Below are 110,900 nucleotides of genomic sequence, written 5' to 3'. Positions count from 1 at the left end.
TTGGGAGGCAGCCATGAAACGAATCCTTGCAATGGCAGTAGCAGGTGGTGCATTGCTGGCGGCCAGCGCCGCAGCCCATGCCGGCGTCAGCGTCGGTATCAATATCGGCGCGCCCGCCGTCGTGGTGGCCGAGCCCGCGCCGGTCTACCGCCCGGCCCCGGTCTATGCGCCGGCGCCCGTTGCCTATGCCCCGGCCCCCGTCGCCTATGTCCCGGCGCGCCCGGTGGTGGTAGCCCCGGTGCCGGTGCGCTATCGCCCCGACTATCGGGGTGACTATCGGGGTGACTACCGAGGTGACTATCGCCCCGGCTATCACCGCGCCGAATACCGTGAAGCGCGCCGCGAATGGCGCGAGCGCGAATGGGCCCATCGCCACGGCGACGGCCACGGCGATCGCCGCGGCCCGGGACGTCACTGGGACTGACGCGCCGCTGGCGGCCGGGCCTGCGGGCCCGGCTCCGGCAAAGACCCTTCCTGCAAAGATCCGCAAGTCAGGCTACCCTGTCGGCCAACGTCCCACTTGAGCCGCCGGCTGCACCGCGGCCGGCCAGGAAACCGCCATGCCCCAACCCCTCAGAATCGACTTCGTCTCCGACATTGCCTGCCCGTGGTGCGCCATCGGCCTGTCTTCACTGCAACTGGCGCTGCAGCGGCTGGGCGACAGCGTCGACGCCGAGATCGTGCTGCACCCCTTCGAGCTGAACCCTGACATGGGCCCCGAAGGACAGGCAATCGTCGACTATCTCGGCAAGAAATACGGCCGCACGCCCGCGCAGATCGCCGAAACCCAGGCCATGATCCGCGAGCGCGGCGCCGGCGTGGGCTTCACCTTCGGCGAGCGCGCCTTCGTCTACAACACCTTCGACGCGCACCGGCTGCTGCACTGGGCCGGCCTGGAAGGCAAGCAGGTGCCGCTGAAGCTGGCGCTGCTGCGCGCCTACCATACCGAAGGCAACGATCCGAGCAACCATGCCGTGCTGCTTGCGGCAGCGGTGTCGGTCGGCCTCGATGCGGACGCAGCGCGCCGGGTGCTGGAAAGCGGCCAGTACGCCGACGAGGTGCGCGCCGAAGAGCGCCAGTATCAGCAGATGGGCATCCAGTCCGTCCCGTCGGTGGTTTTCAACAACCGCTACCTGGTGACGGGCGGCCAGCCGGTCGAGGCCTTCGAGCAGGCGATCCGCGAGATCGTGGCCGAAGCGCAGGCGCAGGCGGCTGCGCCGCGCTAACCGGCTGAAGGCATGGCCTGCGGGCCGGCTGCTTGCAGGCTAGGAATTGTGCCTGAGTCCGCGGCGTACATTGACCGCTTCGCTGAGCAGGTCCAGCATTGCCACCGAATCGTCCCAGCCAATGCAGGCATCGGTAATGCTTTGTCCGTATGTCAGTGCGGACGGACTGTGCTGCCCGGGGGTGAACTTCTGCGCCCCGGCAACCAGATTGCTTTCGACCATGACGCCGAAAATGGACCGGCTGCCGCTGCGGATCTGCTGCGCCACGTCTCGCGCCACATCAAGCTGCCGCTCATGCTGCTTGCTGCTGTTGGCGTGACTGAAATCCACCATCAGCGCGTCGCCGAGCCCTGCCGCCTGTAGCTCCCTGCAGGCCGAAGCCACGGCATCCGCATCGTAGTTGGGCACTTTGCCGCCGCGGAGAATGACGTGGCAATCCGGATTGCCCTTGGTGTGCACCGTTGCGACCTGGCCGTTCTTGTGCACGCCCAGGAAGTGGTGCGGCCGCGATGCGGCCTGGATCGCGTCAATCGCAATCTTGATGTTCCCGTCGGTGCCATTCTTGAAGCCGATCGGCGCCGAAATACCTGACGCCAGCTCGCGATGCACCTGGCTTTCCGTGGTGCGGGCGCCGATCGCGCCCCAGCAGATCAGATCGCCGATGTACTGTGGCGAGATCACGTCCAGCAGCTCGCCAGCCGCCGGCAGCCCCAGACGATTGATGTCGACCAGCAGGCTGCGCGCAATGCGCAGGCCCTCGTCGATACGATAGCTCTCGTCCAGATAAGGGTCGTTGATCAGTCCCTTCCAGCCGACCGTGGTACGGGGCTTCTCAAAGTACACCCGCATCACGATCTCAAGCGCCCCGGCATACCGCTCCCGCTGCGCCAGCAACAGCCGCGCGTACTCAAGTGCCGCCTGCGGGTCGTGGATCGAGCAAGGCCCCATGATCACCAGCAACCGGTCGTCCTGGCCATGCTGGATCCGCGCGATGCGCTGGCGCGTCTGGGAGATCAGAGACTCGACGGCCGTGTTCCGGATCGGGAAGAAGCGGATCAGGTGTTCCGGCGGCGGCAGCGGGATGATGTCTTCGACATGCGCGTCGTCGGTCACGCTGGTGCGGTCCGGCGGTGACTGCCACTCATCGGCGATGGTGGACGAAGATTTTTGGGGATCATTCATGGCGAGGTCGACCAGGTTTTGCTAGCAAACGATGGTGCTACACCAATGCCGGGCGCGTCAAGGCACGCGGAAGCCCGGCTGATTTTTGCTTTGTGTCGACGGGCACATACGCCCCCTTTTTGCTGGCCACGGACAGCGGTGACGCGCGCTAGGCCCGTTTGGAGCGCATCCCGGAATCCCGGTGCTCGCCTGGAACCGGATCGACCAACACCGCCAGGGCATCGATGAGCGCCCGCATTCGCTTCGGCGTAAATCGCCTGGGTTCGATGGGGTACATCATCATCCACCCATCCCCCATGGCGACAAGCTGATCGGTGAGTATATCGGCCGGAATATCGTTGCGGATCGCCCCGCTTTCCCGGGCGGACTCCAGCATCGTCCCGAAACGGTCGAATGCGCTTTCCATCAGGGCAACGACCAGTTCCTCCTTGTTCGCAAAGTAGTACGTCACCGCACCGGTGGTGTAGCCCGCGTGCCTGGCCACCTTCCGCAGCGATGCGTTGGCATATCCTTCGTCCGCAATCACCGATGATGCTGCCCTCAACAATGCCTTCCGTTTCGCTTCACTGTCGCCGATCGGACGACCCCGGGTCGAGACCTGCTCGATATTGACGGGCACAACAAACCATCACTTGATGATGCTTTGTTACCACGTACCCTCAAAAAGAGGGATATGCCAGGAATAACATAGGTGGGCAATATGTCTCTTGCCGAGTGTTTTGACGCATTCGGTCTTCGCGACGCCCTCTCTGCGCAGCGGGCATTTTCTTGGGAATTACTATGCAAACGCGAATTGTTCGCGTTATGCCTGCGGAAATTGGTTGGGCGCTCGAACTGGCCAGCCTCGACATGGCGCCCCAGAAATTCCCAACGATGGAGGCAGCGATCGCCGCGGGCTGGTCGCTGGCTACACGTGAGAAGGCAGAACTGCATATACATCGCCACGATGGTGGTGTCGTTCTGCGCAGTGCGTGGAGCGACATAGAGCCGGGGTGACTTCCGGGCCGGCCCGCCAGCATGTGGCGCCGCTTCCCTGCCTTTCAGAATTTGTATTTGACCCCCGCGTAGAACGCGCGCCCGACACCCGGATAGAACACCGAGGTATTGGCCGTACGCGCATCGGCGACGGTGCTGAAATCGCTGATATAGCGTTTGTCAGCCAGGTTGCGCGCATCCAGGAACAAGGTCACGCCGCGCTCGAATTCGTAGCTGGCTTCAATCCCGAACAGCACATAGGACGGCACCTTCAACGTGTTGGCGTAATCTCGCGCCGGTTGCGATAGGCCTTCACGCCAGCCATCAGGGCAACCGTCGGCGCTACGTACAGCCGGTCTTCCAGGTAGGCCTCATAGTTGTAGGCGTCTTGCCTGGCATTCAGCGTCTGCGCGCCGCGGGTACCATTGACGTTGATGTACTGGCGGGCGTCATTATTGCCGCCGAAGAAACGCAGCCCGGCGATCACCTCGTTGCGCATGCCGCCGAGCGTGAACCGGCCCGTGTAGCGCGGCGCGAACCCGTATGTCCAGCTGTCCTGGTCGATGACCTGGAAAATGGGGTGGTACAGGTCCTTGTGGATGCCCCATGTGGTGAAGTCGACTTGCCCGTTGTCCAGCTTGACGCTGGTGACATTGGCCAGGCGCACGGTCCGCGTGTTGCGGGCCTGGTCTCCGGCGAGTGCGCTCGCGGAGGCCATGCGCGGGTTGTTCAGCGCATCGTTCAGCGACAATGCGCCGGGCAGCCCTGCTGCGACGCCCCCAGCGTATCGCGCTTGATCTTCTTCGCCAGCGACCACTTGTGGACCTCGGTCGGGCCGTCGTAGATCCGGAACGCACGCAGCTCCCGGAACGCCTGCTCGACGATGGTGTCGCGCGACACGCCGTTGCCGCCCAGAATCTGCACGCAACGGTCCGCGACGCGGAACAATGCTTCGGAGACCGCAACCTTGGCCATCGAGCTTTCGGCGGTGCCCGCCGAACCTGTGTCGAGCACGCCGGCGCACCAGTCGATCATCAGCGCAGCCTGCTGCAGGTCGATCAGGTTTTCTGCCAGCATGAAGCCGACGCCTTCATGGTCGATCAGCAGCTTGCCGAACGCCTTGCGCGTCGTGGCGTAGGCCCGTGCGATCTCATCGGCGCGCGTGACCGTGCCGAACCAGCGCATGCAATGGGAAAGCCGCGCCGGCGACAGCCGTACCTGGGCATAGCGAAAGCCTTCGTTCACCTCGCCCAGTACCTGGTCGGCAGGCACGCGCAGGCCGTCAATGAGGACCAGCGCATGCCCGCCCGGCATGGAGCTGTCGATCGTGTCGAGCACGCGCTCGGTCCGGATGGCCGGGTGCGGCAGGTCGACGAGGAACATCGTGGCCTGCGCGCGCTCGCCCTCGCCGGTTCGTGCCATCACGATGCCCACGCTGGCACCTTCGGCGCCGGTGATGAACTTCTTGCGGCCGTTGAGCACCCAGTCATCGCCATCGCGAACCGCCGTGGTGCGCAGCATCGACGGGTCCGACCCTGCGCCGTCCTCTTCCGCGGGCTCGGTCATGAAGAACGCCGAGCGGGCGTCCCCACGGATCAGCGGATCAAGGAACCGCGCCTTCTGCGCCGCGGATGCCACCTTGCCCAGCAGGAACATGTTGCCTTCGTCGGGCGCCATGGTATTGACGGCGACCGGACCAAGCGGAGACAAGCCCGAGCGCTTGAGCACGGCGGCCGTTTCGCGCTGGTTCAGGTGGCTGCCATCGGCAAGGATATGCGGCGTCATGACGCCCGCCTCGCGCGCCCTGGCGCGAAGCTCCTCGACCAGCTCGGCCGAAGGGCCATGCGCAGTGCAGCGCGGATCCTGTTCGTACGGCGCCACGACATCGCGCACAAAGCGCTCGACGCGGTCCGCGATCTCCCGGCTTCTTTCGGTGGGACAGGGGGTGAACATGGGTCTCATTCCCTCAGAGTGTGTTGACCAGATGGCCGCCGTCAACGGCGAGCACGGTGCCCGTCATGTAGCGCGAAGCATCGGACGCCAGCAACAGCAGCGGCCCGTCCAGATCCTCGAGCTGCCCCAGGCGGCGCTGCGGAATGCGCTGAATGAGCGCCTTGCCGGCATCGGTCTGCCAGAAGTCGCGGTTCAGTTCGGTATCGATGTAGCCGGGCGCAAGGGCGTTCACGCGAATGCCATGGCGCGCCCATTCCAGGGCGAGCGTCTTGGTCAGCTGCACGACGCCCGCCTTGGAAACAGCATAGGACACCACGCCACCCGCCTGCCGCAGGCCCAGGATCGACGCCACGTTGATGATGCTGCCGCCACCGCGCTCGCGCATGCCGGGGGCCAGTGCCTGCGCCATGAAGAACAGGCCCTTGAGATTGGTGTCCAGCACCTGATCCCAGTCTTCCTCTGAATGCGCAAGCGCCGGCCCTTCGCGTACCAGCCCGGCGTTGTTGACCAGGATGTCGATGGGCCCGGCTTCTTCCACCAGCGCCGCGCGCGACGCGGCGCTGGTCACATCGAGCGCCACGCAGCGGGCACGCCCGAATTGCTCCACCTGTTTCGCCACCGACTGCAGCGCATCCAAGCGGCGTGCCGCCAGCACCACTTCAGCGCCGTGGGCCGCCAGCAGTCGCGAAAAGTGCGCGCCAAGCCCGCTCGATGCGCCCGTAACCAGCGCCCGCTTGCCGGCAAGGCCGAGCAACGTATCCCCCATGAGTGTCTCCGTTCGTTTGCATGATAGGATCGAATTGTAGGATGATTTCATCCCATGTCAATGACTCGGGAATTGATGTCCGGGCAATCCATTAGAATGGCGCCCGTGCCACGACCGACCTCTCCTTCCTCCGCCATGTCCATCGATACCCCCGTTGCGCCCCCCCGGGCGGACAGCAGCGCGTCTGACACGGTGTTCTTCGGGATCATGAATGGCCTGGAGCTGGGCAGCTTCGTGCCCGGCCAGCGGCTCGTGGAAACAGATCTCGTCGCCCAGTTTGGCGTGGGCCGCAATTCGGTGCGCGAGGCGCTGCAGCGGCTGGCCGCCGAGGGCATTGTCGACCTGCCGCGCCATCGCGGCGCGATCATCCGCCGGCTGACCTTGCAGGAAACCCTCGATGTCCTCGATGTCGCCGAGCGCATGACCGGCCTGCTTGCGCGCGCGGCCACGCGCGGCAGCGGTAACCGGGCACTGGCCCAGGCGCTGCGCGCTTCGGTACAGGCGTTCGTCGCCGCGGAGAAGGCGCATGACGACGAGGCCTTCTCCAGCGCCAGGCGGAATTTCTATCGCACGCTGCTGGAAATGGGCGACAACCGGGAACTGCGCCGGCTGTTCCCGACCATCCATATGCCGATCGTGCACGCGCAGCATCGACTGTCTTCATTGCGACAGATGCGGCTGGACGACTACCGGCACATCGCCATGGCCGTGCTGGCTGGCGACCCTCAGACGGCCGAGGCTGCCGGCACTGCGCACGTGCAGAACGTCCGCCGTGCGATCGTGGAGCGGCAGCCGGCCTGAGGTGACTGAGGGCCCGGCACTACACCGTTGCGATCGCTGGCAGCGGCTGAACCGTCGGTTCAGGCCTGCTTATCCGGTGACACGCCGCAGGCACGCAAGAAACCATTGCGCCAGCGCCGGCACCGGCCGCTGCGGATTCAACAGGATGTGGCTCTGGAACACGACCACCGGATCGAACGGCATCGCCTTGACGCCGGCGGGTTTCAGGCTGCGTACCACCAGCGGATTGACCACGCTCACGCCCAGTCCCATGCCGACCATCGTGCAGATGGTTGCGGCGTAGGGTGTTTCCAGCGTCAGCACGCGCCGGTCATCCGGCACGAACGCCGCGTCGACGGTCGTGCGCGTGCCATCGCCGTGGGTCAGCGAGATAAAGGGCTCGCCGACGAGGTCGCTGGCATGGATACGCCGCTTGCGCGCCAGCCGGTGCGTGGCCGGCACGATGCACACACCGTCCTCGCGCCGCAGCAGTTCACTGCGGATACCGGTGGTCTCCGCCATGTACGACACCAGGCCGATGTCGCAAAAGCGGGCAGCGGTCCATTTGGCCACCGTCGGCGAGTCGTTGGTGTGCACGGCGATCGGCACGTCCGGATAGCGCGCGCGGAACGCGAGGATTGCCTGGGGCATCACGCTCATCGCGATCGACGGCACCGTGCCGATGCGCAAGGTCCCCACGCCGGACTCACGGATGGAGCGCGCGGAGGCGCGCAGGCTGTCGAGCCCCACGAAGGAACGCTCGACGTCAAGGAACAGCGCATCGGCCTCGTCCGTGGGCACGAGCCGGTGGCCGACACGCTCGAACAGCCGGAAGCCTGCCTCCCGTTCCAGCAGGCTGATCAGGCGGCTGATATTCGGCTGCGAGGTATGCAGCTGCGCCGCCGCTTCCGTCATGGAGCGCGTCAGCATGACGGCGCGAAAAGCTTCGATCTGCTTGTAGTTCATGGCGGCAACATGCTGGCGAAGGCAGGTCGAGCATATCAAATCCTTATAGTCGCGTCCAAATTACTGATTTGACGTTATATGACGCGCATTTCCATACTGTCTCCAACCTTTCCGGAGATCGAACAGCATGGAATCCAAAGTCAGCCGCCGCCTGACGCAGCCCACTGCCGCCGAGGTTTGCGAGCATATCTACCTGCCCCGCCTGATGCGCGAGTTCGGCAGCGGTTTCCGTTATCTCACCGACATCAACCAGGCGCACCTGCTGATGCTGCACGGCAGCGCGCTGATCCCGGCCGACGTGGCCGCGGTGCTGGCACAGGCATTGCTGCGCATCGAGACCGAAGGCGCGCAGGCCGTGGCGCTGGATCCGGCCCGCGAGGACGCGTATTTCAACTACGAGGCCCACCTGATGCAGATTGCCGGCGCAGACGCCGGCGGACGCCTGCATGTCGCGCGCAGCCGCAACGACATCCTGGCCACGCATGACCGCCTGCGCGCGCGCGACCTTGCGCTCGACCTGCTGGAAGCGATGCTGGCCGTGCGCACGGTCGCGCTGGACAAGGCCGAGGCCTACGCCGATGTGGTAATGCCCGGCTATACCCACCTGCAGGCCGCGCAGCCGATCACGTATGGCTACTACCTGGCCGGCGTGGCCGAAGCGCTCGGCCGCGATATCACGCGCATGCAACACGCGCTGGCGGCGCTGGACGCATGCCCGCTGGGTGCCGGCGCGCTGGCGGGCACGGCGTTTGCCATCGACCGGGAAGCGACCGCGCGCTGGCTGGGATTCAGCACCTTTGCGCCCAATTCGCTCGACGCGGTGGCGTCGCGCGACTTTGCCTGGGAGATGCTGTCGGCGATCACGATCGGCGCGGTGAGCTGGGGCCGCGTCGCGCAGGACCTCTATATCTGGGCGACGCCGGAGTTTGGCCTGATCGACTTCCCGGACAGCGTGGCCGGCACCTCCAGCATCATGCCGCAGAAGAAGAACCCGGTCGTGCTCGAATACCTGAAAGGCAAGGGCGGCCATATGCTTGGCCTGCTGACGGGAGCGCTGGCCGCGCTCAAGGGCAGCCACTTTACCCATTCCGGCGACGGCAACCGCGAGAGCATGCGCGGCTTCTGGGAAGCCGGCGATGAATGCCTGCGCTGCCTGTCGCTGCTGCGCCTGGTGATCGACACCGCGACCCCGCAGCAGACTGGCATGCTGACGCGCGCCAGCCGCGACTTCTCCACGGCCACCGATCTCGCCGATGCGCTGGTGCGCGACGCCGCAATGTCGTTCCGGCAGGCGCACCACGTCGTCGGCGCCGTGGTGCGCGATGCGCTCGACCAGCATCTGCCCGCCAGCGAGATCAGCGCCGCCATGGTCGACGAGGCCGCCATGCGCGTGGCAGGCCGCCCCGCCGGCCTGGACGCCGCCGCGGTCGCCCGCTGCCTGGATCCCAGGCAAGGGGTCGCGGCGCGCATGGCCGCAGGTGGTCCTGCGCCGGCTCTGGTGCGCGCAAACGTCACCGCGCAACGCGCCGCGACTACGCAGGCACAGCAGGCCCGCGACGCCACTTGCGCGCGCCTGGATACGGCCCGCGACGCGCTCAAGCGCTCGCTCGGACACCTCGCCTCGTTGCACTGACGGACGCCGCGCACCGCAGCCGGCATTGCCTATATCCTTGCCCCACGGAGAACCTGCCCCCATGAAAACCCTCGCCAATGCCCTGGTTGCCACGTGCGTGACGCTCGCGACAAGTCTTGCCCTGGCCGGCCCCTACCCCGACAAGCCGATCCGCATGGTCGTGCCCTTTCCGCCCGGCGGCACCACCGACCTGCTCGGCCGCGTGCTCGCGACCCGGCTGTCCGAAACGCTGGGCCAGCAGGTCGTGGTCGACAACCGTCCGGGCGCAGGCGGCACCATCGGCTCCGACGTGGTGGCCAAGGCGCCGGCAGATGGCTACACGCTGCTGTTCGGCACGGTGGGCACGCAGTCCATCAACGCGTCGCTGTACAAGAAGCTGCCGTTCGATACGCAGAAGGACTTCACGCCAGTCGCGCTGTTCGCCGGCGTGCCCAACATCCTGGTGGTCAATCCCAATGTGCCGGCAAAGACCGTGCAGGAACTGATGAGCTACGCCAGGAGCCATCCCGGCGCGCTCAATATGGGTTCGGCCGGCAATGGCACCACCAACCACCTGTCCGGCGAGTTGTTCAAATCGATGGCAAAGGTGAAGATCGTCCACGTACCCTATAAGGGTAGCGGCCCGGCCATGGCCGACCTGCTCGCCAACCAGGTCCAGTTGATGTTCGACAACCTGCCCGGCTCGCTGCCGCACGTGAAGGCCGGGCGCCTGCGCGCGCTGGCCGTGACCAGCGCCACGCGCTCCCCCGCGCTGCCCGACGTTCCGACCATGGCCGAGGCCGGCGTGACCGGCTACGAAGCCGATGTATGGTTCGGCGTGGTGGGACCGCGCAACCTGCCGCCCGAGGTGGTCACCCGCCTGTCGCAGGAAATCACGCGCATCGCGCAGGACAAGTCCATGCGCGACAAGCTGGTGCAGGCGGGAGCGTCGCCGCTGACGTCGACGCAGGACCAGTTCTCGCTGCGGATCCGCAAGGATATGGAGAAGTGGGCCAGGCTGGTGAAGGAATCGGGCGCGAGTATCGACTGAGCTGGCCGAGGGACCGAGGCTGAGGGATCTGCCCGCACCATGCGCCTATGGCGCGCGCGTCGCAGGCCGCGTGTCGCGCACGGTGGTAGGAGCCGGGTACACATCGTCACCGCTCGCGATCGGCTCGCGCGGCGGAGGCGGTGTTGCCCTGGTATCCCTCGGCACGCCCTCGCATCCCGCCAGGCCAGCCGACAGCACGGCAATGACAGCGCCTCCGGCCAGCGCGCAGCGCATGGAGTCGCCTATGTGTGAGATAAAGGTGCGGAATGGCATTTGACGGCCCTTCGAGACAACATTTTGTCTCCTAGCTTAGTCCATTGGCGCACAAGCAGGCACAGGAACTCAACGCACCGCCCACGCTTGCGCGGTTGGGCCGCCTGATCCGGGAGGCATTCCATGCAAGGTGCGTACGCGCTAGTGCGCGTACACGGCCTCCCAGGTCTTGAACCCCTTCACTTCAATCGGGTTACCGAAGGGGTCGATGAAAAACATCGTCCACTGCTCGCCCGCCTCGCCTTCGAATCGCACTTGCGGCGCCAGTACGAATTCCGTACCGGCCGCCGTCAGGCGGTCGGCCAGTGCGCGCCATTCAGGCAGCAGCAAGATAATGCCGAAGTGCGGCATCGGTACGAGGGCATTGCCCACGCGCCCGGTGCGCGCGGTCTCGAACGGCTTGCCGAGGTGAAGCGAAATCTGGTGGCCAAAGAAATCGAAATCGACCCAGGTGTCGGTGCTGCGGCCTTCCTTGCAGCCAAGCACGCCGCCGTAGAAGCGGCGCGCCTCCCCGAGATCGGTGATATTGAACGCCAGGTGAAAAACGGACTGCGTCATGGTTCGTCAGGTGCCGGTTTAGGGGAAAGTGGGATTATGCGCGATCCCGCGCCGAAGTGACGCTACCCCGAATGACGCTACCGGCACGCGTGGGCACGCGTGCCGGTGGTCGCCCGGCCCGGAGAGAGACGGGACTCGCTGGCTGAAGGAAGTTGTCAAACAATGCGCCAGCGCAAAGACGCTCTGTTACCAGGCGTCTCGCGTTTGTCAGGATCAGGATGCCGCCGACTGCAAGAGATCGTCGACGCCTGGCTGCTCTTTCGTCCGGCTTTGACTGGTTTTGTTGACGTAGCCCTCCTGCGCGCAGGCGCTTGGCGTAACGCCCTGGTTGCGGAGATGGGCCGCGACCGTCTCGCACCATTCGAGCAACTGGTGCTTGTCAAGATCCGCAACCACGTCTTCGCCGAATATGTTCGAAAGCTCAAGCGCGACCCCTGAAAATGCGGCCCCGTCGTCTCGAATGGTCAATACTCCGTCACCATCGTGGTCGTACATCTCGATCCTTGTGGCAGACATACCGTTACCTCCTGAAGCTTCGTAACTGTCACTTGATTCGTCACCGTCATCTCAGGCGCTCCTGCCTTGCCGGTCGCTTGGCTAGCGTATCTATCCTAGAAGATCGGCTTCCCTGCCCCAAGGGGATACGGCGTGCGCATTGTGCTCAGAATCCGGCGAAATCACTCCGGCTGAATGCCAGCGTCCTTGATGACCTTCGTCCACCGGTTAGCTTCGTCGTCGAAGAACTTCTTGTGGCCTGCCGGTGAGAGACGGTCGTCCGCGACAACCGTAATGCCCAATGCCTCTTCACGTTTGATTAGCGCCGGATCCTTCAGCGCTGCGCGCAGGGCCTTGTTGATTTTCTCGAGTACGGCTGGCGGAGTACCGCGCGGCGCATACAACCCATGCCAGACGGTAAAGTTGAATCCCGGCAGGCCGGCTTCGCTGAGAGTCGGAATGCCGGCCAAGGCTGGCACCGTCGATCGTTGGGCGCTCGTCACCCCAAACGCCTTGACCTTCCTGGCTTCGATCTGCGGCGTACTGTTGGTGGCCTGCTCGCACATCAGATCGACTTGCCCACCCATGATGTCGGACATCGCGGGCGCCGTTCCCTTGTACGGTACGAAGGTCATGTTGCTCTTCAGCGTGCTTTGCAGCAGCAGGCTGCAGAGGTGCGACGCCGAGCCCACGCCTGCATTGGCCAGGTTCAACTTTCCGCCATTCGCGGCAATAAACTTCTGCAGTTCAGGCAGGTTGTCTGGCGGCAGGCCGGTCTTGCCGATCAGTGTCGACGGGGCCTCGTTAATCAAGCCCAGGAACTCCAGGTCCGAGGTCTTGTAACCGAGCTTCCTGTACAGTGCGGGCGCGGTCGCCAGGCCGATATGGTGTACCAGCAGCGTATAGCCATCCGGGGTCGCACGGGCGACACGTGCGGTGCCGATGGTACCGCCGGCGCCGGCGGTATTCTCCACCACGACCGTCGTGCCGAGTGTCTTGCGCAGCGATTCGGCGACGTCTCGCGCGATCTTGTCGCTCGGGCCACCAGCCACGAACGGGACAACCAGGGTGACAGGCTTCTCCGGGTATTCGGCACGGGCGTAGCCGGATGCGACGAAGAGGCCGCTAACAATGCACAGGGTTGCGGCGCGGGCAGCCGCTTGCTTGATCCACATGGTTGTCTCCGATTATGTTTTTGGGATGCTGCGGCTTAGGCCGACAGTTGCTGCATCACGCAATACAGGTCTGATTTGCCTTCGAAGCCAATACCGGGCAGGTCCGGCATCGTGAGGTAGCCCTTCTCGACCTTGATGCCATCGGGGAATCCACCGAATGGCTGGAACAAGTCGGGGTAGGTCTCATTGCCCCCCAGGCCCAGTCCCGCGGCAATGTTCAGCGACATCTGGTGACCGCCGTGCGGAATGCAGCGGCTGGCCGACCAGCCGTGCTCCCTGAGCATGTCGAGCGTTCGAAGGTATTCCACCAGGCCATAGCTGAGGGCGCAGTCAAATTGCAGGTAGTCGCGATCCGGGCGCATGCCGCCGTAGCGGATCAGGTTGCGGGCGTCCTGCATCGAGAAGAGGTCTTCGCCGGTGGCCATCGGCTTGTCGTAGTAGTTGCGCAGCGTGGCTTGCAGTTCGAAGTCCAGCGGATCGCCCGGCTCCTCGTACCAGAACAGATCGTATTGGGACAGCGCCTTGGCGTACTGGATGGCAGTGTCGAGATCGAAGCGCCCGTTGGCATCGACGGCAAGCTTCTGGCCATCCTGCAGCACGCTCAGGATCGAGTCGATGCGGCGCAGATCCTCGTCCAGCGACGCGCCGCCAATCTTCTTCTTGACCACGGTGTAGCCGCGGTCGATGTAGCTGCGCATCTCGTCCTTGAGCTTGCCGTGGTCCTGGCCGGGGTAGTAGTAGCCGCCGGCGGCATAGACGAACACCTTGCGGTCGGGCTTGCCATTGCCGTAGCGGTCGGCCAGCAACTGGAACAGCGGCTTGCCTTCGATCTTGGCGACAGCATCCCAGACCGCCATGTCGATGGTGCCGATGGCCACGGAACGCTCGCCATGGCCACCCGGCTTCTCGTTCTTGAACATCGTGTCCCAGATCTTGTGCGGATCGAGGTTGTCGCCGGTGGCGTCGACCAGCGACTCAGCATCGGCTTCCAGGATGCGCGGAATGAAGCGCTCGCGCATCAGGGTTCCCTGGCCATACCGGCCGTTGGAATTAAAGCCGTACCCGACTACGGGCTTGCCGTCGCGGATCACGTCGGTGATCACTGCGACCAGGCTCAGCGTCATCTTGCTGAAATCGATGTAGGCGTTGCGGATGGGCGAGCTGATCGGGAAGGTCTTTTCGCGGATTTCTACGATTTTCACTATGTATCTCCTGACTCACATGTGATGAACGCCGGAGCGTCGGAGTACGTAGCTTAGGTGCGGAAAGGCGTACTACAATTGAATCACTTTCATTTCATTATTTTCTTAAGGTGAAGACTGAGATCGCGTCCGAACTGGAGTTCTTCGTCCTGATCGCTCGGCACGGCACTCTGGCGGCCGCGGCGCGCGAAATGGATCTGACACCCCCGGCAGCGACCAAGAGGCTCGCCCTGATGGAAAGCCGGCTTGGCGTTCGCCTGGTGAATCGCACCACGCGGCGCATCAGCCTGACGAACGAAGGCGAAACCTACCTGGCATATGCCCAAAGGATCCTGGCCGACCTCCGCGAGATGGAAAGCGTCGTGGCGAGCAGCGGTGCCGAACCGCGCGGACTGCTCCGCGTCAATGCAACACTCGGCTTCGGACGGACCACCATTGCGCCTCTGGTTTCCGAGTTTGCAAAGCGCTTTACGCAGGTGGAGGTGCAGCTTGAGGTCACGGATCGCCCTGTAGACCTGGTGGACAGTGGAGTCGACCTGGCGATCCGCTTCGGGACGCTTCCGGATAATCGGTTGAGTGCAAGGCGGATCATGTCGAATCGCCGCTTTCTCTGCGCTTCCCCGGTCTACCTGGACAAGTTCGGCTCTCCTGAATCATTGTCCGAACTTCACCAGCATCGCTGCATCATTCACAGGCAGAACGACGAAGCCCACGCCATCTGGCGCTTCGAGCAGGAGGGTCATCACGAAAGCGTGAAGGTCGCCGGGGCGCTATCCAGCAACGATGGGGACATCGTTCTCGGCTGGGCCCTTGATGGGCACGGCATCCTGATCCGTTCCGAGTGGGACCTGGCAAAGTATCTGGAGAGCGGCCGGCTGCGAGTCGTCTTGCCGCAGTTCAGACTGCCGTCGGCCGATCTCTTTGTTTACTACTCGCAGCGCCGTAATCAGACAGCACGCGCGCGCGCCTTCATTGACTTCCTGGTAGCAAGATTTCAGAATTCCGCGACTGCCTGAGGGCAGCCTGTTCACACCGCCCGCTGCCCTGCCGCCATCGGTTCGCGCGATCTGATGAAGAAGCCGATGCCCGCCATCACCGCCACTGCATTGCCGGCGACATAACCATAGACAGCGCCACGTGCCCCGAACATCGGGATAACGATGAGGTCCACCACGATCATGGTGGTCAGCACCAGAAACCACTTTTCCACCAGCCAGCGTGGTTTGCCCAGGTAGACCACCAGCAGCGTCAGTGCGCCGTCCAGGAACACCAGCCCGGATGCCATCGCCGACAGCCTTAGCAGGTCGGCCGCCGCCTCATAGTGGTCACCGTAGATCAGCGAAATAATCCAGGGTGCGCAGAAAGCGAGCACTGCGCCCCCGACGATGCCAGCCGCCAGCATGCCGGCGGCGACGTACAGCACATTGCGGCGTACCCGCGCAAAAGTCGGCTGGGCATAGATCATCAGCGGTGCAACGGAGCTTGCCACGATCGAGCCGAGCAGCATGAAATTATCCAGCACCTGCATGGAAGCGGCATAGCCGCCAAGCTCGAACAGGCTGATATGCGGCTTGAGCAGCAGTTGATCGATACGCTTCGCCAGCAGCATCAACATCAGGCTTACCCAGAATACCGTCCCGTCACGCAGCAGCCTCTTGGCAAGACTGACATCGATGCTGACCGCCACGCGAGGGCTGCGCTTCCGGTAGTGGCGGGCAAGCAGGGACGCGCATATCAGGGCCTCGCCAGCGAACACCCATGCGAACGTCGGCGCCGCGTGGGATCCCGCCAGGTAGAGTCCCCCGATGGCCGCCACCCGGAAAGCCAGGCCGATCATGCCGAACACAACAGCGGGCCGGCTGTTGGTGCTCGCCTGTAGCCAGGCCCGGATGGTTCCGAAGGGCTCATAGAACAGGATGGGTATGCCTATGATGATGGCGGTCAGGACGATGACCTCGTCCTCCTCGGTCAGCGCCACCACCGCCATCACGATCAGGTAGCCCGCGATGGCGGCAGCTTCGCGCAGGGCAAACACATGGATAAGCAACCTGTGCTGGGCTGCGGGGACACGGTCGGCAACCAGTCGCGGGACGACCACTTCGGCCCCACAGATCAGTGCCACCGATGAAGCAATCAGTACCAGCGATTGTGCATACTGGAACTCGGCAAAGCCTTCTGGCCCGATGGCGCGCGCAATCATGCCGATACTGGCGATTCCGAACACTACCTGCAGGCCGCGCTCCAGCACCAGCCAGAGAACGTTCCGGGCAATCTGCATACGCATTGCTAAGCTCTCCTGGGCAACCTCCACAACAATAGGGTAATCGGCGTGACCACAGGGTGCAGGAGCCAGGGCGCTATCACTAGCCCGGCTCCGACATGCGAGCCTTTTCGCGCAGGTCTTGAACATCCAGTTGCGCCACCGCAGCCGGATGCCGTCCCGGGGTCATCGGACCCGACGCGGGGGCCGATGCGGGAGGTCCAGGAAGGGATCTGGTAGCGCGGACGCGAGGAACATCGGCTCCGTATGGCTATGCCCGGAAGCGGGCTGCTCCAGAACGGCTGGCAACGCCGCGCTCAGGCTGGTGCCGTAGTCAAACTCCAGTTGGTGCCCGAGCGAGTCGCCACCGCCGCCATGGTGGATGGTCCCGTCTTCGTCATGGTGATGCAGGACATGCTGTGCATGTTCCACCATGTGCTCGAGCATACGATCCGGAGCGTGCGTGAGATGCCGCCACGGTGCAGAAAGCACCTGCAGGGGCAAGAACAGCACGAGAAGAAAGACCACAATGCGGGACATAGGGGAGATTCTAGGCAAGCGCCGGCCGGTGCTGTGGCGTGTTTTGCGAGGTAGCGCACCAATTTGCCGGCGCTGGGTGAGTCCTCCCTCTTCTCTCGCCGGGTGCCTGCCCTCCAAATGCAAATGCTTCGCCGGGACGTGCGCCCCCCATTGTAAAAAGAACGCCAGGTTGGGCCGAGGCCTCATGTCGGGTGTCATCGAGGCGGCGAGTGAACCGCGGGCGACTTTCATGAAGACACCTCTCTGGCTCTTTGCCTTCGCGGGGTCCGGTTCATGCATTGCCAACTATGCGGACAGGCCGTTCTCCGCTGGGTACAGAATTTGCGGCAATACCGAAGTCCGTGTCGCCTTTCGTCGCAATCCGGCGAGGCCGCACCACAGTCCGTCCACGATTTGGAGATAGACATGAACCAGGGCATGAACCGACGCAACCAGCCAGACTACCGGGGCGGCTTCTCCGACGAAGAGGTCTATGCCGGCGGCTTCGGCGAAAGCAACTTCGGTGTCCTCGACGCCGACCGCAACCGTGGCGGCGGCACCTCCGGCGGCAAGCGTGCCGGGCCGAAGGGCTACCAGCGCTCAGACGAGCGCATCCGCGAGGATGTCTGCGAGCGCCTGATCGAATGCCGCTACCCGGTGCACGATGTGGAAGTCAACGTCGCAGCCGGCGTCGTGACCCTGACAGGTTCGGTGCGCGACCGCGGACTGAAATACCGCATAGAGGAAATCGTCGATGACACCTTCGGGGTGAAGGAAGTCGACAACCGCCTGCGCGCAGACGCGGAATCCGGCACGGCCTCTTCGCAGGGCTCCGCAAGGCCTGGCAGCACCGGAGGCGGGGGAATCAGCGGGCTGAGCACCTCCAGCGCGACGACCGAAGGGTCTTCCGGGGGCAGCGGCGCGGTGTCCCCGGACAAGGCCGGCACGCTCGCGAGCGGGACAGATACAGTAGGGGGATCGACAAAGGGCTAAGGAACAAAGGCCTAAGGAAAGAATCTGACGTCCCACCCTTCAAAGACCAGCTTTCTCGGCCGGTGGCTTGCTGAAGTGTTCTTGTACGAGCCTGGCGGCCGCCTCCCAGAGAGCCGGCGCGCCACGCTGTATGGGCGGCCCGTAACGCGCGAAGACCTGTTCTTCGTTGACCTGATGCGCGGCCCAGGTCCCACCGTCCGTGGCGACGTTATGGAGCAACGGCTGGAAGCGGTCCAACGCTTTGGCGAACTTTGCATCGTCGCTCTCCGCCGCTTCGAATTCGGACCAAAGACTGCGAAACTCCAAGGCCTGCGCATCCGGCAGCAAAGAAAAGATCCGCTCCGCCGCCAGCTGCTCCCGCTCCGCCTGGCCGACTTGCATCGAGGGATCATGGAACGGCGTATCGCCGGCATCGATCTCCACGATATCGTGGAGGAGCAGCATCTTCACGACGCGGACCACGTCGATGGGCGCTGCCGCATGCTCTGAAAGTACGAGCGCATACATGGCGAGATGCCAGGAATGTTCGGCACTATTTTCCCGACGCGACTGATCGATAAGCGGCGACATTCGTACGACGCTCTTCAGCCGATCAATCTCTCGGAGGAAGACGAGCTGGCGCTCCAGGTGGGAAAGGTTCACGGTGAAGACAAAAAGACCACGATCACTGGAAGAAGTCTGGCAGCCACCATGCGAGCCTTGGTCAGGCAGTCTCGTCGTCCTTCGGTTCGTCGAGCAAGTGCCCATAGGCATCGATTTCCGCTTTCGTCCTTGCCTCGCTCGCAGCGATTTTCTCGGGGGTGACTTCCCCATCAATGAACTCGACCGACACTCTTTTTACCCTCGGGTCTCTGTCGACAATGCCTTGCAGGACCTTGTCGAACAGCTTTTCCCCGGCTTTAAGGCCCAGCGCTTGCGGCACCAGGACCTTGACCAGCAAGATTTCATCGTCGCTACCTTCAGCCACACCAGCGATTGCCGCCCTCAGGTAGCTCTTCAGCTTGAGGACACTGAGGTCGCCAGGTACTCCCACATACGATACCCGAATCGATTTCTTGTCCATGCCGTCCTTACCTGGGTGTGATGTCAAGCGGCTGAATATACCGCACTGATGCGGCCAACTCACGCGGCCCGCCACCGCACGCTCTCCCCCCACGCCCGGATCAAGGATGAGCGCCTTGATCCGACACGACCAGCGCCTGCGCCGCTCTATCGATATGGTCGGCAAGCCGGCTCGCCACTGGCTGCCGGCTGTGCCTTGCGCGCTCGACCAGACCCACCTCGCGATAAAACGTGTCCTCACCAAGCGACAGTGCCGTCACACCGCCCGGCCGGGGGCCGCCTGCAAGCATGCGGGGCAGCAAGCCAACGCCGAGCCCGCGCGCCACCAGTTGCTCGATGCCTTCGAGTTCGTCGAGCTCGATGGCTTCCTGCGGCGCGATCCGCTGCTTGCGCAGGAACTGGTCGACCTGCCTGCCGCCAAACGAGGCCCGGTCATAGCGGATAAAGGGCGCCCTGGCGATTGCGTCGCGCCAGTCCGAGCCGGCCAGCGCGCTGGGCGCCAGCAGTTCGAAGGGCTCCTGCAGCAGCGGGCGCCATTCCAGTTCCGCGGGCAATGCATAGGGCGGCCGGATCATGACGGCGATGTCAATCTCGCCGGCGTCGACCTGGCCGAGCAGGTTGAGCGAGACGCCGGGCACCATGCGCACACGGCAGCCAGGCAGCTCCGCCCGGAACGCGGCAATGGCATCGGCCAGGAAGGTGGCTTGCGCGGAGGCGATGGCCCCGATGCGTACCATGCCCGAGCCCTGGATATCGAGGCCCTGGTGGCCGATCCGCTCGTACAGCACTACCAGTTCCTCGGCCAGCGCCAGCGTTTCGCGCCCGGCGGTGTTCAGGCGGGCTGAACGGCCGGTGCGGTCGAACAGTGCAAACCCTAGCTCCGACTCCAGCCGCTGGATCTGCGCACTGACCGCCGACTGCGTCAGGCCAATGTGTGCACCGGCGTTGGCGAACGTGCCGTGGCGGGCGACGGCGATAAAGGTGCGCAGTTCTCGCAACATGGCGATTCATCAAATTTCATGGAGCTAAGGTCAAAAATATATCGCTTTTATTAATTTTTGACCATGCATAGACTTTGGTTCCAGGGCGGCGCGTGATGCGCGCCGCACGACCTGACCACAAATCCATTGCCCAGAGTCCCCACACCATGAGCGAAACCACCGCAGTCCTGCCCCCGTTCCACCTGGCCTTCCCGGTCCACAGCATCGCCAGCGCGCGCGAATTCTACGGCGAGTTGCTGGGCTGCCCGGAAGGCCGCAGTTCGGAAGACTGGGTCGACTTCAACTTCTACGGCCACCAGATCGTGGCCCACCTGGCACCGGAAGAATGCGGCCACCGCAAGACCAGCGCGGTAGACGGCGACGCCGTGCCGGTGCGCCATTTCGGCGTGGTGCTGCCGATGAGCGACTGGCAAGCGGCTGCCGACAAGCTGAAGGCCGCGGGCCTTGAATTCATCATCGAGCCGCATATCCGCTTCAAGGGCGAAGTCGGCGAGCAGGCCACCATGTTCTTCCTGGATCCGTCGGGCAATGCGCTGGAGCTGAAGGCGTTTGCCAATATCGCCTCGCTGTTCGCCAGGTAAGTCTTAAAAGCGCGGCCACGCCGCGATCCGACCGGCCCGCAGGCCGGCATTGCACGCGGCGCCCAAGCCAGCGCCGCGTGTCCGCCCCCAAGCAGCAAGAGCCTGACATGCAAAGAATCCTGGTAGCCAACCGCGGCGAGATTGCCTGTCGCATCATCCGCGCCGCAAAGGCGCTTGGCATCGAGACCGTGGCCGTGCATTCCGAGGCCGACGCCGGTGCCATGCATTGCCAGATGGCCGACGTGGCCGTGCCCATCGGTGCCGCCCCCGCGGCACAAAGCTATCTGAATACCGAAGCCGTCCTGGCTGCCGGACTGGCGCATGGTGCCGACGGCGTGCATCCGGGTTATGGCTTCCTCTCCGAGAACACTGCCTTTGCCCAGGCCGCCGAGGCCGCCGGCATGCGCTGGATCGGGCCGTCGGTCGAATCGATCGAGAACATGGGCGACAAGAACCGCGCACGCGAGATTGCTGCCGCCTGTGGGGTGCCGGTGCTGCCGGGCAGCATCCGCTTCCTGCCTGGCGAGCTGTCCGGGCTGGAAAGCGCCGCCGCGCAAGTGGGCTATCCGCTGCTGGTCAAGGCCGCGGGCGGTGGCGGCGGCATCGGCATGAAATGCGTCGAGGGCCCCGACGCGCTGGCCGCGACCGTGGCCTCCACGCAGGCGCTTGCGCTCAAGGCCTTCGGCGACGGCAGCATCTACCTGGAGCGCTACGTCGCGCGCGCACGCCATATCGAAGTGCAGGTATTCGGCTATGGCGACGGCACGGCGGTGCATCTGTTCGAACGGGAATGCTCCGTGCAGCGCCGCTTCCAGAAGATCATCGAAGAAAGCCCGGCACCCGGCCTGCCGCCCGAAGTGCTGGCACGCATGACCGCCGCCGCCGTCGCGCTGGCCGAGTCGCAACGCTATCGCGGGGCCGGCACGGTCGAATTCATCGTCGATGCGGACAGCGGCGAGTTCTTCTTCCTCGAAATGAATACCCGCATCCAGGTCGAGCACGGTGTCACCGAAGCGGTCACCGGCTGGGACCTGGTGCAGGCGCAGATCCGGCTGGCCGCCGGCACCCTTGAGCGTGTCGCGCAAGCCGACATCCGCCGACAGGGCGCGGCGATCGAATGCCGCCTGTATGCCGAGAACCCGGCCCGCCACTTCATGCCCTCGCCGGGCAGGCTGTCGGCCTTCGCGCTGCCGGCGATGCCGGCGTTGCGCGTCGACACCGGCGTGCGCGCGGGCGACACCATCACGCCCTACTACGATCCGATGATCGCCAAGCTCATCACGCACGGCACGGGGCGCGAGGCGGCGCGGCAGGCGATGCTGGCCGCGCTGGCGGACACGCATATTGAAGGGATCCGCCATAACGTCGAGTTCCTGGGCAATGTACTGGCGCATCGCGATTTCCGCGCGGGGCAGGTCGATACCGGCTTCGTCACGCGCGAAATCGCGCAACTGACCGGTGCGAGCGAGGTGCAGGCATGAGCGCGCTGCCTGTCGACATGCCCGCTGCCGCGGCCAAATCGTGGCGCATCGAGCCATCAGGCGATCGCCTGCTCATCATTGAATTCGACGTGGGCAGTGATGCCAACGCCTTGAGCGCCGCCAACCGGCAAGCCTGCGCTGCGGCAGCGCGCATTGTTGCCGCCGCGCTGCCGGGGGTAACCGATGTCGTGCCTGCGCTGACCACGGTGGGCATTCACTACCGCCCGTCCGCAGTCGGCGCGGCGGCAGCTTCGGCACCGTTCCAGGCGCTGGCCACGGCGCTCTCCCGCTTGCTGGCCGAGCCACTCGACACCTCGGCCGCCACCTCCCGCGTGGTCGACATCCCGGTCTGCTACGGCGGCGACCACGGGCCGGATCTCGAGGAAGTGGCCGCAAGCTGCGGGGTCTCGCCCGCAGCGGTGATCGCGCTGCACAGTGCGGCGCCGGTCGATGTGCTGATGCTCGGATTCGCGCCCGGCCACCCATACGTGGGCAAGTTCGACGCACGGCTGGCGCCGCCACGGCGCAGCACGCCGCGCACGGCCGTGCCCGCTGGCTCGATCGGGCTGGCCAACTGCCAGTCCGTGATCTATCCGATGGTGCTGCCCGGCGGCTGGAACCTGATCGGGCGCACGCCGCTGGTTTTGTTCGATCCGCACCGCGATGCGCCCTGCCTGCTCAACGCGGGCGACCAGGTACGCTTCGTGCCGGTCTCGGCCGCACAGTTCGATGACATCGCCGCGTCGCAAGGCACCGCCTCACCGGCTCAGGGAGCGCTCTGATGACCACGACACCGACTACACCGGCGCAACCGATCGGGGCCGTCATCGAGGTGATCAAACCCGGCGCGCTGAGCACGTTCCAGGACCTCGGCCGCGTCGGCTACCAGCAGCTCGGCGTACCCGCCAACGGCGTGATGGACGAGCGCGCGCATCGCCTGGCCAATGCACTGGTCGGCAATCCGCAGGACACCGCGACGCTGGAGATCACGCTGATGGGGCCGACGCTGCGCTTCGGCACGACCACGGCCGTGGCAGTCTGCGGCGCGGATCTTGACGCCAGCATCGACGGCACGCCGTTGCCCACCGCGCAGGCGTGCGTCGTGCCAGCCGGCGCGACGCTGAGCTTCGGCAAACGCAAGAGCGGGCTGCGCGCCTACCTGGCCGTTGCAGGCGGCTTTGCGCTGGATCCGGTCATGGGGAGCGACAGTACCTTCGTGCGTGGCGGATATGGCGGCATGCAGGGCAAGCCGCTGCGCAAGGCCGATGTGATCGGCTTGCGCGCACCGCGTGCCGCGTTGCCCGGCGCGCCAATGCAGGCGCGCTTCGCCGCCGGCGTCATGGCGGCGCCCGAAGCCCCATTGCGCGTGGTACGCGGGCGCGAGTGGGATGCGTTCAGCACCGACGCGCACGCGGCATTCACCAGCGCCGGGTTCCGTATCGGTGCGCAGTCCGACCGCATGGGCTACCGGCTCGAGGGGCCCGCGCTGACGCTGTCTTCGCCGCGCGAGATGTGGTCCGAAGCGGTGGCCTTCGGCACGATCCAGGTGCCGCCCGACGGCCAGCCGATCGTGCTGATGGCAGACCGCCAGACCACCGGCGGCTATCCCAGGATCGCCCACGTCTGCACCGTGGACCTGCCGCGGCTGGCGCAGCGCATGCCCGGTGAGAGCGTGCGCTTTATCGAGGTCGGGCTGGAGGAAGCGCAACGGCTCGCGCAGTTGCAGGATGCGGCCTTCGCGGCGCTGGAGCGTGACCATGGCTGAGATCGATTTCAACAGCGACCTTGGGGAGAGCTTCGGCATCTACCGCCTTGGCGACGATGCCGCGGTGCTGCCGCATATCAGCTCCGCCAACATCGCCTGCGGCCTGCACGCCGGCGATCCGCAGACCATTGCCGCGACCGTGCGCGCCGCGGTGGCGCAAGGCGTGGCGGTTGGCGCGCATCCGGGCTTCGCTGACCTGCAAGGCTTCGGGCGCCGCGCCATGACGCTGTCGCATGGCGAGATCTACAACCTGACCGTCTACCAGGTCGGCGCGGTGCTGGCCTTTGCCCGCGCCGCCGGCTGCCGCCTGGCCCATGTCAAACCCCATGGCGCGCTGTACAACATGGCAGCGCGCGATGACAGCATGGCGCGAGCCCTGTGCGAGGCCGTGCGCGATGTGGATCCTTCCCTGGTGTTCTTTGGCCTGGCCGGCTCCGCGTTGGTGCGTGCCGCGCGAGAGACCGGCCTGGCAGTCGCCGAAGAGGTCTTCGCCGACCGCAGCTACCAGGCGGACGGATCGCTGACGCCCCGCGGACAGCCAGGCGCCATGATCACCGACGTCGGCACTGCGGTTGCCCAGGTGCTGCGCATGGTTCGTGACGGCGTCGTGCGCTCGCAGCAAGGCACCGACGTGCCGGTGCGCGCCGACACGCTGTGCATTCACGGCGACCAGCCGGGCGCCGCCGGCTTTGCGCGCGACATTCGCGCCGCGCTTGCGGCCGAAGGCATCACGATCCGCGCCCCGCGTACCGGGCCGGGTCGCTGACAGTCACCACCCCATCCAGATCAACAACACAAGACGCCCCCATGCCAGACCAACCGAATGCCTTGCCCATCGTCGCCGAGACCACCGGCACCTTGTGGAAGATCGTGGCCGCGCCCAATGTCGCGCAAGCGCGCGATGCCACGCTGGTGATTATCGAATCGATGAAGATGGAAATTCCCGTGGAAGCGCCCGCTGACGGTTATGTGGCCGAGTATCTGGTCGGTGAAGGCGAGCCGGTCGAAGAAGGCCAGGTATTGGGTGCTTTTATTCTGGCCGCCTGAATTTCCGGACCAGTCATCGCTTGCCATGGCTTGATTTTTTCAGGCCTCATCCTCGCCGGCCATCTACAGGTCGGATTATCAGAAGAAAATAATCGGCCGGCCCACGCTTCAAAAAAAGAACGGGCAGCAATACGACGACAATAGTGCATGCCATGCCCCGCAAGGGAACACGGCATGCACCCGGTCAGTTCATTGCCGGGCAGCCGAATAAACGGAGACAGAAAAATGCATGGTCATCACCGACCAGGACCCGTTGCGTTTATTTTCACGGATTTTCGCAGTTGATTTTTACTGGCACGCTTGTTGCTGAATAGAAAATCAGAGCTTCCAGGCGTGCATTAACGCTGTGAATGCGGTGAGGACTGACCTGATAAATCCGGCAGTCCATTAACAACAACAGGTACGCAGCCGCGAAGATGGCGGCGCAGCGTACCGGGTATTCATGCTCAGACCCCGGGACCCGCGGGCTGCCACCGGCAGCCCGCGCGGCTTCTTTTACCCTGCTTCTGGAAACGTGATCATGTCCAACGCCCCCACTTCCACGCTGCCGCTGGCGGATGCCCCCGCTTCCGCCCCGGCTTCGACCCCGGCTTCGACCCCAGCTTCGGCTCACACCTCTGCCCCGGCGAGCGGCGATGTCGCCGTGGCCCGCAAGGCCGCGGTGGCCGCCGCTGCCGGCACTGCCATCGAGTACTACGAGTTCGGCATCTATGGCTACCTGGCCGCCACCATCGGGCCGCTGTTCTTTCCGAGCAACAACGCCACCGCGTCGCTGCTGGCGATCCTCGCGGTATTCGGCAGTGCCTTCCTGATGCGCCCGATCGGCGGCATCGTGCTGGGCCGCCTCGGCGACCGCATCGGCCGTCGCGCCGTGCTGCTGGTCACCGTGATCGGCATGGGTGTGGCCACCGCCGCCATCGGCGTACTGCCCGTTGCCGCGACCGCGGGCCTCGTGGCTCCGCTGTTGCTCTTGCTGATCCGGCTGGTGCAAGGGTTCTTCGCCGGCGGCGAAGTCACCGGCGCGGCCGCGTACGTGGCCGAATCGGCGCCACACGGCAGGCGCGGCTTCTTTGGCGCGTTCACGCCGGTGGGCGTGGCCATCGGCGGCGCGCTGGCGGCAACCGTGTGCGGCCTGACCAGTTCCATCCTCGGCAGCGAAGCCATGACCGCATGGGGCTGGCGCATCCCGTTCCTGAGCGCGATCCCGATGGTGATGATCTCGTTCCTGGTGCGCAAGCGCGTGGAAGAATCGGTGGCGTTCCAGCAGTTCCAGCAGCACAGCGAACCGCCCAAGGCACCGCTGAAGGAAGTATTCAGCCTGCACACGCCTGCCGTGCTCAAGGTGCTGGTACTGTCCTTCGGGCAAAACGTGGGCTACTGGGTGGGCCTGGTGTTCATGAATATCTACATGACCACCTACCTCAAGTACGACAAGACCACCGTCTACTGGATCATGGCCTTCGTCAGCCTCACCATGGCGGTGCTGATGCCATTCTGGGGCGGCCTGTCCGACCGCCTGGGCCGGCGCAAGGTGCTCGCCATCGGCTTTGTGGGCTACACCGTGCTGGTGGTGCCGATGATGATGCTGATGGACCAGCAGAGCATCGGCCTGGCCTTCCTCGCCATGCTGATCGTGGCGCTGCCGATGCCGATCGTACAGTCCGTCGGCTACCCCACCTACGCCGAGCAGTTCCCGACCCGCGTGCGCTATTCCGGGATGGCCTTCAGCTTCAACCTGGGCGCGATCCTCGGCGGCGGCGTGACACCATACGTGGCCACCGCACTGATCGGCGCCACCGGCAACCTGCTCTCCCCCGCATACCTGCTGATGGGCGGATCGGTCATCGCATTGCTTGGGCTGCTGGGCGTCAGGGAAACCGCGCGCGAGGCCCTGCGGTAATGCGACACCAGCCTGGAGCGACCAATATGCATGACGCTACCGTTGCGCTGCCCGGCTGGGCAGCCAGCCCCGCCGGCGCGCGCGCCGCCATCCGCAGCGGCGCGTGGCGCGGGCACACCGCCGGCATGGCGCCCGGCCGCGTGCAGGGCAACCTGATGATCCTGCCACGCCAGTGGGCCGATGATTTCCTCGCCTACTGCCGTGCCAATCCCGTGCCCTGCCCGCTGATCGGCATGACCGGGCCGGGCTCGCCGCTGGTGCCGGGGCTGGGCGAGGATATCGACCTGCGCACCGACCTGCCGCGCTACCGCGTCTGGCGCGATGGCAAGCTGGCTGAAGAGTGCGACGACATCAGCGCCTTGTGGCGCGACGACTTTGTCGGCTTCGTGCTGGGATGCTCGCTGTCCTTCGAAGATGCGCTGCAGCGCGCCGGCCTGGCGGTGCGGCATGTCGATGAAGGCAAGGTCGTGCCGATGTACCGCACCAGCATCGAAACCACGCCGGCAGGGCCGTTCCGGGGGCCGATGGTGGTGTCGATGCGGCCCTATACGCCCGGGCAGGCCGCGCACGCCAGCGAAATCTGCGCCGCGTTGCCGGCGGCGCACGGCAAGCCAGTGCACGCCGGCGATCCGTCTGCCATTGGCATTGCGGACATCAACCGTCCCGACGAAGGCGAGCCCACCGCCATCCTGCCAGGCGAGATCCCGGTCTTCTGGGGTTGCGGCGTGACACCCCAGGCCGCGGCCGTGCAGGCGCGACTGCCGCTGTGTATCACGCATGCGCCGGGCTACATGCTGGTGGGTGACGTGGCGATCGAGGACGTCAGGCTTATTTGAGCCGCTATCGCTGCAGCAAGTCCCGCACCGCCAGCTCGAATCGCGGATCCAGCACGGCGCCCACGTTGAAGCGCGACCAGGGCGAGACCGCCTCGGAGTCGACGCGAAATACCCGCCCGGGCGCCATCATGACTTTTCTTGCGAGCAACGCCTGGGCGATCGGCAGGGAATCCGTCACGCCAGGCAGCGTGCCCCACAGGTACAGGCTTTGCCCGGTCCGTGCGAAGACGCTGGCATCAAGCCGGTCGAACAGCGCCAGCGCCTGCTCCGTGGCATGCGCCAGGCGCGCGCGCAACCTGGCGATGTAGCGCTGGTAGTGTCCCTCGCTCAGGATGACGTCGACGGTACGCTCGCAGTATTCCGAACTGCTGACATGGATCAGTGCCTTCAGGTCCGCGAGATCGCTGGCAAGATCGGCGCCGCAGGCGATGTACCCCACTCGCAGGGCGGCAGAGAACGACTTGGAAAAACTGCCGACATAGATCGTGCGCTCCAGCTGGTCCAGCGCAGCCAGCCTGGGCAAGGTGGCAGGCTTGAAATCCGTGAGGGCGTCGTTCTCGACAATCAGCAAGTTGAAGCGCTGGGCCAGTTGCAGCACGCGGTAGGCCTTGGCAGCCGACAAATCCGATCCGGTCGGGTTGTGCGCCAATGATTGCGTGAAGAACAGGCGCGGGCGCTCTGTCAGCAGCAGGCGTTCGAGCGCTTCCAGGTCCGGACCGTCGGCTAGCCTCGGCACGCCGATGATGCGCGCGTTCGCCAGCTTCAGTTTGCCGAACAAGGGATAGTAGCCGGGGTCGTCTACAAGGACAGGGGCGCCGGCCGGCACGAAGTAGCGGATCACGAGGTCCAACGCGTCGTTGGCGCCGTGCGTCAATACGATCTGACGGGGATCGGCGCCAACGCCGATGTCGGCGAGCTTGCGTACAAGGTGGGTGCGCAGCGGCTCATAGCCGAAGCGGTGGCCGTACCGGAATAGCGATCCCAGTCCGGTCCGCACCACCTTGTGGTGGTATTTGTCGAGCCGCGCTTCCGACAGCCATTCGACGGGAGGAAAACCGTCTCCCACCGCCAGCACATCCGGCCGGCTCTTCAGCTGTTCCCGCATGAGCCAGACGATATCCATCGCGCGCCCGAGCGAACCGGCCTCCTCGGCTTGCGTCGATTTCGGCGGTCCCGCCAGCACGAAGTATCCCGCGCCTCGGCGCGGCTCCACCAGGCCGCGCGCCACCAGCATCTCGAACGCCGCCACCACCGTGTTCTTGCTGTAGCCATGCATCTGTGCCACGTCGCGCAGCGACGGCAGCCGCTCTCCCGGGCGGTAGGCGCCTTCGGCGACTTGCCTGGCGAGCGAGTCGGCCAGCGTGGTGGCGATCGCGGGGCGTTTGCGGGGCATTGGGGACGGCGATGCGCAAAAGGACTCGCCGGGGGTGGGCGGCCACTGTCCCGAAAAATTGTACCTTTATTCACTGGTACAGTGTCCCTAAGCTGTGTCCCATTCCACATGCCCCGAAAGGATGGAGACACCGATGGCTACCAGTTCCGTATTGCCCAATTTCCGCGCGCTGACGCCGGCGCAGCGCCTCGATCACATCGTGGGTGCCGCGTCGCTCACGCCGGAGGAAGCCCGTCTCGTGGCGCAGCCCGGTGCGCTGGGGGCAGGCCTTGCTGACGGCATGATCGAGAACGTCGTCGGCACCTTCGAATTGCCGTTCGGCATCGCCGGCTACTTCCAGGTCAACCGCCGCGACGTGCTGGTGCCGATGGTCGTCGAGGAGCCCTCGGTGGTGGCCGCCGCCTCATACATGGCAAAACTCGCACGCGAGTGCGGCGGCTTCGAGGCATCGAGCACGGGGCCGCTGATGCGCGCCCAGGTCCAGGTGCTGGGCATCGGCGATCCCTATGGCGCACGGCTGGCGCTGCTGAAGCGCCGCGACGAGATCCTTGCCGTGGCGAACAGCCGCGACAAGGTGCTGATCGGCCTTGGCGGCGGTTGCCGCGACATCGAGGTCCATGTCTTTCCCGACACCCCCCGCGGCCCCATGATCGTGCTGCACCTGATCGTGGACGTGCGCGACGCGATGGGTGCGAACACCGTCAACACGATGGCCGAGGCCGTGTCGCCGCTGGTGGAGACACTGACAGGCGGCTCGGTGCGGCTGCGCATCCTGTCCAACCTTGCCGACCTGCGGCTGGCACGGGCGCGCGTGCGGCTGACCGAGGCGGCGCTTGCCACCCCCGAGCGCAGCGGCGCCGAGATCATCGACGGCGTGATCGACGCGTACACCTTTGCCGCCATCGACCCGTACCGGGCCGCCACGCACAACAAGGGCATCATGAACGGGATCGACCCGCTCATCGTCGCCACCGGCAACGACTGGCGCGCGGTCGAGGCTGGCGCGCATGCCTACGCATGCCGTGGCGGGAGGTACACCTCGCTCACCCATTGGGAGAAGGACGCCGCCGGTGCGCTGGTGGGCACGATCGAGATGCCGATGCCGGTCGGGCTTGTCGGCGGCGCCACCAAGACGCACCCGCTGGCACGCGTGGCACTGAAAATCCTCGATGTCAGGTCGGCCCAGGAGCTTGGCGAAGTCGCGGTGGCGGTCGGGCTGGCGCAGAATCTCGGCGCGCTGCGCGCGCTGGCCACCGAGGGCATCCAGCGCGGCCACATGGCCCTGCACGCCCGCAACATCGCGCTGGTCGCCGGCGCGGTGGGCGGCGAGATCGAAGCCATCGCGAAGCGGATGGCGACCGAAAAGGATGTGCGTACCGATCGCGCGGTGGCCCTGCTGGCAGAGCTGCGCACGCGCTGATTTCACCCCGCCGCACCGCCGCTTGACTACATACACACGACAGATGGAGCCGGGCCGCAGACGTCGACCCGGCGCAGACCATCGGGACAGGAGACAACCCATGCACACCAACGAAGCTTCGGCGCCACTGCGCCTGATCGAAGTCTGGGGCGACACCGCAGATACCCGACACCTCGCCTGGTCGATCGTGATCGGCGCGGTTGTCAGCCTTGGCGGATTCCTTGTCGCGGCGCGCCTGCTGGCTGGCCTGGCCAGTTCGCCCGAGTTGGCCAGGGCCTACGCAATGCTGGCGGGGCTGGGCGGTTGCCTGCTGGCCGGCGTAATCTGCGCGGTGCTGTTCCGTCCCAAGCGGCAAGTGATCGAGGGCGAGCCTGGCGATCCGCGCTGGCGCGACGACGTCCTCGCCACGCTCGCCGGCCAGCCCGGCGGGCTCGGATCGATCGCCGATCTGCCTGCCGCCGTCCGCCAGGAGATGAAGGAGCTGCAGCTCTACGATCTCTTCGCCTCCCATGAGCACAACCATACGGCGGGCAATGGTCCGCCGCGCCTGGCCACGCCACGGACCGCCGTGCTGGCGGATCCGAGCGCCTGACGCGGCCTGACACCGCCTGACGCCGCCTGACACCATTCCTTGCCGGAGACGCCATCATGATCGAATCCGTATTGCTGACCCATCTCCTCGTCGCGGCCGCCTGGGGGCTGGCCGGTGCCATCGCGTTCGCCGCCATCGGCCTGATTTCCGGGACGGACGAAACCACCACGCTGGCGCCGCTGACGCTGCTGGTGGTGCTTCTGGGCGCGCCGCCCGAAGGTGTGTTCACCTTCTTCCTCGCCGGCGCCGTGGCCAAGCACATGACCCACGCCATCCCTACCGCGCTGCTCGGCATCCCGGGCGACACGATGGCCACGCCGCTGCTGGAGGACGCCAATCACCTGCGCAACCTCGGGGTGCCGCATATTGCCCTGCGCAAGATGATTTCCGGTGCCATCATCGCGGCCTTCGTCTCGGTGCCGCTGGCAGTGCTGTTCGCCGTCATGCTCGCGCCGTTCGGTGCAACGATTACCAAGGCAGCGCCGTGGATCTTCGTCGCGGCAGCGGTGGCCATCGCCTACTGCTCGTCCGGAAAATGGGCCTCGGTGGCAACGCTGGTGCCGTTCGTGATCGTCATCGTGGCGCTGCAGGCCATGACTGCCAAGTTCGGCAGCAAGCTGAGCATCAGCTACTTCCTGGGTATTGCCATCGGACCGCTGATCGCGGACCTGTTCTCCATGCTCTCGCCCAAGGAGCGTGAACGTATGCGCCGGGATAAGGTCCGCGCGTTCGCATTGGCGCCCGACGTCAAGGGCTGGTCCGGCTATTTCCCCAATCCGGCGCGCGTGCTCGACAAAAGCCAGGTGAAATGGACGATCGGCGCCGCCGCCGTGTCCAGCGCGACGTTCGTCTTCAGTCCGGTCGCCATGACGGTGGTGCTGGGCGAAGTGGTCGGGACGCGCATCCGGCACGCGTATCACCGCCTGACCACCGTGCTGAGCGTGCGCAACGGCGTCACCGAGGCCACCTACATCGCTGAGGCGCTCATCCCGCTCATCGCGTTTGGCTTGCCGCTCAGCCCGGTCGCCGCCGGTCCCGCCGCACCGCTGTTCAACGCACCGCCGGTCTTCACCGTCGATGCCGGAACCGGCCAGACGCACAACCTGCACAACTTGCTGAGCCACTGGGAGTTCCTTGGCTATGGCCTGCTTGCGGTGGCGCTCGCCGCGCTGGTCGCCTACCCGTTCGCCATGAACTTCGCCCGCCGCTCGGCGCTGTTCGTCTCGCGCAGGATTTCGCACGAGGCCATCATCGGGACGTTCGTCGGACTGATCCTGGTAATCAGCGTCTGGGAGGGCGGCCTGGTCGGGCTGCTGGTCATCCTGACGATGGGCCTGCTGGGCGGCTTGCTCTCGCGGGTTATCGGCTTCAATACCGGCGTGCAGTTCATGGGGTATTACACGGCGGTGCTGACGGTGCCGGCATTGCTGAAGCTGATCGGCCTGTGACGGGTTCTGCCATCGCAATCCGCGATGGCGGATTCTCGATTCACTGATTTGCCGACGGCAAGCGCGGCGCGATCATCTGGCAACCTTTCCACACTTTGCAAGGATGTCAGATGCAGCACACCGAACCCAGGCGCTACCGCTTTACCGGGCATGAGCGCGTCTTCCACAACGTTTCGGCCATCGACGCCCTGCCGGACGTGCTGGCGTTATTCGGGTATCGCCGCGTCTTCGTCGTGTGCTCGCGCTCGATCCGGACGAAGACGACATGGATCGACCGCTTGCAGGCGCGGCTTGGCGAGCTGATCGTCGGCCTCACCGATGAAGTGGGGGAGCATTCGCCCCTGTCCAATGTGCTGAAGGCAGCCAGGCAGGTGCGCGAGGCCCGCGCGGACGTGATCGTGTCGGTTGGTGGCGGGTCGGTCATGGACATGTGCAAGGCGATGCAACTCTGCATCTCCGAAAACGCCTGCGACCGCGAGTCCCTGCTCAGGCTGCAGTTCGTCTTGTCCGCCGACGGCACCGAGATGCTGACCACCTCGCACGCCCCCGCGGCGATCCGGCAGATTGCGATTCCGACGACGCTGGCCACGTCGGAGTGGACCCCGGTCAGCACGCCGGTCGACGACGAAACCCGGCTGAAGGCCCGCTTCGTGGTTCCCGACGGCTCGCCGCAGGCAATCCTCTACGACCCAGCGCTGCTGCGGCAGACACCGGTTCGGCTGCTGTGGTCAACCGGCGTCCGTGGCCTGGACCATGCGATCAACACGGCCTGCTCGTCTTCGCCCCATCCTTTTGCCAGCCTGTTGGCCGAGCAAGCCATTGCGTTGTACCTCCGACACCTGCCGCAACTGGCGGACGCCAGCGCCCCGGAAGCGCTGGCTGCCTTCACGCAGTGCCCGCTGGCTACATCAATATGCAATTGCTGCGCCATGCCAGCGAGCATGGCGTGCCGGCTAAATTCCGCATGCAAGTCAACAGCTACGATGCCGTCTGCCTGATGGTGGAATCCGACATGGGCATCGGCATCCTGCCGGTCAGCCTGGCGCAGCGCTATGCCCGGACCATGGCTATCCGCGTGGTCAGGCTTGATGCGCCCTGGGCACACCGCAAGCTGAACCTTTGCATCCGATCCTACGAAGCCTTGCCCGTCGCTGCGCGCAAGCTGGTCGACCACCTGTGCCCATCGGCACAGGCGATCATCGCTGCCGCTTCCGATCTGGCGCCTAGTCCACGGTTGCGCCGGCGGTCCTGACGATGTCCGCCATCGCACCATCGCCGATGGAGATGGCAGGCCTGCGCGCTGCCATCGCCCTGCAAAGCTCGCCGTCGGCTACTCCCAACGCCGTCACTTTCGCATCGCACAGGACTCGCCGAGCACGAGATCCAACGGCAGATTTACCTGGCGTGCGGGGACATCGACCACGCCCTCCAGTCTGTCCAGCATCAACTGCGCCGCTGCTTGCGCCGCCGCTTCGATATTGAAGCGCAGCGTTGTCAGCGGGGGATACATCAGCTCCAGTGTTTCCGGGGTACCAATGCCTATCACGGAAAGGTCTCGCGGAATATCCAACCCGGCTTTCCGCGCCGCATAGATGGCACCCGAGAGCAAGCGGGTGCCAAGCCCGATCATTGCGGTGGGTGGCTCTTTAAGGGCAAGCATCGCGCTCATCTGCGCTCGCGAGGAATCCACCGCAGACCGTGACATGAATACCAGTGCCGGGTCATAAGGGATCCCCGCTGCCTGAAGGCCATCCTGGTACCCCAACAATTTCTCGCGCCCCGGCCGAATGTGCTCACCGGGGCCGAACAAGGCAATGCGGCGATGGCCAAGGGAAACCAGGTAGTCCACTGACTGCCGCACGCCGGCGCGATGGTCGAGCATGACCGCATCCATCGGCGTTGGTGTCTCCCTGTCAAGAATGACAACGGGCAGGCCACATGCACGGAACACAAAGTCCGCGGGCGACTCGCTCTCCACACTGGGCGCGGCAATGATGCCCTCAAGCCGCCGCGTCTCGAAGAGTGTGACCAGTTCACGATCGCGGTGAGGCTGGTCCAGCGTATTTCCCACAATGACCGAATAGCCGGCCGCCTGCAGGTGACGCTCCACCTCGCTGAAATGGGCAGCCAGCAGCGGATTGCGAATGTTCGAGACCAGGTATCCGACCGTGTGGCTGCGACCTGTGCGCAGGTGTTTCGCGGCAAAGCTTGGCGCATACCCCAGCTTGTCCACGGCAGCCAGGACCCGTGCGCGCAGTGCAGCGCTTGCGTAACCCGTTTCATTCAACACACGCGACACGCTGCCGATTGAAACGCCCGCAGCCTCAGCTACATCCCTCACCGATACGCGTTGCGTCATGGTCTTCCCTAATGAAAACGTTCCACAGTTGGACGCCATTTTTTCCGACTGCTAATTTACCACCACGCCGTTTTTCAGTGTTTTGCCGCTCTGAAAACGTTTTCCGAATTCTGTATAGAGGCGCCGCCGGTGCCCGCACCGGAGACCCACCGCTTTACCCATCAACCATGCGCCGCGCCAACGCGGCCAGAGGAGACCCTATGGCTCGCATGCCATATTTTGACGTCAACGAAGTGACCGGCCCGCTCGGCGAGCTGGTGCGCGGCCGTCCGCCGCTCAACCTGTACCGGATCCTTCCCAACGCGCCCGAGACCGCTATCGGCTTCCTGTCGCTGGGGCGCGCCATTCTCACCAGATCCGCGCTGCCCGCAACGCTGCGCGAACTGGCCATCCTCAGGGTGGGCGCACTGTGCAGGGCTACCTACGAGATCCACCAACATCGCCGGGTGGCGCGCGCCGCCGGCTTGCCCCAGGCAAAGATCGAAGCTGTCCTCAGGCCGGAGTCCACCGACGGCCTCGACCCGCGCGAGGCGCTGGTGGTCGCGTTCACCGATGCCGTGGTGCGGGACGTCAAGGCGCCCGAGGAACTCTATGCGCGCATAGCGAAGGAACTTGGAGACCAGCAGACCATGGAACTGCTGGTGACCATCGGCTACTACATGCTGGTGTCACGCCTGCTGGAAAACCTGGAAGTCGATATTGAGAACCCGCCGATTGAACATCTGGAGATGCCCCGTGACTGATACCCTGCAACCGCGTCCTGACCAACAACTTTTCGCGCCCGCGCTGGGCACTGTCCGGCGCGAGGGGCGCCTTGCCGGCCGTCGTATCCTGGTGGTCGGCGCTGGCCAGCGCCAGACCGTGGATCAGGTCCCTTCCGTCGGAAACGGCCGGGCCATGTCCGTGCTGTTTGCGCGCGAGGGTGCGGCAGTGACTTGCGCCGACATCGACCCCGGTGCCGCCCAAGGCACAGCTGACTGGATCGCTCGCGAAGGGGGCCGGGGCTTCGTCGTGCAAGCTGACGTTTCCGACCCTGCCCAGATTGCGCGGATGGTGCGCGAAGCCGTCTCGGCCATGGATGGCCTGGACGGGCTGGTCGTCAATGTCGGCATCGGCAACCAGAACCGCTTCGGCAGCGAGAATCCTGCCGACTGGGATCGTGTACAAGACCTGAACCTGCGGGCGCCAATGTTCTGCGCGCAAGAGGCGGCGGCGGTCATGCCACCGGGCAGCGCGGTCGTTTTCGTCGCCTCCACTGCGGCGATTTCGCCTCTGAGCGGCCTGCCGGCCTATGAATCGTCCAAGGCCGGGCTGATGGCGCTCGGTCGCGCCGTCGCCTTTGCCGGGCAAGGCACAGGCCTGCGCGCCAACGTGCTCGCGCCTGGCTTGATCGACACGCCAATGGGACGCGACGCCTCCCGCGCCCGACCGTCGCGCGCGGCGCGCCCGCTGCCGTTTGGCAGGCAGGGAACGGGCTGGGAAGTCGCCAACGCCGCGCTCTTCCTGATCAGCGCCGAGTCCTCCTACGTCAACGGGCAGATGCTGGTCGTGGATGGCGGACTGTCCATCGGTGCCGTGCGCGCCGCAGCCTGAGCCACCCGGCGCCGACCGGGCATACCAAGGAGGAGACACGAATGAAAATCTGGAATCCACACGCCGGCCTGGCTGCCGTGGCGTCACGATACTTAGCGTGGTGTGCATGGCTCGCCTTAGCCTGCACGACCAGCACAGCGCTCGCAGACACCTGGCCCGCGCGGCCAGTGCGGCTGATTCTTCCGAGCGCAGGTGGCAGCGGCCCTGACACGATCGCGCGAATTTTTGCGGAACGGCTGAGTCGGGCACTGAAGCAACCTGTGGTCGTGGACAACCGCCCCGGCGCCAACGGCGTCATTGGCGTCGACGCCGTGGCAAAGGCTGCTCCCGATGGCTACACGCTGCTGTTTGCCAGTTCGTCATCGACCGTCATCAGCCAGGCGTTGCTGAACAAACTTCCATTCGACGTGACGCGTGACCTGGTGCCGGTGGCACAGATCTTCTCCGGCGGCATCCACCTGGTGGTTTCCAACGACTTCCCGGCGCAGGATCTCAAGACCTTCGTGACGCTGGTGAAGGCAAACCCCGGCAAATACGACTACGCAACCTGGGGGCCAGGATCGACGGGGCAACTGGTCATGGAGTCCCTGAAGCGCCGGAACGGCCTCGATATCCGCCACGTTCCCTACAAGACAATCAGTCAGATTTACCAGGACATGCAGGGCGGGCGGATCCAGGTCGCCTTCGTCGATGCCACCAGTTCGGTGCCCCTGATCCAAAGCGGAAAGCTGCGCGGCATTGCCATCACCGGCTCTCACCGGGGACCGGCGCTGCCAGCGTTGCGAACCATGACGGAACAAGGCTACCCCTTCGATACCGATGCCTGGTATGGGGTCTTCGCTCCCAAAGGAACACCCCAATCCGTGGTGGCGGCGGTACACCGCGAGATTCTGGGTACGCTTTCAGCGCCTGAACTGCGCGAGCGGTTCCTGCAACTCAACCTTGTCGACCCACCGCTGAAGACGCCGGAGCAATTCGCGCAGACGGTGCGAGCCGACCTGCTGGTATGGCAGGACATCGCAAGAGCCAACCAGATCCACCTGGACTGAGGCCCGTTCCATAGGCCACCTCGGCTGTCTTCCGCCACCCGAGTGGGAAAGCCCGGAAAGCCGATTGTCTCTCCGGGCTTCTTGCCGCCCGGCGCCACCTAGCTCGCAAGGACGTTCACCGCGTCTTCCAGCGCCTGGGCCTGCTGCTTCAGCCCCAACGCCGCCGCGGCGGACTCCTCGACCAGTGACGCGTTCATCTGCGTGATCTGCGTCAGTTGCTCGACCGCCGCGCTGGTCTGCTCGATCTCGACGCTCTGGCCCCTGCTGGCATTGGCAATCGCCGAAATCGTCCCGATCAGCGCCGAGACGGATTGTTCGACACGGTCCATTTCGCTGCCGGCACTGGCCGCAGCCGCAGTGCTGGCCTCTACCACTTCGAGCGAGTTCTCGATCAGCGCCTTGATCTGCTTGGCGGCCGCCTCGGAGCGCTGGGCCAGCATGCGCACCTCACCCGCCACCACCGAGAAGCCGCGCCCGTGCTGTCCCGCGCGTGCCGCCTCCACCGCGGCGTTCAGGGCCAGCAGGTTGGTCTGCATGGCGATGTCGTCGATGACCGAGGTGATTTCGGCAATCTTGCGCGACTGTGTGCTGAGCTGTTCCATCATCGTGGCCGCGCGGCGCACCCCACCTGCGGCTGCGCAAGCTGCCTCGGCCGTACGGCGCCCTGCCTGGTGGGCCTGTTCGGCATCGCTCGCATTCTGCCAGGCGGTCTCCGTGATCTGCGCGAGCGTGGCGGTCGTTTCTTCAATGGCGCTGGCCTGTTGCTCGGTCCGCCCGGACAGGTCGGCATTGCCGCTTGCCAGTCCGACGGAAGGCTGCCATACGCCGGCGATCGACGTCCGCGTATCCAGCAGCACGCCGACCAGACGCGCATTCATCTGGTTCAGGAAGCGGCCAAGCCGATGCGTCTGCGCGTCGCCGCACTCGGGAAAGCGGTGCTGCAACTGCCCGGACAGCACGGCCAGCGCGCTGCGGTTCAAGCCCATCAACGGCCTGAGTATGTTCAGCACCAGATAGCAGGCGGCCGCGCCGCACAGCGCAGCGGCCGCCCCGGCCAGCGTCCAGGTGACGGCAGGCGCAGCCGACCAGAACGTCGCACCCGCCGCCGCCATCAGGATCAGCACGATCTGCGCGAACTGGACCGCGAGCAGGCGCGCCACCACAGGCAGCCGCAGCATGCGCTGGATGACACCTGCGGCGCCCCCGCGGAAAGCTTCGCCGCCCGACAAACGCCAGCGGGAATGCGCCCCGCGCTGCAGATCGGCGTAAAGGCGCGTTGCCGCGGCAATCTGGGCCCGCGCCGGCTTGGTCCGCACCGACAGGTAGCCCGCGGGCTTGCCGTCCTGGAAGACCGGCGTGACATTGGCCAGCTGTCAAGTCCTGACATAGGTTGACAGGTTCTGCTGGGTCATTTGAACCTAGCAACCCATAGCAACGGACGCCCGATGAACCTCATCGGGCGTTTTGTATTTCAGGGCTTGATGGGGGCGTTCACGGTTATAGATCTCAACTGACTCCCTTACCATGCGAGCCGCTTGCTGCAGATCAGCCGGTCGGTTCAGCAGGAATTCGCTCTTGAGGATGCCGTTGATGCGCTCTGCCATGGCGTTCTGGTAGCAGTCGTAGCCGTCGGTCATGGAACAGGTCAGGCCATGCCGCTGATGGATGGCCTGGTAGTAGGTGGCGCAGTATTGAATTCCTCGGTCCGAATGGTGCACCAGCGCCTGCCGGGACTGGCGCGAGCGTAGCGCCATCTTCAGCGCCTGGCTTACTTGCTCGGTCTGCAGGCCGTCATGGACGTGGTAGCCCACGATCTTTCGCGACCAGGCATCCGTGACGAGGCTCAGATAGACCGTCTGCCCGGCGGTGGGAAGATACGTAATGTCAGCCACCCAGACCTGTTCGGCGGCGGTAGGCACCACCTTCTGCGGCCCGTCCTTGAGTAGGTTGGGATGGCGTCGGAAGCGGTGATGGCTGTTGGTGGTCTTGTGATACGCCCGATGCGGCTTCACAAGCAGCCGCGCCGCGCGCAGGACATCGAACAGCCGATCACGGCCCACTCGGATATCCGCCTTCTCCAACGGCACCTGCAGCACCCGCTGCAGTTTGCGAGTGCCTATGCGCGGCTGGCGCAGTCGCACCTCGGTGACCAGCGCGCAAATCCTGGCATCCCGGGCGGCCTGCCTAAGCTCACTGTCGCGGCGCTTGTAGTATGCCTGGCGGCTGATGCCGAAGTAACGGCAAGCCCTGCTAACGCTTAGCCCTTGGATGAGCTCTTGCGCGAGGACTTGCCCGAAGGCTTTTTTACGATGCGAACCCCGTGCTCCTTCTGAATCACGTCGATCACCGTCTCGAACAGCCGCGCTTTCTCCTGCGCTTCGCGCAACTGAGCCTCCAGCTCCTTGATCCGCTGCTCAGGGGTACGGGGCTTGGCTTTGTCTTGTTTTCCCATCGTGGCGTACCGGGTGCCCTGTGGCAACGTGCCGCTCCAGTCCTGTAGTCCGTGCTTGCGTAACCATACCAGCACCGTGGACCGGCCCTGGATTCCATACTTGCTTTGCGCCTGCTTGTACGTCAACTCGCCTCTTTCTACTTCCTCCACAACCGCCAGCTTAAAAGCCAGCGTGTAATCACGCTGGGTTCGCTTTCGATCCGTCTCCAAGGCACTCTCCTCGTCACAGCCAGAAAAGTGTCAACCTTATTCAGGACGGGTCAAGCACCCAATAAAAGCCGCCATCCTTGCGGCGGTTCTTCACCACCCCGGTCCACGGTGTGCCTGCGCGGATGGTGTCCCACATATCGGCAAACGCGGCCGCTGGCATGTCGGGGTGGCGGATGATGTTCTGCGGCTGGCCGATGACCTCGGCACGCTCGTAGCCGCTGCTGCGGAAGAACGCCTGGTTGGCGTATTCGATATTGCCCCGCACATCGGTCCTGGTGATGATGACCTCGCCCGATGGCAATTCGTACTCTTTGTCTGTGACCGGCAGATTCACTCTCATATGGCTGGTTGTCTGTCTTGATGCAACCTCGCTCCGACTTTGCCTGAAAGTCGCCCCTTGTTTCCCGGCCCAGCTCCGGATCGCCGGGCCGCGCGGAAGTATTCCCGATGCGCTTCACCATGAGGAGGTCGTTCGCGGCGAACATCGCTGCCGCTTGACCTGGCGCAATTGCAATGCACCCTTACCCCTTCGGACGGATTGCATCAGGGCGCAAAGGGCACCGCTGCACCAAGAGCTCGACGGACCAGGCAAGCTGCGGCCTCGAGCAAGCCGACAGGCTCCGCTCAAGCTACTCTGCCAGCCTTGCTGTGACGTCGCCCAGCATGTTGCACGACGCCAGCCCCAGCTTTTTATGCAAGGCGCGGTGGGCGGGTTCCCACAGCGCCAGAGCCCGTTGCAAGCCAAAGGCACCCGCCTCCGTCAACCACACCGCGCGGCGACGGCGATCGGCCTCGGACATGACGACTTCCACCAGTCCCGCGCTGGCAAGCTGATCCACATTCCTTGACATGGTCGATTGATTCAGCCCGGCGCGTTGCGCCAATGCGCCAAGCGTGTCGTCTGTTGCTGACGCGATCAGGCACATCAATCCAAATTGCGTGCTGGACAGCCCCGATGGCGCCAATGCCTCATCCAGTTCCGCGGTGATCCTGCGCGCCAGCAGGCGTGACGACCAGCCGAGGTCGACATCGAGAACCCCGGCGGCGTCGGCGCGCAGCGTCCTGGCTTCTCCTTGCTTTCGCTTTTTCATGACGTTAGCATATGCAGATGCATTGTTTGTATCTGCATATATTATCAACGACGAGGAGATCTGACGAGATGGAATACCGATATGGCCTGGCCTCACCCGCCGACGTCGCAAACATGAACGGCAGGGCAATTCTTCAAGCCATTGTGGACGGACATCTTCCGCAGCCGCCCATCTCGCAGGTCCTCGACTTCTGGCTGGTCGAGGTCGGCGACGGCTTCGCCGCGTTCGAAGGCGAGCCGTCTTCCCGACTGCTCAATCCGATGGGCACCGTGCACGGCGGATGGCCGCTGACGCTGATTGACAGTGCGACCGGTTGCGCAGCCAGCTCCCTGCTTCCCGCTGGCGTCGGTTACACCACTGTCGAGACGAAAGGAAATTTCTCCCGACCGATCAAGCCTGACACAGGCAGGGTTCGCGTCGAAGGCCGCGTGATCACCCAGGGCCGCCAGATCATTACCGCGGAAGCCCGCGTGCTGGCGAAGGACGGGCGCGTCCTGGGCCATGGTACGTCGACCCTGCTGGTGCTATCGGCCGCGCGGGAATAACCGGCGAGCGAGGCGAACGCCAGGGGAAGTCGCCCGCCAGCCGCCGCCCTGCCATCAGTTGATCGGCCGCGCCGCCATCCACCCTTCCTCCTGGCTGGCGGCTGCCACCTGCTTGCCGATCGAATCGCCCAGGCGCGTGGCATCGGCGTAGATGGTGTCGTGCTTCACTTCGGACACGCCATGCACCCCCGTGCCGGCCGCGGCGGCGACAGCCACGTGACCGGCCACGGCGCCGACGCCTGCGGTCTCGGCAACGCCCGGGATATGACCGCTGTCGGCATCGGCGACAAAGCTCTGCAGCGGCACCGGCGCACCGTTGGCCGGCTGGTACGAGATGCGTACTTGCGCCCCGACCTCGCTCTTGCCGGCACCGAGGCCGACCAGCAGGCGGCGGCGGCTGGTGCCTTCGTCGATCTTGCGGAAGTCGCCCTCGACCACCAGGGCGTTGGCGTTTGCCGGCGCCGGCGCGTCCGAGCGGACCGCGTTCAGGCCCTGCGCCCGCAGGGTACGCACGATCTCGTTGGCCACCTGCTCGCGCGCCTCGGTGGCGGCCTGCGCTTGTGCGCCGGCAGTCGAGCCACCAGCAACCATCGTCTTCACCTTCTGCATCAGGCCCCCGTCAAGCTGCACCTGCCCGGCATCGGCGCTGAAGGCATGCACGTAGATGACGTCGGCCTGCACCGTCTGCATCAGGCCCGTCTGATCGATGCCGGTGACGCCGGCGCTGGCGCAGCCAGCCGTCAGCATCGCGCCGGCCGCGAGAGCGGCGATGGCCACGCGCCTGGTCTTGGTGGCAATGGCCTGGAAAGTGTTCTGCATCTTGAATCCTTCATTGGCACCCGCGTGCCGTCGGTGGTCTGAAGCGCTGTCACCGACAATCGCTGGATCCGGGACAGGATCACAAACCATCGGAGAGCATGTCATCGCGCCGGGGCTCAGTGTGGCTGTGCGTTGCGGCGCGGTGACCAGAGTATGGAAAACGCTGCCGCTGTATGCCAGGCGGGAATTATTTCGTCCGATGTCATGGCACTTGCAGAGAGGGAGCGATGTGGCGCAGACGGTACGCACCAGTGGCGCGCGCCGTCTGTCCGGCACCTTGAAGGCGGACTACTCAAGCGCCGGCATCGGCACCCCCGCCGAGCACCTTGAACAGGGCCACGCGGTTGCTGCGCTCGGTCAGCTGCAGCGTGATCAGGTTCTGCTGGGCGCTGTACAGCGAGCGCTGCGCGTCGAGAGCGTTCAGGTAGCTGTCGGCGCCACTGCGATAGCGGGCGTCGGCCAGCTTGTAGCTGCGCGAAGTGGCGTCGACCAGGGCCTGCTGCGCCGCCAGCCGCTGCTGAACCGTGGCGCGCACCGCCAGGGCATCAGCGACCTCACGGAACGCGGTCTGGATGGCCTTCTCGTACTGCGCCACGGTGATCTCGCGCTGGATCTTCGCAGCATCCAGCGAGGCGCGCAGGCTGCCGGCATTGAAGATCGGCACGCTGATGCTCGGCGCGAACGACCACGCGTAATTGACGCCCGAGAACAGCCCGGCGAGCTGGGTGCTGCTCTGCCCGGCCGCGGCGGTCAGCGTGACGGTGGGGAAGAACGCCGCGCGCGCCGCACCGATATCGGCGTTGGCGGCCTTGAGCGAATGCTCGGCCGACAGCACATCCGGGCGCTGCAGCAGCACGGTGGAATCCAGGCCGGCCGGGACCGGCGCCAGTGCCACCGGCGTGTCCAGCGTATCGCCCGGCAGCATCGCATCGGGCACCGCCGCGCCGACCACAAGCTCCAGTGCATTGCGATCCTGTGCGACCTGCGCCTGGTAGGTCGCCACGTCGACACGCGCGCTTTCCACGCTGGTCTGCACCTGCGCCAGATCCAGCCCTGACGCAATGCCCTGTGCGTGCTGGTATTCGGTCAGCTTCAGCGTTTCCTGCTGGCTCGCCAGCGTCTGCTGCGCGAGCGCCAGGCGCTGGCGGTCCGCCGCCAGTGTCAGCCAGTCGGTCGCGACCTCCGCCACCAGCGCCAGGCGCGTGCTGCGCTGGGTCTCGTCGATCGCCAGCCAGTTTTCCAGTGCCTCGTCCTTCAGGCTGCGGATGCGGCCGAACAGGTCGAGCTCCCAGCTGGTCATGCCGACGTCGGCCGACACCTGCCGGCTGACCGCTGCAGTGCCGGTACCGCTGACGGAAGCCGTCGCGCGCGATGCGCTGTAGCCGCCGCCGGCGCTGACCGCCGGGAACAACTCGGCGCGCTGGATCCGGTACTGCGCGCGTGCCTTGTCGATGTTGAGCATGGCTACGCGCAGGTCGCGGTTCTGCTGCAGCGACAGTGCGATCACCCGCTGCAGGCGTTCGTCCTGGAACACCTCGCGCCAGTCGATCTCCGCGACGGCCCGTGCATCGGCACCGGCCGGCGACGATGCGGCACCGGTGTCGCGCCAGCCGCTGGCCACCGGCGCGTCCGGCCGCTCGTACTGCGGCGCCATGCTGACGCAACCGGCCAGCATCAGTGCTGCCAGCAAGCCGGCAACCTTCGTCACCACGCCAGAGCGTCCCAGTCGCCGGCCTGCTTCCCGGCGATTCAATGTATTGCCCCACTTCACGACTTCACCTCCTCAATGCCACCCTGCGTCGGTTGCGCCGATTGCGCCGATTGCGCCGATTCGTCGGCATGGCGCTTGCCCGGGAACAGCGAGCGCACGATCACATAGAACAGCGGCACGAAGACAATGCCCAGCACCGTCGACAGCAGCGTGCCACCCAGCACCCCGGTGCCCAGCGAATGGCGTCCGCCCGAACCGGCACCGCGGCTGATGACCAGCGGCAGCACGCCCAGCATGAACGCCAGCGACGTCATCAGGATCGGCCGCAGCCGCATCCGGGCTGCGTGCAGCGTGGCGGCGACCAGCGAACGGCCCTGCGCTTCCAGCTCGCGCGCGAACTCGACGATCAGGATGCCGTTCTTGGCTGCCAGCCCGACCGTGGTCAGCAGCCCCACCTGGAAATAGACGTCATTCGACAGCCCGCGCAAGGTGGTCGCGACCAATGCCCCGGCAATCCCGACCGGCACCGCCAGCATCACCGAGAACGGGATCGACCAGCTTTCATACAGCGCCGCCAGGCACAGGAACACGAACAGCAGCGAGACCGCATACAGCAGTGGCGCCTGAGCGCCCGAGAGCTGCTCCTGGTATGACTGGCCGGCCCATGCGTAGCCAAAACCTCCCGGCAGTTGCGCCACCAGCCGCACCATCTCCTGCATGGCCGCGCCGGAACTGACGCCCGGCGCCGCCTCGCCGGTGATCTCCATCGACGCCGAGCCGTTGAAGCGCGACAGCGATTGCGGCGCATAGGTCCAGTCGCTGGTGGCGAAAGCCGAGAACGGCACCATCTCGCCCGCGCTGTTGCGCACGTACCAGCGGCCGATATCCTCCGGCGTCATCCGCGCGGAGGCGTCGCCCTGGACGTAGACCTTCTTGATGCGGCTGCGGTCGACAAAGTCATTGACGTAGTTGCCGCCCATCACGGCCGACAGCGTGCTGTTGATGTCCGTGGCCGACAGCGAGAGCGCACCGGCCTTGCGGTCGTCCACCTTGACTTCGAGCGTGGGCGCGTCTTCCAGGCCGTTGTAGCGCACGTTGCGCAGCAGCTTGCTTTCTGCGGCCAGTTTCAGCAGCCGGGTGCGCGCCGCCACCAGCCCTTCGTGGCCGGCGCCGCCAAGGTCCTGCAGGCGCATCTCGAAGCCAGCGGTCTGGCCCAGCCCCGGAATGCCGGCGGGCGCCAGCGCAAAGACGCGCGCGTCGCGCTCGGTGCCGGCCATCGCCGCGGTAATGCGGCCGGCAATCTCCTGCGCGCTCGCCTTGCGTTCGCTCCAGTCCTTGAGCCGGATAAAGCCCATCCCCGCGTTCTGGCCGCTGCCCGCGGTACTGAAGCCGGCCACGGTGAACACCGAGCTGATCTCGGCCTGCCCGCGCGCATAGCTGCCGAGACGGTCCATCACCTGCAGCGTGCGCTGCTGGGTGGCGCCGGGCGGCAGCGTCACCATGACCATCAGCGTGCCCTGGTCTTCCTCGGGCAGGAAGGAGGTCGGCAGGCGCCAGAACAGCAGCGCCATCGCCACCAGCAGCAGCGCGTAGATGGCCATGCCGAGCTTGCGCCGGCCCGTCACCAGACGCGCCACGCCATTGCGATACAGATCGGCCCCGCGGTCGAAGCGCTGGTTGAAGCGGTGGAAGAATCGTCCCAGCAAGCGCCCCGGCACGCCCCGCTCCGACACCGCGCCGCCGTGCGCCACCGGCTTGAGCAGGCTCGCGCACAGCGCCGGCGTGAGCGTCATCGCCACCAGCACCGACAGGATCATCGAGGCCGCGATGGTCACCGAGAACTGGCGGTAGATCATGCCGGTCGAGCCGCCGAAGAACGCCATCGGGATGAACACCGCGGTCAGCACCATGGCGATGCCGACCAGCGCGCCCTGGATCTGACCCATCGACTTGCGCGTGGCTTCGCGCGGCGACAGGCCCTCTTCGCTCATCACCCGCTCGACGTTCTCGACCACGACGATGGCATCGTCCACCAGCAACCCGATCGCCAGCACCATGGCAAACATGGTCAGCGTGTTGATCGAATAGCCGAACGCCGCCAGCACGCCGAACGTTCCCATCAACACCACCGGCACCGCGATCGCCGGGATCAGCGTGGCGCGCCAGTTCTGCAGGAACAGGAACATGATCAGCACCACCAGCACGATCGCCTCGGCCAGCGTCTCGACCACTTCCCTGATGGAGATCTTGACGAACGGCGTGGTGTCGTAGGCCACCTGGTACTTCATGCCCGCGGGGAAATATGGCTTGAGCTGCTCCAGCCGCGCATTGACCGCCCTGGAAACATCCAGCGCATTGGCGCCGCTGGCCAGTTCGATGCCCATGCCGGCGGACGGCTTGCCGTTGAAGCGGCCGGTGGCGTTGTAGCTCTCGCTACCCAGCTCCACGCGCGCCACGTCGCGCAGGTAGACCGCGGCGCCGGCACTGTCGGTCTTGAGCACGATCGCGCCGAACTGCTCCGGCGTCTTCAGCCGGCTGCGCGCCTTGACGGTGGCGGTGATCTGCTGGCCGTCGACGGCCGGCAGGCCGCCGATCGAACCGGAAGACACGTCGGCGTTCTGCGCCGAGATCGCGCTGGCGATGTCGGACGGCATCAGCGCATAGTGGCGCAGGCGCTCGGCATCGAGCCAGATCCGCATCGCGTACTTGGCGCCCATCACCTGCACATTGCCGACGCCGTTGACGCGACTGACCGGATCCTGCAGCGACGATGCCATGAAGTCGGCAATGTCGGTGCTGGTCATGCTGACGTCGTCCGAGGTGAACGACAGCACCATGAACATGCTGCCGCTCGACTTCGACACGGTCACGCCGGTATTGCGCACGGCGTCGGGCAGCATGGCCTCGGCCTGCTGCAGCTTGTTCTGGACCTGCACCTGCGCGGTATCCGGGTCGGTGCCCGACTCGAACGTCAGCGAGACCTGCGCGCTGCCCGACGAGGTGCTGCTCGACGACATATACATCAGGTGGTCGAGCCCGTTCATCTGCTGCTCGATGACCTGCGTGACCGAGTTCTCGACGGTCTCGGCCGAGGCGCCGGTATAGGTGGCGCGGATCGAGACCGAAGGCGGCGCGATGCTCGGGTATTGTTCCAGCGACAGCGTGGTGACGGACAGCAGGCCCGCCAGCGTGATCACGATGGCGATGACCCAGGCGAAGATGGGGCGGTCGATAAAGAAACGTGCCATGGCTGCGGTTTCCTCAGGCCTGCTTGCCGGCAGCAGCCGTTGCGCTGGCAGGTCCCGCCGTGGCAGATGCACGGGCGCCGGCCTCGACGGTCTTTACCGCCTGCCCGATCACCACGTTCTGCGTGCCTTCGACGATGACCTTGTCGCCCGCCTGCAAACCCGAGGTCACCACCCAGCGGTCGCCGTGGGTCTGGCTCACGCCCAGCACTTGCTGCGCGACCTTGCCGTCGGCGCCCACCACCAGTGCGGTAGCCTCGCCCTTCGTGTTGCGGCTGACCGCCTGTTGCGGCACCAGGATCGCCTGCTCGTCCACGGCCATCGGCAGCACCGCCTTGACATACATGCCGGGCAACAGCAGGTGGTCGGGGTTCGGCACCACCGCGCGCAGCGTCACGCTGCCGGTGGTCTCGTCGACCGAGGCGCCGACGAACTCCAGCGTGCCGGTGCGCGCGTAGGCGCTGCCGTCTTCCAGCTGGATGTGCACCTCGGCCTTGCCGTCGACGGCTTTGAGCTTGCCCGCGTCGAACTGGCGGCGCAGCCTGAGCATCTGCGCGCTCGACTGCGTGACATCGACGTAGATGGGGTCGAGCTGCTGGATCTTCGTCAGCGCGGTTTCCTGCTGCGCGGTCACCAGCGCGCCCGGCGTGGAGGCCGAGGTGCCGATGCGGCCCGAGATCGGCGCGGTGATACGCGTATAGCCCAGGTTGATGCGCGCGCTGCGCAGCGTCGCTTTTGCCGCGACCACGGCGGCCTCGGCCTTGCGCAGCGTCGCGACGGTGTCGTCGCCATCCTGCTTCGACACGGCGTCGAGCGCCACCAGGTTGCGGTAGCGCTCGGCCTTGGGGCGCGCGGCCAGCACATCGGCCTCGGCCTGCGCCAGTTCGCCCTTCGCGGTGTCGTAGGCGGCCTGGTAGGTGGCCGGGTCGATCTCATACAGCGCCTGGCCGGCCTTTACGTCAGCGCCTTCGGTGAACAGCCGCCGCAGCAGGATGCCGCCGACCTGCGGGCGCACGTCGGAGGCCTGGTAGGCGCGGGTTCGGCCCGGCAGCGCGTTGTCGAGCACCAGGCGTTCGGTCTTGACGGTCACCACGCCGACTTCGGACTGCGGCCGGGGCGGCGCGGCGGGCTTCGAGCAGGCCGACAGGGCGAACGCGGCGGCGCATGCAATCGCCAGGACCAGCGCAGCACGGCGTGGCAGGGCGCGCGGGCCGCGCGATGTGGCGCCGGCGCTGGCGGCGAGGGGGCGGGATTGCGGCATCTGGATCGTCTGGCTTTTTTGGGATGACGCCATCCTCGTCCAGCAATGTGCAGCAAATATGGAGATTGCGCAGGATCGGCGGAAAGGCCTTGATCTGGCCCCGCAGGCCGGGGTTAAGATGCTGCATCGTGCCCATTGCCGCATTGCCGCCATTGCTGCCATTGCCACAGCGCGGCCGCCCGCCCCCGCTCCATGAAGATCAGCATCACCGCCAAGCTCTTCGCCGCCATCCTGGCGGCGTGCATTACCGTGCTCGTCGTGCAGTCCACCGCCATGCGCGTGAGCTTCCAGCACGGCTTTGTCGACTACCTGGATGGCGAAGGCGTGGAGCGCATGGAGCAGGCCATGCCGCGCGTGGTGGCCGCCTATCGCGAGCACGGCAACTGGGACTTCCTGCGCACCGATTTCCGCGCATGGTTCCGCCTGCTGGTGCCGCACCCGGACGCCGGCCCGCCGCCGGCGCCCACCACCGCCGACGAAACCGGCGTGATCCCGCGCATCGGCCTGTTGGACGCCGCGCAGCGCCGCGTCGCCGGCAATCCCAATGTCGACACCGCCGCGATCCGGCGCCCGGTCATCGTCGATGGCCGGCTGGTGGGATGGATCGGCATGGTGTCGTTCGAGCAGGTCATGTCCTCGCGCGAGACCGCGTTCCTGGGCGAGCAGCGCAAGGCCCTGTGGCTGATCGGGCTGGCTTCGGTGCTGGTCGCGATCGCGCTTACGCTGGTGGCGACACGCGCGCTGCTGCGCCGGCTGCGCGCCGTGGCGCAGGGCACGCATGCGCTGGCCGCGGGCAACTACGCCTCGCGCATCGACCCGGGCGCGCCCGACGAACTCGGCACGCTGGCGCGCGACTTCAACCACATGGCGCAGGCGCTGGAGAACAACGAACGCACGCGCCGCGCCTTCATGGCCGACATTTCGCATGAGTTGCGCACGCCGCTTGCCGTGATCCGCGCCGAGGTCGAGGCCATCCAGGACGGCATCCGCCCGCCCACGCCGCAATCGCTGGATGCCATGCACCAGGAGGTCGGCCGGCTCGGCAAGCTGATCGACGACCTGCACGACCTGTCGCTGACCGATGTCGGCGCCTTTGCCTACCGCCGCGCGCCGATCGACCTCGGCACGGTGCTGCGCGCGGCGGCAGACGGCATGCGCGCGCGCTTTGCCGCCGCCAGCCTGCGCCTGGAAGAAGAACCCGCGGCGCAGGCGCTGATCGTGCTGGGCGACGAGCGCCGGCTGCACCAGTTGTTCGCCAACCTGCTGGAGAACGCGCTGCGCTACACCGATGCCGGCGGCGTGGTGCGCGTGCATTGGACGCGCCAGGCCGACAACGTAGTGGTGCGGGTCGAGGACAGCGCCCCCGGCGTGCCCGCCGACAAGCGCAAACAACTGTTCGAGCGCTTCTACCGCGTCGAAGCGTCGCGCAACCGCGCCAGCGGCGGCAGCGGCCTGGGCCTGGCCATCTGCCGCAACATCGCCGAGGCGCACCAGGGCGCCATCCGCGCTGACGCTTCGCCGCTGGGCGGGCTGCGCATCACCATCGAACTGCCGCTGGACGCAGCATGACCGAAGACAACCAGGCCAGACCACCTGGCCACATCCGGATCGTCGAAGACGAACCGCGGCTCGCCGCCGTGCTTGGCGACTACCTGCGCGCGGCCGGCTACACCCACCACTGGGTCGCCGACGGCGATGGGGCGCTGCCGGCCTGGCGCGCGCAGCGGCCCGACCTGGTGCTGCTCGACCTGATGCTGCCGGGCCGCGACGGCATCGACATCTGCCGGGCGTTGCGAGCGGAGAGCGCGGTGCCGGTGATCATGGTCACCGCGCGCGTCGAGGAGATCGACCGGCTGCTCGGGCTTGAAGTCGGCGCTGACGACTACATCTGCAAGCCGTTCAGTCCGCGCGAGGTCGTTGCACGCGTGGGCGCGGTGCTGCGCCGCCATCGCCTGGTGCCCGGCACACAAGCCGCCGGCCCGTTGCAGCTGGACGAGGCGGCAGGCCGCGCCAGCGTGAACGGCGGGGTGCTGGACCTGACGCCGGTGGAATTCCGGCTGCTGCGGATGCTGTACCGCGCGCAAGGACGCGTGTTTTCGCGCGACCAGCTGCTCGACGGGCTGTATGACGACCACCGCGTGGTGGCCGACCGTACCGTTGACAGCCACGTCAAGAACCTGCGCCGCAAGCTGGCCGACGCGGGCGGCGAGGACTGGATCAAGTCGATCTACGGGGTGGGATACCGCATGGAGTTGTAGTGGACCAGGCTGTGGCGGGCATGCCAATACCTCAGCACTGAAATGCCAATCCGCGACAGTCTTCTTCGGTTCACCTGCCGATAATCGTCTCCAGCACTGCCGTTCCAAACCGGCCTGGCAGCGCCTCACAAAAGCGCGACGGAGACTTCCATGACGACAACAACCCCTGGCGCAGCCCTGCGCATGCTTCGCGAACGCGTGGTTCGCGATCACTTTGCCGACGAGATCCGGAGGATCTACTACGACAGCCTGACCATGATGCAGCAGCTGCTGGCCGGCTTGCCAGCCGGGCAGAAGGCGCAGGCCATTGCCGGCCTGCTGCAGGACAAGGCGGCGGACGTAGCCGCCGCGGCGTAATTCCGCGGTGGTCGACGATGGCGTGGAACGCCTGCGCGGGGACCATCAGCACCTCGCAATCGACCACCGCACGCGCGTCATAGACACGGGGCGCATCCATGACCAGCCAGACCTCGCCGAACCATTGCCCGGGCTCCAGCACACTGAGCACGGCCTCGCGGCCGTTGGCCGCCGTGACGCTGAAGCGCATCCGCCCACGCTCCACGCAGAACAGCGCCTCCGGCGACGAGCCATATGTGAACAGCACTTCGTTCTTCGCCAGGCGCCGGCGCATGACTCGGGCGCGCAACGCCGCCTCCAGTTCGGGAGACAGCAGTTCCGGACCCGGATCGCGGCCGGCTTGCGCTAAGCCTGGCATGGGTGGTCAGTCCAGTGTGATGTTGGCCTCTCGGGCCACACCCTTCCAGACCTCGATCTCGCGCACGTTGATGGCAGCCTGCTCTGCGCCACCGAGATAGTCGGGCGTGATGCCCCAGTCGGTCATCCTTGCCTTGACGGTGGGGTCCTGCAGCGTATCTTTCAGCGCCGTCGCGATCTTGTCGACGATCGGCTTCGGCAGGCCTGCTGGCGCGTACATCGCCCAGCCCGTCCATTGGTCGAAGTCGACGCCCTGCTCCTTGTACGTGGCAACGTTCGGGAAGTTGGAAGTCCGCCGGGTGCACATCGCCAGCGGCTTGATCTTGCCTGTCTTCACCGCGGTCGTGCCGGACCCGATATCGAGCCAGCCAACCTTGATCACATCGCCCATCATGGCCGTCATGACTGCGGCACCGCCCTTGAACGGAATATGGTCAAGCTTGATGCCCGTTTTCTGCGCCAGTACTTCAGCGCAGAAGTGCCCCGTCGAGCCCGGGCCCCAGGTGCCGAACTGGATAGGCTTCTGGCTGCGCCTGGCGAGTTCGACGAACTCCTTGAGATTGTTGGCAGGCAGGTCTGCATTGGCGACCAGAATGATCGGCGAGGTGCCGACCCTTGCCAGCGTCGTCAGGCCCTTGACCGGATCGTAGGGCAACTGGCGATAAACCGCCGGCGCCAGCGTGGTCGTGGTCATCGTGCCCAGGGCGATCGTGTAGCCATCGGGCCTGGAATGCGCCAGTTGACCGATCGCAATCGTGCCAGCCGCGCCGGCGACGTTCTCCACGACGAACGGCTGCCTGAGGCGCTTGCTCAGATGACCGCCCAGCAAACGGCCAAAGGCATCCGCGCCGCCCCCAGGGGCAGAGGGCACGATCAGCTTGACCGGGCGGCTGGGGTAGTCGACCGGGGGCTGGGCCAGGGCGACGGTTGGGACCGACAGGCAGATCGCCACGACACCGCTGAGGAGGGAATGCTTCATCACTGTTGTCTCCGGAGTTTCTTGTTGTGGCCACGTTGATGCATGGATGAGCATGGACACCGCTTCATCGATGCCTGCTGTTCGGGGCAGCCGGCCTGTGCAGCCCGCCGGCGCCTGCTCCGCCTCAGCCCACGGAGAACTCCGCGCCGCCTTTCGGGCGGATATAGCGCGGGACGGGAATCCCGGCCTTGCGCGCTGCGGCGAGGAGGCCTTCTTCAATGGCGCCGGCATCGCGCACCTGCTGGAATTCGTCTTCCGAGAATATGATGTTGGCGCCGTACACGACCATGAAGCCTTCGGCTGGCTCCGTAGCATCCGCCGGCACGGAGAACGTATGCACCGAGCCGCCGGGCTCATACAGGTAGCTGCCCGCGGTTTGCGGATCCTCGGGATATTCGACGTAGTTCCACTGCCCTTTGGTCGTGAAGAAGTGCACGGTACCGGTGTGGAAATGCGGCGGGAGCGTCGTGCCCGGCTCGAACTTCCCGTACAGCACCCAGACGCCGTTTTCCCGATCGAGGAACAGCGGGATGATGGTAGAGCCCGGCTCGGATCCGGGGAACTCGCGCGATTCATGAATGTTGACCGTCAGCAGCCGGTCCTGGTGCGTGACAACCTTTGGCAATGGCATTGCTATCTCCAAGAACGTGGGATATGGGGAATGTTTAGTCCAGCTTGATATTGGCTTCGCGCGCGACGCGCTTCCACACCTCGATGTCGCGCGCATTGATCGCGGCCTGTTCGCTTCCGGGAACATAGTCCGGCGTGATGCCGAGGTCGGCCATCTTGCTCGTCACCGCCGGATCCTTGAGCGCGTCCTGCACTGCAGCCGCAAGCTTTTCCGTGACCGGCTTTGGCAGGCCCGCCGGCGCGAACATGGCCCATCCCGTCCATTGGTCGAAATCGACCCCCTGCTCCTTGTAAGTCGGAACATTGGGAAAGTTCGCCGTGCGACGCGTGCACATGGCCAGCGCCTTGATCTTGCCGGTCTTGACCGCCGACGTGCCGCTGCCGATATCCAGCCAGCCCAGCTTCACCACGCCTCCCAGCATGGCAGTCACCACGGGCGACGTGCCCTTGAACGGGATGTGGTCCAGCTTGATTCCGGTCTTCTGCGCCAGCACCTCCGCGCAGAAGTGACCGGTGGAGCCAGCCCCCCAGGTGCCGAACTGCAGCGGCGAAGCACTCTTCTTTGCCAGGGCCACGAGTTCCTTCAGGTTGTTGGCGGGGAAGTCCTTGGTGGCAACCAGGATGATCGGTGACGTTCCCACGCGGGCGATGGTCGTCAGGTCCTTGACCGGGTCGTATGGCAGCGCCTGGTAGACGGCCGGCGCCAGCGTGGTGGTCGTCATCGTGCCAAGGCCGATCGTGTAGCCATCCGGCGTGGCACGCGCGAGCTGCCCGATCGCGATGGTGCCGGCCGCGCCGGCATTGTTCTCGACGACCAGCGGCTGCTTCAGGCGCCGGCCGAGCTGGTCCGCGAGGATCCTGGCGAACACGTCGCCGCCACCGCCCGGTGCGGTCGGGACAATCAGGCGGATCGGCCGGGTCGGATAGCTGGCTTCGCCCTGCGCCTGCGCGCCAAATGACAGCGCGGCGGCGGCGAGGAAAGCGAGGGCGGCGTACTTCTTCATCTTTGTCTCCAGCTTCTGTGTTTCACGCGTTGATGGCGCCGTGTTCCGTTGCCGTTCAACGTGGCATCTCATGGAACATGGTGAAACGTTTCCACAAATTGTGCGACGGTGCCCGCTCGAATCAAATGGTGGTAAACCCGTGAGAGTCTTGCGAGGTTTTGCTGGCGCCAGCGGCGCGGATGTCTTATGCGTCCTGCGTCAGGACGATCTTTCCAAAATGCGTATTCCTGCGCATCAGCTCGCAGGCTTCCGCGACACGCTCCAGCGGCAACCTGGCATCGATGGGCAGGCGAAGCTGTCCTTGCCGGAGCGCCGGCCAGAGATCTCGCTGCACCCGTTCCGCAATGACGCCGAACTCCTCGACGGTACGCGTCCGGAAGGTCATGCCGAGGTACCGGATCTGCCGCAATGAATGGAGGTCGAAGTCGAATTCACCGCTCTCCCCCGCCATCCGGCCGATATTGACGATGCGGCCGCCAATCTTCACTGCGCGCATGCTGTCGTTGATATAAGGGCCGGCCAGGAAATCGACCAGCAGGTCCACGCCGCGGCCACCGGTGTGTTCCAGCACGGCGTCCAGCCAGTGCGGATCGTTGCTGTCGAGCGCGATGTCGGCGCCGAACTCCGCCAGGCGCGCCCGGCGGTCGGGCTTGGTCGAGGTGCCGATGACCACGCTGGCGCCGAAGTGCTTTGCCACCTGCAGCGCCATCAGGCCAACGCCGGAAGACGCACCGAGCACCATTACGCTTTGCCCGGTTTCAAGCCCGGCCAGATGCCGCATCGCCGTATGGGTGGTGCGCAGCGCGACGGACAGGCAGGCGCCGGTCTCGTAATCCATCTCCGGGTCAGGAAACGGAAAGGCGCGCCGCCAATCGGTGACGGCATACTCCGCAAAGCCGCCGAGGCCCGAGCACATCACCTTGTCGCCAACCTTGTACACCGTGACCTCCGCGCCGACCGCGACGACATCCCCGGACCACTCCAGGCCCAGCGGCGTGCCGGTCCCGCCAGCCGCCCCATGTGCTTTCCCGTCGACCAGCGACAGATCGGCGCGATTCAGGGAACTGGCCCGGACCTTCACGAGGATCTCGGTGGCCTTGGGTCGAGGGATCTCCAGCTCTGCAAAAACAAGTCCCGTCTCACCGCGAATCGCAGCTTTCATTGCGCGTATCTCCTGTCGAATAATTCTGGGTACGTGTGCACCGCATCACTGCCGCGGTCACGTGGGGCGCATTCATTGTAGAAACGTTTTCGCATTTTACGCAAGAACTGCCGGACAAAAAAATGCCGCCTCGAACAGGGGCGGCATCGGTGATCAGGGAAGCGCTTGTGGCGCGGCTACGCGGTGGCTTTCTTGCGCGCCGTAGCGGGACCGCATGACTCGCGGAGCACGAGTTGCGTGGTGATGACAATGGTTTCGGGCTCGACGTCTGCGCCGCGCTCCAGTTGCTTGAGCATGAGCTGGGCGAGCACTGTACCGACGATCTCAAGATCCCATGTCAGCGATGTGATGGATGGGCTGAACAGTTGCGACAGGTCGGTATCGCCGATGCTGATGACGCTGACATCGCCGGGAGCCGTGCGGCCGGTATGCCGCATCGCTTGCAACACCCCGGCCAGGATGCGCGTACCAAGACACATGAACGCCGTGGGCGCTTCAGACCCCGACAGCAGCGACAGTGCTTCGGTGAACGCGAAGTCCATTGCTGATTTCTCGCAGCGGATCAGCTTGGGCACCGGCTTGAGACCCTCCTCCTTGTACGCCTCCTTGAATCCGGCGATACGTTCCCGCCCCGGGCGCAGGACGCTGCCCGGGGTCAGCAGCGCAATGCGCGTGTGGCCCAGGTTGAGCAGGTAACGGGTAGCCTGCAGCGCGCCGTTGTAGTGGTCGACATAGACGCCGGTGCCGGTCGGACCGAAATCGCGGTCAAGCGCGATGACCGGCATCTCCTGCGAGAGTTGCTCCAGCAGCCTTGGGTTCTCCGTCTCGCAGGGGCCGAGGATCAGGCCGTCCACGCGCCGGCGGCGGAACAGGTCGATCAGGTTCTTCTCGCGCTTGCCATCGTTATGCGTGCTGGCGATCAGCAACGCATATCCGGCGGCCTGCAGCGCGGCCTCCACGGAGGTGATGATCCTGGCGTACAGCGGGTTGGACAGATCCGAAACGATCAGGCCGATGGCTCCGGACGAGCGCGTACGCATGCTCTGTGCGATCGCGTCGGGCTCGTACCCCAGCCGCCTGGCCGCCTTGGAAACGGCGGCAATCGCCGCTTCGCTGACGCGACCGGCACGATTGAGCGCACGGGACGCCGTGCCAATCGAGACGCCGGCCTCCTTGGCAACTTCCCGGATCGTGATGCGTGGCTTCATCAACGTTTCACGCCAGGTTGAGCCGCCACGGGCTTCGCACAAGACTGCAACATCAACTCCCTCCCCTGTTCTTTTACCGCCGGCCGCCACGGCAGGCGCGGCGATCCGGCGGCGAGTTATGCGTCATTTCCCGGATGCCAAGCATTCTAGCTCACCGGATGACGCGGACTCCCCGGGGTCCGCGGCCGGCACGGCGGCCGGCGGGGATTGCGGGCGATGGCAGCCGGAAAGGCCTGCCTGCCGCGCCTCGCTATCGCGGCGCGCCGATATGGTGGATCGCCTGCCCCTTGCCGTCCCAGGCCAGCCCGGCACGCCTGACCTCGGCAAAGTACTCGCCCTTGCCACCGGTCAGCTCGGAAATCTCGAACATGCCGCTGGGCAGTCCCGGATGCACAAAGTAGGCAAAACGTCCACGCGGACCCATCCGGCCGCCGTGCCCCTCAACGTAGCCGGCCTCCAGCAGGTGGGCCACGATTTCGTCAAAACGGTCTTCCGTCCAGTAGGCAATATGCTGCGCACCTTCGCCGCTGCGCTTGAGCGAGTCCAGGTAGAGCGACGGCGCGTCGTCCCGCTGCTGGATCAGCTCGATCTGCAGGTCGCCCGAGTTGGCCAGCGCGATCGACAGCTTCGGCGGCGTCGCGGGCTTGCCGTAGTAGCGGTACTCCGTGGTGCCCACGTCTTCCTTGTAGAACCACGGTCCGACGCCGAGCTTCTCCGTCCAGTGAGCCATCGCCTTCTCGATGTCGCTCACCACGTAGCCAAGCTGCCGGACGCCGCCGAACAAATAACTCATTGCTGTCTCCTTGTCGTCTCAGGGTTGCCGTCCCGCTAGTGCGGAAACGTTTTAACAATATACGCGTAGCGGCCCGGTTCAGGTGGGTAGTGTTTACCATGATTGTCCAGATTTTAAGCCGAACAAACAATCCTGAATCGTTGTGGAAACGTTTCTTCATTTGCGTAACACAAGGTGATATGCAGGAAGCTGCGCTTGCAGGACAACTCACAGGAGACCATCGAGATGACTCAGTTCAAGGACCAGGTAGCGCTGGTGACCGGCGGTGCAAGCGGCATCGGCGCCGCAACCGCGCGCCTGCTGGCAGAACGCGGCGCGCGTGTCGTCATTGCCGATCTTGCGAGCGGCAACGGCGCCGCTGCGGCGGACCGGATCGGCGCCGCGTTCATGGCGCTGGACGTGACCAGCGAGGCGGGCTGGAAGGCCACGATCGCAGCGATCCTCGAGCGTCACGGGCGGCTCGACGTGCTGGTCAATGCGGCGGGTATCGTCGGCGATGTGGTCAACGGCACGCTCACCAACACTACCCTCGCTGACTTCCGGCGCGTCATGTCGGTGAACCTGGACGGCACCTTCCTGGGATGCCGGGAAGGCGTCGAGGCCATGCGCAAGACCGGCAAGGGCGCCATCATCAACCTCGCCTCCGTCGGCGCGTATTACCCGACGCTTCAAAGCGTTGCCTACGGCGCCAGCAAGGGCGCGGTGACCCAACTGACCAAGACCGTGGCGCTGGCCGGGGCCGAGAACGGCCACCAGATCCGCTGCAACTCCGTCCACCCCGGCAAGATCGCCACGCCGATGCTCGAAACGATCTTCGACCAGTACAAGCAACGCCAGGCGGCCGGCGGCGTCGATCCCCGAACGGCTGGCCGGCGCATTCCGCTCGCCGATGAAGGCAAGCCCGAGGATGTCGCCAACCTGATCGCCTTCCTGGCGTCGGACGATGCCGGCTACATCACGGGCGGCGAGTTCACCGTGGACGGCGGCTGGCGGCTGCTGCGCTGACACCGCATTCCAATCCCATATGGCGACTGGCGCAGCGCGGGTCGATGCCAGTCGCCGGTCCTTCCCGCAAAAACCTGATGGAGAACATGATGTCCGAATCCCTGAACGCCGCACGCATCCAGACCGTGCGTGATCACATGGCCCTCGAGTGCACGCACGAATGGGATGCCGTGATCGACACCTTTGCGCATCCCCGGTACGAAATGCACGCCACCGGCACGGTGTTCGATGGCGAAGAAGAGGTGCGCGGCTACTTCGATTCCTCGCGCGCTGCCTTCCCGGACCTGGCCAACGAGATCATCGCCATCGCCGCCGCGGACGACACCGTGCTGGTCGAGTTCTGGCTCTCGGGCACGCACCTTGGCGATCTGAAGGCGAATGGGAAGACCTTCCCGCCCACCGGCCGCAAGTTCCGCGTGCGCATGGCCGCGACGTTTGAATTCGCGGCGGATTCGGACAAGATCATTTGCGAGCGCCCCTACTCCGCCACCGACGCCAAGCTGCGGGCCCTCGGACTGCTCTGACGCGCCGCGGCGAATCCGGCAAGAGGCGAGCGCCTGGGGCCCCGCCTCTTTTCATGGGTCAGGCGGCCGACGTGTGGCTGGCCGGGCGCGCGACCCGATCCTTGCGGGAACATCGACGCGCAGAGCATCCAGACGCGCGCATCGAAGATCGCGTCACGCATGCGCGCGTGGCCAGGGCCCGCGCGGTCCTGGCTCAGCATCTGCGCCAGGTCGCTTCGCTCGCGCTCGGTCAGCCAGCGTGCTTCCTTCGGGCTCTCGGAACATGCTGCCACGCTTGCGCAGCGCACCGAGACGATGCGGAGTACGGCGCAGCAGCAGGCGGACGACTTCTACGCGACCATGGACGCGCTACGCCATCCGTTGCCGCCGGCGCGATCAGCTTAGTTCCGTTGCCAGATATTGCGCCGTGCGGCTGGCCACCACGCCCGTGATCTCCGGAGGCCGACCGCAAGCCACGACGCGACCGCCCTCCTCGCCAGCGCCGGGACCCATGTCGATCACCCAGTCCGCCTGGGCCACGACACGCATGTCGTGTTCGACGACTACGACGGTATTTCCCGCATCGACCAGTTCCTGCAGTTGCACGAGCAAGCGGTCAACATCGGCCGGATGCAGTCCGTTGGTGGGTTCGTCCAGCACGTAGAGCGTGTCGCCGCGCTGCGAACGTTGCAGTTCAGTGGCCAGCTTGATGCGTTGCGCCTCACCGCCCGACAGTTCGGTGGCAGGTTGCCCCAATCGGAGATAACCCAGACCGATATCGCGCAACGCCTTCAACGATCGCATCGGCGCGGGTTCGTCCGCAAAGACCTTGCAGGCAGCATCGACGGTCAGGTCGAGGACTTCCGCGATATTCCTGCCCTGCCACAGGATTTCCAGCGTCTGCGGCTGATAACGCGTGCCATGGCAGACGGAGCAGGGTGCATAGACGCTCGGCAGAAACAGCAGCTCCACGCTGACGAAGCCCTCGCCTTCGCACGTCGGGCAACGACCCTGCGCCACGTTGAAGGAAAAGCGTCCGGGCGTATAGCGTCGCCTGCGCGCTGCGGGGGTGTCGGCAAACAGCTTGCGCACGTGATCAAACAGCCCGGTATAGGTGGCGAGGTTCGATCGCGGCGTGCGGCCAATGGGCTTCTGGTCGACACGCACCAGGCGGCGCACAGCCTCCATGCCGCCCGCGACGCGCCCCTCGGTAGGGGCATCCGTCACCGCGAACAGCGGATCGCGCTCCTCGTCGGCGTCGCTATCGTTCACGCGGCCCAGATACCGGTTCACCAGTTCCGGCAGGGCCTGGCTGATGAGGCTCGATTTCCCCGATCCCGAAACCCCCGTTACCGCCGTGAAGCAGCCCAGCGGTATTGCCGCATCGACCTTGTGCAGATTGTTGCGCGAGACATGCGCGAGCTTGAGCCAGCCCGCCGGATCGCGAGCGTTTCGCAGCGGCACCTGGCGCTCGCCAAACAGGTAAGTTGCGGTGCGCGATGCCTGCACCGCGGCGAGTCCGTCGGGTGGCCCGCTGTAGAGCACACGCCCGCCGCCCTCGCCGGCGGCAGGGCCCACGTCCACGATCCAGTCCGCGTGGCGCATGGTCTGCGTGTCATGCTCGACCACGAACAGCGAGTTGCCCGCCGCCTTCAGTCGTCGCAGCGCCAGCAGCAGCGCCTCGCCATCGGCCGGATGCAGCCCGGCCGAGGGTTCGTCCAGGACATAGACGACGCCGAACAGTTGGGAAGACAACTGCGTGGCCAGCCGCAGCCGCTGCAATTCGCCCGACGACAGCGTTGGCGTGCTGCGGTCCAGCGACAGATAACCCAAGCCGAGGTCGATGAGCGTGGACAAGCGCTCCATCAGCTCTTCCGCGATGCGCTGCGCGGCCAACCGCTTTTCGTCGGAGAGGTTGGGCGTGCGCCGCACGTCGGGCGCCCCCTTGTGCGCGGATCCCCCCGCAGCGACGCGCCGCGCCGTGGCAGCGCGCCTCGCTCTCGTGCCCAGTACCGCGCCGGATGCATCCCCTGCGTCCGTCCACGCGCCGTGAGCAATCGGGCGCATGATCTCCGCGACGCGGGCAAGCGGAAGACTCGCAAACTCACCGATATCCATGCCAGCGAACGTCACCGATAACGCTTCTTTCTTCAGTCGCTTGCCGTGACACGCCGGGCATTCGCGTCCGAGCATGTACTGCGCGACCCGTTTCTTCATCAACGCGCTCTGCGTCGTGGCAAAGGTATGCAGGACATAGCGACGGGCGCCCGTGAACGTGCCCTGGTAGCTGGGCTCCATCTTGCGCTTGAGCGCGGCGCGTACTTCCCTGGGGGTAAATCCGGCATATACCGGCACCGTGGGCTGTTCCTCGGTAAACAGGATCCAGTCACGATCCTTCTTCGGCAGTTCGCGCCACGGCTTGTCCACGTCGTAACCAAGCGTGACCAGGATGTCGCGCAGGTTCTGCCCGTGCCATGCTGGCGGCCATGCGGCGACCGCGCGCTCGCGGATCGACAACGAATCGTCGGGGACCATCGACTGCTCGGTGACATCGTAGATGCGGCCCAGACCATGACAGGTCGGGCATGCGCCCTCCACCGTGTTGGGCGAGAAATCCTCCGCATACAGCATTGGCTGCCGGGCCGGATAGGTGCCGGCGCGCGAGTAGAGCATGCGCACAAGGCTCGCCAGCGTGGTGACGCTTCCCACCGTGGAGCGCGCATTGGGCGCGCCGCGCTGCTGCTGGAGCGCGACGGCGGGCGGCAGCCCCTCGATGGCATCGACCTCCGGTACGCCCACCTGATCGATCAGCCGCCTGGCATACGGTGCCACCGACTCGAAGTAGCGCCGCTGCGCTTCGGCGTAGAGCGTGCCGAATGCCAGCGAAGACTTGCCGGAACCCGATACCCCGGTAAACACGACCAGCGCGTTGCGCGGGATATCGACATCCACGTTCTTGAGGTTGTGCTCGCGCGCGCCGCGCACGCGGACGAAGTTGTCTGCCACGCCGCAGGCCGCGGCCTGCAACGCGTCGTCCGGTGTCAACTGGCTCTGGAGTTTTTCATCGTCCATACGAATTGGTGCTGGTTTCGTATCCGCGTCGCGTATTCGGCCGCCCCCTTGCACAAATTTCCGACCGGATCTACGTCCTTCCAGCTACTTCTTACGCCTGGTGGGTGCGCCGCTTCCTCCGCGAGGCTGGCGTCAACGCCGCAATCCAGACGCCTGCAGCGCCGTTCGGCAAGGCCGCAGCCGTGAGCGAGGTCTGCCGCTTCCCTCCGCCGTCGCAAGGCCGCGCGGCAACTTCCAGCCCCCAACAGGCAGGAAGCATGCCAGAGCCCCTCGGGATGAGGGTTGGTTGCCTTGGCGGTTGGCGCACGCATGGCGGCTTTTGCGGACGATGCGGGGATGGGCGGCGCCAGAGCCTGCGCGTGGACGAACTAGTGTTGCACCATCACCAGCATGCCGTAGAACAGCACAGCGAGGAAAAGCGTCTCCAGCACCATTAGCGCCACCGGCTTCCAGCCGACAGACAAGATGTCCTTGAGGTGAGTCTTCATGCCAATTGCCACCATCGCCATGACCAGGCACCACTGCGAAGCGAACTGCCCCGCCTTGACCAGTCCTGAGGGCAACCAGCCGGTGCTGTTGATCGCCACCAGCACCGCAAACGCCACGGCAAACCACGGCAGCAGCGGCGGGCGCGGCCCCTTGCCGGCTTCCCCTTGTGCGCGCTGATGGCGCTGCGACAACCATGCAGCCAGCGCGATCACCGGCAGCAGCATGGCCACCCGCATCAGCTTGACCAGCGTCGCCGCATCCCCGGCTTCGTGTGAGATGCTATAGCCGGCCCCCACTACCTGGGCCACGTCATGGATGGTCCCGCCGATAAAGGTTCCGGCCTGTACTGAAGGCAGAGCCAGCAGTTGCGCGAGCATCGGGTATAGCACCATCGCCACCGTGGATAGCGTGCTGACGGAGATCACCGTGAACAGCGTCGCGCGCTCCTTCAGCGGATGCTGCGGCATGGCCGCGGACAGGGCCAGCGCCGCGGAAGCACCGCAGATTGCCACTGCGCCCCCGGTGAGCAGGCCGAAGAACGTCTGGAACCCCATCAACCGGGCCAGCACGATGCCGCACACGATGGTCAGGGCGACTGCCAGCACGACCATGGCAACGGAGTGCCAGCCCAGCGCCACCACCTGCGAGGCCGTAATGCGCAATCCCAGCAAGGCCACACCCAGCCGGAGCACCTGCTTGGCGCTGAAGTCGATGCCGGCAGCGCTGGAGGATTCCCGCGACAGGAAGTTCAGCGCCATCCCCAGCAGCAAGGCGAACAGCATGACCGGCGCATGATAATGCGAGGCAAGCGACATGGCTGCGACGGTTACCACCGCGCTGATGACCATGCCAGGGAGATTGCCCCGAAAGGTGCTTAGCAAGCTCGGATTCAGAAATCTTTCGGACATGAATGTCTCTCCGATGCATCGATGAAGGTCGCCACTCCTCTCGAAATAAAGCCCGCCATCTTCGCAAACCGGGAAAACGCCGGCGGACACACTATGCAATCTCCCACCTGTCAAGCATGCTGCAAGGCGCGCAGTTCGGCCATGCAAAGGATGCCAACGACTTTGCATTACATGCCACCGGCAATAATTAGCGTTCCCTGCGGCACCGCCTTGAGGGTAGGCTTTGAGTGAGCGTTCGTGCGAATCCGGTCAGGCATTGCCGCCTGCGCAACGGTGGGCGTGACGCCAGTTTCTCCGCCAGCGCCATTGGACGCTGCGTGGGCTATGCTGAACTGGCACACCCCGTCGCCCGACTGGAGAACGATCATGCGTTATCGCCTGCCCGCCTGCGTGGCCGCCATCGTGGCGACCCTCGTGCTGGCCGCCTGCGCCACCCTTCGGCCCCTCGAAACCGCGGAGGGTATGCTTGGCAGCCCACAAAATGCCGTGCGCGATACGTTCGGCACTCCCACGGAAACCTACCGGCTTGCTGACGGCACCACTCGGTGGATCTATTCGAAGCAACCGCTCGGCTTCGAAGTCTATGCGGCGGACTTTGACGTGAACGGCAAGCTGACAAAGTTTCGGCAGATGCTGACCGAGAAGGAAATCTACGAGGCACGCCCCGGCGTCTGGACCAAGCAGGATATTGCCGAGCGCTTCGGCCGTCCGCGCGAGCCCATTCAGTACTATCCGCTGATGAAGCGCGAAGCCTGGTCGTACCGGCTCTACGCAGGTGCCTACATGCCAGCGCATTTCAGCGCCTACTTTGACGAACGCGGCGTGCTCGACCGGACCATGATCATCGTCGACGCGATCGGCGGCGACGCGCGGGACGCCAGCAAGTAGGTCTGGCGTTGCCGCCGGCGGCCAGCAGTTGGCGCACCATGGCGCCGCTGCCAAACGTCAACAGACTGGCGCCGTCCGGCAACGCAATAAGCGGCGCATAATGCACCGCCCAGATCGAAATTCGCATTTAAGCAGAGAGGCAGGATGTAGAGATCTCTACAACGTTGAAATGTCAGCTATGGGCTTCTAAGATCCGAGCCATGACTGCTTTCATCGGCCCCTGGGCCCTGCTCATCGTCAGTCTTCCGACATCCGGCGCCACCACGCGCATGCGAATCTGGCGCTCAACCAAGGCACTTGGATGCGTCGCGCTGCGCGATGGCGCCTACCTGTTGCCGGCTGGGGACGAACACCTGGCGGAACTTCAGGATCTGGCGGAAACCACCAGGCAGGAGAATGGCGATGCGTGGCTACTCAACGTCAGTCCACACAGCCAGGATGAGGTCGCAACACTCCGTGCGTTGTTCGACCGCAGCGCCGGCTACGCAGAATTCCTGGCCGATCTGGACGACTCCCGCCCGACGCTTTCCACACTGAGCGGTGCCGAGCTCAGTCGCCTGCTGCGTCGGCACGCGCGAACGTACGACGCCATCCGCAAAGTCGATTTCTTTCCCAACGAGGCATCGAGCCGCGCTGAAGCGCAGTGGAGAGAATTCAAGCGCACGGTAGCGCTGCTCCAGTCACCAGATGAGCCACAGGCACGCACGCAGGCGATTGCGCGCCGTGATCCCGCCCGGTATCAGGGCCGGCTCTGGGCTACCCGACGGCATCTGTGGGTGGACCGGGTGGCTTGCGCCTGGCTGATCCAGCGCTTCATTGATACCCATGCGAGATTCCTGTGGCTGGAGTCTCCGGCGCATTGCCCTGACGATGCGCTGGGCTTCGATTTCGACGGCGCCACCTTTACGCACGTCGGCGAGCGGGTGACGTTCGAGGTGCTGTTGGCCAGTTTTGGCCTCGATGGCAACCGGGGACTGGCGCGGCTCGGCGCGATGGTCCATGCACTCGACATCGGCGGCACGTCGGTACCGGAAGCCAGCGGCTTCGAGGCCATGCTATCTGGCGCACGGTCGCGCGTGGGCGACGACAATGCCTTGCTTGCTGAAATCGGCACCGTGCTGGATTCGCTGTACGCGCATTTCTCGACCAGCAAGAAAGCCTGACAACCCATTCTTGCAAAGAGCCTCACCATGACTCGCATGCAACAACCCGGCATGGCGTCGCCGGGCACGGCGCAACGTTCGGCCTGCACGCTTTGGCAACTGGTGCTGTATTTCCTTCGCCTTGGCACCTTTGGCTTTGGCGGGCCGGTGGCGCTGGCCGGCTATATGCATCGCGACCTGGTGGAGCGACGGGGATGGATCAGCGACAGCGACTATAAGGAAGGCATTGCCCTGGCCCAGCTCGCGCCTGGCCCGATGGCCGCGCAACTGGCGATCTACCTGGGCTACGTCCACTATCGCGTGGCAGGGGCCACGCTGGTCGGGCTGGCCTTCGTGCTGCCATCGTTCCTGATGGTGCTGGCGCTCGGCTGGGCCTATGTCAGCTTCGGTGGCTTGACCTGGATGCAATCCGTTTTCTATGGCGTGGGTGCCGCCGTCATCGGCATCATTGCCATCAGTGCCTACAAGCTGACCAACAAGAGCATAGGCAAGGACAAGCTGCTGTGGGCCATCTACCTCATCGTCGCCGCAGTGACCATTTTCACTGAGTCCGAAATCGCCTGGCTGTTCCTGGCGGCCGGCATGCTTGCCTGGTTCTGCCGCGCCCCGCCGAAATGGTTGCGCCAGGGTGGCGCCAATGCGCTCGCCGCGACACAGGTTCCCGCCACGATGAGCCTGTTCAGCACGCTGGACTGGCCCTTGCTGACCCAGGTCGCGGTGTTCTTTGCCAAGGCCGGCGCCTTCGTCTTTGGCTCTGGGCTCGCCATCGTGCCATTCCTCTACGGCGGTGTCGTGACAGAGCACCAGTGGCTCAATGAAAGGCAGTTTGTCGATGCGGTAGCCGTTGCCATGATCACGCCAGGTCCCGTGGTGATTACGGTCGGCTTTATCGGCTACCTGGTAGCGGGGCTTCCCGGCGCCTGCGTGGCGGCTTTGGCAACGTTTCTTCCCTGCTACTTGTTTACCGTGTTGCCGGCCCCATACTTCAAGAAGTACGGAAAGGTGCCTGCCATCCTTGCCTTTGTCGATGGCGTTACGGCGGCCGCAATCGGCGCCATTTCCGGCGCGGTCTTCGTCCTGGCCAAGCGCTCGATTGTCGACGTTCCCACGATCCTGCTCGCCCTTGGAACGGTCGCGCTGTTGCTAAGGTTCAAGAAACTGCCCGAGCCCGTCGTCATTACCGGTGCCGCGCTGATCGGGCTCATTATCTATCCGCTTCTTCACGCGCATTCCGGCTAGACCGGGATCCGTTTCCAGGCACCGGTGCAGAAGGGCAACGTCGGATTGGCCATAACTGTGCACGAAGATCACCCGCCAGACGCTGCCCCGGACGGCCTCGCGCGCATCGTCCTGCCATCCGGCGTGGATCGCGATGCCATCCCATTGCTTGCCGGCCGCGGGCTGCGGGGCATTTGCGATGGGTACATCGCGGTGCTTTTGCCTTCTTACCTGCTGGCCCTTGGCTTTGACGCGATGGCGGTGGGATTCATCAGCAGCACGACGCTGGTCGGCTCTGCCGTGGCGACCATCCTGGTCGGGGTCGTCGGGCACCGCTTTGCGCAACGCCGCTTGCTGATGGCCGCGGCGGCGCTGATGTTTGCGACAGGCCTCGGCTTTTCGGGAATTTCCGCACTCTGGCCACTTCTGATCGTCGCCTTTGTCGGCACGCTGAATCCGGGCGCTGGCGATGTCAGCGTGTTCCTGCCGCTGGAACACGCAAGGCTGGCCGAGTCGGCGGTGCCGGAGGCACGGACGGCACTCTTCGCCCGCTATGGGCTGGTTGGCGCCTTTTCCTCTGCATTGGGTGCGCTGGCAGCGGCAATTCCGGCTTCGCTGGTCGCGCGCTTTCCGGTATCGGCACTGGACGCGATGCGCCTGATGTTCATCCTCTACGCATTGGTCGGCGTACTGCTGTGGCGCATCTATGCGCGGTTGCCGGCCACACCACAGGCCGGCCCGGCAACGCCACCGACAACACCATTGGGGCCGTCCCGCCCGATCGTATTGCGCCTTGCCATGCTGTTCAGCGTGGACGCGTTTGCAGGCGGACTGGTCGTGAATTCGCTGTTGTCGCTGTGGTTGATGCAGCGCTTCGGACTGAGTCCGGCCGCCACGGGCCAGTTCTTCTTTGCCGCAGGCATGCTGACGACGTTCTCCCAGCTTGCCGCAGTGCCGCTCGCGCGAAAAATTGGCCTGCTCAATACGATGGTGTTCACGCACATCCCCTCCAGCCTGTGCCTGATTGCGGCCGCCTTTGCACCCACCCTCGAAACGAGCCTGGCCTTGCTTCTGGTCCGCAGTGCACTGTCGCAGATGGATGTGCCCACCCGGACGGCTTATGTCATGGCGGTTGTCACGCCCCCCGAACGGGCTGCCGCGGCAAGCCTGACGTCGGTGCCTCGCAGCCTCGCCGCAGCGCTCAGTCCCGCGCTCGCTGCCGCATTGATGGCCTACGGCTATGCCAGCGCGCCACTGGTAGCCTGCGGACTGTTGAAGATTGCCTACGACCTGGCGATGCTGGGCGGATTCCGCAGGGTCAGGCTCCTGCATTGAGTTCCGGACCCGCACGTGGCCGGTGCTGCGCTGAAAACCCGCTGCATCCGGCAGCGGGGTTCCCCTTTTGGATCAGGCTCACCCCATCAACTTCTCCTTCGTGATGGGAAGATTCCGAATCCGCTTGCCCGTGGCGTGGTAGACGGCGTTTGCAACCGCGGCGGCAAAACCGGTTATGCCGATCTCCCCGATGCCGCGCGCGCCGAATTCATTGAATTCCAGGTCGGGGTGGTTGAGCAGGATCACGTCGATCTCCGGCTGGTCTGCGTGGACGGGGACCGCATATTCGGCGTAGTTGTTGTTGCCCGGCATGCCATCGCGTTCGTCATACTCGGTGGCTTCGAACAAGGCCATGCCGACGCCCATCACGATCGCGCCTTCCACCTGGTTGCGGGCAGTGACCGGGTTGATGACCCGCCCCACATCGATCGCGCTCACGACCCTGGCGACGCGCAGCCGTGAAATGCCGGGATCCCAGCGCACCTCGACAAAGTGGGCGCCGAAAGACATGAAGGACAGCTTGTCGGTCGGTGTGCCGCCGGTCCGGGCGAAGCCCTCCGCGCTGGCAAAGCGCTGGGCATCGAGGACCGAGGCATAGTCGACGGCGCGCTTGCCGTCGGTCAGGCGGCCATTCTGCATCTTCAGTGTTTCGGGCCTGGCACCCGCGAAGGCGGCGCCGTCCTGCGTCGCGAATGTGCGCAGCTGGCCGATCGCGTTGCGCGTGGCTTCGGCCACGGCGGGCAGGACGCTGGCCGTGGCCCAGGAGCCACCGGCTACCGGTGCCGCCGGAAAAGTCGAATCGCCCAGCCTGACATCGATCTTCTCGAATGGCAGGCCGGTCAGCTCGCTGACCGTTTGCGCGACGATCGTGTACATGCCCGTGCCAATGTCCTGGATCGCGCAGGTCACCGCCGCGGTGCCATCGCTGCGCAGGAGGACACGGGCCTCGGCTGGCGTGCGCCAGGCGTCCCAGTTGCATACGGCCAGGCCGTAGCCGACGATCTCGTTGCCGGCCTTCATCGACCCCGTGCGCGGATCGCGCCGGTCCCAGCCGAACTTGCGGCTGCCCTGCTCGATGGCCTCGCGCAGGTGATTGCTGGACCACGGCAGGTTAAGGCTTTCGTCGCGCGTGGACAGGTTGGCAAGCCGGAACTGCAAGGGATCGATGCGGCAGGCAAGCGCCAGTTCGTCGATGGCGGATTCAAGCGCAAACAAACCCGGCGCGGCCCCCGGGGCGCGCATCGACGTCGGCGCGCCACGGTGCACGTTGGTGGTGTGATGGCTCACCATGAGGTTCGGGCACGAATACACGCTCTGCGTCATCCCGCCGCAATTCTCCACGTACTGTTCGATGAACGAGGTGGTGTTGACCGATTCGTGCCGGATCGACGTGAGCTTCCCATCGGCCCCTGCCGACAGGCGCACGCGCTGCCGCGTTTCAGGCCGCTGGCCGGTGGTCGTGAACATGTAGGCGCGCGGCACCACCAGCTTCACCGGACGGCCGGTCATTCGCGCTGCCGCGCTGGCCGCGACGGAATGCGGCCACAGGAACAGCTTGGAGCCGAATCCCGAGCCGATAAAGGGCGCGTCGACGGTGACATGCTCGGGAGTGAGGCCGAAGATCTGCGCAATGGTATTGCGATGGACGGTGGCGCCCTGGGTGGCTTCGTAGAGATGCAGGTCGCCGCCCTCCCACCACGCGAGCGTGGCGTGCATTTCCATCGGGTTGTGGGTTTCGACCGGGGTACGGTAAATGGCGTCGACCTTGACCGCCGACTGGTCGAATGCCGGTGCCGGCGTGCCGCGCGCATGCCCTCTTCCGCCGTCGCGCAGGCCGTTCGCCTTGATGCCGTGTTCCAGGTCCGTGACCGGCCTGGTGCGGGCGTACGACACCTTGACGCGGTACGCCGCCTCACGGGCGTGCTCGAACGTATCGGCCACGACCAGCGCCACCATCTGGCCGCCGTAGTGGATGGTGTTGTCCTCGAACGGCAAACGGTGCTCGTCGGTGATCGACGCAGTCAGGATGGTCGCGCCCGAGATCGGGCTCTTCGGCGTCCGGTACAGGCGGGGGAAGTTGCCGTTGTGCAGGATGTCGACCACACCGGGAACGCGGCGCGCGTCGGCCGTCTCGATCCCGGTGATGCGGCCGCTCGCCACGGTGCTGTACACGCCGTAGGCGTGCAGCATGCCGGGCAGCGTGCGGTCCGCCGTATAGAGGGCGGTGCCGGTCACCTTGAGCCGGCCATCGATGCGGCGCGGCGACGCGCCGATAGCAGTGTTGTTCACGCTAACCCCCCTTCAGGCCATGAGAAGCGACAGGTTCCGCATGACGGCCTGCTGGCCGAGCATGAGCTTGAAGCCGTTCTGTCCGTAAGACTGCGCGCCAGCCATTGCCGTTGCGGCGGCCTCGCGGATCAACGCTTCCGACGCGGGCTTGCCGCGCATCACGGCCTCGGCGTTGGCCGCGCGCCACGGCTTGGTCGTGACGCCGCCCAGCGCGATGCGGATATCGCGAACGACGCTGCCATCGAGCGCGACCACCACGGCGCTGGAGGCCAGCGCGAACTGGTACGAGCCGCGGTCGCGCAGCTTCAGGTATGCCGAGCGGCTGCCGGGCATCGGCGCATCGAGCGTGATATGGGTAATCATCTCGCCGGCTTCCAGCGCATGTTCCTTCCACGGCGTGTCACCGGGCAGCAGATGGAAATCCGCAAACGGAATATCGCGCTTGCCTTTCGGCCCCTGCACGTGGACCGTCGCGCCAATGGCCACCATGGCGACGCACATGTCGGACGGATGCGCGGCAATGCAGTGCGGGCTGCCGCCAAGCACCGCGTGCACATTGCGGTTGAGGCCTTCGATGGCGGCGCAGCCCGAACCCGGGTTGCGCTTGTTGCACGCCGAGACCCCGTCACGGAAATAGCCGCACCGCACCCGCTGCATCACGTTGCCGGCGGTCGTGGCCTTGTTGCGCAGCTGGGTGCTGGCACCGGACAGCAATGCCTGCGACAGCGCGGGATAGTGCGTGCGGATATGTTCGTGGCGGGCCAGGTCGGTGTTGCTGACCATGGCACCGATGCGCACCCGGCCATCGCCGAGCGGCTCGACCTGGTCGAGCTTGAGCTTGTGGATGTCCACCACGCGGGCGGGCTGCATGATGTCGAGCTTCATCAGGTCCAGCAGCGTCGTGCCGCCGGCCAGGAAGACCGTGTCGCCGCCGTGCGCATGCAGCGTGATCGCCTGCTCGACATCGGCGGCGCGCGCGTATTCGAAGTTCCGCATCAGACGTTCCTCCGCATCTTGCCGCGCGCGTCCTGGATGGCCGTGACGATGTTCTTGTACGCGCCGCAGCGGCAGATGTTGCCGCTCATCGCTTCCCGGACCGAAGCGTCGTCGGCCGGAATCCGCTTGTCCTGCAGGATGCCCACCGCGCTCATCATCTGACCCGCCGTGCAGTAGCCGCACTGGTAGGCGTCGTGGTCCCAGAACGCCTGCTGCACCGGGTGCAGCTTGCCAGCGGGGGCCAGCCCTTCGATGGTGGTGATCTCGTCGCCGTCGTGCATCACCGTCACCGACAGGCACGCATTGACCGTGACACCGTTCACGATCAGCGTGCACGCGCCGCACTGGCCGTGATCGCACCCCTTCTTCGTCCCGGTCAGGTGCAGCTGGTCGCGCAGTGTGTCGAGCAGGATGGCATTGGCCGCCACCGTCAGCCGGTGCGTGGTGCCGTTGACCTTCAGCGTGACGGGATATCCCGCGGCGGCGCCGGCTTGCGCGGGCACCTGCGGCGCGGGCTCGCCGGATGCGCCAGGCGACCAGGCCACGTTCGTAATCCCCGCGCCGGAGGTGCAGACGGTTTGCAGGAACCGGCGGCGCGTGAGCGTGACGGCTTCGCCATCAGGAGCAGGGCCATAGCCTGCCGCGGGCGCAGTGGTGTGGTCTTCCATATTCATTCTCCGTTTCGGAGCGTGGGGAACGCTGACGCAGACGCACCGCACGGCCATCGTGCCGGCTGCCTCGCCCATGGGCACGCCTGACATTGCAGGCTTGTCATCTGCGCATGCGCAGCGCGGAAGATGACAGGATTGAAAGAAAAGCGGCGCAGAGAATCGGGGCAGAGAATCGAGGCCAAGAAGCGGGGCCAAGAAGCGGGGCCAAGAAGCGGGTACGGCGCGCTCTAACTTTATTCACAACGTTGGCTTTTTCAAGGAGGCGCTGAAATGCGCGCGGAGCCTGGCAATGTCTGCATTTGTCTTATCGTGCCTTGACTTGTCCTATCGCTGGGGTGGTTTTCGGTTGCGAGCCGCAGGGCGCGCCTGGCTGGCTGGCCATTGCATGGTTGTTGCCGCAGCGCTCGCTGACAAACGATTTTTTTGCCCGCTTCGCTTGCGATTTCCTCAAGCGTTCTAAAGCAAGATGCCCCGCTGCCGGAATGGTCGGCGGGGCGGGGGATGGCGGTTCAGGAGGGGGTAGCACCAGGCTAAACAATGGGGATTCATACGCAACTGCGAGTTGCTGATATGGCGGGCGCGGTCAGCGGCTGCTTGCTGGCCACGGGGACAGGCGACAAGCGCAAAAAAATGCAGAAGCATGCACAGGTGAAATCGGCAATGACGGAGGGCGCAGGCTGAACCCAGTGTGTCGACTAACGCATGGCGCGATGTGACCGAATGCGCTCAAGTGCGCTGGGCGAGCCTGGTACACCCCGAACTCATTCCGGTTTGCCCTATATTTGACGTGGCCAAGTCCGCGAACCCTGCCCCGGAAGCAGCGAGCGTTGGCGAGGAGGCCATGGAGGATTGGCGATGAACAATGACCCGGACGAAGCACGCGAAGCGCCGTCGCCAGATCCCGCAGCGAGTGCAGACCATCGCGAAGGCGACGATACCCTCGAGGAAGATTCGGTCCTGCGCGACCATCCTCGTTTCGAGCAGATGTTTCCGGTCCTCAGCGATACCGAGGTGGAAAGGGTGTGCCGCTTTGGCAAGCTGCGCCACTACCCGGCAGGCGATTTCCTCTATCGTGCGGGAAGCCTCTGCCCCGGTGTATTCGTGATCCTGTCGGGACAGGTTCGGATCATCATCCGCGACCGCCTGAATCGCCGGAAGATCATCCACACCTATTCGCGGCACGGCGAATTCACGTCGGATATCACGCAGCTTTCCAACAAGCCTGCCATCGTCGACGCGCAGGTCATCGAAGAGGTCAAGGCCGTGCTGCTGCGGCCCGATGAACTGAGTGCGCTGGTGATCAAGGAAGCCGATATTGGCGAGAAAATCATGCGCGCCCTGATCCTGAGGCGCGTCGTGGCAGTCGAACGTGGACGCGGGGCCGTCATTGTCGGCGCACCCGGCAATGCACGTTTCCTTGAACTGCAGAATTTCCTGCGCCGCAATAACTATCCCAATGTTGCGCTGGACGCCGAGCAGGACGCGGACGCCATTGCCTTTCTCAAGCGCCTTGCGCCGCAGCCCGACGATTTTCCGCTCGTCGTCTGTCCAAGCGGCACCGTGCTGCGCAATCCCGATGTCGGCCAGCTCGCATCTTGCCTGGGGCTGATCCCCGAATTCGATCCGAAGCATGTTTATGACGTGGCGATCATCGGCGCCGGCCCTGCCGGGCTTGCCGCGGCCGTCTATGCGGCATCGGATGGCTTGTCTGTCGCTGTCTTCGACTGCCGCGCGCCCGGCGGCCAGGCGGGCACCAGCGCGCGCATCGAGAACTACCTGGGCTTCCCCACCGGCATCACGGGCCAGGAACTCGCGGGCCGCGCGTTCGTGCAGGCCCAGAAGTTCGGCGCCCATATCGCGATCCCATGCGAAGTCAAGGCCTTGTATTGCGACAAGTACCCGCGCGTCCTCGAACTATCCGATGGGAAGCGCATCCTTGCCCGGACTGCGGTCATTGCGACGGGCGCGGAATATCGGCGCCCTGTCCTCGATGGACTTGAGCGTTTCGAGGGCTCCGGTGTCTATTATTGGGCGACCCCGGTCGAGGCCAGGGTGTGCCGCAAGGAACCGGTGGTGCTGGTCGGCGGGGGCAATTCCGCGGGACAGGCCGCGGTATTCCTTTCATCGCACGCCGAGCATGTGCACCTGTTCATCCGTGGCCCAAGCCTCGAACAAACGATGTCACGCTACCTGGTCGAGCGGGTTCGGTCGCTGCCAAACCTGACGCTGCATACCCGCATCGAACTCCAGGGGCTCGAGGGCGACGTGCAGCTCAGGCGCGTGCACTACCGCGGGGCCGGCGGTACCGAAGGCAGCATGACCACCCATCACCTGTTCGTATTTATCGGCGCCGAACCGAATACCGGCTGGCTGAAGTCTTGCGGGGTTTCGCTGGACAGCAAGGGCTTTGTATTGACCGGCACCGACACCGCCGCAGTGCAGACCTTGCCCTTGCAGACAAGTGTCAAGGGCGTCTTCGCAATCGGCGACGTACGTTCTGCGTCCACCAAGCGCGTAGCCGCCGCGGTGGGTGAAGGTGCAGCCGTGGTGGCACAGATCCATAGTCTGCTGGCCGAAGAGCGGAGCATGGTGCACCCCGGACCGGCCTGACCGCAGTCGGCCGTGCAATATCTGAATGGTTTGACAATACGACCTATTATGTGGAGGCACCCCATTGCAGACGCGCCTGGCGATGCCACCCTGGCTGTGTCGCTGGCGTCCGCCGGGTTCTACGATTGAGCGAGGTTGATAATCTCGGGAGAAAGAAATGAGAGCGATTGTTATCGCGGTAATTGCGGCCTTCGGAGCATCGCTAGCTCTGCCCGGCTACGCGCAAAAAGCTGTGGATCCATACACGCAGGGGGCCAAGGGAAAGGCGGATCCCTATACGGACGGTGCAAAAGCCGGGAAATTCGACACCTATACGGACGGTGCAAAAGCCGGGAAATTCGACGCGTATACGGATGGCGCCAAGTCCTCGACACGCACTGACCTGGCTCCGACAGTGAAGCCTGACCCGTATACCGATGGCGCAAGGGCTGGCAAGGCTGATCCATATACCGACGGGGCAAAAGCGGGCAAGGCTGATCCATACACCGACGGAGCCAAGAGCAAGCAGTAGCGGAAGTCTTTCGCTACGTGGCCTTCCCGGTTTGCCCGGGATGGCCGACAACGAAAGTCAAGGCCCGTCGCACACAGCGACGGGCCATTTTTGCTTAAGGCGTCATGCGCGATCCCGCTGCCGACGCTAGCGCCCCGCCGCGCTGTAGCGCATGGCAAATTGCCAACCAAGCTCTGCTAGCGGCACCGCCTTCCTGCCGGTGTCGACGGCATCCGCCGCGGCGGCGCTGCCGCTCCTGGCACGCTGGCCGATGCCGTGCATGATCGCCGCCAGCCGGAAGAAGTTGTAGGCGAGATAGAAGTCCCAGTGCTCGAGCGCATGCGTGCCGTTGGACTCGCCATACCAGCGCAGGTAAGTCGCCTCGTCGGGAATGCCCAGCGCCTGCAGGTCGAGCCCGCCGATGCCACGCCACAGGTCGGCCGGGATATGCCAGCTCATGCAGTGGTAGGCCAGGTCCGCAAGCGGGTGGCCGAGCGTGGACAGCTCCCAGTCGAGCACGCCGATGACGCGGGGCTCAGTGGGATGGAAGACGAGGTTGTCCATGCGGTAGTCGCCATGCACCACGCTGGTCTGCTCCGCGTCCGGGACGTGCTGCGGCAGCCAGTCCGCCAGCGCGGCCAGCGCCCGGTTATCGTCCATGCCGGCATCGCGGCACTGGCCGGCCCAGCGGGCGACCTGGCGCGCCACATAGCCGCCGCTCCGGCCATAGTCCGCCAGGCCGGCGGCGCGGTAGTCCACCCGGTGCAAGGCGCCGATCACCCGGTTCATCTCGCGATAGATCGCGGCACGCTGTCGCGGGGACTGGCCTGGCAGGGACTGGTCGTAGATCACGCGGCCCTGGAGGAATTCCATCACGTAGAACGGCGTGCCAAGGATCTCGGTGTCTTCGCTGTACAGGCAGACCCGAGGCACCGGCACCTCGCTGTCGCGCAGGGCCTGCATCACGCGGTACTCGCGGTCGATGGCGTGGGCAGACGACAGCAACTGGCCCGGCGGCTTCGTGCGCAGCACGTACTGCCGCGCGTCGCAGGCCAGCCGGTAGGTCGGATTGGACTGGCCGCCGGCCAGGCGCTCCACGGTCAGTTCGGGCCGTTCGGTCAGGCCTTCCGCGTGCAGCAGCGCCGCCAGGGCAGCGCTATTGAAAGCCGACGCGCCGACGGCGGGAACACCGGGGTTGCGTCCTTGCTGGATCATGACTTGTCTCCTCCCATTTGCTGCCGATGCCTCGCCTCAGGCGGCCTTGAGCATGTCCTCGACCACCTTCTTGGCGTCGCCGAACACCATCATGGTCTTGTCCATGTAGAACAGTTCGTTGTCCAGGCCGGCGTAGCCGGCCGCCATCGAGCGCTTGTTGACGATGATGGTCTTGGCCTTGTACGCCTCCAGGATCGGCATGCCGGCGATCGGCGACTTGGGATCGGTTTTGGCCGCCGGGTTGACCACGTCGTTGGCGCCCAGCACCAGCACCACGTCGGCCTGGCCGAACTCGCTGTTGATGTCTTCCATCTCGAAGACCTGGTCGTACGGCACTTCGGCCTCGGCCAGCAGCACGTTCATGTGGCCCGGCATGCGGCCCGCCACCGGGTGGATCGCGTATTTCACGGTCACGCCCTTTTCCGTAAGCGCTTCGGTCAGTTCCTTGAGCGCATGCTGGGCCCGCGCGACCGCCAGGCCGTAGCCCGGGACGATAATGACCGTCTCCGCATTGCCCATCAGGAAGGCGGCGTCATCGGCCGAACCCGATTTCACGTTGCGCTGGGCCTGCCCTGCCGGGCCGCTCGCGGCGGCGGCGTCGCTGCCGAAGCCCCCGAGGATCACGTTGAAGAACGAGCGGTTCATCGCCCGGCACATGATGTACGAGAGGATGGCACCGGACGATCCCACCAGCGAGCCGGCGATGATCAGCATCGGGTTGTTCAGCGAGAAGCCGATGCCCGCCGCCGCCCAGCCCGAGTACGAGTTCAGCATCGACACCACCACCGGCATGTCGGCGCCGCCGATCGGGATGATGATCAGCACGCCCAGCACGAAGGCAATCGCCAGCATGACCAGGAACGGCATCCATGCCTGCGTCAGGAAGAACGCGATGCCGAAGCCCACCATCGCCACCGCCAGCAGCAGGTTCAGCCAGTGCTGGCCGGCGAACACCACCGGCGCGCCCTGGAACAGGCGGAACTTGTAGCGCCCGGCCAATTTGCCGAAGGCGATCACCGAGCCCGAGAAGGTGATGGCACCAACGAAGCAGCCGATGAACAGCTCGATCCGGTTGCCCAGCGGGATGTCATGCGAACCGGCAGCCGTGATGCCGAACGCCGCGGGCTCCGCCACTGCCGCGACCGAAATAAACACCGCCGCCAGGCCGATCAGCGAGTGCATCGCCGCCACCAGTTCCGGCATCTTGGTCATCTGGACTTTCTTTGCCACATAGGCGCCGATGCCGCCGCCCACCACCAGCGCGGCCAGGATCAGCGCCAGGCCGGTGCCCGGCGCGGACGGGTCCGCCCCGCCGGACAGCAGTTCGCCCTTCAGCTTGAAGATCAGCGCCACCGTGGTAAGCGCCGCGACCACCATGCCGGCCATGCCGAAGGCATTGCCGCGCCGCGCCGTGGTCGGGTGTGACAGCCCCTTGAGCGCCTGGATAAAGCAGACCGACGCGCCCAGGTAAGACAGCGTCACCATATTCATCGACAGGCCATTCATTGCGCCACCTCCGCCAGTTTGCCGCCAGGCTGCCCCTTGGCTTCAGCCTGCGCCCTGGGTGCCTTCTTCCTGAACATCTCCAGCATGCGTTGCGTGACCAGGAAGCCGCCGAACACATTGACCGCCGCCAGCGCTACCGCCAGCGTGCCCATGGCGCGGCCAACGTAGCCCTCGGTCAGGCCGGCCGCCAGCATGGCACCGACGATGATGATGGCCGAGATCGCGTTGGTCACCGCCATCAACGGCGTGTGCAGCGCGGGGGTGACCGTCCAGACCACGTGGTAGCCCACGTAGATCGCCAGTACAAAGATGATCAGGTTGATCACCGTGTGGCTAACCATTTCCATCGATATCTCCTAGATTGCCGGTTCAGCTGGCCAGCGCCAGTTGCTCGCGCCGCGTCATCAGGCAGGCCGCGACGATGTCGTCGTCGGGGTTGATCGCGAGCTTGCCGTCCTTGTCGATCAGCAGCTTGAGGAAGTCGAGCACGTTGCGCGCGTAGAGCGCCGAGGCGTCGGCCGCCACCATGCTGGCCAGGTTGGTATGGCCGATGAGGATGACGCCGTGGCGCTCGACCACTTCGTCGGCCACCGTCAGTGGGCAGTTGCCGCCCTGCGCGGCGGCCAGGTCGACCACCACCGAGCCCGGCTTCATCTGCTGCACGGTAGCTTCCTGCAGCAGCACCGGGGCCTTGCGGCCCGGGATCAGCGCGGTGGTGATGACGATGTCGGCCTGGATCGCGCGCTGGTGCACCAGCTCGGCCTGGCGCTTCATCCAGTCCGGCGGCATCGGGCGCGCATAGCCGCCCACGCCCTGCGCGATCTCGCGCTCTTCGTCGGTCAGGAACGGCACGTCGAGGAACTTGCCGCCGAGCGATTCGATCTGTTCCTTGACCGCGGGGCGCACGTCGGACGCTTCGATCACCGCGCCCAGCCGCTTGGCGGTGGCGATCGCCTGCAGGCCGGCCACGCCGGCGCCGAGGATCAGCACGCGCGCGGCCTTGACGGTGCCGGCGGCGGTCATCAGCATCGGCATGAAGCGCTGGTAGTGGTGCGCGGCCACCAGCACGGCCTTGTAGCCGGCGATATTGGCCTGCGACGAGAGCACGTCCATGCTCTGCGCGCGCGTGGTGCGCGGCGCGGCCTCGAGCGCGAAGGCGGTCACGTTGGCCGCCGCCATGCGCGCGTTGTTCTCGGCATCGAAGGGGTTGAGCATGCCCACCAGCACGGACCCCGGCTTCATCTGTGCCAGTTCCGCGTCGTCCGGGGCGCGCACCTTGAGCACCACCTGTGCGCCCAGCGCTTCGGCGGCAGTGCCAATGGTGGCGCCGACCGCCTCGTACGCGCCATCGGGCTGGCTGGCACTCAAGCCGGCGCCTGCCTGGACGACTACCTTGTGGCCCTGGGCGACGTACTTCCTGACGGTCTCCGGTGTCGCGGCAACACGCGCCTCTCCCGCCCGCGTCTCAGTCGGGATCCCAATCTGCATATCCATCTCCGTGTGGTCCATCCGCGAGCGGGACGAACACCTTTGGTGCCGGGCGCCACCTGCCGGATCTGCGGCAAGGGGGCGCCGGATTGGCGGTACCACTCAGGGCGGTACAACTCAGGGCGGTACTACTCAGCGGGGCACGTCCCCTTCCAGCGTGACGCGGTTCAGTACCCGCTCGGCATTGCCGTAGTCATGCACGGCGTAGTGCATGGTGCAGCGGTTGTCCCACATCAGCACATCGCCCTCTTGCCACATATGGCGGTAGACGTTGTCCGGCGTCACCGAGTGCTCGTACAGGAAGTCGAGCAGCGGACGGCTCTCGGCCTCGGTCATGCCTTCGATGCACTGCGCGGTGTCGGGGTGGCCGACATAGAGCGCCTTGCGCCCGGTCTCCGGGTGCGTGCGCACAATCGGGTGCACGGCTGTCGGCACCCTGTCCGAACCGGTCATCCTGGCCAGCCGCGCGCCCGAGAAGCGGGCCCGCAGCCCTTCGATCATGCGCTGCATCGCCGGCGACAGGCGGTCATACGAGACGTACTGGTTGCACCACATGGTGTCGCCGCCGACCGGGATGGTCACCGCCGACAGGATCGAGATCTTCGGCGGCACCTCGGTATAGATCGAGTCGGAATGCCAGGCCTCGGTCGAGGCGGTTTCCTTGGGGATCTTGGTGACCTGGGCCAGTTCGGGGAACTCGGTCAGGCCCTTGAGCAGCGGGTTGCCCTGTACCGGCGTGCCCCAGCGCCGGGCGAACGCAACCTGGGCGGCAGGCTGCAGGTGCTGGCCGCGGAACACCAGCACGCCATGCTCCAGAAACGCCCGGTGCAGGATCCCGAAGCTGGCGTCGTCGAGCGGCTGGTTCAGGTCGACACCGGTCACGGCTGCTGCCACGGAGCCGGTCAGCGGCTTGATCTGGATTGTCATCATGTCTCCTCTTGTCTAAGGCTTTTCGGTGAAATCAGTCGACCAGCAGCACGATCTTGCCAACGTGCTGGTCTTGCTTCATGTAGGCATGCGCGGCGTCGATGTCGGTCATGGCAAAGGTCCGGTCGATCGGCAGCCGCACACGGCCCGCGCGCAGGAATGGCAGCATGTCCCGGGCGCAGGCCTGGATGCACTCCAGCCGCTCCTGTTCCGTGCGGGTACGGAAGGTCACGCCGATCAGCTGCAGGCGCTTGAGCCAGAGTTGCGCCAGGTCGATCTCGGCGGTCGCCGAGCCCAGCCGCGCGATATTCACCAGGCGGCCCTTGACCGCCAGGCTTTTCATGTTGGCTTCGAACACCGGGCCGCCGACCGTGTCGATGATGATGTCGACGCCCTTGCTGCCGGTGGCCTGCATGACCGCCTCGACCTGGTCGTCCCGCGAGGCGTCGATGCCGACATCCACGCCGTACTGGCTGATCTTGTCCAGCTTGGCCGCCGAGCGCGACGACGCAATCACCGGCCGCGCACCCATCAACGAGGCGATCTGGATCGCCGCCATGGCCACGCCGCCCGAGGCGCCGTTGACCAGCACCGACTCGCCCGCCACCAGGCGGCCGTTGGTGACCAGTGCGTCATGCGCGGTGATAAAGACGTTGGGGAAGGCCGCGGCATCGATCCACGACAGGCCATCCGGCACCGGGATCAGCGCCATCGGGTCGGCCACCACGTACTCCGCCTGGCAGCCGCGGCCATGGCCCATCACGCGGTCGCCCTTGCGCCAGCCGCTGACACCCTCGCCCACTTCCGCCACCTCGCCGGCGAATTCGACGCCGGTCGTGATCGTATTGCCGGTACGCAACTCCTTCGCCTGGTTGATCTCGCCACGGTTCAGGCCGGCGGCGCGCACCCTCACCAGTACCTGCCCCGCTGCCGCTACCGGCACGGGGATATCCTGCACTTCTACCTTGCCGCCCTCGGGGCCCGGCACTACACGGACTGCCTTCACTGCTGTCTCCTTTACCTGTCTGTCGACTTGTCTCTTGCTGTGTCTGTATCGGCTATGTGCCGCCCAGTGCCGTCGCACGGATCAGCGACAGCAGTTCCAGCGCGCGTTCGGCGGCGGCTTCGCCACCCGGGTAGTTGCCGCGTACGAACGGCGCCCGCATGTCCTCGATGGCGGCCAGGGTCTGCAGCGGCTTCTCCGCCGCCACCGCCAGCCGCCGGAATTCGTTGACCGTCAGCAGGTAGGTGTGGAACACGTCTTCCTGTGGCGATGTCGCGCCCAGCTTGTGCATCAGCGCGTTCAGCCAGTGCGTTCCCGCCAGCATCGCGCCTTCGATCGCCATCTCATAGTCGGCGCTGGTGCACTTCTGCAGCGATGCCTCGATGCTGCGGGCCATCGCCATGTGCTGTTCAATGTCCATGACGGCCCCCCTCCAGGCGCGCTTCCAGCAAATGCAGGCAGCGGCGCAGCGCGGCGTCGCAACCCCCGGCAATCTCGGCGGTCGGCGCCAGCCCCTCGCGCAGGCAGGGATCCCGGTAGTGCTCGATGTGCTCCATGGCCTCCATCATCTCGGCGATATCCGCGGGCACCGGCCCCTCCACTTTGGGACGGCCGACGTGCAGTACGTCGCCCAGCGGCCGGAACGCAGGCTTGAGGCTGCCATCGGGCTGCGGCACCAGATAGACGCCCGGTTGAGTCGGGAACCGGTCGTCGTCCAGCGTGATGCCGGCCTGGTGCAGTGCTGCATTGACGGCATGGGTACCGGCAGTCATGCCTGCCCAGAACCACAGCCCGAAGTCCTGCAGCGGATCCAGGCGCGCGCGCAGGGCCTGCAACTTCACGATCTTCTCCTTGTGTGACATGACGTTCATGTCCGACTTCTCCCTAGGTTCACTGCGTCGAGGTGGCGGCGCCAACCACATCGCCGTTGTCATGACGATAGACAGCGGCCGGACCGATGTCAACAAACTTCTATATAGGACTTACACCGCAGGAGTAGTGGTTTTTGCTGAGTTTGCCTATTTATTCTTGACTACGTGCGGGCAGATTCCCTACATTGGATCTCAACACCTATACAGGAGTTGATTAATGCACCGAGCCATCGTACTGAACCCGGCCGACAATGTGGCCACCCTGCTGGACGCTGGCGCGGCCGGCGAACCCTGTGCGCTCGAAGGCGAGCGCCAAGGCACGCTGGTGCTGCTGCAAGACGTGCCGTTCGGCCACAAGATCTGCATCGCCGACACGGTAGCGGGAGAAACCATCCTGAAGTACGGCCAGGTCATCGGCCGCGCCAGCTGCGCGGTGCGTGCCGGCGAACACATGCATGTTCACAACATCGAGTCGGCGCGCGCCCGCGGCGACCTGCAAAAGGGGTAAAGCAGATGGCGACAACCTTCCTCGGTTACCCGCGCGAGAACGGCGCGGTCGGCGTGCGCAACTGGGTCGCTGTGGTCTCCGTGATGGACAACTGCAACCCGGTCACCCGCACCATTGCCCGCACCGTGGCCGGCTGCATTCCGGTCACCACGCTGTTCGTGCGCGGCCAGTTCGGCGCCGACCTGGACTTCGCCTTCGAGTCGCTGGCCGGCCTGGGGCGCAACCCCAACATTGCCTCGGTGCTGCTGGTAGGCCTGGAGCCTTCGTCCACCGAAGAAGTGGCGCGCCGCATCCAGCTCAGCGGCAAGCCGGTCGAGCGCGTGCACCTGCAGCCCAACGGCACCGTTGACTGCATTGCCGAAGGCACCCGCAAGGCCACGCGCCTTGCGCTGGCCGCGTCCCGCGCGCGCCGCGTGCCGTGCCCGGTGTCGTCGCTGGTGATCGGCGTGGAGTGCGGCGGGTCCGATACCACCTCGGGCCTGAGCTGCAACCCGGTGATCGGCCGCATGGCCGACATGGTGATCGCCGAGGGCGGCACCGTGATCATCTCGGAAACGTCGGAGTTCATCGGCGCCGAACACCTGTTCGCCGAACGCGCCGCCGACGGACGCGTGCGCGAGGCCTTCGTCAGCGCGGTGCGCAACATGGAAAACCTGGCCATCTCGCGCGGCGTCGACATGCGCGAGGACCAGCCTTCGCCCGACAACAAGCGCGGCGGCCTGACCACGGTCGAGGAAAAGGCGCTGGGCGCCATGGCCAAGGCCGGCACCAGCCCGCTGGTGGGCGTGCTGCGCTACGGCGAGGCGCCGCAGAAGAAGGGGCTGCATTTCATGGACGCACCGGCCGCGGCAGTGGAAAATCTGACTGCGCTTGCCGCCGGCGGGTGCCAGCTCACCTTTTTCGGCACCGGTGTGGGCAACCCGATCGGCAGCATGGTGGCACCGACCGTCAAGGTGTGCGGCAACGTCAATACCCTGCACACCATGGCCGACAACATTGACTTCGACGTCAGCGGGGTCCTGCAACGCGGGGAAAAGATCTCCGACCTCGGCGAGCAGCTGTATGCCTATGCGGTGGATGTCGCATCCGGCACGCGGCTGACCAGCGAGGTGCTCGATATCCGGGAGACCGCGATCAGTCGATTCGCACTGAGCCTCTGAGCAACCATGACCAAACTTAACAGCGTCTCCGACGCGATCATCCGCTCCATCGAATCCGGCGCACTGCGCGAGGGCGACCGCCTGCCGTCGGAAGGCGAGCTGGCGGCCATGCACGGCGTAAGCGTGGGCACCATCCAGAAGGCGCTGATCCGGCTGACGCACTCGGGCTTGATCACGCGCGAACAGGGGCGGGGCACCTTCGTCTCCGGCACGCGCGTGGCGCCGGCGGACGTGCGCTACCTGCGCTTCCGCGACGAAGAAGGCAACGAACTGCCGTCCTACGTCCACGCACGCTCGGTCAAGCGCATCAAGCGCAAGGGACCGTGGGCGGAGTTCCTCGAAGGCGATGGCTACGTGCGGATCGAGCGCGTGATCAATGTCGGGGGTCGCTTTGACCTCTACAGCGAATTCTGGCTGCGCGAGGAAGACTTCGCGCAACTGGGCGGCCTGGACCGCGAGGCGCTGGAGAAGAACCTGCGCGAGCTGATCGGCCAGCGGCTGTCGCTGCCGACGTTGCGCGTGGACCAGTGGATCCGCTTCGGCACGCCGCCGTCAACGGTTGCCCGCGAGCTGGGCCTGGCCCCGGAGGCGCCGGCCTTCATCATGGAAATGCGTGGCTACACGCTGCGCGACCAGCCGCTCTACTACCAGTCGGTCTACGCTGCCCCCTTTTCGGAGCGGCTGATGATCGTGCGGGAGAAATCTTCATGACTACGCGAGTAAGCGCCCAGAGCCTGGAGCGCTGGACGTCTGCAGTGTTCGAATCGTGCGGCGTGGCGCCCGGGCAAGCCGCGCAGGCCGCCACCGCGCTGGTGCGCAGCGAGCTGCGCGGCTACAAGACCCATGGCATGACGCGCGTGCCCTCGTATGTCGAGCGCCTGCGCGCCGGCGACTTCAATCCGCGCGCCGCGATGTCTCACCGCAGCTTCGCCGGCGGCATTGTGCTGGACGCCGACGGCGCCATGGGCCAGATCGCCGGGCCGCATGCGGTGCGCCTTGGCCTGGAGGCGCTGGAATCGAGCGCATCCGTGCTGGTTGCGGTGCAGTCGTGCGGCCACCTCGGGGCACTGGGCATCCATGCGCTGCTGGCCGCCGAGGCGGGTGCCTTCTGCATGGTCGGACAACGCACCCCGCCCGTGCTGGGCATGGAGGGCTTCGCGCGCCCTGCCATCGGCCACAACCCCATCGCCTTCGGCTGCCCCCTGCCGGGCCATGCGCCGATCGTGTTCGACGTGGCCTGCAGCGTCGCCGCGCGCGGCCATATCCTGCTTGCCGCCCGCGAAGGCAAACCCATTCCCGAGGGCTGGGCGCTCGACGCCGAGGGCCAGCCGACCACCGATGCGCAGCGTGCGCTGGCCGGTTCGCTGCTGCCCACCGGGGGGCACAAGGGCATCGGCATCGCCATGATGGTGGAGTGCCTGGCCGGCGCCCTCGCCGCCACCGCCGACTCGCTCTCTCCCGAGCGCAACCACGTCGGCAGCGGCGGCGCCGTCGGCCGCCAGGGCGGCTTTGTCTGGCTCGTCAGGCCCGAAGCCTTCGCCGGCCAGGGCGTGTTCGCCGACTACATGGCCCATTGGAGCGGCAACTACCTTGCCGCCGGCGGCACCGACGCGAGGCTTCCGGGCCATCGCGGCGATGCCCTCGAGCGCGAAGGCCGCGAGGGCGGCATCACGCTGCCCGACGCCATCGGCCAGGAGCTGGCCGCGCTGGGCAGGCAACTCGCGATTCCGTTCCCGGCCTAGCCAGACATCCACGACGACATCACAGATAACCGGGCTACCGGCAGACGCCGGCCGCCCCTACTCAACCCCACACTGGCTGATTCCGTCCTATGAACGCTCCAATACTCCCTGATGCAGCCCGGAAGGCCATGGAAGCCGTGTCGATCGACGACAAGTACGCGCTGGAATCCGGCCGCGCCTACATGAGCGGCGTGCAGGCCCTGGTGCGGCTGCCGCTGCTGCAGCGGCGGCGCGACACCCTGGCCGGGCACAACACCGCCGCCTTCATTTCCGGCTACCGCGGCTCGCCCCTCGGCACCTATGACCAGGCCATGTGGCAGGCGAAGAAGTATCTCGCCGACAACCACGTCGTCTTCAAGCCCGGCGTCAACGAAGAGCTTGGTGTGACGGCCGTGTGGGGATCGCAGCAGCTCGACTTCGACGCGGCCAGCAAGAAGTACGACGGCGTATTCGGCATCTGGTACGGCAAGGGCCCCGGCGTCGACCGCAGCGGCGATGCGCTCAAGCACGCCAACCTGGCCGGCACCTCGCGGCTGGGCGGCGTGATCGCGCTGGCCGGCGACGACCATGTGTCCAAGAGCAGCACGCTGGCGCACCAGAGCGACCACACCCTGATCGCCTGCGGCCTGCCGGTGTTCTTCCCGTCCAACGTGCAGGACATCCTCGACCTGGGCGTGCATGCCTTCGCCATGAGCCGCTTCAGCGGCCTGTGGTCGGGCATGAAGACCGTGCAGGAGGTGGTGGAGTCCGGCGCCTCCGTCGTCACCGACTCCGACCGCGTCCGCATCCTGCTGCCGGAAGACTTCGCCATGCCCGAGGGCGGCCTGCATATCCGCTGGCCGGACGATCCGCTCGCGGCCGAGGCGCGCATGATGGAGTTCAAGTGGCCGGCGGCGCTCGCCTATGTGCGTGCCAACCGCCTGAACCGCAACGTGGTCGAGGGCCCCAGCGACCGGCTGGGCATCATCGCCAGCGGCAAGGCCTACAGCGATACGCGCCAGGCCCTGCTTGACCTCGGACTCGATGACGCCGCCTGCCGCGCGCTCGGCATCCGGGTCCACAAGGTCAGCGTGGTGTGGCCGCTGGAATCGCTCAGCGTGCGCGAGTTCGCGCACGGGCTGCGCGAAGTGCTGGTGGTGGAGGAAAAGCGCCCGCTCATCGAGCAGCAGCTCAAGGACGAGCTGTACCACTATCCCCCCGGGGCGCGCCCGGCCGTGTTCGGCAAGTACCACCACACCGACGGCGTGGGTGGCGAATGGAGCCACCCCAGGCCGGCCGAAGACTGGCTGCTGCGCGCCAAGGCCGACCTGTCGCCGGCGCTGGTGGCCAAGGCCATCGCCCAGCGCCTCAGGCTGCTCGGCGTGCCGGCCGACGTGGCGGCGCGCATGGACGTGCGCCTGAAGGAAATCGAGGCCAAGGAACGCGCCACCGCCCAGGGTGATTCGCGCGGCACCGACCGCCTGCCGTGGTTCTGCCCGGGCTGCCCGCACAACACCAGCACCCGCGTGCCGGAAGGCTCGGTCGCAACGGCCGGCATCGGCTGCCACGGCATGGTGGTGTGGATGGACCGCTCGACCTCCTCCTGGTCGCAGATGGGGGGCGAAGGCGTCCACTGGATGGGCCAGGCGCCGTTCAGCAAGCGCAACCACATGTTCGCCAACCTGGGCGACGGCACCTACAACCACTCTGGCCTGCTGGCGATACGCCAGTCCATCCATGCCGGCGTGAACATGACCTACAAGATCCTGTTCAACAGCGCCGTGGCGATGACCGGCGGCCAGCCGGTGGACGGGCAGCTTGACGTGCCGGCCATGTCGCGCGAGCTGGCCGCCGAGGGCGCCAGGCAGATCGTGGTGGTCACGGATGAACCGGACAAGTACAAGGGTGTCGCCAACCTGGCAACGGGCGTCACGGTGCGCCACCGCGACGAACTGGATGCCGTGCAGCGCGAACTGCGCGAAGTGAGCGGCGTCACGGCGATCATCTACGACCAGGCCTGCGCCACCAAGAAGCGGCGCGAGCGCAAGCGCGGCACCATGGCCGACCCGGCCCGGCGCGTGGTGATCAACGAGCTGGTTTGCGAAGGCTGCGGCGACTGCTCGGTGGAGAGCAACTGCCTGGCCGTGCAGCCGGTGGAGACCGAGTTTGGCCGCAAGCGCAAGGTCAACCAGGACACCTGCAACAAGGATTTTTCCTGCACCAAGGGCTTCTGCCCCAGCTTCGTCACCGTCGAGGGCGGCCAGCTCAGGAAGCCGTCGGCAGGCGGCAAGCGCCCTCCCGCCCCGGATGACATCCCGATGCCCGCGCTGCCCGACGCGGCGACGCCGCGGCGCATCGTCGTGGCGGGCATCGGCGGCACCGGCATCGTGACGATCGGCGGCGTGCTCGGCATGGCCGCGCACCTGGAAGGCAAAGGCGTCATCACCCAGGACGCCACCGGCATGGCACAGATGGGCGGTTCCACCTGGAGCCACATCCAGATTGCCGCCAGCCCGGATGCCCTGCATGCCAGCCGCGTCGATATCGCCATGGCCGACCTGGTGATTGCCTGCGATACGGTGGTGGCGGCCAGCAAGGCGTCGCTTGCCGCCATGTCGCCGGAGCGCACCTATGTCGTGCTCAACAGCCATGTCACCCCCACCGCCGCCTTTGTGCGCAATCCGGACTGGGACGCACAGGCCGGGGATGCCGTGGGCCGCATCGCGCAGGCTGTCGGCAATGGCCAGGTTGGCAGCTTTGACGCCGAACAGGTGGCAAAGGGCGTGATGGGCCAGTCCATCTACGCCAACCTGATGATGCTGGGCTACGCCTGGCAGAAGGGCCGCGTGCCCCTGTCGCATGCCGCGCTGATGCGTGCAATCGAGCTCAACGGCGTGCAGGTGGACAGCAACAAGGCTGCCTTCGAATGGGGCCGGATGTGCGCGCACGACATGTCGCGAGTGCCGGTGCGCGCCGCCGACGCACAGGTGATCCAGTTCGTGCGCAAGCTGCCGCTCGAGGAACTGGTGAAGCAGCACGCCGAGTTCCTGGCCGGTTACCAGAACCAGGCCTATGCGGCGCAGTACGAGTCGTTTGTCGGCCGCGTGAAGGCGGCGGAAGCGGTCGTGGGCGGCACCCGTCTGACTGAAGCCGTGGCGCGCTCGCTGTTCAAGCTGATGGCCTACAAGGACGAGTACGAAGTGGCCCGCCTGCACACCGGCGCCGCGTTCCGCAAGCAGATCGAGTCGATGTTCGAAGGCAAGGTCCGCCTGGTGCACCACCTCGCGCCGCCCATGTTCGCCAGGAAGAACCAGGACGGCCAGCCCGTCAAGGGCGCCTACGGTCCGTGGATGCGCACGGCCTTCGGTGTGCTGGCCCGTTTCCGGGGCCTGCGCGGCACGGCGCTCGATGTGTTCGGCTACACCGCCGAGCGCAAGGAAGAGCGCGCGCTGATCGCCGAATACCGCAGCTGCATCGAGGCACTGCTGCTGAAGCTGTCCGCGCAGAACCTGGACCTGGCGCTCGAGATCGCGCGCCTGCCGATGGAGATCCGCGGCTATGGACACGTCAAGGCGCGCAACCTGGCCGCCGTCCGGACGCGCTGGGACCGGCTGATGGCGCAATGGGAGAGTGCCGGGATCCGGCATGAGGCAAGCAGGCCCGGCGTGGCTGCCTGAAGAGAAATGGTGTAGCGAAGCCCCGCCACATCGCTGCGCGGGGACCGTCAGAAGACAACGAGGAGACAAAACCATGAAATCCGTACTGCACCGCGCCGGACACGCCCTGGGTGCCATCGCCCTCGCCGCCTGCGCCGCCAGCGCCCTGGCCCAGGGCGGCGGCTACCCGAACCGCCCTGTACGCATCATTGTGCCGTGGCCGGCTGGCGGTGGTGTCGATACCGTTACCCGCACCGTGGCCGAGAAGATGACCGCGAGCCTCGGCCAGCAGTTCGTGGTCGACAACCGGCCGGGCGCCACCGGGAACATCGGCGCCGGCATGGGCGCCAAGTCCGTGCCGGACGGCTACACGCTGCTGGTGGCCAGCGCGCCGATGGCCATCAATGCCAGCCTGCAGAAGAACCTGCCGTTCGACCTGGGCAAGGACTTCGCGCCGCTGGGCCTGATGGCGAGCTCGCCCTACATGCTGGTCGTCAATCCGTCGGTCGCCGGTTCGGTCAAGGAACTGGTGGCACGGGCGAAAGCCGAGCCCGGCAAGCTGAGCTATGCATCGGTCGGACCCGGCACCCAGCAGAACGTGGTCAGCGAGGTCTTCAAGGAGATGGCCCACGTCAACATCGTCCACGCTCCCTACAAGGGCGGCCCCCAGGCCCTGACCGACATGGCCGGCGGCCATATCCAGATGATGTTCCATGGCGTGCCGGCGGTGATGCCGTTCGTGAAGGGCGGCCAGCTCAAGGGAATCGCCGTGGCAAGCAAGCAGCGCCTGCCGCTGTTCCCCGACATCCCGACCATGTCGGAGGCCGGCTTCCCGGGCATCGAGGCAAGCGAGTGGTACGGACTGGTGGCGCCGGCCGGCACGCCGAAGGAGATCGTCGCGCTGCTGGGCAAGGAAATCGAGAAGGCACTGAATGCGCCCGGCGTGCGCCAGCAACTGGCCAGCAAGGGCTATGAGCCGGCGAACGGCAGCTCTCCGGACCAGTTCGCGACCTTCATGGCCGCCGAGCAGAAGAAATGGGCGCTGGCCATCAAGCAGACCGGCTTCCGGCTGGAATAGTGCACTGGCGCCCCGCTTGCGGGGCGCCGCACCCTTGCTCTCCTGACCGGGACGGGTCGCTTTCCAGGAAAATTGCCCGCTGCCCTCAAACCGGCTTTCCGAGCAACTTTTCGCGAGCGACCTCGACGACAAGGTCGCGCAGCCACTGGTGGGCAGGATCATGGCGGTAGCGCACATGCCAGGCCATCTCCACCGGGAATGTGCCCAGGTCGACCGGCGCGGCCAGTATCTTCAGCCGGGCATCGCGCGCCAGGTGGCGACAGATCAGGCCGGGCAGCGTGGCGCAGTAGTCCGTCGCGGCGATGATTTCCGGAATGGCCAGGAAGTGCGTCACCGATATCGCGACCTCGCGCCGCAGGCCGTGGCGTTGGAGCACCTGGAACAGGCCCGCGCGCAAGCGGCCGGGCGGCAGCACGTTGACGTGCTTGAGCTGCTCATACTGCTTCTTTGAGATCCGCTTGTTGACTTGCGGATGGTCGGCGCGCAGCACGCAGGCCAGGCCATCTTCCATCACGGGCTGCACGACAAGGTTGTCCGGCGGGTCGATGATGCGGCCCAGCACCATCGCGGTCGCCCCGGATGTCACGCCCGTCTCCGCCAGGTCCGCCCCGAACGGCACCAACCGCAGCCGAATGCCCGGAGCGCGCTCGCGCAGCCGCGCGACGATGCCTGGCACCAGCACGAATTCGACGTAACTGTTCGGCGCCAGTGTGAACAGGCGATCCGCCTTCTCCGGGTTGAAGCCCTGCTGGCCGAGCACCAGTTCGTCCAGGCGGGCGACAGCGGCGGCGATGCCGGGGGCCAGCGCTTCGGCCTTCTCGGTCGGCTGCATGCCGTACCGTTCACGGATGAACAACGGATCCTGCAGCATGTCGCGCAATCGACCCAGCGCGTTAGACAGCGCCGGCTGCGTCATCCCCAGCCGCTCGGCCGCGCGGGTGACGCTGCGCTCTTCCATGAGCGCGAGAAAGACGGGCAACAGGTTCAGGTCGTAGCGCATGCAGTCATATTGCTGACGATATAACTTGAATTCAATAAATAAATTGGATCAATGCATCTCCGCCAAACATACTGCATTGCAACGAAGCGCTGCTGCGCCGGTCTTCCCGGCAGGCGGCAAGCCCCTCGCCTCACATTGCAAATGCCCTCAGCAAACCGGAGCTGCCATGTCTTCTGAAGCCCTTTTCTCCCCTACCCGCCTGGGTGCCATCGACGTCCGCAACCGAATCGCCATGGCGCCGCTCACGCGGTCGCGCGCAGGCATGGACGGCATCCAGACGCCGCTGGCCATCGACTATTACGGGCAGCGCGCTTCCGCGGGGTTGATCATCACCGAAGCCACCAACATCTCGCGCCAGGGCCGTGGCTACGCTTACACGCCCGGCCTCTACACCGATGCGCACGTGGCTGCCTGGGCACCCGTGACCAGGGCAGTCCATGCAGCCGGCGGCCGTATCGTGGTCCAGTTGTGGCACGTGGGGCGCATGTCGCACGTCAGCTTGCAGGAGGGTGGCACCGCGCCCGTAGCACCTTCCGCGCTCCAGGCCGGCGGCAACGTCTTCACCGAAGCGGGACACCTGCCGCCCTCCATGCCGCGAGAGCTAGCCACCGGGGAGATCGCCGGCATCCTGGAGGACTACCGACAGGCTGCACGCCGCGCGAAGGATGCAGGCTTCGATGGCGTGGAAGTGCATGCGGCCAATGGCTATCTGCTGGAGCAATTCCTGCGCGACAGCACCAACAATCGCGAAGACCGCTACGGCGGCTCCATTGAAAACCGCGCCCGCTTTCCGTTAGAAGTGGTTGAAGCCGTTGCGGACGTCTGGGGCGCCGATCGCGTGGGGCTCCGCCTTTCGCCGCTCTCCACCGCAATCGGCGACACGCCGCTGGACAGCACGCCGATGGAAACGCATAACTACCTGGCTCGCCGACTCGGCGAGATGGGGTTGGCCTACCTGCATGTCGTGGAAGGACAACTGCACGGCGGTAACGACGGAAACGGCGGAAGCGGCGCCGGCCTGTTTGATGCGCAGGCGCTTCGCGCGGCATTCCGCGGTGCCTACATTGCCAACAATGGCTATGACCGGCAGCGCGCGCTGGACGCCACCGCTTCGGGTCACGCGGATATGATCGCCTTCGGCAAGCCCTTCATTGGAAACCCCGACCTCGTCGAGCGGTTGCGGCTGGAGGCTCCCCTGCATGACGCCCCGGTGGCCACATACTTCGGTGGCGGCGCGCAGGGCTACACCGAGTTCGCACGCACGTAGCCGCACACACGGAAGCCGGCCACCAGCCACCTCGCACATTACGTCGGGGTGGACTGGCCAGCCCGGCGTGGCTCCCATTCCAGCCAGGCCCCTATTCCGAAAACAGTTCGATGAACTCGTTGCGCAGCCACTGATTCGCAGGATCGCGATGATACCGGGCATGCCAGAAAAGATTGATCTGGATAGCCGGCAGCGCGAACGGATGGTTGACATACCTGAGCCCGAAGTACTTGGCACATCGTTCCGCAAACGTCCAGGTTACGGTGGCGACCAGGTCCGTGGTGGCAATGATGTCCGCCAGTGCCACGAAATGCGGGACGCGCAAGCGGATGCTCCGCTGTACGCCGCCCTTGGCAAGGATCTCGTCGACCCGGGCATGGCCCGTGCCTGCCGCCGTGACCACGACATGCTCCGCGGCTTCGAAGTCCCGCATGCTGACCTTCTTCTTGTCCATCGCGTGGCCGGGGCGGAACAGGCAGACGTATCGCTGGCGAAACAGGCGCCGCTGAAAGAATTCCGTACTGAGTTCAGGCAGGTGGCCGACAGCGAGGTCGATCCTCCCCTGGCTCATCTCGGCCGGCAGGTCGACCGCCGTATTGCGCACCGTGGTCACCGTCACGCCTGGCGCACGTTGCCCAAGCGCACCCATCAGCGGCGGAATGAAGTGGACCTCGCCGATATCGGTCATGGCGATCCGGAATGCGCGTTCGCTGCGCAAGGGATCGAATGTCATCTTGCGACTGAGCGTTGCCTGCAGCGACTCCAGCGCCTGGCCAACCGGCTCGGCCAGTTCCTGTGCAAGTGGTGTCGGCAGCATTCCCTTGCTGCTCCGTACAAACAGTTGGTCACCCAGCAGGGTGCGCAGCCGCGCCAACGCATTGCTGACGGCCGGCTGGCTCAGGTTCATGGCCCTGGCCGTTCCGGAAACGGTTCCCTGCCGCAGTAACTGATCGAACACGACGAGCAGGTTCAGGTCGACGTCCCTCAATTCCATCGCGCGCCTTTATTGATTTCGTGAATATCGACTATAGCCGGGATTCTATTGGCTTATTGAGGTCGATGTCCGATGATCCTTTCCATACGAAAATACAGACGGAGACGCCCCATGAATCTCGCCCGCCTCTGGCAATAGCCCGCGCCAGGGAATCCCTCCCTGCCTGAAGTCAGCCCAAGCACACAGACGTCGCACAGGCCCACCGGGCCCGCGCGCGGACTCCGTTCGCACCTTTGGAAACCCGCCATGGCAACTGCCTCCCATGAAGATCGCCCAGTGTGGGCCGACGACAGCATCAGCCGCATCCCGTTCCGCGTCTATACGGACACGCAGCTTTACCAGCGCGAGCTCGAACGCTGCTTCTACCGCGGCCACTGGAACTATGTCGGCCTGGAGGCCGAAATCCCGAACCCCGGCGACTTCAAGCGCACCACGCTTGGCGAGCGTTCCGTGATCCTGGTGCGCGACCAGGACGGCGAGATCAACGTCATCGAGAACGTGTGCGCCCATCGCGGCATGAAGTTCTGCCGCGAGCGCAGCGGGAACCGGAAGGATTTCCACTGCCCCTACCACCAGTGGAACTATGACCTGAAGGGCAACCTGCAAGGGGTGCCACTGCGTCGCGGCGTCAAGCAGGACGGCAAGGTCAACGGTGGCATGCCCGCCGACTTCAAGCCGCAGGAGCACGGGCTCACGCAACTGAAGGTCGCGACACGTGGCGGGGTCGTGTTCGCTTCGTTCGACCACGACGTGCCCTCGCTCGAAGCCTACCTCGGGCCGGACATCCTCGGCTACTTCGACCGCCTGTTCAATGGCCGCAAGCTGAAGGTCCTTGGCTACAACAAGCAGCGCATTCCCGGCAACTGGAAGCTGATGCAGGAGAACATCAAGGACCCCTACCATCCCGGCCTGCTGCATACCTGGTTTGTCACGTTCGGGCTCTGGCGGGCGGACAACAAGGCCCGCCTGGTGATGGATGCCGAGTTCCGCCATGCCGCGATGGTGTCGACCCGCGGCCAGGGCGGCAAGAGCGACGTGACCTCCGGCGTGTCCAGCTTCAAGGACCAGATGGCCCTGCACGACGACCGCATTCTCGACATCGTCCACGAACCATGGTGGGGCGAGCCAACCGCGGTGATGATGACGGTGTTCCCGAGCGTGATCTTCCAGCAGCAGGTCAATTCGGTGTCCACGCGCCATATCCAGCCCAACGGCCCCGACTCCTTCGACTTCGTCTGGACGCACTTCGGCTTCGAGGACGATACCGGGGAAATGACGCGGCGCCGACTGCGCCAGGCCAACCTCTTCGGCCCCGCGGGCTTCGTGTCGGCCGACGACGGCGAAGCCATCGAATGCTCGCAGGAAGGCTTCTCCCAGAAGCCCTGGCATCGCGTGATCGCCGAACTGGGCGGGAAGACCGCGGAAAACACGGAGCACATGGTCACCGAGACCCTGATCCGCGGCATGTACGCCTATTGGCGCAAGGTGATGGAGGTCTGAGGCCATGAACTTCACTGACTACTACGCACTGCTCGCCCTGTACGCCGACTACACCAGCGCCGTGGACAACGGCGAATGGGACCGCTGGCCGGAGTTCTTCACCGAGGACTGCCTCTATCGTGTCCAGCCGCGCGAGAACCATGAGCGCGGGCTGCCGCTCGCCACGCTGTCGCTCGAAAGCAAGGGGATGCTGAAGGACCGCATCTATGGCATCCGGGAGACGCTCTTCCACGATCCCTACTACCAGCGCCACCTTGTCGGAACGCCCCTGATCCGCGAGGCCAGCGCCGACAAGATCGTGGCTGAGACGAACTATGCCGTGCTGCGCACCAAGCCGGACCAGATGACCGATGTGTACAACGTTGGCCGCTACCTGGACACCATCGTGCGCACGCCCGAGGGCTGGCGCTTCGCGTCACGCATCTGCGTATTCGATAGCGAGATGATTCCCAACTCGCTGATCTACCCCATCTAGCAGGAGCCATTCATGACTGAAACCTGGATCGAGGCAGCGCTGCTGTCCAGCGTCCCGCAGGACGATGTGATCGCCGTGGCCGTGGAGGGCAGGGAGATCGCCCTGTATGGGGTCGACGGCGACGTCTACGCGACCGACAACATCTGCACGCATGGCCACGCGCGCCTGTGCGAAGGCTTTCTTGAAGGACACGAGATCGAGTGCCCGCTCCATCAGGGCAGGTTCGACGTCCGTAACGGCGCAGCGATGTGCGCCCCGCTGACCGAAGGCATCCGTACCTATCCGGTCCGTATCGAAGGCGACAGGGTCTACCTCGACCTCGGCTGAACGCGCCGGTCACGCAACCACAAGGGACGCACATGAATTCCGAACGACCACATGGCGCGACTGCCATTTCGCCAGCCGCCGCCATCGTCATCATCGGCGCGGGCCAGGCCGGCGGCTGGGCCGCCCAGACGCTGCGCAGCGAGGGTTTCACCGGCCGGCTCGTGCTAATCGGCGACGAGACCCACCCACCGTACGAGCGGCCATCGCTGTCCAAGACCGTGCTTGCCGGTGAGGCGGCACCCGCCAGCACCTGGCTGCTCAAGCCGGAGGCGTTCGAAGCGCTGAGGCTGGAATGGTGGGTGGACTCACGGGTGGTCCGCATCGACCGGGGCGCGAAGTGCCTGGAGATGTCCGACGGAGAGTTGCTGTCCTACGACAAGCTGATCCTGTGTACCGGTGGCAAGGCGCGCGCGCTTGCTGTCCCGGGCGCGGATACGACCCCGAGCTATACCTTGCGCACGATTGGCGACGCCTTGTCGCTGGCGCCCGAGCTTCGGCCGGGCCGCAGCATCGTCGTCATTGGCGGCGGCTGGATCGGGCTGGAAGTCGCCGCCACCGCGCGGCAGAAAGGGGCGGAGGTAACCGTCGTCGAAGCACAAGGCCGCCTGTGCGAGCGCACCGTGCCGCCGGAGATCTCCGGACACCTGCTCGGGCTGCATGGTGCGCACGGCACCCGCGTCATGCTCGGCGCCCACATCACCGGCATCGCGCAAGGCGCTGATGGCCTGTCCGTCGTGACGCTTGCCGATGGCAACACGCTGACGTGCCACGCCATCGTCGCGGGTGTGGGTCTCGTGCCCAACGATGCGCTGGCGCGTGACGCCGGGCTGGAATGCGATGGCGGCGTGATCGTCGACAAGAGCTGCCGCACTTCCGACCCCGATATCCTCGCCGCGGGAGACGTGGCAGTGACACCGAACCCATGGGCCGGCCGGCACTTGCGGCTGGAATCCTGGCAGAACGCCCAGGAACAGGGTATCGCCGCGGCGCGCGCGGCGCTCGGCCTCCCCGTCGACTATGCGCCCCTGCCGTGGTTCTGGTCGGACCAGTACGGCATGAACCTGCAGATCTACGGCTTTCCCCTGCCATCACATCGCGTGGTGGCACGTGGCACGCCCTCCGGAGACAGCTTCTTGCTGTTCCATCTCGATGGCGACGACGTTGTCCAGGCTGCGGTCGGGGCCAATGCGGCGCGCGACCTCCGCTTCGCACGCCGCCTGATCGAGCAGCGCAGGCAGGTCGATCCCGACCGCCTAGCCGACCCGAATGTTCCCATGGCCAGGCAGTAACCCACTACATAAGAAAAAACACCGGAGACAAGCCCCCATGTCGCAAATCGACGTCCACAAACTGGCCGACGAGGCCTCGTTCAATCGCTTCCATGCGCGCGTGCTGTGCTGGTGCGCGCTCATCATCATCTTTGACGGATACGACCTGGCGGTCGTGGGCATCGCGCTGCCTTCGATCATGAAGGACCTCGGCGTGGCACCGGCTCAAGCCGGGCTCATGGTCAGCTCTGCCCTGTTCGGCATGGTGTTCGGCGCGATCTTCCTCGGCACCCTGGCAGACAGGATCGGCCGGCGCTGGACAATCGCGATCTGCGTCATCCTGTTCAGCGTCTTCACTGCTGCGGCCGGCCTGGTCAGGGACCCCGTGCTGTTCAGCGTGGCACGCTTCCTTGCCGGGCTCGGCATCGGCGGCGTCATGCCCAACGTCGTCGCGCAGATGACGGAGTACGCACCGAAAAGGATGCGGGCGACGCTTGTCACCCTGATGTTCAGCGGCTATGCCGTCGGCGGGATGCTGGCGGCCATCCTCGGCAAGGGCCTGATCGAAACGTACGGCTGGCAATCGGTCTTCCTCGCCGCCGGCCTCCCCGTCCTGCTCGTTCCCGTCATTCTCAGGTCGCTGCCCGAATCGATGCCCTTCCTGCTGAAGAAGGGCGACCACGAAGCATTGCGGCGCATTGTTGCCAGCCTCGCACCGACCCGCCGGTGGTCCAAGACGGATGGATTCGCCGTGGCGGCCCAGGACAATGCCGACAGCGCGCCGATCCGGCATCTGTTCCATGAGGGCCGCGGCTTCAGCACCCTCATGTTCTGGATCGCATTCTTCATGTGCCTGTTCATGGTGTACGCGCTGAGCTCATGGCTGACCAAGCTGATGGCAGCCGCGGGGTACAGCCTGGGCTCCGCGTTGACGTTCATGCTGGTACTGAACATCGGCGCGATGATCGGCGCCGTCGGCGGCGGATGGCTTGCCGACCGGTATCACATCAAGTACGTGCTTGCAGCGATGTATGGGCTGGCCGCGATCTCGATCACGCTCCTCGGGTTCAGGCTGCCCGCCGAACTGCAGTATCTCGTGGTGGGCCTTGCCGGCGCCTCGACGATCGGCACCCAGATTGTCGCGAATGCCTACACCGGGCAGTTCTATCCGACCGCGATCCGTTCCACCGGACTCGGCTGGGCGCTGGGCATCGGTCGCAGTGGAGCGATCCTGGCGCCAATCGTCATTGGCGTACTGGTCGCCATGAACCTGCCGCTGCAGCAGAACTTCATTGCGATTGCCATGCCTGCCGTGATTGGCATGGTCGCAGTCCTGCTGATCGATCACGGGCGGTCGGCATCGGCGGTTCACTACGACCACGCCGGAGCCGAGAGAAACGAGTCACCCGTCAGCCTCTCCATCGCGGACCGGAACTAGTACCAAACCGGGCGGGTGCGTCGGTCAGCCGTTGCGGCCGAGACCATTTCCAGATGCTGGCGCAGAGGCGAAACGCCGTCGACCACCCCCCGGCTCTTGCGCAGCGATGGCGCACCGCCCACACGGCCCCTGTCAATGAAGCCTTGCCGCAGCCCAGCGTCACCGCAATGTCCAGGGCCGGCCAACCGTGCCTTGCTCAAAGGTCAAGGTTCTCTGCCATGTAGTCGCGCAGGTGCCGGCCCACTGCATCCATGATTGCCTCCGACGCCTCTCTTGCTTCCTGCTCCTTGCCAGCGGGAATCCAGGTGGACTCGACCTCGACGAGGGTCCCTCGGCATTCACGTGCTGCCCGCAAGTCCCAAACATAATGGGCAACTGCCAGGGAGATCGCGGTGGTCTCGGCCTCCTGCCTGAACAGCATGCGAGCGGCAACCTCCATCGCAATGCGACGTATGACATGTCCGGGCATATCTCGCTCCGTTTGAATCTTGTCGTTGCACATATTGTTCCACGCCCCCCTACACAAAGGACTAGTCGATGAAAGCGTTGGCTTGCCTGATGACCGGGGTCCATCTCGCTATCTCGTTCCGCAACTGCGCGGACAACGCTTGCGGAGCGGCGCGCTCTGCCGACACCGGTACAGCGCCAAGCTTATGCATTCCCTCACGGAACGCGGGATCGCTGACCGCGTCCTGCAGCGCCTTGACCAGCTTCGCAACGACCGGCTTCGGCGTGCCCCTGGGGGCGTAGATGCCATGCCACACCGTGACCTCGAAATCGCCCAGCCCCTGCTCCCGCAGGGTGGGCAGCTTTGGCAATGCAGCCAGCCTCAGCGACGTCGTGCTGCCATATGCCTTGACTCGACCGGTATTGATGGGTTGCAACGTGGTGGTTACCTGATCGCAAAGAAGGTCGACCTGCCCACCCTGGATGTCGACCATTGCCGGCGCCGCGCCCTTGTACGGAACGCTTGTCATCGCCGAATGCAGCTGGCTCATCAGCATCAGCCCGCAGAGATGTGATGCCGTACCGATGCCCGCATTGGCGAGATTGATCTTCCGCTGGTTGGCCGAGATGTAGGCGCGCAACTCGCTGAATCCGGTCGGTGTCAGGTCTGGACGGGCAACCAGCGTCATCGGGACGTCGGCGACGAGCCCGATATGTTCGAAATCCCTGGTCGGGTCGAACCGGAGCGATTTCGTCAGCGCTGGCAGGGTCGCCATGCCGATGTTATGGATCAACAGCGTATAGCCATTGGGCTCGGCCCGCACGACCGCCTCCGAGCCGACGATGCCGCCAGTGCTGGCACGGTTCTCCACGACAACGGACTGTCCCAGCGATCGGCCCATTGCGGCCCCCAGGTGGCGCGCCACGACGTCCGTCGGCCCGCCTGGCGAGAACGGAACCACCAACGTCAGCGGGCGGGTTGGAAAGGTTTGCCCAAAGGAAGAACTGCATGCCAACAATCCGATGGCGAGTGCTGCAACGTACCTCATGGCCTGTCTCCTTACGACATGTTTTCTTTTGTGACAACTGCTCTGCCTCCCACACCACCATGATCTTCAGTCGTGGTTTCGCATGGTGACGAACTCCTCCGCAACGCTGGGATGCAATGCAACGGTCTGGTCGAACTCACGCTTGGTGATGCCTCGCTGCAGCGATATCGCCCCCATTTGCACGATTTCCGCGGCATCGCGCCCCAGCATGTGGAGGCCAAGGACCCGGTCACTGCGCTTGTCGACGACCAGTTTCATCATGACGCGCTCGGGGCTTCTGGCCAGCATCGCCCGCATTGGCCGGAAGTTCGCGCGGTAGACAGTGATTTCGGGATGCGCGGCGCGCGCCTGCTGCTCGCTCATCCCGACACTCGCAATCTCAGGCGTGGAGAAGACTGCCGTCGGCGTGAAACCAAAGTCCGGCGGACCCGACTGGGATGCCCCAAACAGCGACTGTGCAAGCCACTGTCCTTGCCGTATGGCGACCGGCGTAAGGTTCAACTGGCCGATCGCATCCCCAATGGCGTAGACACCGTCCACCGACGTTGCGTAGCGGCTATCCACGGCGATGGCACCGTTCGGATGCAGCGCGAGTACGCCGCCCGCAGCAGCTGTGTTTGGCAAGCGGCCGGTCGCGTTCATGACAACGTCGCAATCGAAAGACTGTCCTGCGTGATCGGTCACGCGATAGCCCACCGTCAGGGTTTCGATGCGGCGAACCTGGCAATTCAATCGCATTGAGATGCCCTGCTCATGGTACGCGGCAAGGACGCCGGCCTGCACATCGGCATCGAATCCCCGGAGAACCGTCTGGCCTCGGTGAAGCACCGACACGTCGGCACCCAGTCCCCTGAAGATGCCAGCGAACTCGAGCGCGATATAGCCGCCACCGATGATCGCCACGCGGCGCGGCAGTTGCGGCAGTCCAAAAACCTCGTCCGACGTGATCGCATACTCTGCCCCTTGCATGCTCAGGGGCGCAGGCGCTGCACCGGTTGCGACAATGATGTGCCTGGCGAACACCCGCTGGCCCGATGCAAGACGCACACAGCCACTGGCCTCGACCGACGCGCTCTCGTCAAAGATCGTGACCTGGCTGCTATCCAGGCCCTTGCGGTACAAATGCTCGAGGCGGAGCACTTCTTCCGAGATGCCGTCGCGCAGCGCACGCCAGTCGTGGCCCTTGGCCTCAAGGTTCCACCCGAAGCCGATCGCGTCCATGGCTTCCGCCCGGTAGCGACTGGCCGTGACGAGAAGCTTCTTTGGCACACAGCCACGAATCACACAGGTGCCGCCTACCCGCGATTGTTCCGCGATCCCGACCCGCGCGCCGAGTGCGGCGGCAGTACGTGCCGCTCTCACTCCGCCGGAGCCAGCGCCTATGACAAACAGGTCAAAGGTATCCATGTTGTCGTCCACGGCGGTCACCGTGCCATTGCGGTGTCTTCCGTCGGCGCGCTCTCCGGTTCGAGCAGCCTGTCCCGAACCAGCACACCTTCGGCATACAGGGCGTCGATCTCGTCGTCGCCGAGGCCCGCAAATTCCTGCAAGATCTGTTCGTTGTGTTCGCCGAGCAGGTCCGCCTTCAGGGAAGACGAATACTTCCAGGCCGAAAATCTCGCCGGCGGCCCCGGGATCTGGAACTCGCCGACGTAAGGATCACTGACCGTGCGCACAACGCCGCGCTCCCGCAGGTGGGGATGCTCCATGGCCTCGCGCAGGGTGAGGACTGGCGCGCAGGGGATCCGTTCGCGCTCCAGTGCCTTGATGGCCGCGTCCCTGGTCGGAAACGTACCGAGCCACGACTCCAGGATCTCCTTCAGTTGCGCGTTGTTGTCACGGCGCAGCGCCGCAGTGGCAAAGCGGGGGTCGGTCAACAGGTCATCGCGCCCCAGCGCCGACACGAATTGCTCCCATTGGTGCGGGAGCGTGGCCAGCGTGAGGTACGTACCGTCTGCGCAACGAAAGATGCCAGTCGGGCCACCGTCGGGATGCTGCGATCCCGTGCGCGTCGGTTCGTAGCCTTTGCGAAGGCTCAGGCGCGGGATGGCGACCTCATGCATATTGAAATAGGTATCGAGCAGTGATGTTTCGATGTACTGCCCTTCCCCGGTTCGTTCCCGATGCAGCAGCGCGAAGCCGACCGCCATCGCTGCGGCGACGCCGGTTGATGCGTCGCCGATGGCCATGGTGATCAGTGCGGGATTGCCGGCAGCCTCGCCGATCAGGTCGGTCACGCCGGCGTACGCCTGCGCAACATAGTCGTAGCCCGGCTTGTTCGCCAGGATGCCCTGCTGGCCGGCAAGGGAAATGGAGCACATGACAAGCCGCGGATTGATCGTCTTCAGCACCTCATAGCCGAGACCGAACCGGTCCATCACGCCCGGCGAGAAGTTCTCGACGAGTACGTCGAACTGCGTGATCATCCTGAGAACAAGCTCGCGTGCCTTTTCGCTTTTCAGATTCAGCGCGAGGCTCTTCTTTGAGTGGTTATGCTGGACAAAGTAGGTGCTTTGGGAGCAGCGCTTGTGTTCGGGCTTCTGACTGCGCAGACCGCCGACGCGCGTACGATCGCCAAACGGCGCAAGCTCGAGCTTGACCACCTCCGCGCCCATTTCGGCAAGGATGCGCGTGCAGGTCGGGCCTGCCACGATCTGGGTAATGTCCAGCACGCGGAATCCGGTGAGCATCGGTGTTTTGATTTGCGGCATGTGCCTCTCCTATCGCGTGGAGAACTGGTTCTCGCCAAACAGGTTGTCCCACCGGTCGCCGCTGGGCTTGGCGCCTGTCTTGTCCACCTTCCCCGCCAGTACGCCAACACCACGTTGAACCGCCGGACGTTCGCGCACCGCCGAGTACCAGCGCTGGAGATGGGGAAAGTCCGCGATGTCCTGGCCCTGCCATTTGTGGGCGCGCAGCCACGGATAGGTGGCCATGTCGGCAATCGAGTAATCGCCCGCCAGGTATTCGGAATCTGCGAGACGGCGGTCAATGACCGTGTAGAGGCGACGCGCCTCCCTCGTATAACGGTCGATTGCGTAGTCGATCTTCTCTGGCGCGTATTTGCGGAAGTGATGTGCCTGCCCGAGCATCGGCCCGACGCCGCCCATCTGGAACATCAGCCACTGCAGGACCTCGTACCGTTTTCGCGGGTCCTGCGGCATGAACCGGCAGCCGGCTTTCTCGGCTAGGTACACCATGATGGCCCCCGACTCGAACATGGAGATGGCCTGTCCGCCAGGGCCGTCATGATCGATAATGGCGGGGATCTTGTTGTTTGGGCTGATGGCCAGAAACTCCGGCGCAAACTGCTGCCCCTTGCCAATATGGACGGGTATGACGTTGTAGGGCAGCGTCAGCTCTTCAAGGAGGATGGAGACCTTGTAGCCGTTCGGGGTGCTCCAGAAGTAGAGGTCGATCATCTCGGTAAGGTGGCTCGTTGCTTGTGGAGCCATCTTAGAAATGTCACGGCCGCCGCGCCAATACCGTGTCCCGCTTGGGGCATGTCGAAAACTTATGGCTGTCCCACCCCAGCCGCCGCGCCTTACCATTAGCCATGGAATTCCGACAACTGAAGTACTTCGTACGCATCGTCGAGCTTGGAAGTGTGTCGCGGGCGGCCGCAGACCTGTACACCGCCCAGCCCGCGCTCAGCCAGCAGATTGCGAAGCTCGAGGACGAGCTGAAAGTGAAGCTGCTGGCCAGGAGCGCGCGAGGCGTCGTTGCAACCGAGGCAGGCGATGTGTTCTATCGCCACGCGCGCGCGATGCTGCGTCAGGCAGAGCTGATGAAGAAAGACGTCCAGCATGCCGGCGAGCATCCGCAAGGCACTGTTTCGGTCGGGCTTCCAACCAGTGCGGCAACGATACTTGCGCCCCGGCTTCTTGCGGCTGCGGGCAGGCAGTACCCGGATATCCAGCTGCAGATTACAGAGAGCCTCAGCGGTCACCTCCAGGAGCTGGTGGTGAACGGGAGGATCGAAATGAGCCTGCTGTTCGAGCGCGTGGACGGATCCGGCGCGGTGCGCGAGAGCAGGCTGGGAGCCCATCTTGAGGTAACGCCGCTGCTGACCGAGAGCCTGATTCTGCTTTCGCCCCTGCAGCCGGGCAAGCCGCCCCCCGAAGAGATCGCCATCGCGGAAGCGGCACGGCTGCCACTGATTCTTCCCGGCAAGGCCAACATCACGCGGCAGATTATCGACGAGGCCTTCGAAGCCGCGGGCCACAAGCCCATCGTGTTGGCGGAGCTGGATTCCCTTGCGACGATTCGTGCTGTCGTCGCAAGTGGCGTCGGTTCGACGATATTGTCGCCTTCGATCCCGGGCGGCACCGAAGGACTTGCGGCACAACGGATCGCAGGTGCTGCGTTGCAACGGCGGCTTTCACTTTGCACGTTCGACATCATGCCGCTGAGCTCCGCCGCGCGCCGGATCATGGAACTGATTCGCGAGACCGCGCTGGCGCTGGTCGCCGAAGGCGCATGGCCCGGCGCCGCGAAGATCGACTAGCCATACGGAATCGCAATACCGCTACCACGAAGTCCTATTGGCCGGGTGTCCTGTTGCATGGCTAGACTGGCCGTGCGTCTAAACAGGCAAACGGCAACCCATGACCAAGCGGATTCTCGATGGCGTCAAGATACTTGACCTTACCCGGTTCTTCTCCGGCCCTCAGTGCACCCTGTTCCTGGCCGGACTGGGGGCGGAAGTCATCAAGATCGACGATCCGGATGTCGGGGATCCGACCGCTTTCTCTCCGCCGTTCGCCGGCCCGCACGGCGTTTCCTTCGAACGACGCTCCCAGCAGGACATGGGTATCGCCTACCTGAAACGGGCGCGTTCAAAGAAATCGACCACCCTGAACCTTAAGAGCGCGGAAGGCAAGGCACTCTTCATGCGAATGGTCAGGCGTGCCGACGTCGTGGTGGAAAACTTCAGCGCCGGAGTCGCCGACCGCCTCGGCCTCGGCTATGACGTGCTACGTGAAGTCAATCCATCGCTGGTCTACTGCTCGCTGACAGGTTATGGCTCTACCGGCCCCGCAAGGAACCTCAAGGCCTATGACCTCATGGTGCAGGCGGCCGTTGGCTTGATGAGCATCACGGGCCAGCCGGATGCGGGTCCCACGAAGGCCGGCTCCCCGCTCTCGGATGCCATTGCGGGACTGTTCGCGGCATTCGGAATCGTGGCTGCCTTGAACTATCGGCAGCGCACCGGCCAGGGACAGTCGGTGGATGTGTCCATGGCCGACTGCCTGCTGTCCCTGATCCTCGACGAGCCGCTGGATTGCTATCGCGAACTGGGGCTGTCGTTCCAGCAGGGCAACCGGATCATGCGGTTCTCTCCGTTCAATGCGTACCAGAGCGCTGATGGCTGGGTGACGCTCGGCACGGCCAGCAACGACGACTGGCGCACACTGCTGGACGTGATGGGACGTTCCGAACTCAAGGATGACCCCGACATCATGTCCATCGCATGGCGCTTGTCGAACAATGCGGCGGTTGACCAAATCGTGTCGGCATGGACGCTGTCGCTGACCACGGCGGAGATCGAGCAACGGATGCGGTCCGCCAGGATTCCATGCAGCCCGGTTCGCACCATCGACGATGTGCTCGCCTGGGAGCAGATTGCCGCGCGCAACATGGCCGTGTCGCTGTGGAACCCGCTTGCCGAGGCGAAGATGAATGTAAAGGCTGCGTCTTTCCCGTTGCGATTTGGCAATGCGGAGGTCGGCTATGGCACGCCTGCTCCCGTACCGGGAGCGCACACCGAAGAAGTTCTGCGAGAGATGGCCGGCGTGGATGCCGCCGAATTTGAATGGCTGCGGGAACGCAGGATTATCTGATTTCGATACGACGGCGTCTTCAGGCGTCGTCCTGCTTCTGCCGCGCTGCGCAGGCGCAACGCCCGCAATGTGATGGTCCGGTTCTTCACCAGAGCCCTGTACCGCCACGGCGACAGGACCGAGACTAAAAAAAAAATATTGCCTGCCCGACGGTAGGAGCCTAACCGCCGGAGCAGGCTGTGCAGGCTGTGTACCGCTGGCCTACGCAACGCGCGCAAGTTCGTCTTCCATGAAGTCCAGACGATCCTTCCCCCAGAACATCTCGTCTCCGACGAACATCATGGGTACGCCAAAGACGCCACGCTCGACGGCCGCGTCCGTGCTTTGCGCGAGCTCGGCACCGATTTCCTCGCTGGCGGCAACCCCTTCGAACCAGGCGAAGTCCACGCCGAGAGATTCCACGATCGGCCGCAGGCCGGCATACTCGACGATGCCGGCATCGCCACGCTCCCAGTACGCTTCCATCACGCGTTCGACGAACTCCAGCTCCAGGCCTTTGCGCCGCATCGCAAGCGAGCCGCGCAGAACCCTGCTCGACTTGATCGGAAACTGCCTGGGGATCTGGAACGGAAGATTGTACTTTTCCGCCCAGCGCATCAGGTCGCGCTTGCGGTAGCGGAGCTTCGCCTTCGGCTCCTTCATCAGCTCGTAGTCGCTGTTGCGGAAGACGTACCCCAGGTTGTAGGGATGCAGGACGAGTTCTGCGTGATGGCGCTCAAGGATCGGCTTGATCAGCTTGATGGCGAAGTAGGTGTTCGTGCTGCCGACATCCCAGTACAGGTCAACTCGTTTCTTGTCCATTTCGACTCCTGTTGAATGAAACAGTGTTCAGTCTATGGATGCGACGGTTGCCTGACTAATATGGAATGGCGATTCGGGTATATCGGAAAACTATTGGCGCGCGCCCATGGCAAGCCGGTGCCAAGGGCGCGCTGAACGGGCAGTCGCCGCGCAGCGAGTGCCGAACCGGGCGCCGGCGCTTCAGTTCACCGACGGAACCACAGCATCGACAGCCCGCACGCCACCACCAGCAGCAGGACCGAGGCCGCCGCCAGCAAGGCACTGATCTCGACTTCCCTGCGCTCGAGCGCGAAACGGGCGCTCAGCTGGCGGTACACCCGCGTCAGGTCCGCGGCCGAGCCAGCCTGGAAGTACTCGCCGTCAGTGAGAGTCGCGACCGCGCGCAAGGTGGGTTCATCCAGCTGCATGTGGTGAGACAGGCTCGACGCTGACAATCCCGCGTCCTGCGCCGTACCGAAGCCCACGGTATAGACGCGCAAGCCGCGCTGGGCAGCCATGCGCGCGGCGTCCAGAGGGTCCGGGCCGGTGGTGCGGCGACCATCGCTGAGCAGGATCACCGCACCGTGCCGGTAAGAGCCGGGCAACGCCGCCGGCCGCTCCCGGTCGCGCTTGCGGACCGCGTCCGCCGCGGCGGCTTCTGTCAGCGATCTGCCGCCCGGCCCGGGTGCGAGCGACTCGCCGCTGAAGAGGATCGCTTCCAGATCGATGCCATCGTCGGGGAACAACACCGCCAGCGCCTGGATCAGTCCGCTGCCTGTCGCCGTCCCGCGCTGGAGCTGGAAGCGATCGATCGCGTCGAGCATGTCCGCCCGGTTGTCGGTGGGGGGCAGCACCACGGTTGCCGTGGCGGCAAAAGAGACAATGCCCAGGCGCACGCTGGCCGGCAGCCCGACGATGAGATCCCGCGCTGCCTGCTGGGCGGCGCTGATCCGGGTGGGCGCGACGTCGGTCGCCTCCATGCTGCGGGAGGTATCCATGGCCAGCACCAGGGTGATGGTGTCGGACGGCAGCGTGATGGTCGCGGCGGGACGGGCGCAGGCCAGCAGGGCTGCGCCCAGCGCGAGCAGGAAGAGCAGCGGCGGAATGTGACGCCGCAGTCGTTGGTAACGACCCAGCGCGGCGCGTGGCAGCGCAAGACTGGCATACAACAGCGCAATTTTCTTGCGCCGCGCAATCAGGTACAGGTAAGCGGCTGCCAGCAGGGGGAGCAAGAGCAACAGCCAGAGCATTTGCGGCCAGAGAAACTGCATGCCCTGCTCCTTGGCGCGTGGGTAGGACGATGGCTCTAGTGTAGTTTCGCCGGCGGACGAGACAGCGCAAGTGGGTGTTGGTGACGACCGCCGAGCCATTTGCCGCAACGCCACACATTCCTCACGTATTGCGGGTGGCACCGGGCTCGCTGCCAGAGGGCCTTTTTCATGCGAACGTCATGAAAGTCATGTTGCTAGGGCTGCTGAGCGCGTATGCTGGGATTGCCACCTTGGCAAACAACCCACCAGGAGCAAGCCATGGCCAAGAGTCAACTACGCAGCACCCGCGAAGCGAAAAAGCCTAAGCAGCCCAAGAAGCCATCGGTCCCGGCAACCCCGTTCAGCACGGTTCACTCGAGGGTTGGGAACGAAGGTGCGGCCAAGAAGAAGTCATGAATCGGTTGGCCGCCGACACGCGGCATAGTGATCGCACGCATCGCACGCATCGCACGCATCGCACGCAGGGAATCTCTCATTGAAAGCGCAGACCGCTTCGGGAGGCGCATCATGATCCACCACAACACGGACCCCACCTTTCGCGGGCTTCCACTCACCGCCGAGCAAGACTCGGAAATTCGTCACTACCTGAACAGGAAGGCCAGGCTGGGCAAGCCATGGAATACGCCTGAGTTGCGCGGGATGCTTGAGGACATGCTGCTGCCACCGAGTGCAGAGGACGACATCCAGAGCGACATCCCGCGGGACGCATTGGCCGCCGCCGAGCGCGCTGCAGCGTTCGTGGACCAGGACATGGAGCCAATCGAGGCGTATGAGGAATTACATGCCGCGATGGAAGCCGAGAGCATGAAAGGAGATACGCACTAGCGGGAGCGCTTCGCGCTGGTAGTGAGCGTAGCAACCCGCAGAACGCAGGACGACAACATGGCACTTAGTTTCCCCAACCCCAGCCGCAGCTATGACGAGGCCAGGCATGGCGTGTGGTTCTGGGGTTATGACAACGCACGCGAGATTACCTTTCTTGTGGAAGACCGCGTACTGAAGAATTTCGACTCCACCCTCGGTTCTGACGAAGCCGGGGCACTGGCCTCCTTCGACCGGCATCGCAACGAGATCCTGAAGATCGCCATGGCCCTCTATGCCGAGGGGCAGCAGACTATCTACACGCTGCACTAAGGCTGGCCGCCATTCCAGACCGCTCGATCGGATCCTGGATCTGCCGGTACGCGCGGCCAATTGGATCTGCCAGCCTGCACGGCTAGCTGGCAGATCCGCCAGCGTGGCTCAGCGCGACATCATCTGCCCCATAAAAGCCTCGATCTGCGGCATCGTCACGTAGCCACTTCGCTGCGCGTCGATCTGGTCAAAATGCTTCGCAACCATCGGCATGCCGGCGGCCGCCTGCTCGCGCGTCAGCTTGCCGTCGTGCGTGGTGTTTGCGCTGGCAAAGCGGCTTTGCAGTTGCTGCATCGCACGCTCCATGCGCGGGTTGGCTGCAGCAGGCATTTCTACGCTTTGCGCGAATGCACCAGCGGAAGCCAGGCACATGGCGAGCACTGCAATCATCTTCTTCATGATGTTTCTCCGTTTGCCGGCCCCTGCCGGCGTTGTGAATTCAGATCGGCTGCCGATCCAAGAATAAGGTGCACGGATACGCATACGGCACCCGTGCAGTGGTTTGGCAATATCACCGCACAAAGTAGACAGGGCGAGATGCGACGTAGACGGTACGCGGCAGCGGCGCGGCCCTCACGACCACCGTCGGCAGCGGCGCCGAGGCCACGACCACCTTCGGCGCGGGCTTGACGACCACCTTGGGCGGCGGCGCGACCACCACCGCCGACGGACGGACATACACGGTAGCCGGCGCGACCACCACGGTCGAGGCAAAGGCCTGGGTGCTTGCCAGCAGGATCAACGTACCGGCGGCTGCGCCAAGGACGCGGGGGAAGCGGGGGAAGCTGGAGAGGCGGGAGAAGCTCGAGGTCATCACAGGTCCTTCAGTTTCGGTTTCAGCCGGCCGGTGCAGCGCGGCAACGGACCGAACTATAGGTGCGAGGCACGCGAATTTCGACGTGGAAAACATGTCGCGGTATTACACGGCCGCGGCCTCGCGAGGCATGACATGTGGCGACATATTTCCCACATGGCGCTGGCCGCGATCGGCCACTACATTTGCCTCACCGACGCAGCAATGCCAGCTCCGACAAGCACGCAAAGCAAGGCGGCACCTCTCACCACACTGGACGATCATGCACAACCTCCACAAGATCACCCTCTTCGCCACGGTCTTCGTCGTGGCGATCTCACTGGTCGAGGCCTTCTTCCTGGCACGCAAGGCCCGCCAGCAAGGCAAGACCTACCCCTGGCATGAAATGGGGCTGTCGCTGGCCGACATGGTCGGGCGCAAGCTGATGGCACTGCTGCCGCTGTCGCTGGCCACGCCGATCTTCGCGTTTGCCTGGCAGCACCGCATCTTCACGGTCGAGATCAACAGCGCGCTGGCCGTGCTGCTGCTCTTCCTCGGACAAGAGTTCTGCTACTACTGGTACCACCGCGCCTCGCACCGTATCCGCTTCTTCTGGGCAACGCACGCGGTGCACCACTCGCCGAACGAACTGACGCTGGGCACCGCCTATCGCCTCGGCTGGACCGGCAAGATCGTCGGCGCCTCGATGTTCTTCGCCCCGCTGGTCTTCCTGGGTGTTCGTCCGGAAGTCGTGCTGGCTACGCTGAGCCTGAACCTGCTGTACCAGTTCTGGCTGCACACCACCTGGATCCCCAAGCTCGGCTGGTTCGAGAAAGTGTTCAACACCCCGTCGGCGCACCGCGTGCACCATGCCTCGAACGTGGATTACCTGGACGCCAACTACGGCGGCGTGCTGATCATCTTCGACCGCCTGTTCGGCACCTACGT

General features: G+C 65.3%; 107 protein-coding genes and 2 pseudogenes (1 of these 109 running past the window's edge). 53 read left to right on the top strand and 56 right to left on the bottom strand.

Annotated elements, in window-relative coordinates:
- Window positions 1-13: 13 nt before the first annotated feature.
- The gene (locus tag LPA45_RS27815) at window positions 14-424 is read left to right on the top strand and encodes a hypothetical protein (RefSeq protein ID WP_116322454.1); all 411 of its coding nucleotides are present in this window, start codon (window positions 14-16) and stop codon (window positions 422-424) included.
- 136 nt (window positions 425-560) lie between these two features.
- Complete coding sequence (locus LPA45_RS27810; RefSeq protein WP_116322455.1) at window positions 561-1,226, top strand: DsbA family oxidoreductase; 666 nt, start codon at window positions 561-563, stop codon at window positions 1,224-1,226.
- Window positions 1,227-1,265: 39 nt separating this feature from the next.
- Here LPA45_RS27810 and LPA45_RS27805 read toward each other — a convergent pair whose 3' ends face one another.
- Both LPA45_RS27805 and LPA45_RS27800 read right to left on the bottom strand, forming a co-directional pair.
- Window positions 1,266-2,408 (bottom strand): 3-deoxy-7-phosphoheptulonate synthase, encoded by a 1,143-nt coding sequence (locus tag LPA45_RS27805; RefSeq protein WP_317920048.1) that lies wholly within the window; start codon window positions 2,406-2,408, stop codon window positions 1,266-1,268.
- A 148-nt stretch (window positions 2,409-2,556) separates the two neighbouring features.
- The gene (locus LPA45_RS27800; protein ID WP_116322457.1) at window positions 2,557-3,027 is read right to left on the bottom strand and encodes a helix-turn-helix domain-containing protein; all 471 of its coding nucleotides are present in this window, start codon (window positions 3,025-3,027) and stop codon (window positions 2,557-2,559) included.
- Between the two features lie 161 nt (window positions 3,028-3,188).
- On the opposite strand from LPA45_RS27800, the gene LPA45_RS27795 reads away from it, so the two are divergent.
- Window positions 3,189-3,404: a DUF2188 domain-containing protein gene (locus tag LPA45_RS27795; protein WP_116322458.1), complete on the top strand. Its 216-nt coding sequence runs from the start codon at window positions 3,189-3,191 to the stop codon at window positions 3,402-3,404.
- A 44-nt stretch (window positions 3,405-3,448) separates the two neighbouring features.
- Here the strand turns inward: LPA45_RS27795 and LPA45_RS27790 are convergent.
- The 3 genes and pseudogenes from LPA45_RS27790 to LPA45_RS27780 form a co-directional block, all read right to left on the bottom strand.
- Window positions 3,449-4,146 (bottom strand): annotated as a pseudogene (locus LPA45_RS27790) (TonB-dependent receptor); the annotation flags it as partial.
- Window positions 4,125-5,336: an acyl-CoA dehydrogenase family protein gene (locus tag LPA45_RS27785; RefSeq protein WP_116322459.1), complete on the bottom strand. Its 1,212-nt coding sequence runs from the start codon at window positions 5,334-5,336 to the stop codon at window positions 4,125-4,127. The pseudogene LPA45_RS27790 and the gene LPA45_RS27785, both read right to left, overlap by 22 nt.
- Before the next feature lie 13 nt (window positions 5,337-5,349).
- Window positions 5,350-6,102, bottom strand: coding sequence for an SDR family NAD(P)-dependent oxidoreductase (locus LPA45_RS27780; RefSeq protein ID WP_116322460.1), 753 nt, complete (start codon window positions 6,100-6,102; stop codon window positions 5,350-5,352).
- Between the two features lie 135 nt (window positions 6,103-6,237).
- Here LPA45_RS27780 and LPA45_RS27775 point away from each other — a divergent pair, with 135 nt between their 5' ends.
- Window positions 6,238-6,903, top strand: a complete 666-nt coding sequence (locus tag LPA45_RS27775) for a GntR family transcriptional regulator (RefSeq protein ID WP_116322461.1) — start codon at window positions 6,238-6,240, stop codon at window positions 6,901-6,903.
- A 69-nt stretch (window positions 6,904-6,972) separates the two neighbouring features.
- Here the strand turns inward: LPA45_RS27775 and LPA45_RS27770 are convergent, their stop codons facing one another.
- Complete coding sequence (locus LPA45_RS27770; RefSeq protein ID WP_116322462.1) at window positions 6,973-7,848, bottom strand: LysR family transcriptional regulator; 876 nt, start codon at window positions 7,846-7,848, stop codon at window positions 6,973-6,975.
- A gap of 127 nt (window positions 7,849-7,975) precedes the next feature.
- On the opposite strand from LPA45_RS27770, the gene argH reads away from it, so the two are divergent.
- Window positions 7,976-9,481, top strand: coding sequence for an argininosuccinate lyase (gene argH / locus LPA45_RS27765; RefSeq protein WP_116322463.1), 1,506 nt, complete (start codon window positions 7,976-7,978; stop codon window positions 9,479-9,481).
- Window positions 9,482-9,542: 61 nt separating this feature from the next.
- Window positions 9,543-10,511, top strand: coding sequence for a tripartite tricarboxylate transporter substrate binding protein (locus LPA45_RS27760; protein ID WP_116322464.1), 969 nt, complete (start codon window positions 9,543-9,545; stop codon window positions 10,509-10,511).
- 414 nt (window positions 10,512-10,925) lie between these two features.
- On the opposite strand, the gene LPA45_RS27755 is transcribed toward LPA45_RS27760, so the two are convergent.
- The 4 genes from LPA45_RS27755 to LPA45_RS27740 all read right to left on the bottom strand — a co-directional run bounded on the left by LPA45_RS27755 (window position 10,926) and on the right by LPA45_RS27740 (window position 14,214).
- A complete protein-coding gene (locus tag LPA45_RS27755) occupies window positions 10,926-11,342 on the bottom strand; it encodes a VOC family protein (RefSeq protein WP_116322465.1) in 417 nt (138 codons plus the stop codon).
- A 213-nt stretch (window positions 11,343-11,555) separates the two neighbouring features.
- A complete protein-coding gene (locus LPA45_RS27750; RefSeq protein WP_233528326.1) occupies window positions 11,556-11,837 on the bottom strand; it encodes a hypothetical protein in 282 nt (93 codons plus the stop codon).
- A gap of 182 nt (window positions 11,838-12,019) precedes the next feature.
- Window positions 12,020-13,012 carry a tripartite tricarboxylate transporter substrate-binding protein gene (locus tag LPA45_RS27745; protein ID WP_116322467.1) on the bottom strand — a complete coding sequence of 331 codons (993 nt, stop codon included), beginning with the start codon at window positions 13,010-13,012 and terminating at the stop codon, window positions 12,020-12,022.
- 35 nt (window positions 13,013-13,047) lie between these two features.
- On the bottom strand, window positions 13,048-14,214 hold the full coding sequence (locus LPA45_RS27740) for a mandelate racemase/muconate lactonizing enzyme family protein (RefSeq protein WP_317920047.1): 1,167 nt from the start codon (window positions 14,212-14,214) through the stop codon (window positions 13,048-13,050).
- A 110-nt stretch (window positions 14,215-14,324) separates the two neighbouring features.
- On the opposite strand from LPA45_RS27740, the gene LPA45_RS27735 reads away from it, so the two are divergent.
- Window positions 14,325-15,230, top strand: coding sequence for a LysR family transcriptional regulator (locus LPA45_RS27735; RefSeq protein WP_116322469.1), 906 nt, complete (start codon window positions 14,325-14,327; stop codon window positions 15,228-15,230).
- 11 nt (window positions 15,231-15,241) lie between these two features.
- Here LPA45_RS27735 and LPA45_RS27730 read toward each other — a convergent pair whose 3' ends face one another.
- Together LPA45_RS27730 and LPA45_RS27725 are read right to left on the bottom strand one after the other, a co-directional pair.
- Entirely contained in the window at window positions 15,242-16,498 is a 1,257-nt protein-coding gene (locus LPA45_RS27730) for an oligosaccharide flippase family protein (protein ID WP_116322470.1), read from the bottom strand.
- Between the two features lie 162 nt (window positions 16,499-16,660).
- A complete protein-coding gene (locus LPA45_RS27725) occupies window positions 16,661-17,245 on the bottom strand; it encodes a hypothetical protein (protein ID WP_317920046.1) in 585 nt (194 codons plus the stop codon).
- 174 nt (window positions 17,246-17,419) lie between these two features.
- Here LPA45_RS27725 and LPA45_RS27720 point away from each other — a divergent pair, with 174 nt between their 5' ends.
- On the top strand, window positions 17,420-17,986 hold the full coding sequence (locus LPA45_RS27720; RefSeq protein ID WP_317920045.1) for a BON domain-containing protein: 567 nt from the start codon (window positions 17,420-17,422) through the stop codon (window positions 17,984-17,986).
- 39 nt (window positions 17,987-18,025) lie between these two features.
- On the opposite strand, the gene LPA45_RS27715 is transcribed toward LPA45_RS27720, so the two are convergent.
- The 3 genes from LPA45_RS27715 to LPA45_RS27705 all read right to left on the bottom strand — a co-directional run bounded on the left by LPA45_RS27715 (window position 18,026) and on the right by LPA45_RS27705 (window position 20,049).
- A complete protein-coding gene (locus tag LPA45_RS27715) occupies window positions 18,026-18,628 on the bottom strand; it encodes an HD domain-containing protein (protein WP_317920044.1) in 603 nt (200 codons plus the stop codon).
- Window positions 18,629-18,689: 61 nt separating this feature from the next.
- A complete protein-coding gene (locus tag LPA45_RS27710; protein ID WP_116323060.1) occupies window positions 18,690-19,049 on the bottom strand; it encodes a hypothetical protein in 360 nt (119 codons plus the stop codon).
- Between the two features lie 100 nt (window positions 19,050-19,149).
- Complete coding sequence (locus LPA45_RS27705) at window positions 19,150-20,049, bottom strand: LysR family transcriptional regulator (RefSeq protein WP_317920043.1); 900 nt, start codon at window positions 20,047-20,049, stop codon at window positions 19,150-19,152.
- A 146-nt stretch (window positions 20,050-20,195) separates the two neighbouring features.
- On the opposite strand from LPA45_RS27705, the gene LPA45_RS27700 reads away from it, so the two are divergent.
- From LPA45_RS27700 to LPA45_RS27665, 8 genes are all read left to right on the top strand, one after another.
- Window positions 20,196-20,630, top strand: a complete 435-nt coding sequence (locus LPA45_RS27700; RefSeq protein WP_116323062.1) for a VOC family protein — start codon at window positions 20,196-20,198, stop codon at window positions 20,628-20,630.
- A gap of 107 nt (window positions 20,631-20,737) precedes the next feature.
- Window positions 20,738-22,111: an acetyl/propionyl/methylcrotonyl-CoA carboxylase subunit alpha gene (locus LPA45_RS27695; protein WP_199414713.1), complete on the top strand. Its 1,374-nt coding sequence runs from the start codon at window positions 20,738-20,740 to the stop codon at window positions 22,109-22,111.
- Window positions 22,108-22,893 (top strand): 5-oxoprolinase subunit PxpB, encoded by a 786-nt coding sequence (gene pxpB, locus LPA45_RS27690; protein ID WP_199414714.1) that lies wholly within the window; start codon window positions 22,108-22,110, stop codon window positions 22,891-22,893. The genes LPA45_RS27695 and pxpB overlap by 4 nt, the downstream gene beginning before the upstream one ends.
- A complete protein-coding gene (locus LPA45_RS27685; protein WP_116323063.1) occupies window positions 22,893-23,876 on the top strand; it encodes a biotin-dependent carboxyltransferase family protein in 984 nt (327 codons plus the stop codon). Before pxpB ends, LPA45_RS27685 begins: the two co-directional genes overlap by 1 nt.
- Window positions 23,869-24,642: a LamB/YcsF family protein gene (locus LPA45_RS27680; protein WP_116323064.1), complete on the top strand. Its 774-nt coding sequence runs from the start codon at window positions 23,869-23,871 to the stop codon at window positions 24,640-24,642. Before LPA45_RS27685 ends, LPA45_RS27680 begins: the two co-directional genes overlap by 8 nt.
- 41 nt (window positions 24,643-24,683) lie before the next feature.
- The gene (locus tag LPA45_RS27675) at window positions 24,684-24,923 is read left to right on the top strand and encodes an acetyl-CoA carboxylase biotin carboxyl carrier protein subunit (protein ID WP_116323065.1); all 240 of its coding nucleotides are present in this window, start codon (window positions 24,684-24,686) and stop codon (window positions 24,921-24,923) included.
- A 520-nt stretch (window positions 24,924-25,443) separates the two neighbouring features.
- Window positions 25,444-26,823, top strand: a complete 1,380-nt coding sequence (locus tag LPA45_RS27670; RefSeq protein WP_116323066.1) for an MFS transporter — start codon at window positions 25,444-25,446, stop codon at window positions 26,821-26,823.
- Window positions 26,824-26,849: 26 nt separating this feature from the next.
- Window positions 26,850-27,659, top strand: coding sequence for a putative hydro-lyase (locus LPA45_RS27665; protein ID WP_116323067.1), 810 nt, complete (start codon window positions 26,850-26,852; stop codon window positions 27,657-27,659).
- Window positions 27,660-27,663: 4 nt separating this feature from the next.
- Here LPA45_RS27665 and LPA45_RS27660 read toward each other — a convergent pair whose 3' ends face one another.
- Window positions 27,664-29,052: a PLP-dependent aminotransferase family protein gene (locus LPA45_RS27660; RefSeq protein WP_317920042.1), complete on the bottom strand. Its 1,389-nt coding sequence runs from the start codon at window positions 29,050-29,052 to the stop codon at window positions 27,664-27,666.
- A gap of 133 nt (window positions 29,053-29,185) precedes the next feature.
- Between LPA45_RS27660 and LPA45_RS27655 the strand changes: the two genes are divergently transcribed.
- The 5 genes from LPA45_RS27655 (at window position 29,186) to LPA45_RS27635 (ending at window position 33,764) form a co-directional block, all read left to right on the top strand.
- On the top strand, window positions 29,186-30,472 hold the full coding sequence (locus tag LPA45_RS27655) for a hydroxymethylglutaryl-CoA reductase, degradative (protein WP_116323069.1): 1,287 nt from the start codon (window positions 29,186-29,188) through the stop codon (window positions 30,470-30,472).
- Between the two features lie 100 nt (window positions 30,473-30,572).
- Window positions 30,573-31,064 carry a hypothetical protein gene (locus LPA45_RS27650; RefSeq protein ID WP_233528392.1) on the top strand — a complete coding sequence of 164 codons (492 nt, stop codon included), beginning with the start codon at window positions 30,573-30,575 and terminating at the stop codon, window positions 31,062-31,064.
- Between the two features lie 56 nt (window positions 31,065-31,120).
- Window positions 31,121-32,512: a tripartite tricarboxylate transporter permease gene (locus LPA45_RS27645; protein WP_199414715.1), complete on the top strand. Its 1,392-nt coding sequence runs from the start codon at window positions 31,121-31,123 to the stop codon at window positions 32,510-32,512.
- A 110-nt stretch (window positions 32,513-32,622) separates the two neighbouring features.
- Window positions 32,623-33,510: an iron-containing alcohol dehydrogenase gene (locus LPA45_RS27640; RefSeq protein WP_317920041.1), complete on the top strand. Its 888-nt coding sequence runs from the start codon at window positions 32,623-32,625 to the stop codon at window positions 33,508-33,510.
- Complete coding sequence (locus LPA45_RS27635) at window positions 33,477-33,764, top strand: LysR substrate-binding domain-containing protein (RefSeq protein WP_334223315.1); 288 nt, start codon at window positions 33,477-33,479, stop codon at window positions 33,762-33,764. Before LPA45_RS27640 ends, LPA45_RS27635 begins: the two co-directional genes overlap by 34 nt.
- A 93-nt stretch (window positions 33,765-33,857) precedes the next feature.
- Here LPA45_RS27635 and LPA45_RS27630 read toward each other — a convergent pair whose 3' ends face one another.
- Window positions 33,858-34,871 carry a substrate-binding domain-containing protein gene (locus LPA45_RS27630; RefSeq protein ID WP_116323070.1) on the bottom strand — a complete coding sequence of 338 codons (1,014 nt, stop codon included), beginning with the start codon at window positions 34,869-34,871 and terminating at the stop codon, window positions 33,858-33,860.
- Window positions 34,872-35,080: 209 nt separating this feature from the next.
- On the opposite strand from LPA45_RS27630, the gene LPA45_RS27625 reads away from it, so the two are divergent.
- From LPA45_RS27625 to LPA45_RS27615, 3 genes are read left to right on the top strand one after another with little or no spacing between them, the layout of a single operon-like run.
- Window positions 35,081-35,614, top strand: a complete 534-nt coding sequence (locus LPA45_RS27625) for a carboxymuconolactone decarboxylase family protein (RefSeq protein WP_233528395.1) — start codon at window positions 35,081-35,083, stop codon at window positions 35,612-35,614.
- Window positions 35,607-36,464 carry an SDR family NAD(P)-dependent oxidoreductase gene (locus tag LPA45_RS27620; RefSeq protein WP_116323072.1) on the top strand — a complete coding sequence of 286 codons (858 nt, stop codon included), beginning with the start codon at window positions 35,607-35,609 and terminating at the stop codon, window positions 36,462-36,464. The genes LPA45_RS27625 and LPA45_RS27620 overlap by 8 nt, the downstream gene beginning before the upstream one ends.
- A 41-nt stretch (window positions 36,465-36,505) precedes the next feature.
- Window positions 36,506-37,513 carry a tripartite tricarboxylate transporter substrate binding protein gene (locus LPA45_RS27615; RefSeq protein WP_116323073.1) on the top strand — a complete coding sequence of 336 codons (1,008 nt, stop codon included), beginning with the start codon at window positions 36,506-36,508 and terminating at the stop codon, window positions 37,511-37,513.
- 98 nt (window positions 37,514-37,611) lie between these two features.
- On the opposite strand, the gene LPA45_RS27610 is transcribed toward LPA45_RS27615, so the two are convergent.
- The 4 genes from LPA45_RS27610 to LPA45_RS27595 form a co-directional block, all read right to left on the bottom strand.
- Window positions 37,612-38,691, bottom strand: coding sequence for a methyl-accepting chemotaxis protein (locus tag LPA45_RS27610; protein ID WP_367395057.1), 1,080 nt, complete (start codon window positions 38,689-38,691; stop codon window positions 37,612-37,614).
- A 240-nt stretch (window positions 38,692-38,931) separates the two neighbouring features.
- Window positions 38,932-40,175, bottom strand: a protein-coding gene (locus LPA45_RS27605) for an IS3 family transposase (protein ID WP_317924294.1) whose coding sequence is annotated in 2 segments (ribosomal slippage) — window positions 38,932-39,819 and window positions 39,822-40,175 — 1,242 coding nt in all. Because the reading frame shifts where the segments join, the coding sequence is not laid out codon by codon here.
- A 40-nt stretch (window positions 40,176-40,215) separates the two neighbouring features.
- Complete coding sequence (locus LPA45_RS27600; protein ID WP_367395056.1) at window positions 40,216-40,515, bottom strand: PAS domain-containing protein; 300 nt, start codon at window positions 40,513-40,515, stop codon at window positions 40,216-40,218.
- Between the two features lie 289 nt (window positions 40,516-40,804).
- A complete protein-coding gene (locus LPA45_RS27595) occupies window positions 40,805-41,266 on the bottom strand; it encodes a MarR family winged helix-turn-helix transcriptional regulator (RefSeq protein ID WP_116323075.1) in 462 nt (153 codons plus the stop codon).
- Between the two features lie 68 nt (window positions 41,267-41,334).
- On the opposite strand from LPA45_RS27595, the gene LPA45_RS27590 reads away from it, so the two are divergent.
- Window positions 41,335-41,811 (top strand): PaaI family thioesterase, encoded by a 477-nt coding sequence (locus tag LPA45_RS27590; protein WP_116323076.1) that lies wholly within the window; start codon window positions 41,335-41,337, stop codon window positions 41,809-41,811.
- A 54-nt stretch (window positions 41,812-41,865) separates the two neighbouring features.
- Here the strand turns inward: LPA45_RS27590 and LPA45_RS27585 are convergent, their stop codons facing one another.
- From LPA45_RS27585 to LPA45_RS27570, 4 genes are all read right to left on the bottom strand, one after another.
- Window positions 41,866-42,630 (bottom strand): DUF4410 domain-containing protein, encoded by a 765-nt coding sequence (locus LPA45_RS27585; protein ID WP_116323077.1) that lies wholly within the window; start codon window positions 42,628-42,630, stop codon window positions 41,866-41,868.
- 292 nt (window positions 42,631-42,922) lie between these two features.
- Window positions 42,923-44,305, bottom strand: coding sequence for an efflux transporter outer membrane subunit (locus tag LPA45_RS27580; protein ID WP_147316308.1), 1,383 nt, complete (start codon window positions 44,303-44,305; stop codon window positions 42,923-42,925).
- A gap of 92 nt (window positions 44,306-44,397) precedes the next feature.
- On the bottom strand, window positions 44,398-47,589 hold the full coding sequence (locus tag LPA45_RS27575) for an efflux RND transporter permease subunit (protein ID WP_116323079.1): 3,192 nt from the start codon (window positions 47,587-47,589) through the stop codon (window positions 44,398-44,400).
- Between the two features lie 13 nt (window positions 47,590-47,602).
- On the bottom strand, window positions 47,603-48,847 hold the full coding sequence (locus LPA45_RS27570) for an efflux RND transporter periplasmic adaptor subunit (protein WP_116323080.1): 1,245 nt from the start codon (window positions 48,845-48,847) through the stop codon (window positions 47,603-47,605).
- A 192-nt stretch (window positions 48,848-49,039) separates the two neighbouring features.
- On the opposite strand from LPA45_RS27570, the gene baeS reads away from it, so the two are divergent.
- From baeS to LPA45_RS27555, 3 genes are all read left to right on the top strand, one after another.
- Window positions 49,040-50,416, top strand: coding sequence for a sensor histidine kinase efflux regulator BaeS (gene baeS, locus LPA45_RS27565; RefSeq protein ID WP_116323081.1), 1,377 nt, complete (start codon window positions 49,040-49,042; stop codon window positions 50,414-50,416).
- Window positions 50,413-51,105: a response regulator gene (locus tag LPA45_RS27560; RefSeq protein ID WP_317920039.1), complete on the top strand. Its 693-nt coding sequence runs from the start codon at window positions 50,413-50,415 to the stop codon at window positions 51,103-51,105. The genes baeS and LPA45_RS27560 overlap by 4 nt, the downstream gene beginning before the upstream one ends.
- Window positions 51,106-51,255: 150 nt before the next feature.
- Window positions 51,256-51,462, top strand: a complete 207-nt coding sequence (locus tag LPA45_RS27555) for a hypothetical protein (protein ID WP_317920052.1) — start codon at window positions 51,256-51,258, stop codon at window positions 51,460-51,462.
- Between the two features lie 70 nt (window positions 51,463-51,532).
- On the opposite strand, the pseudogene LPA45_RS27550 reads toward LPA45_RS27555, so the two are convergent.
- The 7 genes and pseudogenes from LPA45_RS27550 to LPA45_RS27520 all read right to left on the bottom strand — a co-directional run.
- Window positions 51,533-51,736: pseudogene (locus LPA45_RS27550) on the bottom strand (cyclic nucleotide-binding domain-containing protein); the annotation flags it as partial.
- 90 nt (window positions 51,737-51,826) lie between these two features.
- Complete coding sequence (locus LPA45_RS27545) at window positions 51,827-52,798, bottom strand: tripartite tricarboxylate transporter substrate binding protein (RefSeq protein ID WP_116323084.1); 972 nt, start codon at window positions 52,796-52,798, stop codon at window positions 51,827-51,829.
- Window positions 52,799-52,922: 124 nt separating this feature from the next.
- A complete protein-coding gene (locus LPA45_RS27540; protein WP_116323085.1) occupies window positions 52,923-53,429 on the bottom strand; it encodes a 2,4'-dihydroxyacetophenone dioxygenase family protein in 507 nt (168 codons plus the stop codon).
- Window positions 53,430-53,463: 34 nt separating this feature from the next.
- Window positions 53,464-54,432, bottom strand: a complete 969-nt coding sequence (locus LPA45_RS27535) for a tripartite tricarboxylate transporter substrate binding protein (RefSeq protein ID WP_116323086.1) — start codon at window positions 54,430-54,432, stop codon at window positions 53,464-53,466.
- A 184-nt stretch (window positions 54,433-54,616) separates the two neighbouring features.
- Window positions 54,617-55,594, bottom strand: a complete 978-nt coding sequence (locus LPA45_RS27530; protein ID WP_317920037.1) for a zinc-binding dehydrogenase — start codon at window positions 55,592-55,594, stop codon at window positions 54,617-54,619.
- 176 nt (window positions 55,595-55,770) lie between these two features.
- The gene (locus tag LPA45_RS27525; protein WP_116323088.1) at window positions 55,771-56,802 is read right to left on the bottom strand and encodes a LacI family DNA-binding transcriptional regulator; all 1,032 of its coding nucleotides are present in this window, start codon (window positions 56,800-56,802) and stop codon (window positions 55,771-55,773) included.
- Between the two features lie 250 nt (window positions 56,803-57,052).
- The gene (locus tag LPA45_RS27520) at window positions 57,053-57,595 is read right to left on the bottom strand and encodes a VOC family protein (RefSeq protein ID WP_116323089.1); all 543 of its coding nucleotides are present in this window, start codon (window positions 57,593-57,595) and stop codon (window positions 57,053-57,055) included.
- A gap of 225 nt (window positions 57,596-57,820) precedes the next feature.
- Here LPA45_RS27520 and LPA45_RS27515 point away from each other — a divergent pair, with 225 nt between their 5' ends.
- Window positions 57,821-58,600, top strand: coding sequence for an SDR family oxidoreductase (locus LPA45_RS27515; RefSeq protein ID WP_317920036.1), 780 nt, complete (start codon window positions 57,821-57,823; stop codon window positions 58,598-58,600).
- Window positions 58,601-58,686: 86 nt separating this feature from the next.
- Window positions 58,687-59,124: an ester cyclase gene (locus tag LPA45_RS27510; protein WP_233528396.1), complete on the top strand. Its 438-nt coding sequence runs from the start codon at window positions 58,687-58,689 to the stop codon at window positions 59,122-59,124.
- 375 nt (window positions 59,125-59,499) lie between these two features.
- Here LPA45_RS27510 and LPA45_RS27505 read toward each other — a convergent pair whose 3' ends face one another.
- A complete protein-coding gene (locus LPA45_RS27505) occupies window positions 59,500-62,175 on the bottom strand; it encodes an excinuclease ABC subunit UvrA (protein WP_116323091.1) in 2,676 nt (891 codons plus the stop codon).
- Between the two features lie 368 nt (window positions 62,176-62,543).
- Window positions 62,544-63,572 carry a YeiH family protein gene (locus LPA45_RS27500; protein ID WP_116323092.1) on the bottom strand — a complete coding sequence of 343 codons (1,029 nt, stop codon included), beginning with the start codon at window positions 63,570-63,572 and terminating at the stop codon, window positions 62,544-62,546.
- A 366-nt stretch (window positions 63,573-63,938) separates the two neighbouring features.
- Here LPA45_RS27500 and LPA45_RS27495 point away from each other — a divergent pair, with 366 nt between their 5' ends.
- The 4 genes from LPA45_RS27495 to LPA45_RS27480 all read left to right on the top strand — a co-directional run bounded on the left by LPA45_RS27495 (window position 63,939) and on the right by LPA45_RS27480 (window position 68,176).
- Complete coding sequence (locus LPA45_RS27495; RefSeq protein WP_116323094.1) at window positions 63,939-64,460, top strand: hypothetical protein; 522 nt, start codon at window positions 63,939-63,941, stop codon at window positions 64,458-64,460.
- Window positions 64,461-64,660: 200 nt separating this feature from the next.
- Window positions 64,661-65,623, top strand: coding sequence for a chromate resistance protein ChrB domain-containing protein (locus LPA45_RS27490; RefSeq protein WP_116323095.1), 963 nt, complete (start codon window positions 64,661-64,663; stop codon window positions 65,621-65,623).
- 36 nt (window positions 65,624-65,659) lie between these two features.
- Window positions 65,660-66,862 carry a chromate transporter gene (locus LPA45_RS27485; protein WP_116323096.1) on the top strand — a complete coding sequence of 401 codons (1,203 nt, stop codon included), beginning with the start codon at window positions 65,660-65,662 and terminating at the stop codon, window positions 66,860-66,862.
- Window positions 66,863-66,919: 57 nt separating this feature from the next.
- A complete protein-coding gene (locus tag LPA45_RS27480; RefSeq protein ID WP_116323097.1) occupies window positions 66,920-68,176 on the top strand; it encodes an MFS transporter in 1,257 nt (418 codons plus the stop codon).
- A gap of 78 nt (window positions 68,177-68,254) precedes the next feature.
- On the opposite strand, the gene LPA45_RS27475 is transcribed toward LPA45_RS27480, so the two are convergent.
- From LPA45_RS27475 to LPA45_RS27465, 3 genes are read right to left on the bottom strand one after another with little or no spacing between them, the layout of a single operon-like run.
- A complete protein-coding gene (locus LPA45_RS27475; protein ID WP_116323098.1) occupies window positions 68,255-70,465 on the bottom strand; it encodes a xanthine dehydrogenase family protein molybdopterin-binding subunit in 2,211 nt (736 codons plus the stop codon).
- A 12-nt stretch (window positions 70,466-70,477) separates the two neighbouring features.
- Window positions 70,478-71,461 (bottom strand): xanthine dehydrogenase family protein subunit M, encoded by a 984-nt coding sequence (locus tag LPA45_RS27470; RefSeq protein WP_116323099.1) that lies wholly within the window; start codon window positions 71,459-71,461, stop codon window positions 70,478-70,480.
- Window positions 71,461-72,129, bottom strand: coding sequence for a (2Fe-2S)-binding protein (locus tag LPA45_RS27465; protein WP_116323100.1), 669 nt, complete (start codon window positions 72,127-72,129; stop codon window positions 71,461-71,463). Before LPA45_RS27465 ends, LPA45_RS27470 begins: the two co-directional genes overlap by 1 nt.
- Before the next feature lie 858 nt (window positions 72,130-72,987).
- Between LPA45_RS27465 and LPA45_RS27460 the strand changes: the two genes are divergently transcribed.
- On the top strand, window positions 72,988-74,742 hold the full coding sequence (locus tag LPA45_RS27460; RefSeq protein WP_317920051.1) for an FAD-dependent oxidoreductase: 1,755 nt from the start codon (window positions 72,988-72,990) through the stop codon (window positions 74,740-74,742).
- Window positions 74,743-74,899: 157 nt separating this feature from the next.
- Window positions 74,900-75,253: a hypothetical protein gene (locus tag LPA45_RS27455; RefSeq protein WP_116323102.1), complete on the top strand. Its 354-nt coding sequence runs from the start codon at window positions 74,900-74,902 to the stop codon at window positions 75,251-75,253.
- A gap of 126 nt (window positions 75,254-75,379) precedes the next feature.
- On the opposite strand, the gene LPA45_RS27450 is transcribed toward LPA45_RS27455, so the two are convergent.
- The 8 genes from LPA45_RS27450 to LPA45_RS27415 form a co-directional block, all read right to left on the bottom strand.
- On the bottom strand, window positions 75,380-76,447 hold the full coding sequence (locus LPA45_RS27450) for a phosphotransferase family protein (RefSeq protein WP_116323103.1): 1,068 nt from the start codon (window positions 76,445-76,447) through the stop codon (window positions 75,380-75,382).
- Between the two features lie 36 nt (window positions 76,448-76,483).
- Window positions 76,484-77,953 carry an NAD(P)(+) transhydrogenase (Re/Si-specific) subunit beta gene (locus LPA45_RS27445; protein ID WP_271815859.1) on the bottom strand — a complete coding sequence of 490 codons (1,470 nt, stop codon included), beginning with the start codon at window positions 77,951-77,953 and terminating at the stop codon, window positions 76,484-76,486.
- A complete protein-coding gene (locus tag LPA45_RS27440; RefSeq protein WP_195429349.1) occupies window positions 77,950-78,300 on the bottom strand; it encodes an NAD(P) transhydrogenase subunit alpha in 351 nt (116 codons plus the stop codon). The genes LPA45_RS27445 and LPA45_RS27440 overlap by 4 nt, the downstream gene beginning before the upstream one ends.
- A gap of 22 nt (window positions 78,301-78,322) precedes the next feature.
- Entirely contained in the window at window positions 78,323-79,441 is a 1,119-nt protein-coding gene (locus tag LPA45_RS27435) for a Re/Si-specific NAD(P)(+) transhydrogenase subunit alpha (RefSeq protein ID WP_271815860.1), read from the bottom strand.
- Between the two features lie 132 nt (window positions 79,442-79,573).
- Window positions 79,574-80,368 carry a TauD/TfdA family dioxygenase gene (locus LPA45_RS27430; RefSeq protein ID WP_116318965.1) on the bottom strand — a complete coding sequence of 265 codons (795 nt, stop codon included), beginning with the start codon at window positions 80,366-80,368 and terminating at the stop codon, window positions 79,574-79,576.
- 34 nt (window positions 80,369-80,402) lie between these two features.
- Entirely contained in the window at window positions 80,403-81,374 is a 972-nt protein-coding gene (locus LPA45_RS27425; protein ID WP_317922850.1) for a zinc-binding dehydrogenase, read from the bottom strand.
- 52 nt (window positions 81,375-81,426) lie between these two features.
- Window positions 81,427-81,792 carry a hypothetical protein gene (locus LPA45_RS27420; protein WP_116318967.1) on the bottom strand — a complete coding sequence of 122 codons (366 nt, stop codon included), beginning with the start codon at window positions 81,790-81,792 and terminating at the stop codon, window positions 81,427-81,429.
- Window positions 81,782-82,243 carry a hypothetical protein gene (locus LPA45_RS27415; RefSeq protein WP_116318968.1) on the bottom strand — a complete coding sequence of 154 codons (462 nt, stop codon included), beginning with the start codon at window positions 82,241-82,243 and terminating at the stop codon, window positions 81,782-81,784. Before LPA45_RS27415 ends, LPA45_RS27420 begins: the two co-directional genes overlap by 11 nt.
- A gap of 217 nt (window positions 82,244-82,460) precedes the next feature.
- Between LPA45_RS27415 and LPA45_RS27410 the strand changes: the two genes are divergently transcribed.
- The 6 genes from LPA45_RS27410 to LPA45_RS27385 all read left to right on the top strand — a co-directional run bounded on the left by LPA45_RS27410 (window position 82,461) and on the right by LPA45_RS27385 (window position 90,366).
- Window positions 82,461-82,751: a UxaA family hydrolase gene (locus tag LPA45_RS27410; RefSeq protein WP_116318969.1), complete on the top strand. Its 291-nt coding sequence runs from the start codon at window positions 82,461-82,463 to the stop codon at window positions 82,749-82,751.
- 5 nt (window positions 82,752-82,756) lie between these two features.
- The gene (locus LPA45_RS27405) at window positions 82,757-83,911 is read left to right on the top strand and encodes a UxaA family hydrolase (RefSeq protein ID WP_116318970.1); all 1,155 of its coding nucleotides are present in this window, start codon (window positions 82,757-82,759) and stop codon (window positions 83,909-83,911) included.
- 6 nt (window positions 83,912-83,917) lie between these two features.
- Window positions 83,918-84,622, top strand: a complete 705-nt coding sequence (locus LPA45_RS27400) for a GntR family transcriptional regulator (RefSeq protein ID WP_116318971.1) — start codon at window positions 83,918-83,920, stop codon at window positions 84,620-84,622.
- Entirely contained in the window at window positions 84,619-85,653 is a 1,035-nt protein-coding gene (locus LPA45_RS27395; RefSeq protein ID WP_116318972.1) for an Ldh family oxidoreductase, read from the top strand. The genes LPA45_RS27400 and LPA45_RS27395 overlap by 4 nt, the downstream gene beginning before the upstream one ends.
- Window positions 85,654-85,742: 89 nt before the next feature.
- Window positions 85,743-89,309, top strand: coding sequence for an indolepyruvate ferredoxin oxidoreductase family protein (locus LPA45_RS27390; protein ID WP_116318973.1), 3,567 nt, complete (start codon window positions 85,743-85,745; stop codon window positions 89,307-89,309).
- A gap of 73 nt (window positions 89,310-89,382) precedes the next feature.
- Window positions 89,383-90,366 carry a tripartite tricarboxylate transporter substrate binding protein gene (locus LPA45_RS27385; RefSeq protein ID WP_116318974.1) on the top strand — a complete coding sequence of 328 codons (984 nt, stop codon included), beginning with the start codon at window positions 89,383-89,385 and terminating at the stop codon, window positions 90,364-90,366.
- Window positions 90,367-90,451: 85 nt separating this feature from the next.
- On the opposite strand, the gene LPA45_RS27380 is transcribed toward LPA45_RS27385, so the two are convergent.
- Window positions 90,452-91,366 (bottom strand): LysR family transcriptional regulator, encoded by a 915-nt coding sequence (locus tag LPA45_RS27380; protein WP_317922851.1) that lies wholly within the window; start codon window positions 91,364-91,366, stop codon window positions 90,452-90,454.
- Between the two features lie 166 nt (window positions 91,367-91,532).
- Here LPA45_RS27380 and LPA45_RS27375 point away from each other — a divergent pair, with 166 nt between their 5' ends.
- Window positions 91,533-92,633, top strand: a complete 1,101-nt coding sequence (locus tag LPA45_RS27375; RefSeq protein WP_317922852.1) for an alkene reductase — start codon at window positions 91,533-91,535, stop codon at window positions 92,631-92,633.
- Between the two features lie 91 nt (window positions 92,634-92,724).
- Here LPA45_RS27375 and LPA45_RS27370 read toward each other — a convergent pair whose 3' ends face one another.
- On the bottom strand, window positions 92,725-93,627 hold the full coding sequence (locus LPA45_RS27370; RefSeq protein WP_116318977.1) for a LysR family transcriptional regulator: 903 nt from the start codon (window positions 93,625-93,627) through the stop codon (window positions 92,725-92,727).
- A 246-nt stretch (window positions 93,628-93,873) separates the two neighbouring features.
- Between LPA45_RS27370 and LPA45_RS27365 the strand changes: the two genes are divergently transcribed.
- Genes LPA45_RS27365 through LPA45_RS27345 form a run of 5 tightly spaced genes read left to right on the top strand, consistent with a single transcriptional unit; the run spans window position 93,874 to window position 98,635 of the window.
- Window positions 93,874-95,127 (top strand): aromatic ring-hydroxylating dioxygenase subunit alpha, encoded by a 1,254-nt coding sequence (locus LPA45_RS27365; RefSeq protein WP_116318978.1) that lies wholly within the window; start codon window positions 93,874-93,876, stop codon window positions 95,125-95,127.
- Window positions 95,128-95,131: 4 nt separating this feature from the next.
- Window positions 95,132-95,602 (top strand): aromatic-ring-hydroxylating dioxygenase subunit beta, encoded by a 471-nt coding sequence (locus LPA45_RS27360; RefSeq protein WP_116318979.1) that lies wholly within the window; start codon window positions 95,132-95,134, stop codon window positions 95,600-95,602.
- Between the two features lie 12 nt (window positions 95,603-95,614).
- A complete protein-coding gene (locus LPA45_RS27355) occupies window positions 95,615-95,929 on the top strand; it encodes a non-heme iron oxygenase ferredoxin subunit (RefSeq protein WP_116318980.1) in 315 nt (104 codons plus the stop codon).
- A 32-nt stretch (window positions 95,930-95,961) separates the two neighbouring features.
- The gene (locus LPA45_RS27350; protein WP_317922853.1) at window positions 95,962-97,218 is read left to right on the top strand and encodes an NAD(P)/FAD-dependent oxidoreductase; all 1,257 of its coding nucleotides are present in this window, start codon (window positions 95,962-95,964) and stop codon (window positions 97,216-97,218) included.
- A 37-nt stretch (window positions 97,219-97,255) separates the two neighbouring features.
- Complete coding sequence (locus LPA45_RS27345; RefSeq protein WP_317922854.1) at window positions 97,256-98,635, top strand: MFS transporter; 1,380 nt, start codon at window positions 97,256-97,258, stop codon at window positions 98,633-98,635.
- Window positions 98,636-98,831: 196 nt separating this feature from the next.
- Here the strand turns inward: LPA45_RS27345 and LPA45_RS27340 are convergent, their stop codons facing one another.
- The 5 genes from LPA45_RS27340 to LPA45_RS27320 all read right to left on the bottom strand — a co-directional run bounded on the left by LPA45_RS27340 (window position 98,832) and on the right by LPA45_RS27320 (window position 103,553).
- Window positions 98,832-99,137, bottom strand: coding sequence for a hypothetical protein (locus LPA45_RS27340; RefSeq protein ID WP_317922855.1), 306 nt, complete (start codon window positions 99,135-99,137; stop codon window positions 98,832-98,834).
- A 28-nt stretch (window positions 99,138-99,165) separates the two neighbouring features.
- Entirely contained in the window at window positions 99,166-100,131 is a 966-nt protein-coding gene (locus tag LPA45_RS27335) for a tripartite tricarboxylate transporter substrate-binding protein (RefSeq protein ID WP_317922856.1), read from the bottom strand.
- Window positions 100,132-100,197: 66 nt separating this feature from the next.
- Window positions 100,198-101,550, bottom strand: coding sequence for a glutathione-disulfide reductase (gorA, locus tag LPA45_RS27330; protein WP_317922857.1), 1,353 nt, complete (start codon window positions 101,548-101,550; stop codon window positions 100,198-100,200).
- A gap of 5 nt (window positions 101,551-101,555) precedes the next feature.
- Window positions 101,556-102,842 (bottom strand): CaiB/BaiF CoA-transferase family protein, encoded by a 1,287-nt coding sequence (locus LPA45_RS27325; protein ID WP_317922858.1) that lies wholly within the window; start codon window positions 102,840-102,842, stop codon window positions 101,556-101,558.
- A gap of 9 nt (window positions 102,843-102,851) precedes the next feature.
- Window positions 102,852-103,553, bottom strand: a complete 702-nt coding sequence (locus LPA45_RS27320; RefSeq protein ID WP_317922859.1) for a glutathione S-transferase N-terminal domain-containing protein — start codon at window positions 103,551-103,553, stop codon at window positions 102,852-102,854.
- 134 nt (window positions 103,554-103,687) lie between these two features.
- On the opposite strand from LPA45_RS27320, the gene LPA45_RS27315 reads away from it, so the two are divergent.
- Window positions 103,688-104,638 (top strand): LysR substrate-binding domain-containing protein, encoded by a 951-nt coding sequence (locus LPA45_RS27315; protein WP_317922860.1) that lies wholly within the window; start codon window positions 103,688-103,690, stop codon window positions 104,636-104,638.
- Between the two features lie 100 nt (window positions 104,639-104,738).
- Entirely contained in the window at window positions 104,739-105,974 is a 1,236-nt protein-coding gene (locus LPA45_RS27310; protein ID WP_317922861.1) for a CaiB/BaiF CoA-transferase family protein, read from the top strand.
- A gap of 201 nt (window positions 105,975-106,175) precedes the next feature.
- On the opposite strand, the gene LPA45_RS27305 is transcribed toward LPA45_RS27310, so the two are convergent.
- On the bottom strand, window positions 106,176-106,775 hold the full coding sequence (locus tag LPA45_RS27305; protein ID WP_317922862.1) for a 2-hydroxychromene-2-carboxylate isomerase: 600 nt from the start codon (window positions 106,773-106,775) through the stop codon (window positions 106,176-106,178).
- Between the two features lie 185 nt (window positions 106,776-106,960).
- Window positions 106,961-108,025 (bottom strand): VWA domain-containing protein, encoded by a 1,065-nt coding sequence (locus LPA45_RS27300; protein WP_317922863.1) that lies wholly within the window; start codon window positions 108,023-108,025, stop codon window positions 106,961-106,963.
- 507 nt (window positions 108,026-108,532) lie between these two features.
- On the opposite strand from LPA45_RS27300, the gene LPA45_RS27295 reads away from it, so the two are divergent.
- Together LPA45_RS27295 and LPA45_RS27290 are read left to right on the top strand one after the other, a co-directional pair.
- Window positions 108,533-108,850 carry a hypothetical protein gene (locus tag LPA45_RS27295; protein WP_116318991.1) on the top strand — a complete coding sequence of 106 codons (318 nt, stop codon included), beginning with the start codon at window positions 108,533-108,535 and terminating at the stop codon, window positions 108,848-108,850.
- Between the two features lie 57 nt (window positions 108,851-108,907).
- On the top strand, window positions 108,908-109,159 hold the full coding sequence (locus LPA45_RS27290) for a DUF1488 domain-containing protein (RefSeq protein ID WP_116319304.1): 252 nt from the start codon (window positions 108,908-108,910) through the stop codon (window positions 109,157-109,159).
- Window positions 109,160-109,267: 108 nt separating this feature from the next.
- Here the strand turns inward: LPA45_RS27290 and LPA45_RS27285 are convergent, their stop codons facing one another.
- Window positions 109,268-109,558 carry an EF-hand domain-containing protein gene (locus tag LPA45_RS27285; RefSeq protein WP_116318992.1) on the bottom strand — a complete coding sequence of 97 codons (291 nt, stop codon included), beginning with the start codon at window positions 109,556-109,558 and terminating at the stop codon, window positions 109,268-109,270.
- Window positions 109,559-109,670: 112 nt separating this feature from the next.
- Window positions 109,671-109,973, bottom strand: coding sequence for a hypothetical protein (locus LPA45_RS27280; protein WP_116318993.1), 303 nt, complete (start codon window positions 109,971-109,973; stop codon window positions 109,671-109,673).
- A 262-nt stretch (window positions 109,974-110,235) separates the two neighbouring features.
- Here LPA45_RS27280 and LPA45_RS27275 point away from each other — a divergent pair, with 262 nt between their 5' ends.
- On the top strand, window positions 110,236-110,900 hold the 5' portion of the coding sequence (locus tag LPA45_RS27275) for a sterol desaturase family protein (RefSeq protein ID WP_317922864.1). Its footprint extends 250 nt past the window's final position; 665 of the gene's 915 nt are visible here — the first part of the coding sequence; the start codon lies at window positions 110,236-110,238; its stop codon lies off the right edge, out of view.

Source organism: Cupriavidus sp. Agwp_2 (assembly GCF_040784895.1).
GTDB lineage: Bacteria > Pseudomonadota > Gammaproteobacteria > Burkholderiales > Burkholderiaceae > Cupriavidus.
This window is presented reverse-complemented; position numbering and strand designations above follow the sequence as displayed.

Excerpts from the sequence above, each read along its gene's own strand:
- LPA45_RS27365 (WP_116318978.1), top strand. The coding sequence starts at position 93,874 with ATGGCAACTGCCTCCCATGAAGATCGCCCAGTGTGGGCCGACGACAGC.
- LPA45_RS27710 (WP_116323060.1), bottom strand. The coding sequence starts at position 19,049 with ATGGACAAGAAATCGATTCGGGTATCGTATGTGGGAGTACCTGGCGAC.
- LPA45_RS27685 (WP_116323063.1), top strand. The coding sequence starts at position 22,893 with ATGACCACGACACCGACTACACCGGCGCAACCGATCGGGGCCGTCATC.
- LPA45_RS27360 (WP_116318979.1), top strand. The coding sequence starts at position 95,132 with ATGAACTTCACTGACTACTACGCACTGCTCGCCCTGTACGCCGACTAC.
- LPA45_RS27420 (WP_116318967.1), bottom strand. The coding sequence starts at position 81,792 with ATGGACATTGAACAGCACATGGCGATGGCCCGCAGCATCGAGGCATCG.
- LPA45_RS27745 (WP_116322467.1), bottom strand. The coding sequence starts at position 13,012 with ATGTGGATCAAGCAAGCGGCTGCCCGCGCCGCAACCCTGTGCATTGTT.
- LPA45_RS27380 (WP_317922851.1), bottom strand. The coding sequence starts at position 91,366 with ATGCGCTACGACCTGAACCTGTTGCCCGTCTTTCTCGCGCTCATGGAA.
- LPA45_RS27400 (WP_116318971.1), top strand. The coding sequence starts at position 83,918 with ATGACCAAACTTAACAGCGTCTCCGACGCGATCATCCGCTCCATCGAA.
- LPA45_RS27540 (WP_116323085.1), bottom strand. The coding sequence starts at position 53,429 with ATGCCATTGCCAAAGGTTGTCACGCACCAGGACCGGCTGCTGACGGTC.
- LPA45_RS27730 (WP_116322470.1), bottom strand. The coding sequence starts at position 16,498 with ATGCGTATGCAGATTGCCCGGAACGTTCTCTGGCTGGTGCTGGAGCGC.
- LPA45_RS27705 (WP_317920043.1), bottom strand. The coding sequence starts at position 20,049 with ATGTTGCGAGAACTGCGCACCTTTATCGCCGTCGCCCGCCACGGCACG.
- LPA45_RS27470 (WP_116323099.1), bottom strand. The coding sequence starts at position 71,461 with ATGCGGAACTTCGAATACGCGCGCGCCGCCGATGTCGAGCAGGCGATC.
- LPA45_RS27295 (WP_116318991.1), top strand. The coding sequence starts at position 108,533 with ATGATCCACCACAACACGGACCCCACCTTTCGCGGGCTTCCACTCACC.
- LPA45_RS27530 (WP_317920037.1), bottom strand. The coding sequence starts at position 55,594 with ATGAAAGCTGCGATTCGCGGTGAGACGGGACTTGTTTTTGCAGAGCTG.
- LPA45_RS27560 (WP_317920039.1), top strand. The coding sequence starts at position 50,413 with ATGACCGAAGACAACCAGGCCAGACCACCTGGCCACATCCGGATCGTC.
- LPA45_RS27495 (WP_116323094.1), top strand. The coding sequence starts at position 63,939 with ATGCGTTATCGCCTGCCCGCCTGCGTGGCCGCCATCGTGGCGACCCTC.
- LPA45_RS27585 (WP_116323077.1), bottom strand. The coding sequence starts at position 42,630 with ATGCAGAACACTTTCCAGGCCATTGCCACCAAGACCAGGCGCGTGGCC.
- LPA45_RS27775 (WP_116322461.1), top strand. The coding sequence starts at position 6,238 with ATGTCCATCGATACCCCCGTTGCGCCCCCCCGGGCGGACAGCAGCGCG.
- LPA45_RS27510 (WP_233528396.1), top strand. The coding sequence starts at position 58,687 with ATGATGTCCGAATCCCTGAACGCCGCACGCATCCAGACCGTGCGTGAT.
- LPA45_RS27760 (WP_116322464.1), top strand. The coding sequence starts at position 9,543 with ATGAAAACCCTCGCCAATGCCCTGGTTGCCACGTGCGTGACGCTCGCG.
- LPA45_RS27445 (WP_271815859.1), bottom strand. The coding sequence starts at position 77,953 with ATGAATGGCCTGTCGATGAATATGGTGACGCTGTCTTACCTGGGCGCG.
- LPA45_RS27375 (WP_317922852.1), top strand. The coding sequence starts at position 91,533 with ATGTCTTCTGAAGCCCTTTTCTCCCCTACCCGCCTGGGTGCCATCGAC.
- LPA45_RS27785 (WP_116322459.1), bottom strand. The coding sequence starts at position 5,336 with ATGTTCACCCCCTGTCCCACCGAAAGAAGCCGGGAGATCGCGGACCGC.
- LPA45_RS27285 (WP_116318992.1), bottom strand. The coding sequence starts at position 109,558 with ATGAAGAAGATGATTGCAGTGCTCGCCATGTGCCTGGCTTCCGCTGGT.
- LPA45_RS27520 (WP_116323089.1), bottom strand. The coding sequence starts at position 57,595 with ATGAGTTATTTGTTCGGCGGCGTCCGGCAGCTTGGCTACGTGGTGAGC.
- LPA45_RS27320 (WP_317922859.1), bottom strand. The coding sequence starts at position 103,553 with ATGATCGACCTCTACTTCTGGAGCACCCCGAACGGCTACAAGGTCTCC.
- pxpB (WP_199414714.1), top strand. The coding sequence starts at position 22,108 with ATGAGCGCGCTGCCTGTCGACATGCCCGCTGCCGCGGCCAAATCGTGG.
- LPA45_RS27590 (WP_116323076.1), top strand. The coding sequence starts at position 41,335 with ATGGAATACCGATATGGCCTGGCCTCACCCGCCGACGTCGCAAACATG.
- LPA45_RS27430 (WP_116318965.1), bottom strand. The coding sequence starts at position 80,368 with ATGACAATCCAGATCAAGCCGCTGACCGGCTCCGTGGCAGCAGCCGTG.
- LPA45_RS27570 (WP_116323080.1), bottom strand. The coding sequence starts at position 48,847 with ATGCCGCAATCCCGCCCCCTCGCCGCCAGCGCCGGCGCCACATCGCGC.
- LPA45_RS27615 (WP_116323073.1), top strand. The coding sequence starts at position 36,506 with ATGAAAATCTGGAATCCACACGCCGGCCTGGCTGCCGTGGCGTCACGA.
- LPA45_RS27815 (WP_116322454.1), top strand. The coding sequence starts at position 14 with ATGAAACGAATCCTTGCAATGGCAGTAGCAGGTGGTGCATTGCTGGCG.
- LPA45_RS27575 (WP_116323079.1), bottom strand. The coding sequence starts at position 47,589 with ATGGCACGTTTCTTTATCGACCGCCCCATCTTCGCCTGGGTCATCGCC.
- LPA45_RS27680 (WP_116323064.1), top strand. The coding sequence starts at position 23,869 with ATGGCTGAGATCGATTTCAACAGCGACCTTGGGGAGAGCTTCGGCATC.
- LPA45_RS27640 (WP_317920041.1), top strand. The coding sequence starts at position 32,623 with ATGCAGCACACCGAACCCAGGCGCTACCGCTTTACCGGGCATGAGCGC.
- LPA45_RS27505 (WP_116323091.1), bottom strand. The coding sequence starts at position 62,175 with ATGGACGATGAAAAACTCCAGAGCCAGTTGACACCGGACGACGCGTTG.
- LPA45_RS27440 (WP_195429349.1), bottom strand. The coding sequence starts at position 78,300 with ATGGAAATGGTTAGCCACACGGTGATCAACCTGATCATCTTTGTACTG.
- argH (WP_116322463.1), top strand. The coding sequence starts at position 7,976 with ATGGAATCCAAAGTCAGCCGCCGCCTGACGCAGCCCACTGCCGCCGAG.
- LPA45_RS27405 (WP_116318970.1), top strand. The coding sequence starts at position 82,757 with ATGGCGACAACCTTCCTCGGTTACCCGCGCGAGAACGGCGCGGTCGGC.
- LPA45_RS27460 (WP_317920051.1), top strand. The coding sequence starts at position 72,988 with ATGAACAATGACCCGGACGAAGCACGCGAAGCGCCGTCGCCAGATCCC.
- LPA45_RS27675 (WP_116323065.1), top strand. The coding sequence starts at position 24,684 with ATGCCAGACCAACCGAATGCCTTGCCCATCGTCGCCGAGACCACCGGC.
- LPA45_RS27290 (WP_116319304.1), top strand. The coding sequence starts at position 108,908 with ATGGCACTTAGTTTCCCCAACCCCAGCCGCAGCTATGACGAGGCCAGG.
- LPA45_RS27810 (WP_116322455.1), top strand. The coding sequence starts at position 561 with ATGCCCCAACCCCTCAGAATCGACTTCGTCTCCGACATTGCCTGCCCG.
- LPA45_RS27670 (WP_116323066.1), top strand. The coding sequence starts at position 25,444 with ATGTCCAACGCCCCCACTTCCACGCTGCCGCTGGCGGATGCCCCCGCT.
- LPA45_RS27755 (WP_116322465.1), bottom strand. The coding sequence starts at position 11,342 with ATGACGCAGTCCGTTTTTCACCTGGCGTTCAATATCACCGATCTCGGG.
- LPA45_RS27655 (WP_116323069.1), top strand. The coding sequence starts at position 29,186 with ATGGCTACCAGTTCCGTATTGCCCAATTTCCGCGCGCTGACGCCGGCG.
- LPA45_RS27450 (WP_116323103.1), bottom strand. The coding sequence starts at position 76,447 with ATGATCCAGCAAGGACGCAACCCCGGTGTTCCCGCCGTCGGCGCGTCG.
- LPA45_RS27500 (WP_116323092.1), bottom strand. The coding sequence starts at position 63,572 with ATGTCCGAAAGATTTCTGAATCCGAGCTTGCTAAGCACCTTTCGGGGC.
- LPA45_RS27535 (WP_116323086.1), bottom strand. The coding sequence starts at position 54,432 with ATGAAGAAGTACGCCGCCCTCGCTTTCCTCGCCGCCGCCGCGCTGTCA.
- LPA45_RS27515 (WP_317920036.1), top strand. The coding sequence starts at position 57,821 with ATGACTCAGTTCAAGGACCAGGTAGCGCTGGTGACCGGCGGTGCAAGC.
- LPA45_RS27650 (WP_233528392.1), top strand. The coding sequence starts at position 30,573 with ATGCACACCAACGAAGCTTCGGCGCCACTGCGCCTGATCGAAGTCTGG.
- LPA45_RS27555 (WP_317920052.1), top strand. The coding sequence starts at position 51,256 with ATGACGACAACAACCCCTGGCGCAGCCCTGCGCATGCTTCGCGAACGC.
- LPA45_RS27610 (WP_367395057.1), bottom strand. The coding sequence starts at position 38,691 with ATGCTGCGGCTGCCTGTGGTGGCGCGCCTGCTCGCGGTCCAGTTCGCG.
- LPA45_RS27780 (WP_116322460.1), bottom strand. The coding sequence starts at position 6,102 with ATGGGGGATACGTTGCTCGGCCTTGCCGGCAAGCGGGCGCTGGTTACG.
- LPA45_RS27725 (WP_317920046.1), bottom strand. The coding sequence starts at position 17,245 with ATGAAAGTCGCCCGCGGTTCACTCGCCGCCTCGATGACACCCGACATG.
- LPA45_RS27410 (WP_116318969.1), top strand. The coding sequence starts at position 82,461 with ATGCACCGAGCCATCGTACTGAACCCGGCCGACAATGTGGCCACCCTG.
- LPA45_RS27645 (WP_199414715.1), top strand. The coding sequence starts at position 31,121 with ATGATCGAATCCGTATTGCTGACCCATCTCCTCGTCGCGGCCGCCTGG.
- baeS (WP_116323081.1), top strand. The coding sequence starts at position 49,040 with ATGAAGATCAGCATCACCGCCAAGCTCTTCGCCGCCATCCTGGCGGCG.
- LPA45_RS27665 (WP_116323067.1), top strand. The coding sequence starts at position 26,850 with ATGCATGACGCTACCGTTGCGCTGCCCGGCTGGGCAGCCAGCCCCGCC.
- LPA45_RS27700 (WP_116323062.1), top strand. The coding sequence starts at position 20,196 with ATGAGCGAAACCACCGCAGTCCTGCCCCCGTTCCACCTGGCCTTCCCG.
- LPA45_RS27395 (WP_116318972.1), top strand. The coding sequence starts at position 84,619 with ATGACTACGCGAGTAAGCGCCCAGAGCCTGGAGCGCTGGACGTCTGCA.
- LPA45_RS27525 (WP_116323088.1), bottom strand. The coding sequence starts at position 56,802 with ATGAAGCCACGCATCACGATCCGGGAAGTTGCCAAGGAGGCCGGCGTC.
- LPA45_RS27370 (WP_116318977.1), bottom strand. The coding sequence starts at position 93,627 with ATGGAATTGAGGGACGTCGACCTGAACCTGCTCGTCGTGTTCGATCAG.
- LPA45_RS27720 (WP_317920045.1), top strand. The coding sequence starts at position 17,420 with ATGAACCAGGGCATGAACCGACGCAACCAGCCAGACTACCGGGGCGGC.
- LPA45_RS27315 (WP_317922860.1), top strand. The coding sequence starts at position 103,688 with ATGGAATTCCGACAACTGAAGTACTTCGTACGCATCGTCGAGCTTGGA.
- LPA45_RS27630 (WP_116323070.1), bottom strand. The coding sequence starts at position 34,871 with ATGACGCAACGCGTATCGGTGAGGGATGTAGCTGAGGCTGCGGGCGTT.
- LPA45_RS27325 (WP_317922858.1), bottom strand. The coding sequence starts at position 102,842 with ATGCCGCAAATCAAAACACCGATGCTCACCGGATTCCGCGTGCTGGAC.
- LPA45_RS27600 (WP_367395056.1), bottom strand. The coding sequence starts at position 40,515 with ATGAGAGTGAATCTGCCGGTCACAGACAAAGAGTACGAATTGCCATCG.
- LPA45_RS27455 (WP_116323102.1), top strand. The coding sequence starts at position 74,900 with ATGAGAGCGATTGTTATCGCGGTAATTGCGGCCTTCGGAGCATCGCTA.
- LPA45_RS27355 (WP_116318980.1), top strand. The coding sequence starts at position 95,615 with ATGACTGAAACCTGGATCGAGGCAGCGCTGCTGTCCAGCGTCCCGCAG.
- LPA45_RS27750 (WP_233528326.1), bottom strand. The coding sequence starts at position 11,837 with ATGTACGACCACGATGGTGACGGAGTATTGACCATTCGAGACGACGGG.
- LPA45_RS27300 (WP_317922863.1), bottom strand. The coding sequence starts at position 108,025 with ATGCAGTTTCTCTGGCCGCAAATGCTCTGGCTGTTGCTCTTGCTCCCC.
- LPA45_RS27795 (WP_116322458.1), top strand. The coding sequence starts at position 3,189 with ATGCAAACGCGAATTGTTCGCGTTATGCCTGCGGAAATTGGTTGGGCG.
- LPA45_RS27695 (WP_199414713.1), top strand. The coding sequence starts at position 20,738 with ATGCAAAGAATCCTGGTAGCCAACCGCGGCGAGATTGCCTGTCGCATC.
- LPA45_RS27485 (WP_116323096.1), top strand. The coding sequence starts at position 65,660 with ATGCAACAACCCGGCATGGCGTCGCCGGGCACGGCGCAACGTTCGGCC.
- LPA45_RS27625 (WP_233528395.1), top strand. The coding sequence starts at position 35,081 with ATGCCATATTTTGACGTCAACGAAGTGACCGGCCCGCTCGGCGAGCTG.
- LPA45_RS27635 (WP_334223315.1), top strand. The coding sequence starts at position 33,477 with ATGCAAGTCAACAGCTACGATGCCGTCTGCCTGATGGTGGAATCCGAC.
- LPA45_RS27345 (WP_317922854.1), top strand. The coding sequence starts at position 97,256 with ATGTCGCAAATCGACGTCCACAAACTGGCCGACGAGGCCTCGTTCAAT.
- LPA45_RS27580 (WP_147316308.1), bottom strand. The coding sequence starts at position 44,305 with ATGCTGGCCGGTTGCGTCAGCATGGCGCCGCAGTACGAGCGGCCGGAC.
- LPA45_RS27340 (WP_317922855.1), bottom strand. The coding sequence starts at position 99,137 with ATGTGCAACGACAAGATTCAAACGGAGCGAGATATGCCCGGACATGTC.
- LPA45_RS27770 (WP_116322462.1), bottom strand. The coding sequence starts at position 7,848 with ATGAACTACAAGCAGATCGAAGCTTTTCGCGCCGTCATGCTGACGCGC.
- LPA45_RS27435 (WP_271815860.1), bottom strand. The coding sequence starts at position 79,441 with ATGCAGATTGGGATCCCGACTGAGACGCGGGCGGGAGAGGCGCGTGTT.
- LPA45_RS27660 (WP_317920042.1), bottom strand. The coding sequence starts at position 29,052 with ATGCCCCGCAAACGCCCCGCGATCGCCACCACGCTGGCCGACTCGCTC.
- LPA45_RS27310 (WP_317922861.1), top strand. The coding sequence starts at position 104,739 with ATGACCAAGCGGATTCTCGATGGCGTCAAGATACTTGACCTTACCCGG.
- LPA45_RS27350 (WP_317922853.1), top strand. The coding sequence starts at position 95,962 with ATGAATTCCGAACGACCACATGGCGCGACTGCCATTTCGCCAGCCGCC.
- LPA45_RS27415 (WP_116318968.1), bottom strand. The coding sequence starts at position 82,243 with ATGAACGTCATGTCACACAAGGAGAAGATCGTGAAGTTGCAGGCCCTG.
- LPA45_RS27805 (WP_317920048.1), bottom strand. The coding sequence starts at position 2,408 with ATGAATGATCCCCAAAAATCTTCGTCCACCATCGCCGATGAGTGGCAG.
- LPA45_RS27545 (WP_116323084.1), bottom strand. The coding sequence starts at position 52,798 with ATGAAGCATTCCCTCCTCAGCGGTGTCGTGGCGATCTGCCTGTCGGTC.
- LPA45_RS27335 (WP_317922856.1), bottom strand. The coding sequence starts at position 100,131 with ATGAGGTACGTTGCAGCACTCGCCATCGGATTGTTGGCATGCAGTTCT.
- LPA45_RS27305 (WP_317922862.1), bottom strand. The coding sequence starts at position 106,775 with ATGGACAAGAAACGAGTTGACCTGTACTGGGATGTCGGCAGCACGAAC.
- LPA45_RS27390 (WP_116318973.1), top strand. The coding sequence starts at position 85,743 with ATGAACGCTCCAATACTCCCTGATGCAGCCCGGAAGGCCATGGAAGCC.
- LPA45_RS27465 (WP_116323100.1), bottom strand. The coding sequence starts at position 72,129 with ATGGAAGACCACACCACTGCGCCCGCGGCAGGCTATGGCCCTGCTCCT.
- LPA45_RS27385 (WP_116318974.1), top strand. The coding sequence starts at position 89,383 with ATGAAATCCGTACTGCACCGCGCCGGACACGCCCTGGGTGCCATCGCC.
- LPA45_RS27595 (WP_116323075.1), bottom strand. The coding sequence starts at position 41,266 with ATGAAAAAGCGAAAGCAAGGAGAAGCCAGGACGCTGCGCGCCGACGCC.
- LPA45_RS27280 (WP_116318993.1), bottom strand. The coding sequence starts at position 109,973 with ATGACCTCGAGCTTCTCCCGCCTCTCCAGCTTCCCCCGCTTCCCCCGC.
- LPA45_RS27490 (WP_116323095.1), top strand. The coding sequence starts at position 64,661 with ATGACTGCTTTCATCGGCCCCTGGGCCCTGCTCATCGTCAGTCTTCCG.